Origin of the sequence: Haloarcula sp. CBA1131 (assembly GCF_008728975.1) — an archaeon.
Lineage (GTDB): Archaea > Halobacteriota > Halobacteria > Halobacteriales > Haloarculaceae > Haloarcula > Haloarcula hispanica.
The window spans coordinates 633,029-744,546 of record NZ_RPCY01000004.1 but is presented as its reverse complement, the minus strand read 5'-3'; the positions used below and the strand labels follow the sequence as shown (position 1 = coordinate 744,546).

At 56.0% G+C, this 111,518-nt stretch carries 116 protein-coding genes, 3 rRNA genes and 19 pseudogenes (2 of these 138 running past the window's edge); 85 read left to right on the top strand and 53 right to left on the bottom strand.

The window, feature by feature from the left end; genetic code table 11:
* The 9 genes from Har1131_RS21335 to Har1131_RS21295 all read right to left on the bottom strand — a co-directional run.
* Positions 1–621, bottom strand: partial view of a hypothetical protein gene (locus tag Har1131_RS21335; RefSeq protein WP_151148461.1) — the 5' portion only. It extends 399 nt beyond the left edge of the window; the window shows 621 of its 1,020 coding nt (coding positions 1–621); it begins with the start codon at positions 619–621; its stop codon lies off the left edge, out of view.
* Between the two features lie 284 nt (positions 622–905).
* Positions 906–1,979, bottom strand: coding sequence for an ABC transporter ATP-binding protein (locus Har1131_RS21330; RefSeq protein ID WP_191907528.1), 1,074 nt, complete (start codon positions 1,977–1,979; stop codon positions 906–908).
* Positions 1,966–3,057 (bottom strand): ABC transporter ATP-binding protein, encoded by a 1,092-nt coding sequence (locus Har1131_RS21325; protein WP_050036499.1) that lies wholly within the window; start codon positions 3,055–3,057, stop codon positions 1,966–1,968. The genes Har1131_RS21330 and Har1131_RS21325 overlap by 14 nt, the downstream gene beginning before the upstream one ends.
* A 2-nt stretch (positions 3,058–3,059) precedes the next feature.
* Positions 3,060–3,953, bottom strand: a complete 894-nt coding sequence (gene nikC, locus Har1131_RS21320; RefSeq protein WP_129754837.1) for a nickel transporter permease — start codon at positions 3,951–3,953, stop codon at positions 3,060–3,062.
* Positions 3,950–4,900 (bottom strand): nickel ABC transporter permease, encoded by a 951-nt coding sequence (gene nikB, locus Har1131_RS21315; protein ID WP_151148459.1) that lies wholly within the window; start codon positions 4,898–4,900, stop codon positions 3,950–3,952. The genes nikC and nikB overlap by 4 nt, the downstream gene beginning before the upstream one ends.
* Positions 4,897–6,429, bottom strand: a complete 1,533-nt coding sequence (locus tag Har1131_RS21310; RefSeq protein ID WP_151148457.1) for an ABC transporter substrate-binding protein — start codon at positions 6,427–6,429, stop codon at positions 4,897–4,899. Before Har1131_RS21310 ends, nikB begins: the two co-directional genes overlap by 4 nt.
* A gap of 166 nt (positions 6,430–6,595) precedes the next feature.
* Complete coding sequence (locus Har1131_RS21305; protein ID WP_225308230.1) at positions 6,596–7,906, bottom strand: ABC transporter substrate-binding protein; 1,311 nt, start codon at positions 7,904–7,906, stop codon at positions 6,596–6,598.
* Positions 7,907–8,567: 661 nt separating this feature from the next.
* On the bottom strand, positions 8,568–9,392 hold the full coding sequence (locus tag Har1131_RS21300) for a hypothetical protein (protein ID WP_050036496.1): 825 nt from the start codon (positions 9,390–9,392) through the stop codon (positions 8,568–8,570).
* A 57-nt stretch (positions 9,393–9,449) separates the two neighbouring features.
* The gene (locus Har1131_RS21295; protein WP_014030997.1) at positions 9,450–9,728 is read right to left on the bottom strand and encodes a hypothetical protein; all 279 of its coding nucleotides are present in this window, start codon (positions 9,726–9,728) and stop codon (positions 9,450–9,452) included.
* Between the two features lie 863 nt (positions 9,729–10,591).
* Here Har1131_RS21295 and Har1131_RS21290 point away from each other — a divergent pair.
* Positions 10,592–11,797 carry a Cdc6/Cdc18 family protein gene (locus Har1131_RS21290; protein WP_370455100.1) on the top strand — a complete coding sequence of 402 codons (1,206 nt, stop codon included), beginning with the start codon at positions 10,592–10,594 and terminating at the stop codon, positions 11,795–11,797.
* Positions 11,798–11,954: 157 nt separating this feature from the next.
* On the opposite strand, the gene Har1131_RS21285 is transcribed toward Har1131_RS21290, so the two are convergent.
* From Har1131_RS21285 to Har1131_RS21270, 4 genes are all read right to left on the bottom strand, one after another.
* Positions 11,955–14,135: a cation-translocating P-type ATPase gene (locus Har1131_RS21285; protein WP_151148453.1), complete on the bottom strand. Its 2,181-nt coding sequence runs from the start codon at positions 14,133–14,135 to the stop codon at positions 11,955–11,957.
* Between the two features lie 125 nt (positions 14,136–14,260).
* On the bottom strand, positions 14,261–14,689 hold the full coding sequence (locus Har1131_RS21280; protein WP_050036494.1) for a universal stress protein: 429 nt from the start codon (positions 14,687–14,689) through the stop codon (positions 14,261–14,263).
* Positions 14,690–14,789: 100 nt separating this feature from the next.
* Entirely contained in the window at positions 14,790–15,395 is a 606-nt protein-coding gene (locus Har1131_RS21275) for an FAD:protein FMN transferase (protein WP_079980838.1), read from the bottom strand.
* Between the two features lie 5 nt (positions 15,396–15,400).
* Positions 15,401–15,733: a hypothetical protein gene (locus tag Har1131_RS21270; protein WP_050036493.1), complete on the bottom strand. Its 333-nt coding sequence runs from the start codon at positions 15,731–15,733 to the stop codon at positions 15,401–15,403.
* 1,592 nt (positions 15,734–17,325) lie between these two features.
* On the opposite strand from Har1131_RS21270, the gene Har1131_RS22420 reads away from it, so the two are divergent.
* The 3 genes from Har1131_RS22420 to Har1131_RS21250 all read left to right on the top strand — a co-directional run bounded on the left by Har1131_RS22420 (position 17,326) and on the right by Har1131_RS21250 (position 18,407).
* On the top strand, positions 17,326–17,634 hold the full coding sequence (locus Har1131_RS22420) for a hypothetical protein (protein WP_225306838.1): 309 nt from the start codon (positions 17,326–17,328) through the stop codon (positions 17,632–17,634).
* Between the two features lie 67 nt (positions 17,635–17,701).
* A complete protein-coding gene (locus tag Har1131_RS21255; RefSeq protein WP_008308706.1) occupies positions 17,702–17,992 on the top strand; it encodes a winged helix-turn-helix domain-containing protein in 291 nt (96 codons plus the stop codon).
* 184 nt (positions 17,993–18,176) lie between these two features.
* Positions 18,177–18,407 carry a hypothetical protein gene (locus Har1131_RS21250; RefSeq protein WP_014030570.1) on the top strand — a complete coding sequence of 77 codons (231 nt, stop codon included), beginning with the start codon at positions 18,177–18,179 and terminating at the stop codon, positions 18,405–18,407.
* 190 nt (positions 18,408–18,597) lie between these two features.
* Here Har1131_RS21250 and Har1131_RS21240 read toward each other — a convergent pair.
* Positions 18,598–18,693, bottom strand: a pseudogene (locus Har1131_RS21240) (IS1595 family transposase); the annotation flags it as partial.
* On the opposite strand from Har1131_RS21240, the pseudogene Har1131_RS21235 reads away from it, so the two are divergent.
* The 12 genes and pseudogenes from Har1131_RS21235 to Har1131_RS21180 all read left to right on the top strand — a co-directional run.
* Positions 18,691–18,912 (top strand): annotated as a pseudogene (locus Har1131_RS21235) (cell division control protein Cdc6); the annotation flags it as partial. The pseudogenes Har1131_RS21240 and Har1131_RS21235 sit on opposite strands and share 3 nt — an antisense overlap.
* Before the next feature lie 753 nt (positions 18,913–19,665).
* Positions 19,666–21,137 (top strand): 16S ribosomal RNA (locus tag Har1131_RS21230).
* A 369-nt stretch (positions 21,138–21,506) separates the two neighbouring features.
* Positions 21,507–24,436: ribosomal RNA gene (locus Har1131_RS21225) — 23S ribosomal RNA — on the top strand.
* Positions 24,437–24,571: 135 nt separating this feature from the next.
* Positions 24,572–24,694: ribosomal RNA gene (rrf, locus tag Har1131_RS21220) — 5S ribosomal RNA — on the top strand.
* Together the 16S, 23S and 5S rRNA genes form the textbook arrangement of a ribosomal RNA operon.
* A 207-nt stretch (positions 24,695–24,901) precedes the next feature.
* Entirely contained in the window at positions 24,902–25,486 is a 585-nt protein-coding gene (locus tag Har1131_RS21215) for a helix-turn-helix domain-containing protein (protein WP_014030573.1), read from the top strand.
* 408 nt (positions 25,487–25,894) lie between these two features.
* Positions 25,895–26,221: a UPF0175 family protein gene (locus Har1131_RS21210; RefSeq protein ID WP_014030574.1), complete on the top strand. Its 327-nt coding sequence runs from the start codon at positions 25,895–25,897 to the stop codon at positions 26,219–26,221.
* A complete protein-coding gene (locus Har1131_RS21205; protein WP_014030575.1) occupies positions 26,218–26,724 on the top strand; it encodes a twitching motility protein PilT in 507 nt (168 codons plus the stop codon). Before Har1131_RS21210 ends, Har1131_RS21205 begins: the two co-directional genes overlap by 4 nt.
* A 283-nt stretch (positions 26,725–27,007) precedes the next feature.
* Positions 27,008–27,145, top strand: a pseudogene (locus Har1131_RS22660) (UPF0175 family protein); the annotation flags it as partial.
* Positions 27,142–27,643, top strand: a pseudogene (locus tag Har1131_RS22895) (twitching motility protein PilT). The pseudogenes Har1131_RS22660 and Har1131_RS22895, both read left to right, overlap by 4 nt.
* A gap of 32 nt (positions 27,644–27,675) precedes the next feature.
* A pseudogene (locus Har1131_RS21190) lies at positions 27,676–27,993 on the top strand (hypothetical protein); the annotation flags it as partial.
* 679 nt (positions 27,994–28,672) lie between these two features.
* Positions 28,673–29,665, top strand: coding sequence for a ParA family protein (locus tag Har1131_RS21185; protein WP_014030579.1), 993 nt, complete (start codon positions 28,673–28,675; stop codon positions 29,663–29,665).
* Entirely contained in the window at positions 29,665–30,183 is a 519-nt protein-coding gene (locus Har1131_RS21180; protein ID WP_014030580.1) for a hypothetical protein, read from the top strand. Before Har1131_RS21185 ends, Har1131_RS21180 begins: the two co-directional genes overlap by 1 nt.
* A 217-nt stretch (positions 30,184–30,400) precedes the next feature.
* On the opposite strand, the pseudogene Har1131_RS21175 reads toward Har1131_RS21180, so the two are convergent.
* The 9 genes and pseudogenes from Har1131_RS21175 to Har1131_RS21135 all read right to left on the bottom strand — a co-directional run bounded on the left by Har1131_RS21175 (position 30,401) and on the right by Har1131_RS21135 (position 38,750).
* A pseudogene (locus Har1131_RS21175) lies at positions 30,401–31,033 on the bottom strand (IS6 family transposase).
* A 127-nt stretch (positions 31,034–31,160) separates the two neighbouring features.
* Positions 31,161–31,574: pseudogene (locus Har1131_RS21170) on the bottom strand (MFS transporter); the annotation flags it as partial.
* A 27-nt stretch (positions 31,575–31,601) separates the two neighbouring features.
* On the bottom strand, positions 31,602–34,466 hold the full coding sequence (locus tag Har1131_RS21165) for a UvrD-helicase domain-containing protein (protein WP_151148449.1): 2,865 nt from the start codon (positions 34,464–34,466) through the stop codon (positions 31,602–31,604).
* Positions 34,463–37,051: a PD-(D/E)XK nuclease family protein gene (locus Har1131_RS21160; RefSeq protein ID WP_050036689.1), complete on the bottom strand. Its 2,589-nt coding sequence runs from the start codon at positions 37,049–37,051 to the stop codon at positions 34,463–34,465. The genes Har1131_RS21165 and Har1131_RS21160 overlap by 4 nt, the downstream gene beginning before the upstream one ends.
* Before the next feature lie 48 nt (positions 37,052–37,099).
* Positions 37,100–37,408 (bottom strand): divalent-cation tolerance protein CutA, encoded by a 309-nt coding sequence (gene cutA / locus Har1131_RS21155; RefSeq protein WP_050036688.1) that lies wholly within the window; start codon positions 37,406–37,408, stop codon positions 37,100–37,102.
* Between the two features lie 278 nt (positions 37,409–37,686).
* Entirely contained in the window at positions 37,687–37,884 is a 198-nt protein-coding gene (locus Har1131_RS21150) for a hypothetical protein (RefSeq protein ID WP_225308227.1), read from the bottom strand.
* A 105-nt stretch (positions 37,885–37,989) separates the two neighbouring features.
* A pseudogene (locus tag Har1131_RS22890) lies at positions 37,990–38,130 on the bottom strand (cell division control protein Cdc6); the annotation flags it as partial.
* A pseudogene (locus Har1131_RS22655) lies at positions 38,112–38,383 on the bottom strand (transcriptional regulator); the annotation flags it as partial. The pseudogenes Har1131_RS22890 and Har1131_RS22655, both read right to left, overlap by 19 nt.
* 1 nt (position 38,384) lies before the next feature.
* Positions 38,385–38,750: a VOC family protein gene (locus Har1131_RS21135; RefSeq protein WP_023842880.1), complete on the bottom strand. Its 366-nt coding sequence runs from the start codon at positions 38,748–38,750 to the stop codon at positions 38,385–38,387.
* A gap of 158 nt (positions 38,751–38,908) precedes the next feature.
* Between Har1131_RS21135 and Har1131_RS21130 the strand changes: the two genes are divergently transcribed.
* On the top strand, positions 38,909–39,901 hold the full coding sequence (locus Har1131_RS21130) for a transposase (RefSeq protein WP_151148447.1): 993 nt from the start codon (positions 38,909–38,911) through the stop codon (positions 39,899–39,901).
* A 20-nt stretch (positions 39,902–39,921) separates the two neighbouring features.
* Here the strand turns inward: Har1131_RS21130 and Har1131_RS21125 are convergent, their stop codons facing one another.
* Positions 39,922–40,296, bottom strand: coding sequence for a hypothetical protein (locus tag Har1131_RS21125; RefSeq protein ID WP_151148445.1), 375 nt, complete (start codon positions 40,294–40,296; stop codon positions 39,922–39,924).
* A 384-nt stretch (positions 40,297–40,680) separates the two neighbouring features.
* Between Har1131_RS21125 and Har1131_RS22410 the strand changes: the two are divergent.
* From Har1131_RS22410 to Har1131_RS21090, 6 genes and pseudogenes are all read left to right on the top strand, one after another.
* A pseudogene (locus tag Har1131_RS22410) lies at positions 40,681–40,950 on the top strand (hypothetical protein); the annotation flags it as partial.
* Positions 40,947–41,198: a hypothetical protein gene (locus Har1131_RS21115; RefSeq protein WP_151148441.1), complete on the top strand. Its 252-nt coding sequence runs from the start codon at positions 40,947–40,949 to the stop codon at positions 41,196–41,198. The pseudogene Har1131_RS22410 and the gene Har1131_RS21115, both read left to right, overlap by 4 nt.
* A 219-nt stretch (positions 41,199–41,417) precedes the next feature.
* A complete protein-coding gene (locus Har1131_RS21110) occupies positions 41,418–41,738 on the top strand; it encodes a hypothetical protein (protein WP_151148440.1) in 321 nt (106 codons plus the stop codon).
* A gap of 428 nt (positions 41,739–42,166) precedes the next feature.
* The gene (locus tag Har1131_RS21100; RefSeq protein WP_151148436.1) at positions 42,167–42,367 is read left to right on the top strand and encodes a hypothetical protein; all 201 of its coding nucleotides are present in this window, start codon (positions 42,167–42,169) and stop codon (positions 42,365–42,367) included.
* A complete protein-coding gene (locus Har1131_RS21095) occupies positions 42,360–43,229 on the top strand; it encodes a hypothetical protein (RefSeq protein WP_151148434.1) in 870 nt (289 codons plus the stop codon). Before Har1131_RS21100 ends, Har1131_RS21095 begins: the two co-directional genes overlap by 8 nt.
* A gap of 130 nt (positions 43,230–43,359) precedes the next feature.
* Entirely contained in the window at positions 43,360–43,869 is a 510-nt protein-coding gene (locus Har1131_RS21090; protein ID WP_151148433.1) for a radical SAM domain-containing protein, read from the top strand.
* Between the two features lie 42 nt (positions 43,870–43,911).
* Here the strand turns inward: Har1131_RS21090 and Har1131_RS21085 are convergent, their stop codons facing one another.
* The gene (locus tag Har1131_RS21085; RefSeq protein ID WP_151148431.1) at positions 43,912–44,367 is read right to left on the bottom strand and encodes a hypothetical protein; all 456 of its coding nucleotides are present in this window, start codon (positions 44,365–44,367) and stop codon (positions 43,912–43,914) included.
* A gap of 108 nt (positions 44,368–44,475) precedes the next feature.
* Here Har1131_RS21085 and Har1131_RS21080 point away from each other — a divergent pair, with 108 nt between their 5' ends.
* The 3 genes from Har1131_RS21080 (at position 44,476) to Har1131_RS21070 (ending at position 46,713) form a co-directional block, all read left to right on the top strand.
* Positions 44,476–44,823 (top strand): hypothetical protein, encoded by a 348-nt coding sequence (locus tag Har1131_RS21080; RefSeq protein ID WP_225308226.1) that lies wholly within the window; start codon positions 44,476–44,478, stop codon positions 44,821–44,823.
* 697 nt (positions 44,824–45,520) lie between these two features.
* A complete protein-coding gene (locus tag Har1131_RS21075; RefSeq protein WP_004966076.1) occupies positions 45,521–46,315 on the top strand; it encodes a ParA family protein in 795 nt (264 codons plus the stop codon).
* Positions 46,312–46,713 carry a hypothetical protein gene (locus tag Har1131_RS21070; RefSeq protein ID WP_151148429.1) on the top strand — a complete coding sequence of 134 codons (402 nt, stop codon included), beginning with the start codon at positions 46,312–46,314 and terminating at the stop codon, positions 46,711–46,713. The genes Har1131_RS21075 and Har1131_RS21070 overlap by 4 nt, the downstream gene beginning before the upstream one ends.
* A gap of 51 nt (positions 46,714–46,764) precedes the next feature.
* Here Har1131_RS21070 and Har1131_RS21065 read toward each other — a convergent pair whose 3' ends face one another.
* From Har1131_RS21065 to Har1131_RS21040, 6 genes are all read right to left on the bottom strand, one after another.
* Positions 46,765–47,445: a hypothetical protein gene (locus Har1131_RS21065; RefSeq protein ID WP_151148427.1), complete on the bottom strand. Its 681-nt coding sequence runs from the start codon at positions 47,443–47,445 to the stop codon at positions 46,765–46,767.
* The gene (locus Har1131_RS21060) at positions 47,445–47,708 is read right to left on the bottom strand and encodes a hypothetical protein (RefSeq protein ID WP_225308225.1); all 264 of its coding nucleotides are present in this window, start codon (positions 47,706–47,708) and stop codon (positions 47,445–47,447) included. Before Har1131_RS21060 ends, Har1131_RS21065 begins: the two co-directional genes overlap by 1 nt.
* Positions 47,709–48,181: 473 nt before the next feature.
* Positions 48,182–48,361: a type II toxin-antitoxin system PemK/MazF family toxin gene (locus Har1131_RS22405; protein WP_225308224.1), complete on the bottom strand. Its 180-nt coding sequence runs from the start codon at positions 48,359–48,361 to the stop codon at positions 48,182–48,184.
* On the bottom strand, positions 48,361–48,720 hold the full coding sequence (locus Har1131_RS21050) for a helix-turn-helix domain-containing protein (protein ID WP_129756218.1): 360 nt from the start codon (positions 48,718–48,720) through the stop codon (positions 48,361–48,363). The genes Har1131_RS22405 and Har1131_RS21050 overlap by 1 nt, the downstream gene beginning before the upstream one ends.
* Positions 48,721–48,845: 125 nt before the next feature.
* Positions 48,846–49,253, bottom strand: a complete 408-nt coding sequence (locus Har1131_RS21045) for a hypothetical protein (protein ID WP_129756219.1) — start codon at positions 49,251–49,253, stop codon at positions 48,846–48,848.
* Between the two features lie 24 nt (positions 49,254–49,277).
* Complete coding sequence (locus Har1131_RS21040; protein WP_151148423.1) at positions 49,278–49,574, bottom strand: DUF6516 family protein; 297 nt, start codon at positions 49,572–49,574, stop codon at positions 49,278–49,280.
* A gap of 432 nt (positions 49,575–50,006) precedes the next feature.
* Between Har1131_RS21040 and Har1131_RS21035 the strand changes: the two genes are divergently transcribed.
* On the top strand, positions 50,007–50,468 hold the full coding sequence (locus Har1131_RS21035) for a ferritin-like domain-containing protein (RefSeq protein ID WP_004965268.1): 462 nt from the start codon (positions 50,007–50,009) through the stop codon (positions 50,466–50,468).
* Positions 50,469–50,818: 350 nt separating this feature from the next.
* Here the strand turns inward: Har1131_RS21035 and Har1131_RS21030 are convergent, their stop codons facing one another.
* Complete coding sequence (locus tag Har1131_RS21030) at positions 50,819–51,535, bottom strand: helix-turn-helix domain-containing protein (RefSeq protein ID WP_004965265.1); 717 nt, start codon at positions 51,533–51,535, stop codon at positions 50,819–50,821.
* Positions 51,536–51,686: 151 nt separating this feature from the next.
* Between Har1131_RS21030 and Har1131_RS22625 the strand changes: the two genes are divergently transcribed.
* From Har1131_RS22625 to Har1131_RS20990, 7 genes and pseudogenes are all read left to right on the top strand, one after another.
* Positions 51,687–51,809: a hypothetical protein gene (locus tag Har1131_RS22625; RefSeq protein WP_004965263.1), complete on the top strand. Its 123-nt coding sequence runs from the start codon at positions 51,687–51,689 to the stop codon at positions 51,807–51,809.
* Positions 51,810–51,950: 141 nt separating this feature from the next.
* Positions 51,951–52,829 carry a sulfurtransferase gene (locus tag Har1131_RS21025; protein ID WP_007189795.1) on the top strand — a complete coding sequence of 293 codons (879 nt, stop codon included), beginning with the start codon at positions 51,951–51,953 and terminating at the stop codon, positions 52,827–52,829.
* Positions 52,830–53,102: 273 nt separating this feature from the next.
* A pseudogene (locus Har1131_RS21015) lies at positions 53,103–53,881 on the top strand (sulfite exporter TauE/SafE family protein).
* 606 nt (positions 53,882–54,487) lie between these two features.
* On the top strand, positions 54,488–54,658 hold the full coding sequence (locus tag Har1131_RS22885; protein WP_370455102.1) for a cytochrome oxidase: 171 nt from the start codon (positions 54,488–54,490) through the stop codon (positions 54,656–54,658).
* Position 54,659: 1 nt separating this feature from the next.
* Positions 54,660–55,175 carry a cytochrome c oxidase subunit II gene (locus tag Har1131_RS21005; protein WP_007189791.1) on the top strand — a complete coding sequence of 172 codons (516 nt, stop codon included), beginning with the start codon at positions 54,660–54,662 and terminating at the stop codon, positions 55,173–55,175.
* Position 55,176: 1 nt separating this feature from the next.
* Positions 55,177–56,925: a b(o/a)3-type cytochrome-c oxidase subunit 1 gene (locus Har1131_RS21000; protein WP_007189790.1), complete on the top strand. Its 1,749-nt coding sequence runs from the start codon at positions 55,177–55,179 to the stop codon at positions 56,923–56,925.
* Positions 56,926–57,609: 684 nt separating this feature from the next.
* Complete coding sequence (locus tag Har1131_RS20990) at positions 57,610–57,834, top strand: hypothetical protein (RefSeq protein ID WP_121513612.1); 225 nt, start codon at positions 57,610–57,612, stop codon at positions 57,832–57,834.
* A gap of 120 nt (positions 57,835–57,954) precedes the next feature.
* On the opposite strand, the pseudogene Har1131_RS22880 reads toward Har1131_RS20990, so the two are convergent.
* The 4 genes and pseudogenes from Har1131_RS22880 to Har1131_RS20970 form a co-directional block, all read right to left on the bottom strand.
* Positions 57,955–58,254: pseudogene (locus Har1131_RS22880) on the bottom strand (transcriptional regulator); the annotation flags it as partial.
* A gap of 184 nt (positions 58,255–58,438) precedes the next feature.
* Positions 58,439–58,642: a hypothetical protein gene (locus Har1131_RS20980; RefSeq protein ID WP_225308222.1), complete on the bottom strand. Its 204-nt coding sequence runs from the start codon at positions 58,640–58,642 to the stop codon at positions 58,439–58,441.
* A gap of 2 nt (positions 58,643–58,644) precedes the next feature.
* On the bottom strand, positions 58,645–59,646 hold the full coding sequence (locus tag Har1131_RS20975; RefSeq protein ID WP_151148421.1) for a cytochrome d ubiquinol oxidase subunit II: 1,002 nt from the start codon (positions 59,644–59,646) through the stop codon (positions 58,645–58,647).
* On the bottom strand, positions 59,639–61,093 hold the full coding sequence (locus tag Har1131_RS20970) for a cytochrome ubiquinol oxidase subunit I (protein WP_151148419.1): 1,455 nt from the start codon (positions 61,091–61,093) through the stop codon (positions 59,639–59,641). Before Har1131_RS20970 ends, Har1131_RS20975 begins: the two co-directional genes overlap by 8 nt.
* A gap of 122 nt (positions 61,094–61,215) precedes the next feature.
* On the opposite strand from Har1131_RS20970, the gene Har1131_RS20965 reads away from it, so the two are divergent.
* Positions 61,216–61,398 carry a hypothetical protein gene (locus Har1131_RS20965; protein WP_004965224.1) on the top strand — a complete coding sequence of 61 codons (183 nt, stop codon included), beginning with the start codon at positions 61,216–61,218 and terminating at the stop codon, positions 61,396–61,398.
* Positions 61,399–61,710: 312 nt separating this feature from the next.
* Here Har1131_RS20965 and Har1131_RS22060 read toward each other — a convergent pair whose 3' ends face one another.
* Complete coding sequence (locus tag Har1131_RS22060; RefSeq protein ID WP_007189785.1) at positions 61,711–62,073, bottom strand: hypothetical protein; 363 nt, start codon at positions 62,071–62,073, stop codon at positions 61,711–61,713.
* A 188-nt stretch (positions 62,074–62,261) separates the two neighbouring features.
* Here Har1131_RS22060 and Har1131_RS20955 point away from each other — a divergent pair, with 188 nt between their 5' ends.
* Positions 62,262–63,266, top strand: coding sequence for an arsenic resistance protein (locus Har1131_RS20955; protein WP_007189784.1), 1,005 nt, complete (start codon positions 62,262–62,264; stop codon positions 63,264–63,266).
* Here the strand turns inward: Har1131_RS20955 and Har1131_RS20950 are convergent.
* Positions 63,147–64,070, bottom strand: a complete 924-nt coding sequence (locus Har1131_RS20950) for a sulfite exporter TauE/SafE family protein (RefSeq protein ID WP_080509796.1) — start codon at positions 64,068–64,070, stop codon at positions 63,147–63,149. The two genes, Har1131_RS20955 and Har1131_RS20950, sit on opposite strands and share 120 nt — an antisense overlap.
* Positions 64,071–64,615: 545 nt before the next feature.
* On the opposite strand from Har1131_RS20950, the gene Har1131_RS22055 reads away from it, so the two are divergent.
* The 5 genes from Har1131_RS22055 to Har1131_RS20935 all read left to right on the top strand — a co-directional run bounded on the left by Har1131_RS22055 (position 64,616) and on the right by Har1131_RS20935 (position 66,657).
* Positions 64,616–64,771 carry a hypothetical protein gene (locus Har1131_RS22055; protein WP_169332298.1) on the top strand — a complete coding sequence of 52 codons (156 nt, stop codon included), beginning with the start codon at positions 64,616–64,618 and terminating at the stop codon, positions 64,769–64,771.
* A 205-nt stretch (positions 64,772–64,976) separates the two neighbouring features.
* Positions 64,977–65,342, top strand: coding sequence for a hypothetical protein (locus Har1131_RS20945; RefSeq protein ID WP_151148417.1), 366 nt, complete (start codon positions 64,977–64,979; stop codon positions 65,340–65,342).
* Between the two features lie 132 nt (positions 65,343–65,474).
* Positions 65,475–65,963: a hypothetical protein gene (locus tag Har1131_RS20940; protein WP_050036652.1), complete on the top strand. Its 489-nt coding sequence runs from the start codon at positions 65,475–65,477 to the stop codon at positions 65,961–65,963.
* Between the two features lie 68 nt (positions 65,964–66,031).
* Entirely contained in the window at positions 66,032–66,184 is a 153-nt protein-coding gene (locus tag Har1131_RS22050) for a hypothetical protein (RefSeq protein WP_154020781.1), read from the top strand.
* 221 nt (positions 66,185–66,405) lie between these two features.
* Positions 66,406–66,657, top strand: coding sequence for a hypothetical protein (locus Har1131_RS20935; RefSeq protein WP_151148415.1), 252 nt, complete (start codon positions 66,406–66,408; stop codon positions 66,655–66,657).
* 233 nt (positions 66,658–66,890) lie between these two features.
* Here the strand turns inward: Har1131_RS20935 and Har1131_RS22875 are convergent.
* A pseudogene (locus Har1131_RS22875) lies at positions 66,891–67,990 on the bottom strand (SOSS complex subunit B family protein).
* 323 nt (positions 67,991–68,313) lie between these two features.
* Here Har1131_RS22875 and Har1131_RS20925 point away from each other — a divergent pair.
* Entirely contained in the window at positions 68,314–68,538 is a 225-nt protein-coding gene (locus tag Har1131_RS20925; protein ID WP_151148413.1) for a hypothetical protein, read from the top strand.
* Between the two features lie 144 nt (positions 68,539–68,682).
* Here the strand turns inward: Har1131_RS20925 and Har1131_RS22620 are convergent, their stop codons facing one another.
* Positions 68,683–68,808, bottom strand: a complete 126-nt coding sequence (locus Har1131_RS22620) for a hypothetical protein (protein ID WP_255355532.1) — start codon at positions 68,806–68,808, stop codon at positions 68,683–68,685.
* A 140-nt stretch (positions 68,809–68,948) separates the two neighbouring features.
* Here Har1131_RS22620 and Har1131_RS20920 point away from each other — a divergent pair, with 140 nt between their 5' ends.
* Both Har1131_RS20920 and Har1131_RS20915 read left to right on the top strand, forming a co-directional pair.
* The gene (locus Har1131_RS20920; protein WP_050036650.1) at positions 68,949–69,548 is read left to right on the top strand and encodes a helix-turn-helix domain-containing protein; all 600 of its coding nucleotides are present in this window, start codon (positions 68,949–68,951) and stop codon (positions 69,546–69,548) included.
* Positions 69,545–70,054 (top strand): hypothetical protein, encoded by a 510-nt coding sequence (locus Har1131_RS20915; protein WP_050036649.1) that lies wholly within the window; start codon positions 69,545–69,547, stop codon positions 70,052–70,054. The genes Har1131_RS20920 and Har1131_RS20915 overlap by 4 nt, the downstream gene beginning before the upstream one ends.
* A gap of 802 nt (positions 70,055–70,856) precedes the next feature.
* On the opposite strand, the pseudogene Har1131_RS20910 reads toward Har1131_RS20915, so the two are convergent.
* Both Har1131_RS20910 and Har1131_RS20905 read right to left on the bottom strand, forming a co-directional pair.
* Positions 70,857–71,237, bottom strand: a pseudogene (locus tag Har1131_RS20910) (helix-turn-helix transcriptional regulator); the annotation flags it as partial.
* Positions 71,238–71,616: 379 nt separating this feature from the next.
* Positions 71,617–72,333, bottom strand: a complete 717-nt coding sequence (locus tag Har1131_RS20905) for a halocyanin domain-containing protein (RefSeq protein ID WP_225308219.1) — start codon at positions 72,331–72,333, stop codon at positions 71,617–71,619.
* Between the two features lie 865 nt (positions 72,334–73,198).
* Between Har1131_RS20905 and Har1131_RS20900 the strand changes: the two genes are divergently transcribed.
* From Har1131_RS20900 to Har1131_RS22045, 5 genes and pseudogenes are all read left to right on the top strand, one after another.
* A complete protein-coding gene (locus tag Har1131_RS20900) occupies positions 73,199–73,648 on the top strand; it encodes a VOC family protein (RefSeq protein WP_014030637.1) in 450 nt (149 codons plus the stop codon).
* Between the two features lie 484 nt (positions 73,649–74,132).
* Positions 74,133–74,357, top strand: a pseudogene (locus Har1131_RS20890) (transcription initiation factor IIB family protein); the annotation flags it as partial.
* A gap of 116 nt (positions 74,358–74,473) precedes the next feature.
* On the top strand, positions 74,474–74,725 hold the full coding sequence (locus Har1131_RS20885) for an AbrB/MazE/SpoVT family DNA-binding domain-containing protein (protein ID WP_023842898.1): 252 nt from the start codon (positions 74,474–74,476) through the stop codon (positions 74,723–74,725).
* Positions 74,726–75,160: a PIN domain-containing protein gene (locus Har1131_RS20880; RefSeq protein ID WP_151148408.1), complete on the top strand. Its 435-nt coding sequence runs from the start codon at positions 74,726–74,728 to the stop codon at positions 75,158–75,160.
* 382 nt (positions 75,161–75,542) lie between these two features.
* Positions 75,543–75,695 (top strand): hypothetical protein, encoded by a 153-nt coding sequence (locus Har1131_RS22045; protein ID WP_023842963.1) that lies wholly within the window; start codon positions 75,543–75,545, stop codon positions 75,693–75,695.
* A 9-nt stretch (positions 75,696–75,704) separates the two neighbouring features.
* Here the strand turns inward: Har1131_RS22045 and Har1131_RS20865 are convergent, their stop codons facing one another.
* On the bottom strand, positions 75,705–76,070 hold the full coding sequence (locus Har1131_RS20865; protein ID WP_175055134.1) for a hypothetical protein: 366 nt from the start codon (positions 76,068–76,070) through the stop codon (positions 75,705–75,707).
* A 1,095-nt stretch (positions 76,071–77,165) separates the two neighbouring features.
* Positions 77,166–78,632, bottom strand: a pseudogene (locus Har1131_RS20860) (type IV secretion system DNA-binding domain-containing protein); the annotation flags it as partial.
* 402 nt (positions 78,633–79,034) lie between these two features.
* Here Har1131_RS20860 and Har1131_RS20855 point away from each other — a divergent pair.
* Positions 79,035–79,376, top strand: coding sequence for a hypothetical protein (locus Har1131_RS20855; RefSeq protein ID WP_023842902.1), 342 nt, complete (start codon positions 79,035–79,037; stop codon positions 79,374–79,376).
* A 323-nt stretch (positions 79,377–79,699) separates the two neighbouring features.
* Here the strand turns inward: Har1131_RS20855 and Har1131_RS20850 are convergent, their stop codons facing one another.
* Positions 79,700–80,575, bottom strand: a complete 876-nt coding sequence (locus Har1131_RS20850; RefSeq protein ID WP_050036646.1) for a hypothetical protein — start codon at positions 80,573–80,575, stop codon at positions 79,700–79,702.
* 183 nt (positions 80,576–80,758) lie between these two features.
* Between Har1131_RS20850 and Har1131_RS20845 the strand changes: the two genes are divergently transcribed.
* From Har1131_RS20845 to Har1131_RS20825, 5 genes and pseudogenes are all read left to right on the top strand, one after another.
* A complete protein-coding gene (locus Har1131_RS20845) occupies positions 80,759–81,274 on the top strand; it encodes a hypothetical protein (protein ID WP_050036645.1) in 516 nt (171 codons plus the stop codon).
* Positions 81,261–82,970, top strand: coding sequence for an SbcC/MukB-like Walker B domain-containing protein (locus Har1131_RS20840; RefSeq protein WP_014030645.1), 1,710 nt, complete (start codon positions 81,261–81,263; stop codon positions 82,968–82,970). Before Har1131_RS20845 ends, Har1131_RS20840 begins: the two co-directional genes overlap by 14 nt.
* On the top strand, positions 82,963–83,403 hold the full coding sequence (locus tag Har1131_RS20835) for a hypothetical protein (RefSeq protein ID WP_014030646.1): 441 nt from the start codon (positions 82,963–82,965) through the stop codon (positions 83,401–83,403). Before Har1131_RS20840 ends, Har1131_RS20835 begins: the two co-directional genes overlap by 8 nt.
* Positions 83,404–83,598: 195 nt before the next feature.
* Positions 83,599–83,905 (top strand): annotated as a pseudogene (locus tag Har1131_RS20830) (DUF6516 family protein).
* Positions 83,906–83,926: 21 nt separating this feature from the next.
* Complete coding sequence (locus Har1131_RS20825) at positions 83,927–84,331, top strand: transcriptional regulator (RefSeq protein WP_050036643.1); 405 nt, start codon at positions 83,927–83,929, stop codon at positions 84,329–84,331.
* A 213-nt stretch (positions 84,332–84,544) separates the two neighbouring features.
* Here Har1131_RS20825 and Har1131_RS20820 read toward each other — a convergent pair whose 3' ends face one another.
* Positions 84,545–85,063 (bottom strand): PH domain-containing protein, encoded by a 519-nt coding sequence (locus Har1131_RS20820; RefSeq protein WP_050036642.1) that lies wholly within the window; start codon positions 85,061–85,063, stop codon positions 84,545–84,547.
* A 271-nt stretch (positions 85,064–85,334) separates the two neighbouring features.
* Here Har1131_RS20820 and Har1131_RS20815 point away from each other — a divergent pair, with 271 nt between their 5' ends.
* Both Har1131_RS20815 and Har1131_RS20810 read left to right on the top strand, forming a co-directional pair.
* Positions 85,335–85,580, top strand: a complete 246-nt coding sequence (locus tag Har1131_RS20815) for an antitoxin VapB family protein (RefSeq protein WP_050036641.1) — start codon at positions 85,335–85,337, stop codon at positions 85,578–85,580.
* Positions 85,577–85,975: a PIN domain-containing protein gene (locus Har1131_RS20810; protein WP_050036640.1), complete on the top strand. Its 399-nt coding sequence runs from the start codon at positions 85,577–85,579 to the stop codon at positions 85,973–85,975. Before Har1131_RS20815 ends, Har1131_RS20810 begins: the two co-directional genes overlap by 4 nt.
* A 175-nt stretch (positions 85,976–86,150) precedes the next feature.
* Here Har1131_RS20810 and Har1131_RS20805 read toward each other — a convergent pair whose 3' ends face one another.
* Entirely contained in the window at positions 86,151–87,116 is a 966-nt protein-coding gene (locus Har1131_RS20805; protein WP_225308218.1) for a nucleoside hydrolase, read from the bottom strand.
* Positions 87,117–87,301: 185 nt separating this feature from the next.
* On the opposite strand from Har1131_RS20805, the gene Har1131_RS20800 reads away from it, so the two are divergent.
* The 10 genes and pseudogenes from Har1131_RS20800 (at position 87,302) to Har1131_RS20755 (ending at position 98,039) form a co-directional block, all read left to right on the top strand.
* Positions 87,302–87,949 (top strand): helix-turn-helix domain-containing protein, encoded by a 648-nt coding sequence (locus tag Har1131_RS20800; RefSeq protein WP_050036639.1) that lies wholly within the window; start codon positions 87,302–87,304, stop codon positions 87,947–87,949.
* 74 nt (positions 87,950–88,023) lie between these two features.
* Positions 88,024–88,655, top strand: a pseudogene (locus tag Har1131_RS20795) (recombinase family protein); the annotation flags it as partial.
* Between the two features lie 241 nt (positions 88,656–88,896).
* Positions 88,897–90,789 carry a transposase gene (locus Har1131_RS20790; RefSeq protein ID WP_050038230.1) on the top strand — a complete coding sequence of 631 codons (1,893 nt, stop codon included), beginning with the start codon at positions 88,897–88,899 and terminating at the stop codon, positions 90,787–90,789.
* Between the two features lie 243 nt (positions 90,790–91,032).
* Complete coding sequence (locus tag Har1131_RS20785; protein ID WP_050036638.1) at positions 91,033–92,070, top strand: hypothetical protein; 1,038 nt, start codon at positions 91,033–91,035, stop codon at positions 92,068–92,070.
* A gap of 439 nt (positions 92,071–92,509) precedes the next feature.
* A complete protein-coding gene (locus Har1131_RS20780; protein ID WP_050036637.1) occupies positions 92,510–93,382 on the top strand; it encodes a DNA polymerase in 873 nt (290 codons plus the stop codon).
* 190 nt (positions 93,383–93,572) lie between these two features.
* A complete protein-coding gene (locus tag Har1131_RS20775; protein WP_050036636.1) occupies positions 93,573–94,208 on the top strand; it encodes an IS6 family transposase in 636 nt (211 codons plus the stop codon).
* 228 nt (positions 94,209–94,436) lie between these two features.
* Positions 94,437–95,141: a helix-turn-helix domain-containing protein gene (locus Har1131_RS20770; protein ID WP_079980839.1), complete on the top strand. Its 705-nt coding sequence runs from the start codon at positions 94,437–94,439 to the stop codon at positions 95,139–95,141.
* Positions 95,142–95,150: 9 nt separating this feature from the next.
* Positions 95,151–95,681 (top strand): hypothetical protein, encoded by a 531-nt coding sequence (locus tag Har1131_RS20765; RefSeq protein ID WP_050036634.1) that lies wholly within the window; start codon positions 95,151–95,153, stop codon positions 95,679–95,681.
* 750 nt (positions 95,682–96,431) lie between these two features.
* On the top strand, positions 96,432–97,691 hold the full coding sequence (locus tag Har1131_RS20760; RefSeq protein WP_225308217.1) for a Cdc6/Cdc18 family protein: 1,260 nt from the start codon (positions 96,432–96,434) through the stop codon (positions 97,689–97,691).
* Positions 97,692–97,778: 87 nt separating this feature from the next.
* Positions 97,779–98,039, top strand: a complete 261-nt coding sequence (locus Har1131_RS20755) for a hypothetical protein (protein WP_050036632.1) — start codon at positions 97,779–97,781, stop codon at positions 98,037–98,039.
* Positions 98,040–98,050: 11 nt separating this feature from the next.
* Here the strand turns inward: Har1131_RS20755 and Har1131_RS20750 are convergent, their stop codons facing one another.
* Positions 98,051–98,365: a hypothetical protein gene (locus tag Har1131_RS20750; RefSeq protein ID WP_050036631.1), complete on the bottom strand. Its 315-nt coding sequence runs from the start codon at positions 98,363–98,365 to the stop codon at positions 98,051–98,053.
* Between the two features lie 114 nt (positions 98,366–98,479).
* Here Har1131_RS20750 and Har1131_RS20745 point away from each other — a divergent pair, with 114 nt between their 5' ends.
* Positions 98,480–99,439, top strand: a complete 960-nt coding sequence (locus tag Har1131_RS20745) for an ArdC-like ssDNA-binding domain-containing protein (protein WP_050036630.1) — start codon at positions 98,480–98,482, stop codon at positions 99,437–99,439.
* On the opposite strand, the gene Har1131_RS22870 is transcribed toward Har1131_RS20745, so the two are convergent.
* A complete protein-coding gene (locus tag Har1131_RS22870) occupies positions 99,392–99,664 on the bottom strand; it encodes a zinc ribbon domain-containing protein (RefSeq protein ID WP_369804292.1) in 273 nt (90 codons plus the stop codon). The two genes, Har1131_RS20745 and Har1131_RS22870, sit on opposite strands and share 48 nt — an antisense overlap.
* Positions 99,665–99,921: 257 nt before the next feature.
* Entirely contained in the window at positions 99,922–101,127 is a 1,206-nt protein-coding gene (locus tag Har1131_RS20735; protein ID WP_151148403.1) for a PQQ-binding-like beta-propeller repeat protein, read from the bottom strand.
* 149 nt (positions 101,128–101,276) lie between these two features.
* Between Har1131_RS20735 and Har1131_RS20730 the strand changes: the two genes are divergently transcribed.
* The 4 genes from Har1131_RS20730 (at position 101,277) to Har1131_RS20715 (ending at position 104,505) form a co-directional block, all read left to right on the top strand.
* Positions 101,277–102,218, top strand: coding sequence for a DUF6610 family protein (locus Har1131_RS20730; protein WP_050038228.1), 942 nt, complete (start codon positions 101,277–101,279; stop codon positions 102,216–102,218).
* Positions 102,219–102,275: 57 nt separating this feature from the next.
* The gene (locus Har1131_RS20725) at positions 102,276–103,121 is read left to right on the top strand and encodes a DUF6884 domain-containing protein (protein WP_050036629.1); all 846 of its coding nucleotides are present in this window, start codon (positions 102,276–102,278) and stop codon (positions 103,119–103,121) included.
* 101 nt (positions 103,122–103,222) lie between these two features.
* A complete protein-coding gene (locus tag Har1131_RS20720; RefSeq protein ID WP_050036628.1) occupies positions 103,223–103,981 on the top strand; it encodes a hypothetical protein in 759 nt (252 codons plus the stop codon).
* The gene (locus Har1131_RS20715) at positions 103,978–104,505 is read left to right on the top strand and encodes a hypothetical protein (protein WP_175055133.1); all 528 of its coding nucleotides are present in this window, start codon (positions 103,978–103,980) and stop codon (positions 104,503–104,505) included. Before Har1131_RS20720 ends, Har1131_RS20715 begins: the two co-directional genes overlap by 4 nt.
* 85 nt (positions 104,506–104,590) lie before the next feature.
* Here Har1131_RS20715 and Har1131_RS20710 read toward each other — a convergent pair whose 3' ends face one another.
* The gene (locus Har1131_RS20710; RefSeq protein WP_050036626.1) at positions 104,591–104,851 is read right to left on the bottom strand and encodes a hypothetical protein; all 261 of its coding nucleotides are present in this window, start codon (positions 104,849–104,851) and stop codon (positions 104,591–104,593) included.
* Between the two features lie 167 nt (positions 104,852–105,018).
* Between Har1131_RS20710 and Har1131_RS20705 the strand changes: the two genes are divergently transcribed.
* The 11 genes from Har1131_RS20705 to Har1131_RS20655 all read left to right on the top strand — a co-directional run bounded on the left by Har1131_RS20705 (position 105,019) and on the right by Har1131_RS20655 (position 109,666).
* Entirely contained in the window at positions 105,019–105,309 is a 291-nt protein-coding gene (locus Har1131_RS20705; RefSeq protein ID WP_050036625.1) for a hypothetical protein, read from the top strand.
* Positions 105,306–105,620, top strand: coding sequence for a hypothetical protein (locus tag Har1131_RS20700; protein ID WP_050036624.1), 315 nt, complete (start codon positions 105,306–105,308; stop codon positions 105,618–105,620). Before Har1131_RS20705 ends, Har1131_RS20700 begins: the two co-directional genes overlap by 4 nt.
* A complete protein-coding gene (locus Har1131_RS20695) occupies positions 105,611–105,817 on the top strand; it encodes a hypothetical protein (protein WP_050036623.1) in 207 nt (68 codons plus the stop codon). The genes Har1131_RS20700 and Har1131_RS20695 overlap by 10 nt, the downstream gene beginning before the upstream one ends.
* A complete protein-coding gene (locus tag Har1131_RS20690) occupies positions 105,814–106,053 on the top strand; it encodes a hypothetical protein (protein ID WP_050036622.1) in 240 nt (79 codons plus the stop codon). Before Har1131_RS20695 ends, Har1131_RS20690 begins: the two co-directional genes overlap by 4 nt.
* Before the next feature lie 58 nt (positions 106,054–106,111).
* Positions 106,112–106,477 carry a hypothetical protein gene (locus Har1131_RS20685; protein WP_050036621.1) on the top strand — a complete coding sequence of 122 codons (366 nt, stop codon included), beginning with the start codon at positions 106,112–106,114 and terminating at the stop codon, positions 106,475–106,477.
* Positions 106,478–106,710: 233 nt separating this feature from the next.
* Positions 106,711–106,914 carry a hypothetical protein gene (locus Har1131_RS20680; RefSeq protein WP_007188966.1) on the top strand — a complete coding sequence of 68 codons (204 nt, stop codon included), beginning with the start codon at positions 106,711–106,713 and terminating at the stop codon, positions 106,912–106,914.
* Positions 106,907–107,122, top strand: coding sequence for a hypothetical protein (locus Har1131_RS20675; protein ID WP_007188967.1), 216 nt, complete (start codon positions 106,907–106,909; stop codon positions 107,120–107,122). Before Har1131_RS20680 ends, Har1131_RS20675 begins: the two co-directional genes overlap by 8 nt.
* 122 nt (positions 107,123–107,244) lie before the next feature.
* Complete coding sequence (locus Har1131_RS20670) at positions 107,245–107,514, top strand: AbrB/MazE/SpoVT family DNA-binding domain-containing protein (protein WP_007188968.1); 270 nt, start codon at positions 107,245–107,247, stop codon at positions 107,512–107,514.
* A 15-nt stretch (positions 107,515–107,529) separates the two neighbouring features.
* Positions 107,530–107,880, top strand: a complete 351-nt coding sequence (locus tag Har1131_RS20665; RefSeq protein ID WP_004966192.1) for a type II toxin-antitoxin system PemK/MazF family toxin — start codon at positions 107,530–107,532, stop codon at positions 107,878–107,880.
* Positions 107,881–108,022: 142 nt separating this feature from the next.
* Positions 108,023–108,709: a hypothetical protein gene (locus Har1131_RS20660; RefSeq protein ID WP_050036620.1), complete on the top strand. Its 687-nt coding sequence runs from the start codon at positions 108,023–108,025 to the stop codon at positions 108,707–108,709.
* 57 nt (positions 108,710–108,766) lie between these two features.
* Positions 108,767–109,666 carry a transcription initiation factor IIB family protein gene (locus tag Har1131_RS20655; protein ID WP_050038227.1) on the top strand — a complete coding sequence of 300 codons (900 nt, stop codon included), beginning with the start codon at positions 108,767–108,769 and terminating at the stop codon, positions 109,664–109,666.
* Positions 109,667–109,755: 89 nt separating this feature from the next.
* On the opposite strand, the pseudogene Har1131_RS20650 reads toward Har1131_RS20655, so the two are convergent.
* Both Har1131_RS20650 and Har1131_RS20645 read right to left on the bottom strand, forming a co-directional pair.
* Positions 109,756–110,184, bottom strand: a pseudogene (locus tag Har1131_RS20650) (low molecular weight phosphatase family protein).
* An 81-nt stretch (positions 110,185–110,265) separates the two neighbouring features.
* Positions 110,266–110,655, bottom strand: coding sequence for a metalloregulator ArsR/SmtB family transcription factor (locus Har1131_RS20645; protein WP_007188973.1), 390 nt, complete (start codon positions 110,653–110,655; stop codon positions 110,266–110,268).
* 132 nt (positions 110,656–110,787) lie between these two features.
* On the opposite strand from Har1131_RS20645, the gene Har1131_RS22040 reads away from it, so the two are divergent.
* Both Har1131_RS22040 and arsD read left to right on the top strand, forming a co-directional pair.
* A complete protein-coding gene (locus Har1131_RS22040) occupies positions 110,788–110,940 on the top strand; it encodes a hypothetical protein (RefSeq protein WP_191907526.1) in 153 nt (50 codons plus the stop codon).
* Between the two features lie 264 nt (positions 110,941–111,204).
* A protein-coding gene (arsD, locus tag Har1131_RS20640; protein WP_007188974.1) for an arsenite efflux transporter metallochaperone ArsD crosses the window boundary here: on the top strand, positions 111,205–111,518 show its 5' portion. The gene runs 13 nt beyond the window's last position; 314 of the gene's 327 nt are visible here — the first part of the coding sequence; it begins with the start codon at positions 111,205–111,207; the stop codon falls past the right edge of the window.

The window sequence follows — 111,518 nt, the reverse complement described above, 5'->3', positions numbered from 1 at the left end:
CTGGAACTCCGAGCGGTCGGTGACTGGCGACCCGTCCTCGAGATAGATCCGTGGCTGGACGTCGCCCCCATCCCCGTCCCAGTTGGTCTGTTCGTCGGCTGTCTCCAAGAGCGCCTGTCCGGATTCCTCGCCGATCGTGGTTTCGGTCGGCAGGTCGGGCCAGCCTTTCGTGAGAGTGGCGGCTGGCTCAGTTCCGAAGGCTGCTCGACACTTCACGGTTCCATGAGAGACGTCCTCACCGCTCGCGATACTATCAGACACGGAGAAGGCCGCAGCGCCGAGCGCTCGTGCATGGAAGTCAGTGTTCGCTTCGACGAGCGCGAGTACTACCCGCCCGAACGTCCACTCCCCAAGTGGGCTGCTATCCTGATCGTCGAACGAAGTCTCTGAGATGCCGGTTTGAGCACAGAACGGACACTGGCGTTCATCCCGTGGAATGGCCTGTCCACAGGTCCGACAGGTGCGAGCATCATCCTCTGTACGGTCGGGATATCCAGTGGAGTCGAGGACTCGTTCCTGTCCGTTTCCTCTCGTTTCAGGATCGGAACTCGCGGCACCGGGGATATCCGCGGGGTCGTACTCAGGATTCCGGTCAGTCACACGCTTGGTTGCGGTCGTCATCGCATTTAAACCCCGGCCCCGAGGGAAGCACAAACCGACAGAGAGCGAAACTGGACGAGTTGGCTATCCGTCCCTGTGCTGTCCGTCACTGTGTGGCGTCATCACGCTGATCGGCGGCAATATTTATACAGACGACACGGAAGAGGTTGTGAGCATGACCTGCCCGGTAACTCGTTGATTATCTTGATGAGGACATCTTCTGTGACGAGAGTGAAGTCAGTGATGACTGGTGAAAGCACCCACAAAAACGTTGACTTTGAGTAGAATAATCGGTTTTCATGGGCTCAGAATCTACTCATCTCAGAGCCATCTTCAGTGTGGGACTCATTTATGTCTGTTTCGCCTGTCGCTTCCGGAGCATGAAGACACCGAACGTGTGTCTCTCGAACCTCTTCGAGTGATGGATGGTGTTCCTGACAGGATTGTGTCACGGCCGGACAACGTGGATGGAATGGGCAGCCTTCCGGTCTATCTGCTGGGTCAGGAGGAGCACCCTGAAGCGGCACTGGCGTGGGATCTCGTGGGTCATCACTCGGGATCGCACGGATTAACGCTTCAGTATAGGGATGGTTCGGGGACTGGAACAGGTCGCCTGCTTGCCCGACTTCGACGAGCTCGCCAGCATACATTACTGCGACCCTATCAGCGAGGAACCTGACGACATTGAGGTCATGGGAAATAAACACGTAGCCGACACCGAACTGCTGTTGTATGTCTGCGAGAAGCGAAAGAACTCTCGCCTGTGTGGCCATGTCGAGTCCGGAGACTGGTTCATCGAGTACGATTATATCGGGGTCGTGTGCAATAGCTCGGGCGAGAGCGACGCGCTGTATTTGGCCGCCGGAGAGTTCCCGGGGATACCGGTCAGCGATTTCTGGCGCAAGATCAACACTGCACAACAGCTCAGCGACCTCGTCTGGGCCGGTGTCATGTAGGGAAGCCGAGGTGGCGTCGCTACTGGCTTCAGCAATTGACCGACCGATGGGCCACCGGGGGTCAAAGCTTCCCCGGGCGTGTTGAAACACGACGCCGACTCGCCGCCGTTGCGCGGTGGAACGCTCTGAGAGGTCACCGACGCGCGTTCCATCGAGACGAACTTGCCCATCGTCCGGGGTGAGCTGCCCGGTGATGAGTTTCGCGAGTGTTGATTTCCCGCAGCCACTCTCACCAACAAGTCCCAGCGTTTCGCCACGTTGGACGGCTAAGGATACATCACAGACCGCTTTCGCCGGTGAGTCGCTGCTACGCAACCGACCGAGGACGGATCGTGTCGATGAGAACGCTTTCGAGACGTTTTGTACTTCGACCACAGGAGTACCAGACTGCACATCATCTGGAGTTTGGTTACGCTGTGTCATTCTGTTGTCCTCCGTTAGCTGCCGGAATCTCCTGCTGTTCGGACACGAACTTGGCTTCAGAGAACGGTGCTTCGACGCAGGCGAGTCGGTGGTCCGACGCGGCCTCAGTCGTCGGAATCGGCCCCGAGCGACACGTTTCGGTCACATACTGGCAGCGGTCGGCAAACGGACAGCCCTCGTGGCTGCTGCTGGGGTCTCGTGGACGTGCCATGGCGGACTGGACTTGCTTGTCAGCGTCGCTGTTTCGGACCGAACACGAAAGGAGTGCTCTCGTGTACGGATGTTCCGGTGCGGTCAGTATTCGCTCAACGGGACCGGCCTCCATTACCTGTCCGTCATAGAGTACCACGACACGGTCACATGTCTGTGCAATCACACCGATATCATGGGAGATAAGCAGTATGCCGATGTTCTGTTCGTCACGTAGCGAGCGCAATCGACTGAGAATATCTGCCTGTGTGGTCGTGTCAAGTGCTGTTGTTGGCTCGTCGGCAACCAGCAACGCGGGTTCACTTGCCAGTGCAATGGCGAGGACTGCTCGTTGCCGGAGACCACCAGAAAACTCGTGTGGAAATGACGACACATTTGCTTCCGGGTTCGGGATGCCTACTTGGTCCAGCAACTCGATAGCGCGCTCCCGTGCGTTCTCCCACGCTGACCGATCTCGGAACGGTGGCACACCGAGGAAATCTAGCAGACGTTGTGTCCCGCTCGATTCGTGTATCCGAACCGATTCTGCGATCTGCTCGCCGACCGAAAACACAGGGTTCAAGCTTTCCGTCGGGTCCTGAAAGACCATCGAGAGCTTATTTCCACGTAGTCGACGCAGTGTCGCTTCAGTGGCAGTTGTTAGCTCTCTTTCAGCAAAGGTAATGGATCCGCCAACGATGTTTCCCGGGTCTTCAAGTCGGCAAATTGATCTGGCAGTAACGGACTTGCCGCTCCCACTTTCGCCGAGTATACCGACAATTTCGCCCCGGTCGACGGTGAACGACACCCCGTTGACCGCGTCGACAGTCCCGTGATCAGTGTCGAAACGAGTCTGTAAGTTCTCGACGCGAAGCAGTGGTTCACTCATTGCTACAGTTCCTCCATCTGGGCTGTCTGCGTAGGTGAAAGCATATCTCGAAGGCTGTCTCCGAGAAGATTGAAGCCGAGCACGGTGAGCATGATACAGAGGCCCGGAGCGTTGACAAGCCACCACGCCTGTCTGAGATAGCTGCGTCCGGATGCAAGCATTGTCCCCCATTCAGGTGTGGGTGGCTGTGCGCCCAGCCCAAGGAATGAAAGTCCCGCTGTGCCGAGAATGACGCTGCCGATGTCAAGCGTTGCCAGAACGACAACTGGTGCAACGGCGTGCGGGAGTAGGTGGCGAGTTGCGATGTGCGTTCGTGACCGGCCGAGCAATCGTGCGGCGCTTACAAACTCACGCTCTCGAAGCGAGAGTACGCTACTCCGAACTAACCGTGCGTACGATGCCCAACCAACGACCGCCAGTGCAAGCATCACGTTCACCAGACTCGGCCCCAGAATCCCGGCGATGACAAGTGCGAGGACGATTCCAGGGAACGCAAGCAGTGTATCGACAAGTCGCATCAGCGTCTCATCAATCCAGCCACCGGCGTAGCCGGCGAGGAGGCCGACTGCCGTCCCCATAATAAGTCGTACAGTGGTTACAGCGACGGCGATACCGAGCGAGAATCGCGCACCATGAAGGAGTCTTGTCAGTACGTCTCTACCCAGCTGGTCGGTCCCGAACGGATGAGACAGTGACGGAGATTCAAGCCTGTTCGAAAGGTCCTGTTCGACTGGATCGTAGGGCGAAACAACTGGTCCAAGTGCCGCAAGGACGAGCAACGTGAGCACAACTCCGATTCCGAATTGTCCGAGGCGGTCCGTTGCGAGTCCGTCAGTTCCCCTCGGTTGCTTGGTGGCTTCTTGCTGCTTTCTTCTGTCGGCTGTTCGGTCGCTCATGTGTGCTCACCTCCGAGGTCGATTCGTGGGTCAAGTCGGCTATACGTCAGGTCGACTGCAAAGTTCACCAAGACAAAGATGACGCCGATTAGCAGTGTTACGCCCTGTACGACCGGGTAGTCACGAGCAAAGATTGAATCAACGAGTAACGTCCCCAAGCCCGGCCGTTGAAACACTACTTCGATAACAACTGCGCCGTTAAGGACGTAACTCAACTGCAAACCTATAATCGTCACGACGGGCACAAGCGCGTTCCGGAGCGCGTGTTTATAGACGAGAATCCGTTCGCGCAACCCTTTCGATCTGGCGGCTTGGATGTACGCGTCATCCAGAACATCAAGCATCGCTGTTCGAACCAGTCGCGCGATAACCGCAGCCATTCCAGAGCCAAGCGTCAGTGAGGGGAGAACCAGATGTTTCGGTCCAGCCGCGCCGGCCACCGGAAGGAGGTTGAGACGGAGCGCACAGACGATAATAAGCAGGTAGCCAAGCCAGAAGTTCGGCATTGAGACCCCTATTAGCGAGCCGATCTGTGCGGCGTAGTCAGTCCGGCTCCCCGGATTACTCGCGCTGGCAATTCCGGCCGGGAGAGCTATTACAAGCGCGACGAGCATCGATGCAACAGCGAGTGCGATTGTATTCGGCAACCGTTGGACAATCATATCAGAGACAGACCGGTCGCTGTAGTACGATTGACCGAGGTCGCCTTGCAGTGCGTTCCCCATCCAGCGGGCATACTGGACTATGAATGGGTCGTCAAGCCCATTTTCAGCTCGAAACTGATCGACTGCATCCTGAGATGGGGCCTGTCCACCCATCTGTTGGGTCAGACTCGTTCGCGCCGGATCCCCCGGTGTGACGAAGACCAGCCCGTACGTGAGCAGCGACACGCCCAGCAGAACGATTGCCATCGTCAGCAGTCGTTTGCAGAGTTCCGCCCCGATCATCGCTGCTGTGTGACCTCCTCCAGATGATAACAGGATTCGATGGGATGGGGCTGGTATCCCCCGACGTCGGCACGAGTCCCGATGACGTTTGCGTAGTAGGTGAGCCAGCCGAGCGGGAGGTCACGTTGCATACGCCGCTGGACCGCTGCGTATCGCTCGAACCGCTCGTCACGGTCGGCTGTCCGCCTAGCTGCTTCGAGGTGCTGATCGACCGCTTCGTTCTCGTAGCCACTGAACATCGTCTCCGTCTCCGAATGAACGAGGTCAGACAGTCGGTCCGGGTCGGGATACCATAGCACTGAACTCGACCACAGAACGGTATCGAACTCCCCGTTTGTTGCTTGCTCTTTGATTGTCGAGGACTCCATGACTGAAATATCGACATCGAAGCCAACCGCCTGAAGCTGTGTCTGTATCACTTCGGCAATCGTGGGCAGTAGTGGACGGGTATTATACGTCCAGATCGACACCGAGAGTGTGTCACCGTCACGGGTACGGGTGCCCCCATCCGGTTCCCATCCTGCTTCAGCGAGCAGACTCCGTGCCTTATCAGGTGAGTATTCGTACGGTTCGAACTCTGCGGCCCACTCCGTTACATCCGCTGGGAACGGACCGACCGCTTTCGACCCCAGCCCATTCAGCAACGAATCAACGATGTGGTCCCGGTCGATAGCATACATCACCGCGCGACGGACTTTTTTGTCCGCAAACGGTGCAGAGTCGAGGTCGAACACAAGGTATCGGGCTCGCGGAATCTTGTACGTGTGAGCAGTGAGATCGGGACTGGATGCAAGTGTATCCGCTGCCTTGTTCGGAAGAATACGTGCCATATCCAGTTCCCCGCTTTCGAGCTTTAGCCGCCGAGTCTGGTCGTCAGTGATCCCTTCGTAGATTAGTGTCTCGATGTGTGCGGTCGACCCGTGGTAGTCCGGGGTAGCGGTCGTTGTGATTGTCGAGCCCGGCTCCCAGTCTTCGAATTGAAACGGACCAGTACCGATCGGCTCAGTGATTGACCCATCGTTGGCGATTGCAGACGGTGAAACAGGGCAGGTAATCCCACGGGTACAGTGTGCTGGCAGTGGTGAAAACGGAACTGTAGTTTGAATTATAATCGTCCGGTCAGCAGCGGCTTCGACTGATTCGACCGGGACTGCAGCCATCGAACTTGATTCGAATGCTCGTGTGAGCGATGGGAGCACAGTTTCTGCAGTCACCTCAGTCCCGTCGTGGAATGTGGCTCCTTCACGGAGTGTGAACTCCCACGTCCTGTCGTTGACCATGTGCCAGTCAGTGGCCAAGCCCGGAGACACAGTCGCGTCGTAATCGACGGTAAGCAGTGGCTCAAGCACATTGAGGCGTCGCCAGAGCCAGCCGTTTGCCACGGGATCTATCGCATCCGGCGTCCAGGGTGAGCCAACCCTGAACGTGTCATCGTCTACGCTATCACCGCTTTGTAGCCAATACCCACTGAGGCCCGAAATACCGGCTGCAGCTGCAAACAATGTCTGTCGTCGCGTGAATTTATACATACTATATATCACACTTCGTCTGCAACATTCGAGTTCTCGTCCAGACCAGCTGCCCTAGTCGCTCTGAACCACCGGATAGAGACGGTACGTTCATCGACGGCCAGCAGAACAGCACGGTTCACACCTGAGTTGAAACGCAGGACATCGAGACTCACGGTATCCCTGCTCATTGTTCCCGCGTGAGACCAGACCATTCGATCATGTTGTCTACCGGGTGGCCGTCGATACCGGAGACATCCGCCCGCCGGCCGAAGACGGACTCGTTGTAATACAGTGGGATGACCGCCCCGGTATCGACCACGCGCCGCTGGACTTCACCGTAGTAGTCCCGTTTCGCTTCCAGATTTTCTGCCCGATATCCCTGCTCGATGAGGCGGTCGACTTCTGGACCAGGATTGTAGATGCCGGTGCCGTCTTGCTTGTAGCGTTTCCGATTGTCACTGCCTTCGGAGTGGAACATTGCCCGAATAAGATAGTCACAGGCAGCGCTATTCGATCCGAAACCGACGAGCGTCAGGTTCGCTTCGCCCGCGGTGAACCTATCGTTGAACGATGCCGGATCGACCTGTCGAATCTCGCTTGTGACGCCTATCTCTTTGAACCAACCGGAAAGCGTCTGTGCGATCGTTCTATCGTCGGCATTTTTGCTATTGATCAGAACCGATAGCGTTTCGCCGTCGTATCTGGACGCCTCAACGAGGTCCCGTGCCCGATCTAGGTCTGGCCCGTAGGTCGGGAGTTCATCGTGAATTGACCATGGAATAGTAGACGAAATCGGTCCATATGCTGGCTTGCCAATATCGTTGAGAACATTCTCGACGATCTGGCTCTGGTCGACAGCCCAGTTGAGTGCCTTTCGAAGTTGCTCGTCATCGGTCGGCGACCGATACAGATTGACTGCGACGAGCCCAGCCTCAGGTGTGAGATAGGTGTCGATCCCTGTCTCCGAAGCCTCGACAAGCGCCGTAGCCCGGCTTTTCGGGATTTGTTGTGCGATATCGACTGAACCTTTTTCAAGAGACAGCACGCGCGTGTTGGGATCCTTGATCCACTCAAAAGTGAGTTCTGTGGGGGTAGCTGTCCCGTCTCGATAATCAGCAAACGGCGTAAGCGTGATTGACTGTCCTGCCGTGACTTCATCGACCTCAAACGGGCCTGTCCCAGTCGGCGTCTCGTTTTCATCAGGGTGTTGAATGCCGAAATACTGGTGTGAGATTGTGCCAGGAAACGCGGGGAAGGGGTCCGTTGTCTCGAACCGAACAGTGGTGTCATCTACTGCCGTGACGCCGTCAGACGTGACACCAATCCAGCCCGGGACCCACGACCACTGCTCAAAAACACGGTCAAAGGAGCGGACAACCTCGTCGGCTGTCAGCGGGTCTCCGTTGTGGAATGTGACACCATTGCGTAGGGAAAACTCCCACGTCGTCTCGTCGACGGCCTCCCATTCTGTGGCAAGCAGCGGCGCGGTTTCCATCTCTGCTGTAGTGTCAACGAGCGGTTCAAACACATGCGTATAATACGGTGTGATACCATTGTAGAGGTCCCATTTCTGCCGCGTTGGGTCCCGTGCCAACGCAACAGTAAATGAGTCCTTCGAATCAGCCTTTGAGCTACTACAGCCTGCAACCAGGCCAGCAGCTCCAGCCACAGCGCCGCCCAGCAGTTCCCGTCTCGAACAGTGTTTAGGCATTGGCACTCACCTTGCTGCTGAGCGGCATGAGGGCAGGACCAACACAGACAGAAGAATCTGATTCCATGCGGCTGCTTTCCGGGAAATATTGTATAAATCTCGACATCATATGATAGATACGAAGGGGAAGTCAGTAAATCAATTGTGGTTTAGTTAACTAAGATGAAGTTGTATAATACCGCACAGAGTATTTTCCTACCCCAAAGCATTCAGGACAGTAATGTTTCAGAGAAGAATTTCAGAGTCCCTCTAAGAATGGACCACCCCCAAGCATCGGTTACACCCTTGCATTGAGGATATCAGCGACTGCCATCATCAAATGACTACTGCTCACGCGTGCACACACCACCGTTTCCGGTGAAAAACCACCAGACAGCAGTGGTGTTTACACTCGAAACACGGTGTGGTGTATCTGGGATATGACCATGCTCAGCGCAGGAATGATCTACACTTCGAGTGGCTCCATCGGCTCGACCTCGAAGGTCAACAGGTGGGACCGGAGTTGGGCGTAGGCCCCGTCGCCATCAGTCGTGACACAGAACCGATTTGGCCTTGCCGCACGAGGATTGCCGTCGTTCTCTTGCCACTCCTCCAGCGTGAACTCACGCGCCTCCAATTCGCTGTCAGCACCCTCAAAGACGGCCGCGACCGATGGCGTCCCATGGTTGTCAGCGACGTATGCGACCTTGACAGCGTCGTGGTCGGCGTCAAGTCTCGTCCACCCATCGAGCGCTTCCGGTGGGTCCTCGGCGAACTGCTCGATCTCACGCTGGCTCAGTTCGGCTTCTGCGGCGTCGTACCACGCTTGTTTGATATCCTCGGCTTGGGACCGCTCGATCTCCTGAAGGACGTCGCTGTCGATACACTCTCTGGCCCACGCAAGCACGGTCTTGGCCTTCTTGTACCTCACCTCGGGTTCGCCGTCCAGCTGTCCGAAGTTCATCTCTTGGGGAGACATCAAGAGGACATGAGAGCGCCAGTAGCCGGAGTCAGCATCGCATTCCTCGTCAGCATTTGGAGCCCACGACTCCATCGAGGTTCGGACTTCCTCGTGGTGCCCGAAGCCAATTCGGACGCCGCTGGCGCGTAAGATACGTTCCGCAAGGTCGATGGTTCGCTCGTGCTCGTCAGCGGGTACTTCATCGGGGCGAGTGACGTCGGCGTAGAATGGCAAGCCGACTGTGCTGATGATCGTTTCTTCATAGTTTGGGATAAGCAGCGGTTCATCGACGAAGATCGGGTCGAACGGTGGTTCGGCTGTCGGCAACATACTGGAAAGCCTCCAGCCACCGAGGCAGCACAAAATCGCGCTGGGTCGAAGTCCGATCTAGAGGTACTGGTCGGCGGTGTCGCCGTGGTTCGCTTCCAGGGCTTCCCAGTCAGTCATCGCGTCGTATTCTGGTCGAACCTCGCCGTCTGAGAGCATATCGTCGACGAAGGCTTGGACTTGTTCGTCGATAGAAACGTTCTGCAGGTCGCGCTCACGAGCGACAAACTGGATACCACAGAACGAGCGTCCGTCTGCTGCGAGCTGCCAGAGCAGAAGCTTTCGGTTCTGGTGGGTTGCGAGTTCGGTCAGCAATGCGTCGTCTGGTGGGTTGGACATCGTGTGGAGCCGCCGGCTGCGAGGGCTGCACAAAACGAACATTGTGGGCAATAGCTCAATCGCCTACATGATGTATTAGAACAAACAAGATGCCTGAGTTCGGTTAGATAAACAGATCTCTCATGTGGTACAGGGTGTGTGACCTGAATAATTTCAGCTGCGATGTTATCTTTGATCTGTCTCTTTTCAGGAAAGTCTCCAGATGAGATTTCCAACGCAAACACGCTACGCAGGCGGCGTAGTTCAACTTTGATAGTGTCTTGCTGTATCGGCCGTAGAGAAGTGGGACCCCCCGGTTTTCACGAGAGTTAATATCGGCCAGTGAACCGGCATTTTGTTGCCCACCCCCCACATTTCACGAGAGTTTAAGAATAGCAGCTCCTAACTCATGAAATGTGGGGTGTAGTTGAGCAGAGCAAGTCATCAATTGTGTAGTAACTCAGAGAAAGCACGGAGTCTAGACAGTGAGTGGAGAGGGATTGATGGTCTCTCAGGGAATCAAATACAGAGCAGCGCGACCGTAGACTCCTATGGATATAACCTACTAGCGATGGATATTGTTTGTTGACGACGATAACTGACCATGAGAAGTTGAGGTCTCCTTTCTGCCTTGCTGAATAGAAGAGACAGGTAGATATCTCCCCCGCCCCCCATATTTCATGAGAGTTGCTATAGGGGAGGGAAGAAATAATGTCTGACGCTTCTTGCTGAGTTTCCACTAGAGAATTAAACTGAACCTAACGTATTACGGATGCTGTTTTGACCCACTTATATTAAATCTTCTTCTCATTCAGAGTTTCATTTTGCCCTCTCTTCCCCTCCTCTCCAACGATACTCTCGTGAAATCTGGGGGGCGGGGGTTGGTGCACCGTCTTATTGAGCGCGACACAGAACTTGAGCAGTACCAGAGTGCGCTCAAACCTGTGATTAACGGTGCGCCGCCGAAAAACCTATCATATGGCCAGACTGGAGTCGGAAAGACACTATCCTTGAGGATGGTCGTTGAACGACTGATCGAGGATCAGCAAAATATCGACGGTGTCGACGTTCAAGTAATTGAGCTAAATTGCAAATCGCTGAACAGCAGTTACCAGGTGGCTGCAAACCTCATTAATCAATTTCGTCCGGCAACCGAGCAAATCAAACCGACCGGGTATCCGAGCGGAATGATCTACAATATGTTGTTCGATGAGCTGGAAGCACTCGATGCAACACATTGCTTGATCGTACTTGATGAAATTGATGCCATTGGGAATGATGACGACATCCTGTATAAGCTTCCACAGGCGAACGATAACGAGAACGTTGAAGATACACTGGTTGGGGTAATCGGTATCTCGAATGACTTCACGTTCCGCGATAACCTCTCAGCGCGTGTGAAGGACAGTCTCGCTGACGAAGAGATCCATTTTCCACCGTATGATGCGAACGAACTCGGGAACATCTTGAAACAGCGTGCTGGTGAGGCGTTTCACGATACTTCGGCTCAGCGACTTGATGATGGCAGTTATGAGTTACAGTCTGACATTTTGGCGGGCGATGTGATTCCGTTGTGTGCAGCGTTTGCCGCACAAGACTCTGGAAGTGCCCGACAGGCGCTGAAGCGATTGTATAAGGCTGGAGATCTGGCACGAGATAAGGAGTCCGATGTCATCACCGAAGCGCATGTGCGACAGGCAGACGAGATTGTTGAGCGCGATAAAGTTCGCGACGAATTAACTCGCTTGCCAACACAGAGCAAACTGACTCTCTACTCCCTATTACTGTTGGAGCGGGAGGATGAAACGCCGTCCAAGCGTAACCGAATTTACGAGCAGTATGTAATGGCTGCAAAGCGTATCGATGCGGATGTGCGGACTGACAGAACGATTCATGACCGGTTGTCACAGTTGACGTTGAAAGGGTTCCTAGACGTAGACGAACAGAATAAGGGCCCCAAAGGCGGCTCATACTATGAGTACGAATTTTCGATTCGCGCGGATTTGGCACAGGAAGTACTTCAAGAGGACGAGCGGTTAGCGGAGTTGTTTGCTACAGATGAGACATCGACGACGCTAGACTCGTTCTGATTCTGTCGTGATCCGGATTAACCAACAACAAGATCGGCTACAATTGGCTGTTGGTTAAGACTCCTTTTGAAATAATAATGTCCATCGAATGCAGGCGTTTTCGATTGTTCACTCGCCCTCTGTGTTGATGACTGTCTCTTGCCCACCGGCCAATTTCTCATCCACGAAAGCCGAGCAACCGAAGGCCGTTTAGCGAGACGAGAACCGTTGACCCCTCGTGTCCGACTACGGCAAGCGGAAGCGGGATTCCACGGAGGAGGATCGTACCGACCATGAGTGCAATCGCGCCGAAGGCGATGGCGAGATTGATGGTGAGTGTTCGGCGAGTCCTGCGGCCGAGGCCGAGTACGTAGGGAATCTTGCTGAGATCATCGCCCATCAGTACCACATCAGCAGTATCGAGCGCGACATCAGTCCCTGCACCCCCCATCGCGATGCCGAGGGTCGCTGTGGCGAGGGCTGGGGCATCGTTAACACCGTCACCGACCATCGCTACGTTCTCGTGTTGTTCGACCAGCTCTTCGATAGTCGCCACTTTCTCTTCCGGTAGCAGTTCCGCCTGGACTTCGTCGATGCCGACCTCGTCGGCAATGCGCTGTGCGACGCGCTCGTTATCGCCCGTCAGCATGACGATATGCTCCACGCCGAGCGATCGGAGCTTGTCGATCATCTCGGCCGCGTCAGGGCGAACGGTATCGGTGAACGCAAGCCACCCCAAGACGCTGATGTCGACGTGACTCTCTCGGGCAACGAGGACGCTCGTTTTTCCCTCTTCCTCTAAGGTTTCGAGCCGGCTGAGGCCGGGTTTGAGACCGTCGACTGATTCGTCTCCGAGAACTGTCTGGAAGTAGCTCCGGTTCCCGATATGGATGGTTTCCTCGCCGACATCAGCTCGAACCCCCTTCCCGGCTACCGACTGAAACCGTGCGGCGTCGGGTGTGTCGAGTGATCGTTCGTCTGCCGCCGCCACGGTCGCACGAGCGAGGTGATGCTCTGAGCGGGCCTGCACTGCGGCCGCGAGCGAGAGAAGCGAGTCCTCGGTTAGTGTCTCGTCCCCCGCACTATCACGGACGAATACGTCGGTCAACTGCGTGTCGCCCCGTGTGAGTGTGCCGGTCTTGTCGAAGGCGACTGCGTCGATATTCGCTGCTGTCTCGACGTGTTCGCCTCCCTTGAACAGCACGCCCTGCCTGCCACCGGAGGCGATTGCTGAGAGGACTGCCGCGGGCGTCGAGATGATGACCGCACACGGCGAGGCGGCGACCATGAGCGTCATCGCGCGGTAGAACGTCCCCGTGAATTCACTTCCGAGCGCGAGTGGAATTGCGATAGCTGCGATTGTGAGCCCGAACACCCCGAGGACGTACGGTTGTTCGAGCCGGTCGATGAGCCGCTGTGTCGGAGCCTTCTCGCTCTGGGCTTGTTCGACCATGGTGATAAGGCGGCTGATCGCCGACTCGTGGGCCTGCCGTGTGACTTCGATTTCGAGGCTCCCGCTCTCGTTGATCGTGCCGCCGAACACCTCGTCGTCGGGTTCCTTCGGTACCGGGACGGATTCGCCGGTGAGCGAGGCCTGGTCGACCGTTCCCTCGCCGGACGTGACGACGCCGTCGAGCGCAATCCTGTCACCGGGGCGGACGACGAACACGTCACCGACATCGACGTCATCGATGGGTACTGTGACCTCCTCACCGTCACGAAGGACCTGCGCTTCGTCCGGTCGCATCTCGACGAGCGACTTGATCGCCCGCCGCGAGCGGCCGATTGCGTAGTGTTGGAGCGTGTTCGACAGCGAGAACAGGAAGAGAAGCATCGCACCCTCGAAGGGTGCTCCGATCGAGAGCGCCCCGAGCGCGGCGACGATCATCAACAGGTCGATGTCGACCGCACGGTGGCGGAGCGTCTCGATGGCCCCTTTGAGTCCGTACCACCCGCCGAAGACGTACGCGACGCCGTAGCCGCCCCACATGAGGAATGGCGGGCCATTGAGCCATCCTGTCGCGAGGCCGGTTACCATCCCGAGCAAGGTTAGACCGACAAATACGGCCTCCTGCCTGAGTTCCGAGCGTGTGGTCACCTCGTCGGGGGCCGTGTCGCGCTCGTTCTCGATCGAGACGTTGCGGTCGCGGACCGCTTCTCGAAGTTGCACCCCCGAGGTGACGCTCTCGTCGTAGGTGATTCGAACGTTCCCCGTTCGGAACGAGACGTCGACATCGTGGACACCGGGTGTGTCTCCAAGGTAGCGTTCGAGAGCTCGCGCACCCGCTTCGCCGCGACCGCCTCGTCGTTCGATCTGGATGGTACAGGTCGATAGCGGAGGCGACTCAGTAACGGTCACGCGATCTCCCTATGTACTGTACTATGGTTTTGTATTGTCGGTCTGTCATTGTGTTTCTGTCTGACTGCGTACGAAGCGGGTGTTTCACACGGTGGATTCTCGTCTGCTCCCCCGGTCCGAATGCTTCAGCTGATGATCGTCACCGGGATTCGCGCTCGGCGGGTAACTGTCTCGGCAACGCTCCCGAGAAGTGCACGGTCGATTCCTGAGCGGCCGTGGCTGCCCATGACGATCTGATTGACATCGTGGTCGTCAGCGTATTCGAGGATTGCTCGTGCCGGTTTTCCGACTTCCGTGACGGTAACGAGTTCGGTATCACGTTCCGCCGCGAGGTCCGTGGCCGTCGCGTGGATTCTGGTTGCTCGTTCTTTGGCATTGTCGTACCAGTCCTCGGCAACTGGTAAGCCGCCAGCCTCGACATCGATAACGGAGTCGAGAGGATTGATAACGTAAATCGAGGTGATGGGCGCGTCCGGGAAGGTCTCGATAGCGTATGTGAGCGCCCGCTCTGAAAGCGGGGAGCCGTCGAAGGCGATGAGAACGTTGACAGGCATGAGAAACTATTTGATGCTGAATTGAAATGAATGTACTGCTCAGTGGGTTGTGCGACGACGATTCATCTTGGAGCGTTCAGATGAATCGGGTTGGGGAGCATCACTCGTTGGATTCGACGGTTGAACGCCAATCGTTTTGACAACCTGCTCCCTCGATTTGGTTGTATCGACCTCCGAGTAGTTCACACTCGAAGCGTCCATCGCCTGAAGCATGCCACTCGCGCAACTCCTCGAACAGTACGTCAGTCTCGGTATCTTCGTCCTCGCTGGGGGCCTCAGCGTCCTCAGCTTCCTCGCGTGGCGCCGAGAACGTGATCGTCGCATGCGAATCGTCAGTTCCGGTATCAAACTCTGTTGGCAGTGTCTCACTGTCACCACGCAAGAACGTTTTGAGGCCTTGTCCGACGCGGCCCTGGTGAATATCGAACACCCCGCCGGTTCGGTCGTTGTATTCGATTCCACGGCGAACGATTCGGACAACGTGTTCGTTCCTGACTTCTCCTTCACGGTTGAGCTGGTTGACGGCACTCGTCGCATCGAAGGTGTTCAGCTGGGCTTCGAGTGATTCAGCCGTTTTTCGGGCCGCAGTTGCCCCAGCCTCGTCCCGAATGCCCATCGCCTGAATCCGAAACGTCGTGTCACAACACTCGAACTCGCGGTAGGTGTTCCCGAACCGTTCATAGACCGATGCGAGCGGACCCGTCATCTCGGTCACTCTTCCTCTTCGTGTTCTTCCTCATGTTCTTCGTCCCCGTGTTCCTCTTCGTCTTCATCCTCGTCGCCCTCTTCATACTCCTCGTGTTCTTCGTCCTCGTATCCGGACTGTGTCTGGGCTGCTGGGGTGAACTCCTGATTCGGCGTCGGCGCATCCGCAGTAACCTGTTGTGAGTCGTCTGACGCAGGCGTATCTGGTGAGTTAGGTTGCTCGCCAGCCTGTGCGAGGCCGCCGCCGGGCAGAGCAAGGGCCCCAGCGACACCAGCTGTGAGGAGCGCACCGACGAGAGTGAATGCGACGAGTTTGTTCTTCGGGACAGGAACGCGCATAATTAGCTACCCCTCTGTTTAGAACCGCTATCTTCGGCGTGGCGGTCGTTGCATTCTGCCATTGCAGATCGAGGGTTGAGACAGGCTTAGTAAGGCGTTCGCGTCCAACCATCGAATTTTCGTACGGCTATCGAATCGATTCAGAGCACGAGGTGGATTCTGAGTATGTATGTGACTTCGTTATCGAGCAACTGGCACTACTGGCAATCCCCTGTTTGCCCTGCGTACGGAATGAAGCGTACTCGATCTGGCGCGCTATCGATCTCCTCGTCCAAGCCGGATTGACTGGCGAGTATGAGCACTCACCGGTGATTACAGCGGACAACACGCTGACGCTACTGAAGAAGGAAACCGGGATCGGGTAGTGAGGTACTCTGTTCGGGTTAGCGCGCCGTCTGAGTGGCTACGCTGCTGGAAGTCTAGAAAATTTGTCCATATGGATGGGTGTGTGACAAGAATGGCCGCTTGGAGAGCCATCTGGGCAGTTTCCGCTGACCGAATCGGTCAAATTCACGCTTCACAGCCCTTCTAAACCCGCTGTAGTCTCAACATCACAACTGAGCCAGAAGTTGAGACCGGTGCTCTCAATGTATATGCTCTGAGCGACACAGTAGTTGCCTCAACTTACTATCATCTGTCAATATCGGGCGTTCTGCATGAACTGGAATGAATTTGTGCCTAACCTGTGGCCGATTTCGGCAATCGACTAAGTCAGATCCCCGGCCAGTACGATCTGTATGTCATCGGGTATCTCTCGGAAAGCGTTTCTTCGCGCAACTGGGGTCGCACTTGCTGCGACTATCGCAGGGTGCAATAGCACAACCGACAACAGCGGACCGAACACCAATACACAGTCCGCTTCTGAGGCCTCTCCGCAATCTGAACAACAGAATGACGACTCTCCGACGTTCGGTAATTTCTACGTCGGCAACGCAAATACAAGCAGTAGTACGGTCATCGACGGACGTGCTGAAGTCGTATATACACAGCCCGAAACAGCCACCGACAAGTCACCCGTCGTAATGGTGCCCGGCCTTGGGTTGTCACCGTACATTTACCGGACGACACCTGACGGTCGACGCGGCTGGGTGGAGTACTTTGCCGAAGCTGGCCATCCAGTGTATGTATTTAACCCGCCTCGAAACGTCGATTCAGGTGGCTTAGACACTGCTGCCCTCCAGAACTCTGACTCTGCGTCACTCTCCCGGTGGTCTATCGATCGAGCCTGGCCGACGTGGGGGTTCGGACCTGAAGCCGGTGACCCATACGAGGACGTTCGATACCCGGTCGAGTCGGTCGACCAACTCGTTGCGTCATTCCCCGCATACGTTAGCACTGGTGGCGGAGGTGGCGGTAGACAAAGTGGAAGCCAGACGGGTGGACGTGGCAGCGACCAGAACTCCACACCTGCGGATTCCACTGAGACCACAGCTGGAACCCAGACTGGGTCGACTACTGGAGGTGGCGGTGGGAGCCGGTTCACACCATCCCAAGAGACTGCCGCCCTAGAGGCGCTTCTCGATCGTGTTGGTCCGGCAGTGCTGCTCGTTCACTCAGCGGGCGGTAGTTCCGGATTCACGGTTGCACAAGCTGTGCCAGACCTCGTTGAACGGATCATCGCAGTTGAGCCGGTCGGTGCGCCGACTGACCCGCAAACTGTAGCGGAGATGGGTGGTGATGCACCGTTTATGGGTGTGTATGGCGATTATGTCGACGAGCGCGGACAGACTGGTCGCAAGGAAGCGACCCAGACAACTGCAGAGTTCGCAGGAGAGACAAGTCCCGCATCGACGCTACTTAGCCTTCCGGATGAAGGGATATCCGGAAATACACATCTCATGATGCAAGACGACAATAACGGTGAAATCGCTGATCGAATTGTCTCCTGGATCAGTGACTAATTCGGGGTATAGTATCGTTCGGACCGAGACAGAATGTATTTGCACCGACCAAATGAATACTCAATAGATGCGGCAGTTGCTCTGGTGGCTCATTGGTGGGTCTCGTGGAGGCCGCAATCGGCTTCGTATCCTCCGCGCACTCAACGACCAGCCACGAAACACCAACCAATTGTCGAATGACCTAGATTTGAACTACAAAACAGTGCAGCACCACCTCGAAGTCCTCGAAGAGAGCAATATCGTGACCACGGAGGGCGACAATTACGGGCAGATGTACTTTCTCTCAGACCGAATGATGAACAACCTCGACATCATGGAAGACGTGGCGGAACAGGCCGGAGTTGATGATGATTCGTAACTGGATCAAGAGTCCACTTGGAACGACAGTAGCGAGTGCGACTGCCGCGAGTGGTATCGCACTCTTAGTCGCACTCTTCACATCAGTTCCATCCCATGGCCCTCCGTCGAGGGCGCTGTCCTCCCAAGTTGAACTGCTCATTCGGATGGAGGTTTTCTTTACAACCCTAAACCTCGTGTTACTGGTGGCACTCGCAGCCATCTACATGCAGCTTTATCGCGACCTTCCGAACAAGTACACAGCAAGCCTGCTTGTGCTAAGCCTCGCACTGCTCCTATACGCGGGTACGTCAAATCCAGTAGTACACAATGTCTTCGGCTTCCGACCTCGCCCAAACATCGGCGCGTTCGTGTTTCTCCCGGACTTCTTTATCGGACTTGCCATTTTAGTTCTTCTCTATCAGAGCCAGACCTGAGTTCGCATCAATTTTTCAGATCTATGAGAAGGATTTCATAGACTGATTTCGTTCACCGATTAGACGGACTCTCTCGAAGTCGGTGTCACCGGTCGCCTCTGCAGTTCGGGCAGCGGTATGGCGGACGACTGCTCGGACGTCGGGTTGTTTCAAATAAATAATGCTCTTGGGTAAGCGATTGTTGGTGGCGTCATAGCGCTGTTTCAAGGATGATTTTGAGCGCTTCGTCGCCGGGTTTTCGGCGGACGCATTTTCGAAGCAGTAACGCTCTGAGACAGGGTGTGAGGATGAACTCGAAAAGAACCAACTCTACGGGGGTATGCAAGAACTCACGACACAGGGACACGCTGTCTTGTGTGCGCTTGCATATCAACAGGCGCTTGACGAAGTTCCTATCCGTTCTCGTGACCTTTACGACCGGTACCTCAAAATTTGCGACCGGCTCGACGCCGATAGCGTCAGCGAACGGCGTGTCCGTGACCATCTATCGGATATGAATATGCTGCAAGCAAATCTTTCGAATTACTGAATCACGCTTTCACCAATAGCTTCGGAAATGGTGGTGTGTAGCTCCGGAAACAGTGGTGTGTTTCGGTATGTCTTCACATGAACTAACGGTGTATTGCAGGACTGGTAGCTCTCTCTTGGACTATGACCACTCGCTCAGGGTCGTATCTCGAGTTTCTGTAATGTGGCTGGATGTCCGTCCGGTCAAATCCAAGTGATGAGAGAACGCTCTCAGCAGTTCGAATGAGTTGTATCTGGTAGTAGTTCGGGTCGTAAAACGCAACATCTTCATGAGCCAGCGTAACCCGATCTCGCGAGGATTTCTCATCGTCGCCAGCTATGTGCTCAATATACTACTTGAATGATATGATTGTTGTATTGGATTAGACAATGTGGCTATTTCTCTAGTGTGTATGCGACACATGTTCTGTGTGGTGCCTAAACACGGTGGATTCGAGACCGTCCATTTATATACTCCCCTCCCATCGGATGTAATGCGAAGGTCGCGCCGGGCAGCGCTCTCGGAACGACACCCCAACGCCACCGTCGTGGTGGCCTGGGTCACTCGCTTAGAACGCGAGGCCACTGAGGCTTTGTGTTCGTGTATGAGGATTCCACCCCTGCGGTCCGCCGTCAAGATGGAATCTGATGTGAGCCCACGGACCCATGCAGTAGTCAACACTGGTGTAGGAACCAGTGTGTTAGCTTCCGACGGAGTGCAACCACTTCCGCCGCTGATGTATATCAGCACATTCCGGTTGATCCTGCCGGAGGCCATTGCTATCGGAGTCCGATTTAGCCATGCTAGTTGCACGAGTTTAGACTCGTAGCATATAGCTCAGTAACACGTGGCCAAACTACCCTACAGACCGCGATAACCTCGGGAAACTGAGGCCAATAGCGGATATAACTCTCAGGCTGGAGTGCCGAGAGTTAGAAACGTTCCGGCGCTGTAGGATGTGGCTGCGGCCGATTAGGTAGATGGTGGGGTAACGGCCCACCATGCCGATAATCGGTACAGGTTGTGAGAGCAAGAGCCTGGAGACGGTATCTGAGACAAGATACCGGGCCCTACGGGGCGCAGCAGGCGCGAAACCTTTACACTGCACGACAGTGCGATAGGGGGACTCCGAGTGTGAGGGCATATAGCCCTCGCTTTTCTGTACCGTAAGGTGGTACAGGAACAAGGACTGGGCAAGACCGGTGCCAGCCGCCGCGGTAATACCGGCAGTCCAAGTGATGGCCGATATTATTGGGCCTAAAGCGTCCGTAGCTTGCTGTGTAAGTCCATTGGGAAATCGACCAGCTCAACTGGTCGGCGTCCGGTGGAAACTACACAGCTTGGGGCCGAGAGACTCAACGGGTACGTCCGGGGTAGGAGTGAAATCCTGTAATCCTGGACGGACCACCAATGGGGAAACCACGTTGAGAGACCGGACCCGACAGTGAGGGACGAAAGCCAGGGTCTCGAACCGGATTAGATACCCGGGTAGTCCTGGCTGTAAACAATGCTCGCTAGGTATGTCACGCGCCATGAGCACGTGATGTGCCGTAGTGAAGACGATAAGCGAGCCGCCTGGGAAGTACGTCCGCAAGGATGAAACTTAAAGGAATTGGCGGGGGAGCACCACAACCGGAGGAGCCTGCGGTTTAATTGGACTCAACGCCGGAAATCTCACCGGTCCCGACAGTAGTAATGACAGTCAGGTTGACGACTTTACTCGACGCTACTGAGAGGAGGTGCATGGCCGCCGTCAGCTCGTACCGTGAGGCGTCCTGTTAAGTCAGGCAACGAGCGAGACCCACACTTCTAGTTGCCAGCAACACCCTTGTGGTGGTTGGGTACACTAGGAGGACTGCCATTGCTAAAATGGAGGAAGGAATGGGCAACGGTAGGTCAGTATGCCCCGAATGGACCGGGCAACACGCGGGCTACAATGGCTATGACAGTGGGATGCAACGCCGAGAGGCGAAGCTAATCTCCAAACGTAGTCGTAGTTCGGATTGCGGGCTGAAACCCGCCCGCATGAAGCTGGATTCGGTAGTAATCGCGTGTCAGAAGCGCGCGGTGAATACGTCCCTGCTCCTTGCACACACCGCCCGTCAAAGCACCCGAGTGGGGTCCGGATGAGGCCGTCATGCGACGGTCGAATCTGGGCTCCGCAAGGGGGCTTAAGTCGTAACAAGGTAGCCGTAGAGGAATCTGCGGCTGGATCACCTCCTACTGACCGGGATCAGGGCCTTGCCCTGACCCACCTACACTGACTGGTGACCACAAGTCACCGCGAGTCGGCAAGCGCCGACTACTGCATGGGCCCGCTGGGCTCACAAAGACCAATCCGAGGCGGATATCCCCTCACGGGGATGTCGGGTGCAACTCCCGACGGGTCCGTACTCCGTATCGCTTCGAATCCGTCCCCTTAAGTGTGGGACGGCGTTCGACTGTGATACGACGACAGATGCACCAGGTCGGGTGAAACCGCGCCTGGGAAGGGTCGATTCGCCCACCATCTCCACCTTGGGGGCGAGTATGAAACCGTGTGTACGTGCGATCCAGGCGTCCACTGGACTCGTTCAGTTGAACGAGTCACAACGACGTTGGCTACTATGCCAGCTGGTGGATTGCTCGGCTCAGGCGCTGATGAAGGACGTGCCAAGCTGCGATAAGCTGTGGGGAGCCGCACGGAGGCGAAGAACCACAGATTTCCGAATGAGAATCTCTCTAACAATTGCTTCGCGCAATGAGGAACCCCGAGAACTGAAACATCTCAGTATCGGGAGGAAAAGAAAACGCAACGTGATGTCGTTAGTAACCGCGAGTGAACGCGATACAGCCCAAACCGAAGCCCTCACGGGCAATGTGGTGTCAGGGCTACCTCTCATCAGCCGACCGTCTTCACGAAGTCTCTTGGAACAGAGCGTGATACAGGGTGACAACCCCGTACTGAAGACCAGTACGCTGTGCGGTAGTGCCAGAGTAGCGGGGGTTGGATATCCCTCGCGAATAACGCAGGCATCGACTGCGAAGGCTAAACACAACCTGAGACCGATAGTGAACAAGTAGTGTGAACGAACGCTGCAAAGTACCCTCAGAAGGGAGGCGAAATAGAGCATGAAATCAGTTGGCGATCGAGCGACAGGGCATACAAGGTCCTGTAACGAATGACCGACGCGCGAGCGTCCAGTAAGACTTACAGGAAGCCGATGTTCTGTCGTACGTTTTGAAAAACGAGCCAGGGAGTGTGTCTGTATGGCAAGTCTAACCGGAGCATCCGGGGAGGCACAGGGAAACCGACATGGCCGCAGGGCTTTGCCCGAGGGCCGCCGTGTTCAAGCGCGGGGAGCCATGTGGACACGACCCGAATCCGGACGATCTACGCATGGACAAGATGAAGCGTGCCGAAAGGCACGTGGAAGTCTGTTAGAGTTGGTGTCCTACAATACCCTCTCGTGATCTATGTGTAGGGGTGAAAGGCCCATCGAGTCCGGCAACAGCTGGTTCCAATCGAAACATGTCGAAGCATGACCTCCGCCGAGGTAGTCTGTGGGGTAGAGCGACCGATTGGTGTGTCCGCCTCCGAGAGGAGTCGGCACACCTGTCAAACTCCAAACCTACAGACGCTGTTTGACGCGGGGATTCCGGTGCGCGGGGTAAGCCTGTGTACCAGGAGGGGAACAACCCAGAGATAGGTTAAGGTCCCCAAGTGTGGATTAAGTGTAATCCTCTGAAGGTGGTCTCGAGCCCTAGACAGCCGGGAGGTGAGCTTAGAAGCAGCTACCCTCTAAGAAAAGCGTAACAGCTTACCGGCCGAGGTTTGAGGCGCCCAAAATGATCGGGACTCAAATCCACCACCGAGACCTGTCCGCACCCGTTACAGGGTGATCGAGTAGATTGGCGCTCTAATTGGGTGGAAGCAGGGGCGAGAGCTCCTGTGGACCGATTAGTGACGAAAATCCTGGCCATAGTAGCAGCGATAGTCGGGTGAGAACCCCGACGGCCTAATGGATAAGGGTTCCTCAGCACTGCTGATCAGCTGAGGGTTAGCCGGTCCTAAGTCTCACCGCAACTCGACTGAGACGAAATGGGAAACGGGTTAATATTCCCGTGCCATCATGCAGTGAAAGTTGACGCCCTGGGGTCGATCACGCCGGGCATTCGCCCGGTCGAACCGTCCAACTCCGTGGAAGCCGTAATGGCAGGAAGCGGACGAACGGCGGTATAGGGAAACGTGATTCAACCTGGGGCCCATGAAAAGACGAGCATGATGTCCGTACCGAGAACCGACACAGGTGTCCATGGCGGCGAAAGCCAAGGCCTGTCGGGAGCAACCAACGTTAGGGAATTCGGCAAGTTAGTCCCGTACCTTCGGAAGAAGGGATGCCTGCTCCGGAACGGAGCAGGTCGCAGTGACTCGGAAGCTCGGACTGTCTAGTAACAACATAGGTGACCGCAAATCCGCAAGGACTCGTACGGTCACTGAATCCTGCCCAGTGCAGGTATCTGAACACCTCGTACAAGAGGACGAAGGACCTGTCAACGGCGGGGGTAACTATGACCCTCTTAAGGTAGCGTAGTACCTTGCCGCATCAGTAGCGGCTTGCATGAATGGATTAACCAGAGCTTCACTGTCCCAACGTTGGGCCCGGTGAACTGTACATTCCAGTGCGGAGTCTGGAGACACCCAGGGGGAAGCGAAGACCCTATGGAGCTTTACTGCAGGCTGTCGCTGAGACGTGGTCGCCGATGTGCAGCATAGGTAGGAGACACTACACAGGTACCCGCGCTAGCGGGCCACCGAGTCAACAGTGAAATACTACCCGTCGGTGACTGCGACTCTCACTCCGGGAGGAGGACACCGATAGCCGGGCAGTTTGACTGGGGCGGTACGCGCTCGAAAAGATATCGAGCGCGCCCTATGGCTATCTCAGCCGGGACAGAGACCCGGCGAAGAGTGCAAGAGCAAAAGATAGCTTGACAGTGTTCTTCCCAACGAGGAACGCTGACGCGAAAGCGTGGTCTAGCGAACCAATTAGCCTGCTTGATGCGGGCAATTGATGACAGAAAAGCTACCCTAGGGATAACAGAGTCGTCACTCGCAAGAGCACATATCGACCGAGTGGCTTGCTACCTCGATGTCGGTTCCCTCCATCCTGCCCGTGCAGAAGCGGGCAAGGGTGAGGTTGTTCGCCTATTAAAGGAGGTCGTGAGCTGGGTTTAGACCGTCGTGAGACAGGTCGGCTGCTATCTACTGGGTGTGTTATGGTGTCTGACAAGAACGACCGTATAGTACGAGAGGAACTACGGTTGGTGGCCACTGGTGTACCGGTTGTTCGAGAGAGCACGTGCCGGGTAGCCACGCCACACGGGGTAAGAGCTGAACGCATCTAAGCTCGAAACCCACTTGGAAAAGAGACACCGCAGAGGTCCCGCGTAGAAGACGCGGTCGATAGACTCGGGGTGTGCGCGTCGAGGTAACGAGACGTTAAGCCCACGAGCACTAACAGACCAAAGCCATCATTCATACGCACTGTGACTCATTCACCGACGATTTACTCGTCGCTGACCGAGTCCAGGCGCAAACTGGATCGCACGTAATCACACGGTGGAAAAGTTGATCGAGACTGGTACTTTCGTGGTTCGATTCCACGACTCGACGTTAGGCGGCCACAGCGGTGGGGTTGCCTCCCGTACCCATCCCGAACACGGAAGATAAGCCCACCAGCGTTCCGGGGAGTACTGGAGTGCGCGAGCCTCTGGGAAACGCGGTTCGCCGCCACCATTCATACTTACATAGCCCACTCAGGAGAGACATCTCTCCCCGGTGGGCCTTCCGTATTTCTAAGCAACTGACCCACTCAGTGAACAGATAGCTTTCGCACTCTGTGAGTCGTCTGTGGCACGCTGGTAATTATCCAACTATCAGTGACTGGCTCACTGGTTGGCATCGTCCTACCCGTTATTACTCAATACATGAATTATGAATTGTATGTCGAAAGCCGCCGGGGACCCAGAACGGGCTATCAATGGTCTGCTGTCGATTGCACAACTGCTGGAAGAGCCACGCTTGGCCCGGCTCTACACGTTCGTCCTTCGTGAGGGTGAAGTGATTATCGACGATATCGTCGCTGTGTTAGAGATCCCCCGCACGACAGCGTACTCGGATATGGGGACGCTCGTCGACCTCGGTGTCGTGACCCGAGATGAAGCGCAGAAGACGCACACGTACTCTACTGTCCCGATTACGCTCACTGCAGATTTGGACGGTGACGAGTATACCGTCACTCCCACTCTCATCGAGGCTGTCGGTCGCTCACCACACGACCAAGACCTCAACCTCCTCTTGGAGAGATATGGGCTCGGCAAACTCGCGGCTGCGCTTACGTATGCCATTCCCTATACCAACGACGAGATGTCTGAACGAGTCGCAGCTCGAGAGCTTGATCTACAGCAGGCCCTCGCTATTGCGGTCTTGCATGCGCTTCAGGATGTGGTTCAACACATGGAAGCCGTTGATCCATACTTCGAGGATATTCGGAACGCTCGTGACCAACTACCATCAGCGGAGGACTAACGAGCCACTATCAGTACGCCATTCGACCCACTTCAGGGGTCGGTAGCGTGGGTCGCAGATACCGGATTTTTCATCGCCTGTGGTCGTCAGCAGGATAGTAATGTTGCTCGGGGACTGCGTCGGGTGTTTCCGTTTGGACGGTGGTATCGGGGATGCTAGATCAAGGAACTGCCTACAGTGATCACGTTGCGTGGCATTACGCGAAGTGTTGCGCCGGAACCAACCGACAACCGGTGGGTATCAGGAATCAACGGCGCTGCAAGCGTTGTCAACTACGTCTTCGCTGGGAGTACCTATGTGGGGCTCGACTGCGACGACACTATTTCACCTGCCGACAGGCACCCTAACAACTCAGCGGAACTTCGTCGCAATTCATATAATGTATGCAGAGTTAGGATCTAGTAAGCCATGTCTCGAACCACTGCCACCATTCCGGATGATCTAACGGACCTCATGGAGGGGGCGGTCAAAGCGGGCATCTTCGAAAATAAGAGCGACGCGATCCGCCATGTACTCCGTGAATACTTCGAAGAACACGAGAATGCACGGGTTGCGGCTGCTGTCTCATTGTATGAAGAGGAACGAATTACGCTTGGGACTGCTGCTCGGCTTGCTGGGTTTAACCGCTTCGAGATGCGAGACATCCTGCGTGAGGAGGGTGTTGAACTTCGATTTGGACCGGAGGATATGGATGCCGCACGCGATGAAATAGACGTGGCTCGGAATCTCGAATGACAGGTGTGCCTGCTAATGCGACGGTTCTCAATACAACTGTTCTCTCGAACTTCGCGCAGGTGGATCATATCGAACTCATAGCGGACCTGCTACGACTCGTCACGGTTCCTGCTGTCCAGATGGAACTCACTGAAGGTGTTGAAACCCATCGCTATCTCGAACGTGCAGTAACTGCGCTTGAAGAAGAAATTCCCGTCATTGAGGCATCAGCGGAGGCGCACCAAATCGAGCAGTCCCTCTTGGAAATGCTTGATCCGGGTGAGGCTCAAGCACTGGCAGTTGCAGACGACACTGATGGAACGATCGTCACTGATGATGGTGATGCATGTGCGACTGCGAATCAACGGGGCATCGAACTAACTGGTTCGATTGGGCTGCTTGCCCGTTCTGTTGAGGATGATCGAATTACAGCAACGACTGCAGACACGCATCTTAAACGCTGGATTGATGAGGCTGGGTTCCACTCACCTGCTCGGGATTTCGATGCGTTCCTTGACGACTAGCGCCAGTATCGGCGTGAAGCCCTGATCTTGGGGGCAGCTGAGGGGTAGTCGCTATCGACATCTCTCATATTTCGATACTCATATCGACTCGATGTCTGCGATGTGTCTGACGAAGAATTAAGTTAGAACATCCAGATTATCTGGATAATCTGGTGAGTAAAGATATGCCACATGACACAGATAATCTAGATAATCCAGATAGTACCAATTTTCCAGATGATCTACCGCCGACACGGATTGCCATTTCGAATCAAAAGGACGGCGTCGCAAAAACAACCGATGCAACATCCTCCGTGAGCACGGTGTTGAACTTCGCCTCGGGCTCGTTAACGAAGACGACGCAGCCTACGAGGTAGAGGCAGCACGCGAACTCGAATTTGATGATGAGGACTCGTCTGATGAGGAGCCCCGTGCTAAATGACAGGTAACGATCTCCCAGCGAACCCGAGCGTCTTGAACACGACTGTCCTCTCGAATTTTGCGTACATCGATCAGCTGTGGATAGTTGCTGACCTTTCTGGAATCTGTACGGTACCAGTCGTTCGTGAGGAGCTTGAACACGGCGTTGCTAACACCCATATCTTCAGGAAGCACTCGATACGCTTGATGACGAAATCCCAGTTGCGGCGATTTCGGATACTGTCGCAAACAGAGAAGCCGTTGTTGGGGGCATCTCGATCCTGGGGAGCACAGGCGTTCGCTCTCGCCGACGCACACGACGGTTGACTGCTGACAGACGACGGAGATGCCCGGTCGTTTGCGAAAGCCCAGGGCGTGACCGTTGTGGGGTCGGTTGGCTCTGTTGGCTGCAATCGATGCTGGGAGGATCGATAAAGCCACTGCTGACGAGTGGCTGTCGAAGTGGATCGATGAGATCGGCTACTACGTCCCGTATCGAACGACCTCGGAGTATCGATGATGGGCTTGTTCGGAGTTCAAAACGCCTGATTAGAAATCGTCGAAGACCTGCTCAACTCAGCCGAGAACCTCGTTCACGTCGATAACGTGCTGATGGACCGGGAGTTCGATAGCCAGCACGTTCTGGAGATGATCAGCCAGTGCGGGCTCTCGTACGTCGTGCCGAAGCGGATGCAAACCAATTTCGGGTTGCGGTTCTTCTACTTCGCATTCGCGTGTCTGCTGTACTCGATTTGGCGTGCAGTAGATCTACTCGTGCAGGTCGAATTGACCGGTGAGTACGAGCACTCTCCGATGGTGACGGCAGATAATACGCTGACGCTGCTGAAAAAGGAGACAGGAATCGGATAGTGAGGTTCTCCACCCGTGATAGAGGGCCGTCTGAGTGGCAACGCTGTCGGAAGTCTCCGACATCCGCGGATATGATTGGAAGTTCGACAAGCTTGGACGTTTGGAGAGCGATCTGAGTCTGTTCCTCTTCACTAAACCTTCCGAAATCACGCATTACAGTCCCGCTAAACCCCCTGTAGTCTCAACTTCCAAGTCTGTAAGACTATATAGCGTTTGGGTGTTTATGAGACAGCGCAGGTCATAACCTCTGGATTTTCAAAGGTGTGTCGTCTGTTACAGTCTTCTGTAATGGAAATCTGGAACAGGTTCTGAAGTGTGAATCACTCCGCGCTATCTTGTCGGTGCACAGCCTATTATTTCCAGACAGATGACTGTAGCACCAGTCTGTAACAGATATCTGTTCTGAAAGTCATGGACGTTGCGATCTAAAACAACTACAGATTGATGTCTGTATCGGATCCCTGTTGCATATGATTAGTACAGATATGTGTCACAGGTAGGTGCTACGTGCTACAATTACAGACGGCGATTCCAGATCCGATCCAACTCAGTCTCTATCATAGTACAGACAACCATTACAGAAGGGAGGTACAGATAAATGGTGTAGATTAGTGGTACAGACAATTGGCCCACATGTCTGACACAGATATATGTAACAGGGATCCAAATGAGGAAGTGTATGATAACGACCGTCGTCTACGCTGAATCCGGGGGGACGTACAAAACGACTATGACAGCGAATCTCGCGGTCGCATTCAAGCGGATGGGACTTGATGTTCTCGTGATTGACTTGGACCCGCAGACTGGGAATCTTACCTCACTCTTCGACGTCGGAGAAAACCGTGGCAACCCGGACGCAGACAATCTCGTAAAACACATTCTCGAAATGCCTGATGGAGACTTTGATGACCTCATCGAGACCGCTGAGGAGGGCGTCGACGTCATTCCGAGCCACGACATGCTTGGGGATTTCACCTCAAATCTTGAGCAGAAGATTTCCTACGAAACTGGAATGAAGGGGATTTCTCGCGATGAATACCCCCGCTTTGAGTTACTATACAATCTTCTCTGGGAGCAGGAGCAATTAAACGAAAAGTACGACGCGGTCCTCATCGACCCCAACGCACGCGCTGAAGACCTCCTCTACAATGCTATCTACGCGCTTCGAACACTGGTGGCGCCCGTCAAGCCAGCTGGAAAGGGGAGTCTCAGCCTTGATGGCCTTGAGGAGATGGTCGGAAACATGGAGACTGCGTTGGACATCGAAATCGGGCTTTCGTGCGTGGTTCCATCCGGAGTCGGCCAGACGAACGCCCACAAGCAGTATCGCGATCAGTTCGAAAATACAGACGCCTTCGCAACGCCAGTCTCCATTGGGTCACGAGAAAGTTTGATGGACGCCATGTGGGAAGCCCGTGGCTCTGCATTCAAAGTAGTAGAGGAGCGGTGGAAGACCTACGAGGAAGACGGCGAGATGGTCTCGAAGAAAGGGGAGCGTAGAGTTCCCGACCGTGAACTCCAGACGCTTGATAAACTTTGGCAACTGGCGGGTTTCATTGCGACTGAGACGTTCGACGTCGACATTGATCATGAACTCGTCTTAGATATTGACGATTATGGAACCGAGACCGTAGAGTTCGACCTTCCCGCTGAACCGGAGGTGGCTGACTAATGGGGGGCGATTCATTCAAATCGGGATCGGGTAACCTCAATTTCGGAGATAACGATGAGGAAGAAGGAGACGACGAGACAGAGGAAGCCGGTGAGGAGATCGATGACACCGCAGACGAGGAGGCGGATGATCTGGAATCCAAAGAGGTCGTCTCTGAGAAAGCAGCTGACAGCCGGGACTCCCCAGAAGCGAAGAAAGCGGATAGTACCAGCGAAGAGAGTACGACGAGCAACTCGACAGCCAGCGATACTGGATCACACCAAACGAGTGGCCACAAGTATCCGTACTTCGTGCGTCGGAGCAACGTCGGGGATGAACGAGACAATCGCCTCGAGCTCTTCGCTCGCGATGAAGTCGTCTCACAAGAAGCGGAGTTTCGGAGCCAGCTCGCTTCGGAACTCGGGGCAGACGACATCGCGAAGACGGACGCCCGTGAGTATGCGCTTCTCGCGGCGTTCGACAACGTAGAGGACGTTGCAGAACTCATGAGAGGAGATGGATACGGAGAACTCGATTAATCGTAACAGCCCCAAATTACACTCGAAACAGGGTGTGTCTCACTCTCGAAAGCTGGTCACGCAATATTCTGGGTGTAATCTCAGGGATTGTGATAGACGAAGCTACTGTCTGCTGTCGTCCGACATGTCAACATCAGAGCGGCTCAGTCACAGAATCAGAGTCCCCCCATCCAATTCACAGGATAAGTAAAGTTGCTGTCTCTCAATTGGGTAGTGTTTAGTTAGTGGCATTGAGCCATCGAGCGGAAGTTTGCAACCAGCTTTCGGCGGTTTCCGGGTCGGCGTGACTGAAGCAGTTCGAAAACGACGAGGTTCGACGCTTCAACTCTCGAAAATCCGTTCGACAGCGTTCCAATTTCCGTGGGGACGTATCTGAAATCGGAGGCCAGCTCGTTGCAGTGCAGTTTGGAGGTGTTGAGCGCCATCGACGAGAAAGACAGTAGTTTCGACATCGTGCTTTTGACGAAGTTCGCGCAGGAAAATTTCTGTGAGGGTGGTCGTAGTCGTCGCAAACAGCCGAACGTGAAGCAGTACGTTCGACTGCGGATCGGCAGCGGCGTACAGCTATAGTAGCCATTGAAAGTCAATGCGCACCTGATCGCACGACGGCAGTGCGATCAGTATGTAAATCGTTTCAATTGTTACTATAGAATTGCTGATCGGTGATGCGAATCACTGTTTCGTCGAGCGCAATCTAATTCAGAGATTTCCCAGATTCTGGCTGTAGATCGGCTTTCTGAACCCAATTGTGGACGGCTTTGCGACCGCGTTGGACACCCGGATCTTCGAGTACTTCGATGGTATTCGACAACGAAAGTCCCGCAACGTGGGATTGTATACCCGATTCCATCGCCGAACGCTCCTCATGGAGCGGAATATGGTGTCCACACGGGGTATGGCGACTGCTTTCACGATTGTACCTGGGATGGGCGTTCCTCTGGCCGGAACGGGCGTGGGAGGCCCCACTAATCGGCCGATTAGTGCGTCTCGGTCTCCAGATCAAAGTCGTCGGGAGTTGCCGTTTCGACGGCGGGGAGCCGACGGATCCGTGGCCGTAGGAGGACGTAGACGGCAGTAAAGCCGAAGCCGCTCGCGGCCAGCGCCATCGTCGTCGTGGTCCCCAACGCTTCAGCAACTCCTCCACCAACGAGTGAGCCAAGCGGGAGCGTCGCTCCCGAGGCGGTTCCCTTCGTCGCAGAGACGCGTCCAAGTAGGTCAGTCGGGAACACGCGCTGGTTCAGCGTTGCGGTGAGCACGCCCGATACGCCAACAGGAATCCACGCGAGACCGAACAGCGTGATAGTCAGTGCAGTCGTTGGCGCAAACACCGCCACGATCCAGCATACTGCACCAAGCCCCTGGGAGACGAGTACCGTGCCGTAGGACTTCCCCAAACTCTGTGTGAACCCTATTCTTATCTACTGATGGTCCAGCACAAGCTTACGAAGAGTCCCCTTCGATAGCGGTTCAACTGACACCAGCTCCCCAATAGCAGAATAAAATAGGCTTGTGGTTACCGCTCGCTCCGGATACTCACTGGCGAGTACGTGATAATACACGCTCAGTTGCTTGCGATACTCGTCCTGTGCCCGTCGGCTTCGGTCAGTCTTGTAGTCGATTATCTCGACTCGATCGGGCGTGATGTGGACCAGGTCCACGATACCCGTAATCGAGACACGCTGGTCATCGATCTCGAGTGGCAGGATGGCATCCTCTTCGGCGTACAACTCTCCATCCAGCCCATCTAGCAGCGATTTGATGCGCTCCTCATGCGGGTTCGATGGTGAGACCGCCTCACCCAGCACATAGGCCTCGGCGAAGTCGTGCACCTGCGAACCAAAGTCCACCCCACTTTCTTTATCCGCGTCGGCCTCACCGGCATTGGCCTCCGATTCAGTAAACACGGAGTCATCCATCAGTGAATGTGGACTGTAGCCAACCGGCCCATCGGGTGTTGCAATGCTGAACGGCAGCTGTGCCTGGACTGACTCGTCGGGCTGGCTCGCTTCAATTTCTGTCGCCCCCTCGGTAAGTTCGACTGGCAGCTCAGAGAGGAACGTATTTGGATCGGCCCCACTGGCAAAAACGACGTGGCTCTCGGCTCGGGTGATGGCCACATACAGGAGCCGGCGTTCTTCGTCGTAGTTATCGGGGAGGCACTGCCGCAAGACATCGTAGCGCCAGTTATCGTAGACGTGTGGATACCGGCCTTCGTCAGCGAAGGTTTTGCGCTGTCGGAGCCCCGTCGCCTCGTCGTACTGCAGCACACCACTGGTCCGACCACGCGGCGGGAACCGCCCGTCGTTCATATTGGCCAGGATGACGATCGGATACTCCAGGCCCTTGGCGCCGTGGATCGTCTGGACCGTCACCGAATCCGTATCAGTAGTGGTGTTGATCGCGTGGGTACTCCCCTTGTCAATCGCGCGTTCGATAAACTGGATCAGGTCCCCGCGAGTGAGTGTTGTGGCGTCGTGGACGGACTGGATATGCGCCAGCAGTTCCCGTGCATAATCGCCAGTCAGCCCGTAACGATCGAAGACGCGCCGGGCCAGCGAACTTACTGCCTCAAGCTCCCGCAGAGTGTCCCGGAATTCGGTCATCGCTGGCGGGTAGTCTTCTCGCTCCAGTTGCGCATCGATCTCGTCAAGCGTGTAGCCCGCCCGCTCTAGAACAACGGCCCAGCCACGGTCGCCATCGGATTCGACGATCCGCAGCCACGCCAGCAGTAGCTTCGCGGGGTCACTGCGGTACAGTTCGACTTCCCCGTCGTAGGCCATCGGGAGCCCGTGCTCCTCGGCTGCAGTCAGTAGTTCTCGTCCGTAATCGCGTGTTCTGGTCAGGACCGCAATATCGCCGTGGCTCGGGGTTGTGGGGTCGCCGTTCTCGTCTTCAATCCGGTAGTCGTCGCTATCGACAATTGACTGGATCCTGGCCAGTACCGCCTCGTGTTCATCCTCATGCTGAACGGCCTCGATGCTGGTCTCGTCGAAGGTGGTATTCGAGGACAGCGAGTCGATGTCGACGGGCTCATCGATTGTTTCCGAGCTGGTCGCTGGCGTGGTCAATGCATTTGTCGAGAAGTCAAGCAGTGTCTGTGTCGATCGGTAGTTCTCCGTTAGTTCGATGTATGTTATCCCATCCGTCCCGAATTCGACCTGCTCGGAATCAGCGTTCAACTCGCTCCGGAATCGCTTCAGCCGGGTATCGAACTCCGCGATGTTCTCGACGGCGGCGTACTGGAACGAGTAGATGCTCTGTTTCCAGTCGCCCACGACACAGAGATTGTCCGTGTCGGCAAGCAGGAGCGCCAGCTTGAACTGAATCTCACTGGAGTCCTGGAACTCATCGATCATCACGTACTCGAACCCGACGCGGTCACGCAGCGCTGGCTCCTCGCACAGTGCCACGAAAGCAAACAGCTGGAGGAACCCGAAGTTCAGGTAGTTCCGTTCCAGGGCGAACTCCAGATACTCGAAGTAACAGTCGTGAACGAATGCCAGTAGCTCATTCCGATCCTCTTCAAAGACCTCGCGAGCGACGCTATCGTCGAGTTCCTTGGTTCCCCGGCCACCCCGAAGCTCCGATTTGGAAGGAGCCGCCGAGCGGTAGGTTTTGTTCGTCCCGAACCGCGAGAGATCGTCCCGGAGCGGGGACTGCTTGGGCCCATCGTTGCGGGCCTGATTTTGGGCATCGAAATACTGCTTGAACAGCTCGTAGTCCCCCAGCAGATGTTGTTTCCCCTCTCGATACCAGCCATCTGCAGTCGGGAAGATACCCTTCGCAGCGAGTTCGTTAATGAGCGAGAGCGGCTCGGTAGGTTCTGAGAGTGCCCGAAAGATGTCGTTGTACTCAGGATGGCGATCCCGGAACTGCCCGAAGAACTCACGGAACAGCTCATTCTCGAGTTGGCTATCCTCAAGGATCTGGGTACCGCCAGTGATTCGATCGTCGATGCCCAGATGCGTCGGGGCGCGATAGCCGTGCTCGTCGAGCAGGTCGTGACAGTACGAGTGGAACGTCTGGATCGGTGCGTCGGCCAGCTCACGCATTCCGTACGAACAGTGCTCGACGATGCGCTCACGCATCTCGGTGGCCGCACTGCGGGTGAAGGTAACCAGCAGGATGTCTTCTGGCTCGACGTCGGGCTGGTCGACGATGTTCGCATACCGGCGTGTGATGGCGAAGGTCTTGCCGGTGCCAGCACCGGCGTCGACATGGTAGATCCCCTCGGTCTCATCGATCAGCTGTTGCTGGGCCTCGTTCGGTGTGTCGTCACTCATCGGCTGCCCTCCAGGAACATATCGCGATGATCGATCCGGCGATAGTTGGGTTCGCCACCCAGCCCCTCAATCGGGAATCGCTCCTCGCCCGCCCGGTAGCGATTGATCTCGGTCAGTCGGTCGGCGACGAATTCCTCGAACTGGTCGAGATCATCTTTGAAGAAGTTGCGCTTCCTGACGCCGTTGAGCGCTCGAATCGCCTGGTCAGCCCCTTTCTCGGCATCGACGTCGTCGCTGGTTTCTTGATGCACGGCCTTGGCAAATCGGTCGGCGAAGTCAGACTCCCGTAATGCCGACCGCTCCGTCGTGTCCGGGAACGTGAGGTCTGTCATGATATCGCTGTAGCCCCCGAAGCCAAGCTCCTCGAAGGTCGCCACGCAGTCCTTGTAGCCATCCAAGAGGACCTCGTACGCCGGGCGCGTCCCGACGAACTCGTCGAATGACTGCGGGTAGTAGGAGACTATTGTCAGCGTATCATCCACAGCCGCGTCGCCGGTGATCGCATCGTCGAGCGTTTCGAGGAAGTGGAAGAACGAGAAGGATAGCTCCGCGTTTGGCTGGTGTGTACGGAACTGTGCCAGGTAGGCGATTGCCTGATAGTTGATTGTATCATTGGGCGGGTCCATCGCAGCCTGTTTACAGACATCGTAGGCTGATTTCTTCGACCCGCTCTTGTAGTCGAGCAGGGCTGTGGGTCCCTCCACGAGGTCGATTTTCCCGTTGATACCGAGGTCCGGGTTGGTGAACTGGCGTTCGGTAAGCGGCGAGTCCACGGGGCGGTCGAAATACGATGCGAAGAAGTTCTCATCGGGCTCCCCGGCCGGGGGCAGATCGGCAGGTGCCGTCGGTGGATTGGCATCCAGATATTCGACGATGGTTTCCAGCCCGATCCGATACTGGCGTCGGCGTAACATTCGGTCCGTCTCAGGGTAGAAGGGTTTGGCTTCCTCGAGCATGACATCGACCACCTCCGAGAGCGTGTCTGTGTCGATGATCTCGGGATAGTTGACGTAGAACTCCGCGAAGTCATGGAACAGATTCCCCTCGCGGAAATAGTCCTTGTCGGGGGAATCGACCAGCCGGCTGAAAAGATACTCCCGTGGGCTGTTGACGAAATTGTTGAGACTGGTCTGGCTGATCGTTTCGATGGGTGCCGACTCGACCGGGGGTTCGACGGCCGTTTTCGCAAAGCCATCACGGTCACCATCGACTGTTCGTTCATACCTGACAGATTCGAGGTCGCTGAATCGCTCAAAGGGCTCTTCGAGGAGTTCCTCGAAGTAGAGACACGGCGTCACCGGTTGGCCCCCAGCGGTATCCTCGACCAGATAGTACTGGTCGCTGCCGCTCTGGATTAGTCGCTGAAAGCGGCGGATATACCGATCGAACTGCGCCTCCGTGTCGACCCAGGGGCGCTGTGGAGCGCTATTGGTCCAGCCCTCGTCAAGCCCGAGAAAGAACACGGCCTGTCGGTCGACGTAGCCGGCAGATTTGGCATCTGCGAGTAACACGCCCTCGTTTTCTCTGTCCACTGGGACCTCGTAGAAATCCAGATAGAAGGCCAGATCACTAACCCGCGATTCGGTGACCACAGTGTCGTGGAGCCCGAGCGACTCGAGTTCGTCCCGGAGACGGTCCAGTGTTCGGCCGGCTTTCGATTCGTAGGCCGTGAGGAGCGAGCCAAAGGTTCGGTCCCCGATCGTCTCGCACACCTCCGTAATCCACGCGGTTGCTGGCAGGTCGGTCGCTGCCAGCCGTTTCTCACTGTGCTCAATATCAACATCGGTCCCAAGTCGTGACAGTATCGGGGCGATATCGCTGACAGTCGTCTCGGAACCACGATAGGCGACGCGCAAGAGCCGCAGTACTGCTCGCACATCGAGGTCATCGATGAACCCCGGTCCTCCATAGTAGGGAATATCTGCCGCTTCAAGCGCAGATTCGACCAGCGGAGAGTACTGGCTCGAACTATCCAGCACCACTGCGACATTATCAGCCGACTCCTCGTCGATGGTATCCACGACCGCGTCGACAATCGCCGATGGGGACCTGAAGATGTTGAACGCCGGATAGTCGAAGGTGTCGTCAGTCAACAGGGGATACGTGTCATACTCCGCTGGCAGGATCGATCGTTCGAGTTCAGTGAACTCCGGGAGCCCAACGACGGCAACCGACTGGTCCGCGTCAACCGTGAACTCTGTCAGCTGTTGTGACGTCGACTGGCGTGCGGCGAGCCTGTCTACCACAGTGCGCGTAACGGGATCGTCGTAGGTTGGATACTCCAGGATCCCCGCGGCCTGTCCGTGGTGCTCCCAGCACTGGAGGACGTTCCCGATAGCGTAGGACAGAGCTTTCCAGGAATCGTCGACAGTGTCGGCGAGTTCCAGAAACGCCGTCCGGTCTTCGGCCTGCTCGCGCCGCCCAGCGGCCAGTCGGCGTGGAGTGGTTGCAAACGTCCCGAACTGTGGCCGGTCGAGCCGGCGGTTGAGGGCGCTCGCAAGCGGGGCCTCAGGAACCAAGACGAGATCATAGTCGGCGACCGATGTATACAGATCCGCAAGTGATCTTGCACGCTGAATAGGCACACTGGTAGGAGTATAACCAGTGGCAAAAAGATGGCTCCATTTCAGCGGTTATTCAGCGTCCACGTTCCTGGTTCGCCAGTCCGAAAAGGGCGCAAAAATATCAGTTTCGTCAAAGCGTTCGATACACGGGACCTCGTAGGGGTGCAACTCAACAACCCGGTCGCGAAGATCGGGATACCGGTCGGCTGTCGTCTTCGCCAGAAGGATTTCCTCAGCATCGGTATGGATTTCGCCCTCCCATCGATATATCGAGTCACAGGCCACACGGTTCACACACGCTGCAAGTCGTTCCTCAACGAGTGTCTGCGCGATCTCCGTTGCAGCCTCTTGTGGAGCTGTGATATAGATCGTCGGCATCAGTTACTGCATTGGGATACACGTATATCAGAACTCCCGCTGCTCGACTTGCGACAGAGGAAGCGTCGCCACGCGGACAGCAAATACCCTCTGACGCTCGCAGCAGTTGAACCACTACGCTCGGTCTTGCCAATGTGGCCTCCCCACAGACGCTTCTGAATTAGGACGGTGTACCGTCCACAGAATCGTAGATGTGCTAGCACCGGAACATCGGTGTTCGGTAAGAACGGCAAGGTTCTCACCGTGTCAGGATTGGCATGGCTCGCTGGTCGATCCCACTACTCTTCACTGCTGGGGGCGATACCGAGCCAGACCGCGATATATCGATACGCAAAGACAATGCCGAGGATAATCACCATTTCAATCCAGAATGAAATCTCACCCACAGCCGCTTGAAGCACTTCAAGGATGAAAAACACCAGAAGTAATAACGCAATATAGTACAGCGCGAGTTCCGGCAGTTGGTCTTTGTCCATGCATTCCATACGACGGGACCCCTCTCAAACTCTTTCCTCTACGCCGACAGGGTCAGCTACAATCGAACACAGTCCGGCCGGAAGGATCGAAAACCGGCGACGAGGGTCGATCGCCTTCCGTGCGTCACCGTGACTTTGTACAGCGAACGCCGCCACGAGCGGAATCACATCGGCTTCGAGAGCATCTCGGTGGAACGCATCACGTCGATTTTCGGGAATTTCGCGCAACTGGTTCGCATCGTAGTTGCGAGTTCTCGACGGACACCGTAGAACCTGGGAGTGGTCCGCACAGTCGACCAGTGGTTCTCTAAATCGCTGACCCGAACGGTCGTCCCCTCGATAGATGTCGGCTCAAAGCCGAAGAATTTCTGCTCTATGACCGTCGTGATGCGAAACAAGGCGCTGTGAATCACCCGGCTTTGTGTCCGGGTCGTGTGACGACGTACCCCGTCCGGGAGACCTGTTCGGTCAGCCTGTGGTAGCTGAGAGCGCTGTAGTAGCTATTGTTGGTACTCGCTGACGCAGAATCCGTTACCCTCGGGATCTGACATCACTGTCCAAGTGGCGGTGTGCGTTTCGTATTCTTCGGTCTTGGTTTCGCGGACAGACCCACCTATGTTACAGAGTTGTTCGACTGTCTCCCTTCGATTCTCGGTTGAGACATCAAGATGAATGGGGAGATCTCGCTCCGTTCCTTTCGGTTGTTCTTTGAACAGCAAATCCGGACCATCTCCAGGCAGGTCAACGATTTCAGGTTCAAGCGATTCTGGCAGCTCACGTCGTGTACCTCCGAGAGCGACTGACCAGAACTCTGCCAGTTGTTCCACTTCATCACAAGCAAAGGTAATAAATTGCACGCTTGGCATGCATTTTGGTTATATTTCGGAGGGTAAAAACACCTATTGGATACGGAAAGTACTACCACGACTATCACCGGGAAATCCTCTGGGGAGACCGATAACCCTGTATGAGGGTGTCATAGAACAGTTACCACACCACAGAGCAGGGTGAACGCTGAGGTGGTATGAGTTCAGCGACCCTGCAAGATGATCCTTCGGTAGAATCGTTCTTCAATGTCGCGGAAACTGAGACGCTGGCGCTGTTTGAACACCTCTCCTTCGGGTTTCTCGAAGAGTTCGACGTGTTCGCCCCGGCGAAGACGGGGCGAACACGAGAGCACGAGCCACCAGAGATGATGCGTGGGTTCCTCCACTGCTACTACCACGACGTCTACGGGATTCGTCTCGTTGAACGAGAGCTTCGGAACACGGTCGTTTGGCTGAGTTGTGGCTTCGATCGACCGCCGTCCAGAGACGCGGTCGATCGTTTTCTCACCGATCTCGAACACGTCGTTGACGAAGTGTTCGACCACCTCGTCGAGCAGGCCGCCTGCCGCGGCCTGCTCGATGTGACCTACTGCATCGACTCAACTGATGTGAGGGCGATGCCCGCCGATCCAGACGCGACGAAGTGCTACGATCCAACCGCCGACGAGTACTACTACGGCTACGGTTGCACGATCGTCTCGACCGGACAAAAGATCCCGATTGCAGCGGAGTTCACCGCGAGTAAACAAGCGCCAGAAGAGACGGCGATGCGCGTCACACGTGACGCGCTCGCCGTCGCCAAGCCGATCTGGATGCTTGGAGACAGCGCCTACGACACGCTCGACTGGCACGACCACCTGCTGGCCGCAGGAGTCGTGCCAGTCACCCCGTACAACGCGAGAAACACCGACGACCCGCTCGATATCGAGTACAGGGTCGAAGACCTCATCGACGAACACAGCGAGGACGTTCAGCTGAAGCAATCGACGCTAGACGAGACGTACAATCGCCGCACAGGAGTCGAACGAACCAACGAATCAGTCAAGGACTGCGGCCTCGGGCGAACGCACGCCCGAGGCCGCGTCCACGCACGAGCGCAAGTGTTTCTTGCGCTGTGCCTTCGCCTCGTCGTCGCAATCACCAACTACGAACGCGGAGACAATCCGGGAAGTACCGTAATCACGGTGTGAGAACTCTTCTATGACACCCTCTACTTGTAGTTATTCTCGTGAAATAATTCCTGCTGCACACGAATCTCATAACGAAGCATCGGAATATATGAACCGTCAACGATAGCCGTCCTCTTTGAGAGAAGCTCAAAAACGCCGATTTCCCGCTCAAGAAGCGCTAACTTTGGGTCTTTGGAATCTACGAATACCCCATTATACAGAAGCCCACCTTTCCCATCAAACCCGATTGGATACTTCATCATCTTCACAAAATGGATTGGTTCTGGCCTCTCACCCTGAAAAACAGTTTTTAACCACCACTTGGATGCGGTACGTTTTTCGTCCTCACTCGGATGCCTAACTCCAATTGATATTTCGAGATATTTCTTACAAGCATCCAGAAGATTTTCGTTCATCACTCTCGCTCGTCTCGTCCGAATAATGTACCGTCCACCTTGTTATTCTATGGATGGTTAAGTATGTCTGCGGATTGACCAGACTTATAGAGGAATATTGATATTGTACTGGTACTGTGAAGCATCTCTATCGTCGTGTAGATGCGCGGATACGGACTCTGTCGCGCGGAAGATACGCAGTTCTGACAGGTATTCTAACCGGCATTGCTGTCCTTGTATTCACCCTGTTACTGGGTGATTGGGTCCCTTTTCAGGCGGTGTCGATGTCTGTCACAATAGCTGTCGTTTATTACATACTTGACCCAAATAACCAAGCCGAGTAAGGATCATCGAGCTGTTGAGAGAGCTTTCTCTTAGACGAACAGTAGGTACTTTCTCTGTACTGACCGTCCCGCACGCGAATTACTCACCCAGGGCCGACCGCTCTTCCTCGGTGTCGACGGCGACGGCGCGGCGCATTACTGGGACAGCTATGAGTTCGCCGTGGCTGTTGTGGCGGCTGATGGGGACTCCGAGAAGGTTGTGCTGGCGGAGACGCTCTTCGAGACGCTCTCGGAGTGGTGCGAGTACACGCGTGGTGAGCGTGGCTGGGACGTTGGGCCACACGTTGGTGGGTCGCTCGTCGGCGATCTCGTGCGAGGTGTTGAGGCGTGAGCTGCACTGTGGAGGAACGGAAGCGAGTGCGGCGGGCAGCACGGGCGATTCAAGAGGAAGTGCCGACCGAGTCCGTCGACGTGCTTGCGCCGAGCGCGAGTCGGTACGGCGAATGGACGCTCGACGCTGTATTGCGTGATTCGGAGGGTGTGCCGCCCGAAGTGCTCAGGGAGTTGGCGTTGGCTGGGTTGACGTTGCAGCCGACGCCGTCACAAGCCGAGTACCAGTACGTGGCGGCGACAGTGTAAAAGCTGCTAACCAACAATAGCTGACCAACACCCACGGCGTTGGTTAGCTGACGACCGATTAGTTTCTGCCCGTCGTTTGTTTCTCACCATCTCACCAGAAATACCGGTTCAGTGAGTATGCGAACTGACCGTCAAGATTTCTACCAGCTCAGAGAGATGTGAGTCGGTCCTGACCATACATCAACAAAATAATATGCTGGGAGAGTGAGGATTCGGCGTATGTCTCAGCCCTCGGATTATGTCGAGATACAGTATGAGGTAGCGAAACTAATCGATTCAAATAAAGAACTGACAACTGAGGAGTTTGTCAAGGCTGCCCGAGAAGAGCGTGCTATTTCAATGTTGGACAGCCAGTTTGGTGATATTGTGGACCTGAGCCTAATAAAAAGCCAGCCAGGATTGATGGAAGAAATAGAGGAAGAGCTTTCTGCCGCTGTTGGAGGAAACCCACCTAAGGAATATGGTATTATGGAGAATGGGCTGGCTGGCTATGTAGTACACCTTACGGAGCTAGTTGATAAAGAACATCAAATGGACTGATACTGCCTATCCGCATCCACATACTTGCGTGATCACTCCTACAAGACTCACAGCTGTTCTTGCCGTCAACAGCAAGAGAACGACCAACTAATCGGACAGCTACGAGTTCGCCGTGGCTGTTGTGTCGGCTGACGGTGAGACAGAGAGTGTTGTGTTAGCTGAGACGCCTTTTACTGAGTGGTGCGAATATACTCGCGGAGAACGCAGTTGGGACATCGGCTCCCAGGTTGCCGGATCGCTCGTGGGTGGTTTCGCTCGGGGTGGAAGCATAAGCTATACCGCGGAAGAACGTCGGATACAGAGTGCAGAGTGGGAATCCGGGACAAAGTACCGACCAAGTCGATACTCGTAAAATGGGTATATGTCCTGCGGTAAAAGGTGAACCCGGATCCCAGAACTGATTTTACTAGTGATTGTGTACGTTCTGTATGGCCGATGCCTTTGAGACAGCATCAAATCTACTCATATTGATATTCGCGGTAATTACCCTTGTTATCATCACACAAAGCTTGCGGGGCGGGAATACGGCTTCGCTGGTAAATCTCTTTGTAGACCTCGCAATCCCCCTCATTGTCATCGTTACGCTCCTAACCATTCTTTTCCAGTTCATTGAGGAAATCAATGGTTGAATCGTCAAATGCTGATTTACAGGTATCATATGTTGATCGAGATGCCCTACAGCAAATGCTGACGTGGCAACAGAACCGGTATCACAGTCTACAGTCCCTTGCTATGGGCTTTTTGGGTGCCAGTATTACGATCGTCGCCGTGATTGCGACGATTGCTGTCGCGACATATGATCTTATTCCAAAAATCCCCGGAGAGGCAGCAGCATACGCTAAACCAGCTGGTCAACTCCCAATTGAGATGTCAGCTGTGACGCTGCAAGGAATTATCGCCATCAATTTTCTCCTTTCTATTTCCATTCTTGCAACAGCAGTAATTTTCTTTCTGAAAGGAGAGTACAAACTATTTAACCTGACCGTGGGGTATCGAAGTTCGATTCACTTCGATTCGTCTGAAGTCGTCATACCAGTCAACAAAATACCCTCATCTGGCCACTCACTATCTATCCAGAGTAGGTATGCAAGTGCGGTACGCCAAAATCAGGCGCTACTTCAGGAAGCATATGACGCATTTTTAGGTGGAACGCTCAGAATTCCAGTCGCAATACTCTTTGGAATAGTATCTGCACAAGTATTTTTACTCTCATCTGAAATATCAGCTATACAGCTGTTATGGATAAATCTTGGTTACACAGGATTGTCGCTTCCGATTAGGTATGTCGGACGTGAGTTACTCTCCGAAACTGATGAGTCAGCTACTGATGATAGCTATCCATCACTAGCCGAAGAACTGTTCGAAGAAAATGGCCGAAAAAGCAGGTGGAAACGTGTTGATATGGGGAGGGGAGAACGGCTGCTCTCATCTGCTCCAGCGGCCCTCTCGCTGCTCAGCATAGTGTTTTGGATCGGGGCGGTACTTGTCTAATACTTCGATGATGATTCGCTTAATCGCCAACAGGTGGACGAATGCACCAATCAAATCCTTAGTCCACTTGATCTTCGCCTACAATCCATCAGTCCCTATCTAAATTGCCCGTCCATCGCGAATATCGCCGATGACTCGCTGGCAGGCGTTAGATACGCTCCAGCAGGCCGGTGTGTCGGTGTTCGTCTCGATGTCGCCCACACACCCGACGATGGGCGAAGACGACTTTCACGAGCTACTCAGCTACTTTAGAGCGCTCGGTGAGGTTGTTGTTTTCCACGAACCAATCAACCCGAGGGGCCAGAACTTCCAGCAGTGTCTCACTGCCGCCAAGCAAGCCGGCTACGACGACATTGTCGAGGAACTCCAGCAGATGCAAGACAGCCACCAGTACTGGGTCGAATACGCTCTCGAACAGTTGAATACAGTCCAACAGGTCGCAACGCGCTTCGACGGGCTCGAAGTGCATTCCTGGCCAGACGATGAGCTGGTGCGCTCGACGAGCGGCCAACTTCGGTCGAAGCTCAGGGCAATGCAAGAGGACGTCTCACCGGAGTCGTTCTCTGGGAAACAGACAGGTACGTCATCGGCACAGTCAGGACTGACTGGACAAAAAAGCGCGTTAGACCAGTTGCTCTAATAGGATCACAAAAATACTGCACTGCTACCCGCGGAAGGGTGATTACAGCAACTTCGGCGTGTCGCTCGGTCCACAAACGACGATATTTGCTGTCGCTGCGTCGGTGTACTCCTCAATGAACTGTATCCCATCATCCACGACAGAGTCAGGTACGACAAGGGCCCGTGTATAACCGGGTTTCGAGAAGTCTTCGAGTTGGTCAAGCGCGTCGCCGTTGAGTGAATCCCCAGTTTCGATTTCAACGACGATGCTATTGTCCGCAAAGCCCGTCAGAACAAGGTCCGGAACGTGATCGGTCCCTGGCGTCGCTGACCGTGGATTACCCGCCGCGTCCACGTCGATATGATCGACGTAGAGTGAGGAGTCCGCTGCGGCTGCCTGAGATACCGCTTGATAGGTGTCTTCGAGAACATCGTCATGATCTTTGTTCGACTGACTCAACTGATCCAGGACGTATCCTGCTGCAATCGTACCGACAATCGCTAGTCCAGTGCTCATTGTGTTTCTGTCTCCGATCTTTTTCACTGGGAGACAACTTTTCGATGAGGTGGAGACAATATAAACACTCGCCCACCGGAGTGAAAGTAATAGCCAGAGTCGCAGTAGGTGGAGACGATTCACCGCGCACAGGTCGACCTCGAGTCGTTCGCAGCGGCACACCCCAACGCTGACCCGTGGATGGGCTGGTTCCGAGCGAGCGACGGCCCGATCGATAGCGGCGCAGCCTATGGCGACATCGACAGCGAGCCCGATCTGGCAGAGTTCATCCACAGCAACGAGAACAGTCAGCTGGGCCTGACGAATCTAAAGTACGACAGCCGACTGCTGAAGCTCGTTCTGTCGGAGAGTGGTTGGCTCGCTATCTACGATCCCAAAGATATGGACACAATCGAGTTCACGCGGTTCATCCACGACGAGGTGCTGCCGCACACGTCGCCGAAGCTGAGCAAGTAGCTCCGTCCGGTATATTTTTATAGATTTATAGCTCATATCTATATGGAACAACGAGGGCTCAAGCTTGAGCAACCTATTCTTATACTTTCTAAACTGTGGTAGCTGTTGCTCTGTCGTGTAAGCGGTCAAAATAAGTTGTATTTAAACCACACCATCGTCATATTGCTGTCACGAGCTGGATGGAGTGGCCAGCGTCCTAAATCCCTGCACGGTCTGCACCGTGCTACCGATTACTCGGTCAGAGAAAGGACCAACATGATGCCACCTGCCACACCGAGTAGGTTCATCATGTTCACTGCAATCCCTGCAACAAAGAGTAGAATGAGGGACAGCACAGTGAGGAGAAGCGCTGTACAGAGGATGCGCATGTTCCGAGGAATACCGGTTCGTCTGGTATTCCGAGGACCATGGTGACGACTCCTTTCTGACGACATATAAAGGAGAAGATACAGCGTTCGGTTCGAGGGCGAACATTGTAGGGCCGGTAACCCGGCCACGCAGGGTTTTGGAGCCTGCTACGTGCTTCGACACCCGCTGGTCTGAAGTGGAACAACAAGGACTCAAGCGAATGTCTTATATTATAGTTTGTTAGACTGATATAAAAAGGTTTTGGTTGTTGGACTTATGTATGTGTTTTGAACAATAGAAATTGTGTCTGACGCAGTACTAAGTAGTTCGGACGGTTTTGATAGTTTGTATGGCCGAACCAGCCAAAATAGCAGTCAGTAACCAGAAGGGAGGTGTTGGAAAGACAGCTGTCGCCATCAACGCCGCTGGGGCACTGAACGCCCGTGGCCGGGACGTCCTCTTTGTCGATCTCGATCCACAGGGGAACGCGACAGAGAACCTCGGACTTCGCGAAGCGTACGATAGCGAGCCACCCTCACTGTTCGATATCCTCAGTGACTCCGAGCAGCGTGATCGTATCGGTGAGCTCGTTCGCGAGCACGAGGAGATGTCTGTCATCCCATCGAATATCGATATGACTGCTGTCGAGCCAGAGCTGACACTATCTCGGCGATCCGGTGAGCAACTCGCACTCGCGCTGGAGCACATCGAAGACGAGTATGACTACATCATCATCGACTGCCCGCCCTTCCTCGGCAACCTCATGGACAACGCCATGTTTGCCGCACAGAACGTCCTCATTCCGGCGCTGGCGGAAGACACGAGCAAACGGGCCTTCGAGTTACTGTTTGACCACATCGACGCCCTCGAGCGCGACTACGAGATTACTATCCGCGAACGTGGGGTCGTCATCAATCGGATCGACGTCCGGAAGACACAGGCCCAGGAGATGATCGAGTGGATCGACAACGCCTTCGATGACACACCCTCGTGGGAGGTTCGCGAACGGGCCGCGATCCAGCGGGCACTCTCCAATGGAGCCTCAATTTTCATCGAGGAACCGGATTGTGACCAGATCGAGGTCTTCGAGCAGTTGGCTGCGAACCTCGACGAGCAGTTCGACTTCCAGGAGGTGACTGTATGAGCGACGAGCGCTCCGAGCGACTGCGACAGCGTCGGAAGCAATCACAAGAACGAGCCCAAGACGTGAGCACTTCCGAGACGGACGAACCAGCCGAGACAGACAAGCCATCCAAACCATCCAAACTAGACAAACAGTCAGAACCATCCGAACCAGACGAAACCAACGTCGATGATGGGTCGGTGAAGGAGGAGCAGGTCGGGACCTACATGTACCTGCCTAAGTCCCAAAAGAAGGACCTCGAACGCCTCTACAACATCCTCAAGGCGGAGTACGAGTACGAATACGACGAAGAGTTCGAAAAGAACCGCGCCTTCTACCCGCTCGTCGTCAAATGCGGTTTGGACAGTTTGGAGGATTTGGACGCTTCGGACATACGAGAGCGTTTGGATTCGATATAGTAGCATACGGTTTATTGAAACCAGGCTTGCAGCCGGAGGTAACCCCTGGGGTCAGTGGTCCAAGACAACATCAGCAACACCCTCGAAGTCACAGTGTGGGCACGTGAGCGACAGGCCGTCGACGGCCCCCACCGCAGCGCCCTGGAGAATCCCATGGCAGATTGATTTTGAACAGGAGGGACATGTGACCGACTCAAGCGCGACAGGTTTCTCGTGGCGCAAACAGTCCTTACAGCCCGAGTATGTGGGGCGAACGGTATTGGAGCGGACAACACGGTACGAGGCCCCAGGGTTGCCGCCGCCACAGGCCGGCTGTGCTTCACCGAAGGCAGCTGCCTGTGGGTCCGGGAAATGGTACGTGTCTCCTCCTCCCGTCACGACTACCCACGGAACTTGCTGAGTGAGTCGCTCGACGTCGTGGACATCGAATACCTGGCCGTCCTCAGTCCAGTCCTCGGTCGCAAGCACATGGAGCGACGCCGTGTAGCGGTCTGGATACGCGACGAGTTCCAGACCGAACACCGACGCCCCGCAGGACAGTCGGCATACGCGCTTGGACTCGCGAGCATCGCTCGGGTCTTCGATGGACCGGTCGACGACATCAGTGACATCCCAGGTTCGCGAGTCGCCGTTGACAACGAGGACATCACCTTCCTCGATGCGCTGGATTGTCTCGACAAGTGCTGGGTCCATCCCAGCGTCGACGGTCGCAGCTGCGTCGGTCGCGCCCATCAGTCATCACCGGGCACCGTGTCGGGATGGGCGTTCCAGAGCCGGCGGGCGGGGCCGTTCTTCGGCGGCGTTTCGTAGTCGATATCGTGGCGGTCCAGCACCCGGTAAATCGACCGCTTCGAGACATCGTGTGCAGTGGCGAGGTCGACGACATCAAAGCCAGCCTCGAGGGCCGCTTCGAGATACGGTGCCGACGTATAGGCGTCCGGCGAGAATTCGTCCAAGTCGAGTGCAGCGACGAGTTCGGCCTGGCAGTCCTGCATCGGGGGCTGTGAATCGGGGGCAGTCATAGCCGTATATGTCAAGATGACTAGCCGGATTTCCTAGAGTGTTTCGGCGAAATCGGGTCGAGTGAGCACCAGCGAAATAGCGGCAAGAAATGCAGTCATCCATCCCCTCCCCCCTTCACTCAATTTAATACCCGCGCGTGCAGGGGGCGCAATTGGGAGTCAGCAGTTCGAAGCCGCTACCGACCGATTCTGAGACCGCCCATATATTCGACTACTGAGAATATTGAGCAAGCATCGGACAGTTGTTGTAGCGGGTTCGAATCCGCACCGGTATCCGACAGTAAGAGTCAGGTGTCGGGTGTCGGTGTGTATCGATGGAGTTCCGTCACAGTTTCGCCGACAAGCGACGGGACAAGCGTCCCTTGCTGGCGGTCAAAGTCGCGGTGCTTGATCGTCGTCGTATACCACGGCGAAATGTAGGCATCTGCGTTTGAACCGCCCTCGAGCTACGCGTCGTCTGGGACGGCGATTGCGCCGGAGTGCTGCTGGGTTGTCATCGCGAGGGCGATACATTCCGTGTGTGCGAACGGATGCGAGCTGTCGCTGACGATGACCCAGGGCCGATACGATGGCCCCGATTTGTGTGGCGCAGGCCCCCACCAGACATCACCCTGCTCGTAGGACATCACTCCTGATCTCCGGATTCATCGATACCAGACCCCCACTCAGCAGGGTCTTCGGAGCCGAGGCGATCAGTCGCTGCGCGGGCCGTGGCCATCGCACTGAGTGTCTTGTCGATGTCCTCGGCGTCGCTGATGGCCCAGTACTCACCACGATGGCGCACGAGGTCACGGTCTTCGAGCCGTGACAGAACGACGCCAACACTCCCACGGGCAACGTCTGTTGCGTCGTGGATTTCCTTCGGTGTATAGGCTTGCTCTGGGTGGGTCGCGAGAAACGAGAGGATGTCCTCAGCGTTCGTCCGTCCGCCCGAACGGAGATCCTCACTAGATCCTTGTTCGAAGCGATCGATGTCAATGGGCATACACCGTAGTTTGTAATCGGATGTAATAGCTGTAATGGGTGTAACGGCACTCAAGATAGCAGTATCTGAGATTGGAATTGGGAGTAACGACTTTGAAAATAAGATGCTACGATGCAGGGGTGATCTTACGGCGCAATCGGGGTATCATTGCCAGTATCGAGTCCCTGCAGTGGGACTTCACCAGCAAACTCGAATTCGTCGTACCAGACGGTGGGCCGTTTCGCCCGTCCCTCGTCCTTGAGCTCAATCAGCCCATAGTCAGCAAGTTCGTGGACGTTCTCGGTCACTTCAGGCGGATGGCGGTCCACAATGCGTGCGAGTTCGCGAATGCTGTCCGGTTCGTGGTCGACGATCGCCTCTAAGAGTGTCAGATTCGTCGGTCGGAAGAGACGGCCAAACGTCGCGAGGCTTTCGATACTCAGTCGAGACGGGTTTGCTTCGACGTCTTCGCCCTCGTCGATTGCTGCAAGGGTATCTTCGAGGCCGCTACGGTCGGGTCGCGTACCAATCGTAATGTGGAGTGTTCGGGTCATGGGTTCGTGTGTGAGTGAGGGATACTACCAGTCGATGCGTTTCTCAGGCGGGAGTGCAGCACGCCACGCTTGATGCAGTGGCTGGAGTCCGTCGAACTCGAGTTCGAAGACCTGTCCCGCGATGTGCAGTTCATGTGGCCCGTGGTGGTTGTCGAACCGGATGATGGGGTCCGCAGCACCAGCCTCTCGGTAGTGGAACGCGTACTTGACGCCGTCTGGGTACTGGTCAGACTCGGGCACCTCAAGGACGCGTACTCGAGCGACAGTCCCGTCATCGTAGGCTTGAATCTCATCTTCCAGCACCACAACGTCATCGCCCATCGATAATTGTTAGTTTGTATCCTAACAGTAAGTATGTTAGGGTCTAAGCTAACAGTAGTAGCAATAACGACTTGTCCATTAGTCGTAACAGACATCCCCGATTTACACTCGAAACCCGGTGTGTGGCCGGCAGATTGATACACTTGCTAGGGCCGTTATTCAAGTACAGCCACGCATAAATGCCACCAGCGACAGAAGTGCCTATCAACGCTAAGTGATGAACTTTCACTTGCATTCTGGTACCAGTATAAGCGTCACTGACGGCTCAGCAGCTATTATGTGTCCTCCGTGGGATGTGTAGGTTCTGTCAACGCTGATATTTATTAAACAGTCCAGCAGGTCCACCTGCTCAGTACCGGTGTCTTGGTCTAACGCTACGCTTGTCACAGGACAATACAATTCTTATATTTCCACCAGTCTAACACTTATCCGATGACCTCGACTACAGATGAAGTGATCTCGGTACTCCAGAGCGCGTACTTAGAAGAATTGGAGACAGTCATGAATTACAGGACTAATTCGATTGTTCTCGATGGTGTTCGAGCGCAAGAGATCAAAGAGAGTCTCGAAGAGGATATTCTAGAAGAACTCACACATGCAGAGTTACTGGGACAGCGACTCAAACAACTGGACGCTCGACCACCTGGATCCGCCGAGTTTACTGCCCAGCAGGAAAGTCTGCAACCCCCTGAGGATTCGACTGATGTTCTGGCAGTCATCAGGGGCGTTCTCGACGCTGAAGAAGACGCGATTTCGACGTATAGACAATTAGTGGATCTTGCACGTGAGGCTGACGACCCGGTTACGGAGGACTTGGCAGTAGAAATTCTCGGGGACGAGGAAGCCCACCGGACGGAATTTCGTGGATTCGAGAAGGAGTATAGCGAAAACTGAAACAATAGTTGCGGTGTTTCGGTATCTCTCTCGCTCAAAGTGAGAGTGGTATCGGTTTGTCGTACGACAACCACGTAGCTATGGGTGTACGGTCGTAATACACAACCGGCCTGTGGAGGTCCCTGACGACCAAGTCCTAGACCTGCCACTGACGACTCTATGGAAAGCTAACCGATGCCTCAATGTGCCACCTGTGGTCATCACGTATCCGAACAGTTCCAGCGTGTGTTCAGTGATACAAAGGGAGAAGTCTACGCGTGTCCGAACTGTTCGGCGAACGCAGGTATTGGGGAAGCGACCCAAGAACGACGTGTGAGCCAGTCAGAATAGGGACCGTACCCTGGGACCGATTACTTCCTCGAGATATAGGACTCAACGAGGCTAGCCTCCGCTTTTCGCAGCCTGTACGAAACCGTTGAGCGTGGCCAATCGAGTTCCGCTGCAAGCTCATCAAGGGTCGTTTCGCGTGGGGTTTCGTAATATCCCTCTTCGGCGGCCAGTTCAAGCACTCGGCTCTGTTCAGGCCGAATAGAAACTGAGTCAAACAGCGTGAGCAACGGCCCAGTCGCGTCACTCACGTGGTCGAAGTGAAAAGACAATCCGTCTTGGAGCAGACCGCCTAACGTGTCGTACAGCATACCGACTTTTTTATCGTCCTCCATAAGGATGCGCCAGCGTTCAGTGTCCCCTTCACGGATAATCTCGAAGAGGAGTGCCCCGGTTATATACCGGTTAGTGATAGTCGGGATTGAATCGCAGTGGACGAGATTTTCAAAATAGCTGTAGACGAGGCTTCGCTGTGGGCTGTTTTCCAGTACGTCACAGTAGTGACGGCCACCACAGGCGCGGTCACTGATACTCAACTGATTGTACGTCGACCCTGTCAACAGTGCTGTCGCTTGTTCGACGAGTGAGGTGGGACCGGTTATGCGGTCTAACCGCCAGAGCTGCGCGTTTCCCATCGAACAGAGGAACGTCGTGGAACGGGCTTCCGGTGTCTCGATGAACAGGTCCATCAACTCGTCAGTGTTGGCTTCGTACCGGATTTCGAAGACGAACTCCCGCATCTACTGTAATTTACGCATCAACGGTACAGTCAATTTCGGTTCGAATCGGACCGCTATCCATGTCGGTATGCTGGAGAGTGGGCACGCTGGTTCCGATTACTTGTCGTAGGACAACGAAAAGCTCAGGACGTCATGGTAACAAAGGTTGAATATGAGTAATACCACTGCTGATGGCTCTCTGCCGTGGTTTGTCAAAGTCGTCATAGCTGTCGCACTCATGGTCGTTCTATTCATCATCGGTATCGATCTGCTCACGTTCGCTGCAGCGTGGTAGCCAAACAAGGCTGACCGCGTAGGTCACAGTCTGACAGTTAGTTCTTGGCTGATGATTGTCGGCTACCAAGGCTAGAGTTATGTGGACAGGTCAGATGTTCTTAAATAGACCAGCTCCGCCGCTGGCAATGGTGAGTTGCATATGAATGCACGGCTGAGTGGAACTATAGAGTCTGTGAGAAATGCTGTCGTTACTCCCGCGTGGCTCGAAGAACACCTCGACGAGGCCGAATCTGAGTCCCATGAACTACGCTTAGTGGAGGTAGACCTCAACACAGCGTTCTACGAGCAGGGGCACATTCCAGGTGCGGTCTGTATCGACTGGCAGCAACAGTTACAGCACGCGACTCGGCGGGATATCCCGTCGGAAACCGCGTTAGCTAACCTGCTCGGTGCGCGTGGCATCACAGAGGATTCGACGCTAGTCTTGTACGGTGATAACTCGAACTGGTTTGCAGCCCATCTGTACTGGATGCTTTCGTACTACGGCCACGAAGAGATGTACCTACTAGACGGAGGGCGGGAACACTGGCTTGAGTCGGGCCGGCCGACAACGACTGCTGTGCCGTCCTATCCGACACAGTCATATCGCACACGTGGCCCGTTTGAACACGTCAGAGCTTATCATAGCGCTGTCAAACGGGCTCTGTCAAAGCCAACAAAACTTGTCGATGTCCGGTTACCAGAAGAATACGACGGCACTATCCTTGCCCCGCCTGGAATGACGGAATCGGCCCGGCGGGGCGGTCACATCCCCGGCGCGAAGAACATCGTGTGGTCAGAGAACCTCCAGTCTAACGGGCGGTTCAAATCTCCCGAGACACTGGCGGAGCTCTACCGAAATCGAGGCATCGATAGAGACAGCGATGTCATCGTCTACTGTCGCATCGGCGAGCGGTCGTCATTGACGTGGTTCGTACTGTCCGAGTTGCTCGACTACCCGTCCGTCCGTAACTACGATGGTGCGTGGACAGAGTGGGGGAATCTCATCGGTGTCCCGATTGCAACAGGCTCAGACTAATCGAGACCATTTCGGTAGCATGATACTATTGTCATAGGCCAACCGGATAACTAAGCCACGGAGGACGCGACTATTTGCTATGCTTTCGATGCCTGCCTCGCGATTGCCCCTCGTCGGGCTACTTGCGATTCCATTCGTAGCCGCGTTCGTTATCGCCCTCGAACCAGTTGCTTTCTTGGCAATTATCAATACGGTACTCATCGTTATCGCTGTCCGCCTCATGTTTGGATCAGACGATCTCGACACGCTTGAGCGCGAGTGGCCTCGGATACGATGATGGCCGGCACCCACGGGACAGGCGTTATCACTGGTGACGTTAGTCTCGTTGTCTTCGCCATCGTTGGTTTGCTCGGTGGGGCGCACTGTCTAGGGATGTGTGGGCCACTTGTCACACTGTACGCCGACCAGATAGGGGATGACGGGCCAGTCAAGTGGACCGAAATCCGCCAGCACCTGCTGTTCAATTTCGGACGGACGGCGAGTTATGCGCTATTGGGGGACTCATGGGACTGCTCGGTACCGTCATCTACGACACTGCAGCAGTCTTCGCACTGGCCGACACCCTTCGGGCAGTCGCCGGAATGGCTGTTGGTGGGTTTATTATCGTGACCGGGGGCATGTATCTCCGAACCGGGACAACCGCCGGTGCTATCGCTAGTCTTGGTTCAGGGTCGTTATTCTGGCGTCTGAGCACACGGCTTCACCAGCACATCGACCAATGGGTCGGCGGTCCGCGTATCATCGCGTTGGGTGCGGTTCACGGCATACTCCCGTGTCCACTTCTTTATCCGGCGTTTCTGTACGCCTTCGCTATCGGTTCGCCGGCCTACGGTGCGCTCGCACTGTCGGTGCTCGGACTGGGCACTATCCCCGCAGTGTTTGGGTACGGTGTTGCGTTCAACTCGATGTCGCCGCGGTTTCAGTCTAGGCTACATCGCACACTTGGGGCCGTATTCCTCGTCCTGGGATATTTGCCGCTCTCGCACGGACTGATGATCTTTGGTATCGAACTCCCTCATCCATCGATTCCGATATATCAACCGTTGGGGTGATTCAGTGAGCGACTAGCCGCTCGTGGAGTGCTGACACCGGATTCGTCACACGCTGCTTCGGTGGTCAAGGCCATTGGGCAGCATCGCTAATATCCCGTCTAAGGCAACGATGGCCGTCCTGATAGTGACAAATAGCCTGCTAGCCGTGCTCGACTCGTCAGACGCTGTCGGCTACTACGATACCTCGGCGCCGTGGCCAGCAGACAGGAGCCGTCGAGTTGTCCTGTGACAAGTGAGAATACAACTCTATCGGGTCGATTCAGACGAAACAGCATGGATACTAACAAGATGCAATCAGGCACTAACAGGTCGATACCCGACCGCAACGGATTGCTTGGTTGTCGGCGCGTCCGTAGCGTGATTCTCCGAGGGGCGGCGTCAGTGGCTGCACTTGGGTTCGCCGGCACTGCAAGCGCGCAGGAAGCGAGTGGGGGTGCCGTTGGCGGTAGCAGTGGCTCCGGGCTGTTCGTAACGGCGGTGGCACTGGGGCTCACTGGACTCACCATCGGCGCGGTCTACCTCCTTAGCTGGCGAGACAGGCCAGAGCAGTCGTTTTCTCCCGCAACAGCCACTGAAGACCGAGTCGCCAATCAGCACACTGGACAAATGTTTGAGTCCAACGTCGCACAACATGAGACCGGGTCAGTCGCCCACGACGCATTCGACCCAGTCGGGACCGGACTGTTACTCGTGATGTATTTCGTCATCATTTCGCTGATGTGGCTGTTCATGTACTTCGTCGAATTCCTCGGTAACGGGCCATCGGTGGTGGGATAATATGCACGTCCACAGATTCGAACGGCTGTGGCTGGTGGCCGCGCTCGCGATGATTGTCCTGTTCATCGGAACTGTGACCTATGGCGCTGTCGGCGCCGGCTACGGGATGGTTGATGACACTGGTGGCCAGGTTGACCCCACAGACGCCACGGCCAGCGAGAACTTCCGAGAACCGGGTGTGTACAACGGCAGCGAACCGGGCCACTACGACGTGTATATCGAAGCGAAGCAGTTCCTGTTCGTTCCCGGGACGAGCGACCCAGTCCGCGTTCCCGCAAACAGCACCGTCACGTTCCACGTGACGAGCACAGACGTGGTCCACGGCTTCGAGGTCGTCGGCACGAATATCAACACCATGGCTGTTCCTGGGCAGGTGGCGACGATTACCGTAGAGTTCGACGACCCCGGTCAGTACGGGCTCGTCTGCAACGAGTACTGCGGGAGCGGCCACCACACGATGGAAGGGTTGCTGGAGGTTGTCCCACCCGGGCAATTCAACAAGAGTGAGGTGAACTGAGATGGCACATCCACACCGGTCAGAGCAGCCACAGGCGTACGAGGCAGACGAGACATCTCTCAAAGACCGGCTCGCTTTCATCGACCGGTACCCCAACGCCGCACGCATCACCCGTCTCTGCATGGGCGTTTCGTTTACTGCATTGACTATCGGTGCTCTCTTGGGGATTGTTCAGGCGCTCCACCGGACGAACGTCTTCCGTGGAGTCATCAGCTCGGCTGACTACTACTCTGTGCTGACGGGCCACGGCGTTCTGCTCGCGCTGTTTTTCACGATATTCTTCCTGACCGGAATTTTCACTTGGGGGACCAGCAGAAGCCTCGGCATGGGATTACCGTCACCGGGGTTCTCACTGGGGTGGTTTCTCCTCATGCTCTCGGGTGCAGTGATGACTGCTACAGCCATCTTCGGTGGGTTGGTCGGCCAGATTCCGTTCTCGGCCGACGTCCTGTACACGTTCTACGCCCCGTTGCAGGCCCATCCACTGTTCTACGCAGGGCTGGCAGCCTGGCTCGTGGGGACGTGGCTTGCCGGGGCAGACTGGATACGCACCTACTATCACTGGCGACAAGACAACCCCAACGAGCGCATCCCACTGCAGATGTTCATGATTATGACGACGATGCTGATGTGGTACATCGCCACGCTCGGCGTCGCCGTTGAGGTACTCGTCTTTCTCTTGCCGCTGTCCCTGGGTCTCATCGACAGTGTCGACCCGCTACTCACAAGAACGTTGTTCTGGTTTTTCGGCCACCCCGTCGTCTACTTCTGGTTGATGCCGGCCTATTTCGCATGGTACACTGTCCTTCCGAAGCTCTCTGGCGGGCGTTTGTTCAGTGATCCGCTAGCTCGCGTCGTCTTTATTCTCTTTCTCATCCTCTCGACGCCGGTCGGCTTCCATCACCAGTACGCCGACCCTGGCGTGCCAGAAGGGTTCAAGTTCATCGCAATGACCAACACGATGTTCCTGTTGCTCCCGAGTTTCCTCACCGCCTTCACCGTCGTCGCGAGCATGGAGTACGGCGCTCGCCAGCGAGGTGGCACGGGCTATCTGAGATGGCTGAAGGCGCTTCCGTGGGGGAACCCCGCCTTCGCCGGCTGTGCGCTGGCCGGGATGATGTTCGCCGCCGGGGGCTTCTCGGGCATCATCAATGCCGGGATGAACATCAACTCGCTCATCCACAACACGTTGTGGGTCCCTGGGCACTTCCACCTCACCGTCGGGACGGCAAGTGCCCTGACGATGATGGCGATTAGCTACTGGCTCTACCCACAGATTACCGGCAAGCGCCTGCAGTTCTACGGCGTCGCCCAGATACAGCCGTACATCTGGTTCATCGGGATGGGGCTGATGTCCAACGCGATGCACCGAGCGGGGCTGGCCGGCGTCCCCCGACGGACCGCCGAACCGCAGTACCAGCAGTTCGACTTCGCGCCGGTACTGGGCTCGATGCCAGAGATGCGTCTCCAGATTGCTATCGGCGGGACGCTACTGACGCTTGGAGCGCTCATGTTCGTCCTCGTGATGGTCGGAACGTGGCTGGCCGAGCGTGGCCGGGGTCGGTTGCGCGTCGACAGCCACCTCCCCGAACCCATCTCCGGAGCTTCGGACAGCCCACGGGTGCTCGACAACGTCAAACTCTGGTTCCTCATCGCCGTTGTCCTTGTTGCCATCGCCTATGGATTCCCAATCTACTCTATGGTTGCCGACGGCGCGTTCAACCCCGCGGCCCCACCATTCCCCGTGTGAACTACCCTACCTACTTCACTTGGGGGCAATGGTCCTGATCGCTGTTTTGGGATGGCTTTCGTGTGGACTCACGCGCTACGCCCCAGACGAGATGGGACGTTCAAGCTCCTAGTTATATCCAATTTCCAGTGATTCAAGCGTACGTTTGCAGATGCGCATCAGCCGTCGCCGCGCTAGATCACTTGCTTGCAGTTTAGCACAGGGTTTGAATTGCTCGACAGTCTCCCGAAGAGGTGCAGCCAAACTCTCGGGCGTGTCAGGCTTGATTACGGCGGTACGACGGTACTCCACAGGATTTCAAATATATGATTGTGGTCACTCATTGGGAGCAGGTATGCAACAAATATGATGAGTGGTCAGTACTGGGTCGCCTTCGGATCACAGGCTGCAGGCTCGTTCGCACGGCCAGTGAAGCTTCGCTCTATGCCCCTACTCTCAATCCTATTCGCTTGTATTTCTGCCGAAAATGTGCGCAGCAGGGGGGCGATTCTTCTATACCCCTGTCCTGAACCTCGGTATCGAAGCAGCCAGCCTGAGCGGTGGTGATGCGCTCTACGAGACCGTCAAGCGCGACAGGGATCCCAGAGGCTGACCTGCCGGTGGTCCCCGCCGATAACTGGGACGGAGTGACCGTTGTCACTCGACAAGACAGGATATAGGATTTTCTGGCGTGAACATGTCTGTATGCCCCTACGCACTACGGTCAAACGCCGGGTTCTGGGCTGTCGTCTCTGTCTGCCGGCGCTGTTCACCGCCGGTATCGCCACCGCCGCTATCGTTATCGGCTTGCTAACTGGTGACATGGTGACGGCGCTCGGTGCGTTCCTGTTGGTCCCGAGTGCGATACTACTCTTTGCGATCGGTCTCAAACGGGAGACTACTGCATTATCGGACCATCGAACGCACTGATCTGCCGGAATTGAACCGGGTCGAAGCCAGACTTACGCGCCCGCTCTGAGTGGTGTCAGGATCTTTAGGGTCAGCACCCTTGCCTTGTGGGGCGTCTCCGTGATTGCTCACAGGATGGTCGTCCGTACCGAGATCAATCCGATCAAGCAGGCGATCAGAGACTTCAACCAGTGCGACTCCAGTCAGGAGGCCGCCAATCATCAGTGTCGGAAGCCCCCCAGCGGTGTACTGCAGTCCCTCGCCAATCAGCCCGAATAGCGACGCTGCCACCATGATGCCGGACGCAATGCCCCAGAGCGCGACGTTCCAACGGTCGCTAAACTCGTCAATAAAGAAGAACGGGATCGCTCCCAGCCCAGTGGCTACCGCAGTGACTAGACCGGCAACGAATACGAGTCCAATGTGGCTAACGAGTATAATACTAACTTTTTACCCATCTGAACAAAAGAATATTCCTAAAAGCCAAAAATATTTTTGGCTAGACTAAAATATGCAGAAAATCTCGACTGTCTATATCTGGGCGGAACAGAGCCGGTGAGGCTGAATGTCCAGTCAGCACGCCACTGCGTGAATGAGCCGCGAGCTGTGACAACGATGTCACTACTTACCGACTCTCGGCGATACGTTGCTGTACCAACTTGTCCACGTTGTACAGCAGCGCTCCCACGGAAGCAAGCACAGTCGCAAGATAGACGATTAGCTGTGGTGGGCCGGAGGCCGCCCCGCCCAGCGCCGCGCCGGCAAAGCCGACGACAATGACCTCAATCCAAGTGACAAAGACACGCGACAACAGCATAGTCCCGGCCACGGTCAGTACGCCTCCTCAGGCGTGATGGGACCGCTGAAAGCCGAGTACAGCACTACGAAGTACACCGCCACCAGCGGGAGCAGCAGCGACGCACCGATAGTCATCAGATTCAGTGGCAGTGTCGAGACGATAGCTCCACGAACTGTCGTGCCCGTCGCCGGGTCGATGGCGGGATACATGAGTCTCGCGACGACAGCGACGAGACCGTAGGTCATAGCCGCTGCCGCGCCGAGTGCCCGCAGGCTTTGCTCGCGCCGAAGCGCGACGGTGTAGCCAACCGCCAATCCAATCGAGAGCATGACGAGGGCCACAATCGCCGGAGAGAGAAGCGCCGAGAGGCCGTCTGGAAGCCGTATCCCGAGTACCCCAAGAGTGGCGACCACAGCAAGCAGGTAGCCCGCCGTCGCCGCCGTCCCATAGGTTGTCACCGAATCGGGGAGCTGTGCTTGTCCCTTCAGTTGCAGGAACGCTGCCCCTGAGACGACCGTCAGCAGCGTTAGCGTGACGCCGACGATGAGGCCGACTAGCGTCAGCGATCTAGTGGCCCCGACGAGCCAGTTGCCGGCAAACATACCCAGCAGGAAGGGTGCGAGGACGCTGCCAGCGACGAACGCCCGCCCCCACCACCGCTGCCACGCCGCGTCGTGGCGCTGTTCGTACATCTCCGGGGCGAGCCCGCGTAGGATGAGCGCGCCAAGGATACCGAACATCAGCAGGTAGTGGCGACTGAACAGACCAGCATACACCGGGGGGAACGCGGCAAAGAGAGCGCCGCCGAAGACCACTAGCCACACTTCGTTGCCGTCCCAGAAGGGGCCAATAGCCGCCAGCACTGTCTCGCGTTCGTCGTCAGTCTCCAGGAGCGCGAATATCGCGCCGGCCCCGAAGTCGAACCCATCGAGAAAGAGGAACGTCGCGAGCATGGTAAACACCAGCCCGAACCACAGCTCCGGCAGTGGGAGCCCAAACAGCGGGCCGGCAGCAAGCGAATCGACGCTAATCATCGTCGACCGCCCCGGGGGTCGGCTGGCTCGGACTCGGACCCGAGTCAGGAGTCCGCGTATCGTTCTTGACCGACCGGAGTTCGTCATTGCCCGGGGGCCCGTTCCGGATGATGCGCCAGATAACGTAGGTGTACAGGCCCAGTAACGTGGTGTAGACTCCGATGAACCCAACAAGAGTGATAGTCGCCTCAGTCCCGGTCAAGCCCGGAGAGACGCCCGCGCTGGTTTTCATCACATCCTGAATCACCCACGGTTGGCGGCCGACCTCTGTGACTATCCAACCAAGTTCGACAGCGAGAATCCCGAGCAGAGACGACCCCATCAACGCTTTGTGCAGGAGACCGTCCTCGAGCAGTTGGCCCTTGTACCATCGGTAGCCGCCCCAGAACGCCAGCAGGATGAACCAGAACCCGAGTCCGACCATCGCACGGAAGGCCCAGAAGACGATAGCGACAGGCGGGGCCTCTGTGTCAAAAGAATTCAACCCACGTATCTCGGCTGTCGGATCACCTCCGCTGGCCAGCCACGAGGCCCCGCCTGGAATACCGATGCCGAACAGTTCCTTTGCTCGCGGGTTCAGGAAGCCGTCGATGCTCGTTGGTACGGCAAAGATGTATTCGGGGACGTACGACTCAGTCTCCCAGACAGCCTCCATCGCGGCGAACTTCTGCGGTTGGGTCTCTGCGACGTGGCGGCCGTACATATCGCCATGCAGTACCTGTAGCGGTGCGGTGATGAGCAGCGCGACGAGACCGATTTTTAGCGTCGCCTCCCAGAACTGTGGATTCTCTACGGGGTAGCCCCAAACGTGGTGGCGGAACACAAAGTAGGCACCGACACCGGCCATGAACAGCGCTACTGACTCGACGGCCGCATTCTGCATGTGGACGAACATGTATCCAAAGCGGGGATTGAGATACGCCGCCAGCGGGTCGACGAGGTGGACAACCATTTGGCCGTTCTCGGTGACGAGTTCGTAGCCACGCGGCGTCTGCATCCAGGAGTTTGCGATGAGAATCCACACTGCCGACAGCCACGTCCCCAGGCCAACGGCCACGCTGGAGACGAAATAGAGTTTGTCGCCGACCCGGTCACGGCCGAAGACGAACACGCCAAGGAAGGTAGCCTCAAGCATGAACGCCATCATCCCCTCAACGGCCAGCGGGCCGCCGAACAGTTCACCGGCCGCCGTCGCGAACGCGGCGAAGTTCGTCCCGAACTCGAACTCGAGAACGATGCCGGTAACCGTACCGACAACGAAAGAGATGGCGAAAATCTTGGTCCAGAACCGACGCAACTGCTCGTATATCGGCTCGCCAGTCCGGATATCTCTCCACGTGAAATAAATGAGAAACGGGGCGAGTCCCATGCTCATCACCGGGAAGATGATGTGGACGATGGTCGTGACTGCGAACTGGAGCCGACTTGCAATGACTGGGTCGATCATGATGTGAAACCGTGTGGTCGCGGAGCTGCCGTATATCGGAATGTAATCGAGCGAAAGCCTTAGATTCAGTTTTGTCGTAAGACAAGGGAGCGATTTACTGGTGGAATCGCCTGTATCCTGATATGGACACTCGGTGGGCGGTATTCGCACTCGTGGTGGTCGTGACAGCGGTCATGATCGTCCGGGGAATCGTCGGTATCCAGAACGGCGAGTTCGGCACCGTCGGGCGACAGTTCGGAGTCGGTGCTATCGTGTTCGCTTTCGGAGTCGCGCTCGTCAGGTATTGGGATCGAGTTGGCCGCTAGTCCCAAGCTAAGAGCCGTCAGATAGACTTGATAGCCACTTGCCGTAACCAAACGCTGCGTTGAGACATGTGCGTACAACAGGTATCACCGACAAACAGGCCAGACAGTCAGCAACCGATACATCTCGTCTGTGAGGGCGTCGGCAGCACGCATCCGGTATACGTAGCGACAACTCGGCCCGCTGTCGTTGCGTGTCATCTGTTCCCGTCTGAGTGTGGGCGAGCAGATGATTTAATAGTGTATAATAATCCCAAGTCTATGAAAAGTCAGACGAACGATACGACCATGGCGGCGAGTGGACTGGATGACCAGTCAGTCGCGGTATCGTCTGACGACAAAGACGAGCAGCGCGAGGACAAGGACCACCTGGACGGCCTTGTCGACGTAGCCGACGAGCGTGTAGTTGCCGGCCTTGATCACGACCCATAGCGGTATCTGGATGGCTGTGTAGGGTATCGCCGCAATGGCGAGGGCGTCCCTGCGGACGCCGCGGACGTACAGCGCCGCCCCTCCGAGAAATCCCAATCCGGCGAGTACGAGCGGCGGCGCGCCCTCGACGACACCCGGATAAATGTGAGTCACCGCGGTGATACCGACCAGCACGACGATCCCCTTTTCAAGCGTCGATAACGACGTTGTCGGGCGGTCAGCCGACCGGGACTGTGTCTCTACCATGTCGAGTAGAAGACCCGAGACAAATATATAGCTGTGGTTGGCACACGCCAACGGCCAACTTCTCCCCTATTGTATTGTGACAACTAAACATTTTTGTGTCGATGGTCGATTCTCCCTACGTACGGCGTCCGTCGCTATGGTGCCGGGCGGCATACCGGTAGCGCGCGTCGAGACACCGCCTCAGAACAATGATACGGAGACTCCTCGAGACACTGAAAGCCAACCTCATCTACGTCGTCGTCGGTGCGCTGGTCACCGGACTCGCTGCCGGCCAGGTGGCGGGTGAGAGCACTCGGGGACTGTTACAGACGGCCGTTGTCCCAGTGCTGTTTCTGATGATATATCCGATGATGATCAACATCGATCTGGATGAGATACGCAACCTGCGGGCACACGCGCGGCCCGTAGCGCTCAGTCTGGTGGTGAACTTCCTGTTTACGCCGTTTGTGGCCGTCTTGTTGGCCCGGGCCTTCTTCGGCGGGAACGTTGAGTACACTGTCGGGCTCTACTTCATCGCCCTGATTCCGACATCCGGGATGACCGCCGCTTGGACCGGGCTAGCCAACGGCGACCTAGAGTCGGCGCTGGTCGCCATGGCTGTAAACCTGCTGGCCGCGGTCGCGATACTCCCGGTATATCTGTCCGTGCTGATACCGGGCAGTGTCGGCTTCGAGCCGACGGCGCTGTACCGACAACTCGCCCAGGTCGTCGTCGTACCGATGCTGGCGGGGAACGTCACCCGGCGACTCCTCCTCCGTCGGTACGGCTGGGAGGGGTTCAGGGAGCTGAAACCCACGTTCGGCGGCCTCAGCTCTTTTGGCGTGATGCTCATCGTGTTCATCGCAATGACGATGCGGTCGCGGGCGATCCTCGCCGACCCCCTCACTTCGGCCAGTGTCGTCCTCCCGCTCGTCCTGTTCTACGTGGCCGTCGTGGCCGTCGGCTCGGGGTTGGGGAGCGTGTTCCTTGACGACGGACAGCGGGTCGCGCTGGTGTACGCGACGAGCATGCGGAACCTCTCTATCGCCGTCGCCGTCGTCGTCGCCGCCGAGACGTTACCGACCGGGGCCGTCCTACCCATTGCACTCGCGTACATCCTCCAGCCGCCGCTGGGGGTCCTTTACATGCACTACCGCCGCGACATCGTCGATGAGGGGCTCTCCCCCCGGGAAGCCGCCGCCAGGCTGGTATGACCCCCGGTGTGGCGTGTGATACTCGGAACGCCGCTTCCAGCCGACAGTCGCTGTGTCCGCGGGGCACGTCGGGCGGTCCATTCCCGACCACAGCGATGTACTGCGTGGTCGGTCACCACAGCTGGAAGTGTGGTAGCGGGACGGCCGGAAGCGTGACACCGAGTGCGGCCAGGCTGTGCTGGAGCTGGATGTAGCCAGCGCGGCGGAGGCGACACCGAGCATGCGGTGCAGTCGCTGGCGGCCACCGATGTACAGCCCCTCGAACACCGTCACGGTCAAGAAGACGGCCGGAACGGTCCCGAGCCCCAGCGCATCGAGGGCTGCCATTCCGCCCAGTGCAGACCCCTGTACGAACGCGTACAGGTACACCAGGTACAGCAGTGGACACGGCAGGAACTCGTGGACGGCACCGAGCCCGGCGATGCGGTAGTCGCCCACCCACTCGTCCATCCACGAGAGCAGGGCCGCCCGCACCAAGCTCGCGATGCGTTCGACACCTGGGGGCGGAACGGACCGTACTCCGCCACCGGTGACGTAGCTGGTACCGACGACGGCGACGGTGACAGTGAGATCCACGGCGATACCCGTCAGGGCGCGGACCCCCGTCGCGACGAGAGTCACCGCCCGGACACTCACGAAGGCCAGCTGGCCAGCGAGCCCGAAGACACCGCCTAGCAGGGTGCAGGGGGCCGTGCGTCCGAAGTTGAACACTGCGTGCTGTCTGATTTTCCGGAACGAGAGGATGTCGTCGCGCCCGTCTTCAGCCATCCAGTCCGCGTAGATAGCGATCGGCGGCCTACACATTCTGATGCAGTGTGTGCCGCCGAGCAGGCCGACGAGTGCCAGTACCAGCAGTCCGGACGTTCGGTCTGATAGGCCTGGTCAACGACGCCGGTCAGGTTCCGGAGGAAGGTGAGCGAGAGGTGGCGGAAGTCATAGGCTGCTATCCGGTCGGACTCTGCGGCGTCGATACGTTCGAACGTCACGCCGGGTTTCTCGTCGACGATGGCCTTGGCGGGAGAATAATGGCCAGCCTCGGAGTAGAAGTGGAATTGAGAGTGACGACTTGTTATATAAGCTATAACAAAACACTCCAGATTTTCATATGGAATATGGTGTGTAGCACCGGCAGACACCCACTTAGTAGCGGAGAATTAATTAATCGTAACTGAGTTTTTGAAAGAGCGCGTTGAGGCACAGTAGTCTCCAGCAGCCGGCGTCGTGGGCAACGTCAGGCGAGCGCACCACATCGCTCGTGAGTACCACGGCTGGGATCTACCAGACGAAAGCGAGCGCCGTCACCAAGCGATGGCGGGCGAGACGTGATGTCCAGTGACTCGTCTCAGTATATGACCTGCAGAACCGACGAGTGCGACGCGCCGATCGTCGACGCCGAGCGCATCGCGTCTGTCGACGGAGAGTACGGGCCCTGCATGGCTGTCGGGCGTCACGCCGGCGTCTGTTCTACCGATCATCTCTCTGTCTGGGACGTCGCAGAGGCCTGAGTGCTGTCGGTCGCGTATTCGCACTGGTGATTTTGTGTCCCCCGAGAGGGTGAGGGGCTTCCCGAACATGAGTACCGAACAGCAGTCCGTCGACGAACAGTCTCCAAGCACCGAAGCCGACGACCGACCGGACATTCGTTCCCAGCACCGACAATCACAGACGAGTGGCGAGGTTTTTGCGGGGCGTCCACGGGGTGAGAGATAGATGTGTTGTCCCGACTGCCGGCGGCCACGGTCAGCGTCGGCGTGTGTCGACAAGCGGTACTACGTCGACGGGCAAGCCCATGACCCGATCCCGTGGGGCGAGGGCAGCCAGTATCTCACGTACAAGCTGCAAGTCCTCCAGACAAACGAACGGGCCGTTACCGTCGACCTCGAACGGTGGCGTGACCAGTCGTGTCCTGCGTGTGGTGTCGAGCACGGCGAGGTACATCATCGGTTCTGCGACTACGAGGAATGCCCCGCGTGTGGCGAGCTGTTGCTACTGTGTTCTTGTGTCGTCGAGATTGAAGTCGTCGCACCACGCAGTCCAAGGCTTCGCATCAAGCAGTCCCTCGCTCGTCTCGTGTAAGTGGAACCATCGTAGAGGTCTGTGGTCGATAGCAAGACCAGACCCAGTGGTCCGAGTTTTGTGTGCGCCGACGAGGGTGCCGGCGTCGCACTGACTGCAGTGCGTGGAGCGCCGGCAGGTCACGGTCTACCAATGCATATGCTCATCTACGCGCTCGTTGAGGCATCGACAGCAGACGCAGCACTCGCCGCTGGCAAAGGCGTTTTCGACAACCTGGTCGGCGTCGACAGGCACTCAAACGCAGTGTTCGACTACTACGTCACGTTCGACGAGAGTTCCACCGTCGCAAGCAAATCCCGGTGGGGCGAGCGTCCGACCGCGGCTCCGGTCGACTCCGAGGTCGGCCAAGAACTCCTTGGCGATGGCTGGGAGACAACGAAGTCAGCGTTCGAGCGTAATCTCCAGACGGTCAAAGACGCCCTCGACGAGCTCTCAGACGAGGAGATTATGCGCGACAAAGACCTCACTCGATGTGCGTTCCAGAGAGTCGGAGCCGCCAAGGGTCCAGAGATTGCACTGTACGAGGAACACGGATGCGGGATTCGCGATCGGACGCAGCTTGACCGGCTTCTGGACGAGAGTGATAACCTCTGGATCGTCCCCGCCGACGTCCACTTCTGAGGGAGAGCTGCGGCAGTCAGTTTTCGTCGAACCCGATTTTGTGTGTTCCTGGCGGGTGAGGAACACGAATGTCGGAGACTCCTGATTCATGCCCGAGAGAGGAGTGTGACGCAGACATCGTCAAGACCGAGACTGTCGACGTCGAGGCAGACCCACGCGCTCGTGACCCGCGCACCGAGACTGTCGTGACGTGTACGGAGGGCCACCAGCGAGTTATGTAGAATCGCTGGTCTGCGTTTCCGGGGAGTGACGACGCGCACGTCGGGGTCGCGCGTGGTTGGAGACGAGAGGGACACGACTGCACTCGCGCTGGCAGTCGGTCCCTCTCAGCGTGGGACTGACGGCCGGGCAGATACAGGTGGTTGGCTGGTGTGTCGTCTGACCGCCGGGCAGCCGCCGCTGGGCGGCACGCTCGCTCTTGGCGGAGCCGGTGCGTGGACCGATGGCCGGCGGAGAGGGTAGGAGTGGCGTGTGTCTCGTGTGTGGCCGGCAGGGGATTCTGGTGTTGCTGGCCCTGGAGTCGAGTCCTGTGGCACTCGTGACGGTGTCGAGGGAGGCGGCGGTTCGGATGGCAGGACTCGTGGGACTGCTGGCGGGACTACTGACACTGACTGCGACGGGACTGCTGGCTTCGACGGTACTACTCCGAGCGACATCGCGACGGCGGACTCGGTGTCGGACCAGCACATCTTGAAAGCCCCACGCCGCTGGCGGTCGCTCAGCGACATATCCTCACTCCGTTCGGATAGGGGCCGCTGACGCGACCACGGCAAGCGCCAGCGGCGTGCCCCTTTCAGTCCCGCCCGACTGCTACGGCACAGCACAGCAGAATCGAACGCGCGCGTCGGAGTCGCGCGCGATCCGGGTGAGGAGTCGCACCGCCCGAGGAAGCCCCCGCTCGATGGGTGACGCCCTCGCTACCGGGCGTTAGTCTGCGGAGTGGACCATGCCCTGATGGGTGGCGGCTCCATGCTCAGTGTCGAACAGGTCCGAACACCCGGACTCGGGACAGCGGGCCTTCCCGAGCGTCACGGCGACCGCGCGGTCAGAATCCCGCTCGTTGGCCCACTGATGGGTGTCTGACTCGGCTTCCCATGACGCCGCCGTTCGACTATCGCCGGACGAACCGAACGAACCGCCCCCGTGTCCGGTAGGCGCGGGACCGTCGCCGCGCTCGATGACACACATGAGCGTGTCGCTCGTGACCGCCACCGTCTTGATACCGTTGTAGTCGTCGGGCTTGCCCCCGGAAATCCGAACTCTGTCGCCCTCGCGGAGCGTGCGAACCATCTCGCCGCCGTGCATGGACTTGCCCCAGACCGTGACCTTCGCGCTCGTTCCCTCGTCGTCCTCGATGTAGAGGACTTGGTACTGGTTCCGCGCGTCTGGCTCCGCGATGATGTGGGTCACTTCGCCCTCGACCGTACACTCGTAACCGTAGGGACTCACCTCGGCGATGGGCGTGGGGACTTGCAGTTCGTTCTGGGCCTCGTCCAAGACGGTAAAGGAAGCGTCGTACAGGCTGTTACAGTCGCCCATCTGCCCGGACACAAGGGCCGCGAGTCGGCGGCTTGCTGGTTGACTCGCGCCAGCGTGTCGCGGTCCATCCACTGCCGAGGGTCAGCCGGGGAACGGAACCCGTCAGCACGTTCGGTTTCCGCGTCGGTGAGCTGGCGAGCCGACGCCTCGCGGTCGGCACCGTCGACGTGAGCGCGTGCGACCTCGGAGTGGCGGGCTTGCTCGGCTTCGCGTCCGTGACGTTCCTCCTGCTGTTCCAGCGTTTCGCCAAACCGCCGGTCCGGACCAACCTCGGTCGAGCGGGTCCAGTCGTATGCCTCCTCCTGCCGGGCGTAGAAGTTGCCACGGCTATCGCTACCCCGATTCATCCTGAAATCGAGTTCGTCGCCGTTCTCCGTCTCTGCGACCGCCTCTAGAAGCTGTTCGGGGCCACCCTCGACGTGGGCCGAAAGGGAAACCGTCTTGTTGCTTGCCGATGCTTTCTTACCGCTGGAATTGCTAGCGTACATTGTCTTTCGTGTTCCAACGGAAAGACACTTGTCGGGTGCTCTAACACCCGATTTCTGCGGCGTGAAACTGCCCTGCCAGCGCCGCGTGCGTCGTGTCTTTCCGTACTTAATGGCATGGGTGCCGAATACTTAAAGGCAACGGACCATTTGGATTGTTTCAAGTGCAATCTTCGGGCGTCTGAGTGGTTTCTAAGCGGCGTCTTGTGTTTCGCGTTTCGAGGGAGAATAGTATATAAAACCGTAGGTGGTTGACACCCCGGCAGGCGGCCCCATCGTGTGCGGTTGCGGTGAGCCAGCATCCCGCGCGGCCAAGCGAGTGCCGGATGGGTGAAAGCCCGGCAGCGCAACGAAGTGAGCAGCCCGGAACACAGCGACTGCAAGGAGCGTCCTCGTTCCGGCGAGGGAGCGCCGGCCGCGAGGGTGGTGCTCGCGCACGCAGCCTCGCCGCCGTCTCCGGCACAGCGGACGGCGGCGAGACAACCGCGCGCACGGACTGGCACGCCACCGCATCAGCGCGTCAACGTGGGTCAGTCTGGTGGCGGCTGTGAGAGAGCTGGTGTCCTAGTGTGTGCGTGAGCGTGGGCCAGCCGGCCCGGGAGGAACTAAGGGTGGGTGGCTGGTGGGTCGCGACAGCGCGCGACGCCACCGACAGACTCCCGCTGGTCGTCTGTCAAGCCCTCGTTCGCTCCCGCTCACGAGGACGACGGGGCGCTGCGCTCGGCGCTATCGCGCGCCTCGCGGCGGTCCATCGTGCCTGCGGTAGCGGGCGCGATCCCGGCCTGCAGCTGGAAGCAGAGACTGGAATCGTTTTTACTCATAGTTGGTCGACCGTTGATCAAGAGAGTCCCAGTGGACCAGCTACTGGATGCACTACCTCAAAGAGAAGCTTATCGCGATACCGTGATAGTGACCAGAACACTCTTTACTGTTTCTCTGTAAACTGTAATTAACGTACACTATGTCACGCACCTCAGACCAAACCGACGGCGACATTGTCCGCGACTTCCTCTCGGTCGCGGATCTCCTCGAAGAGCCTCAACTGGCACAGCTGTACGCATACCTCGCTCGCAAAGACGAGGCGACTGTCCAAGACGTAATGCACGAACTCAGCCTCGCACAGGGAACTGCCTACAGCTACGTTAACCGGCTCGTTGACGCCGACGTCGTTGAGGTCACTCACGACGAGCAGCCCCGTCGATATGCAGCCCGCGAGATCAATCTGACTGTGACGACAGTCGCGGGCGACCGCGAGTACACGATCACGCCAGCGCTCATTGACGCGGTCGGTCGCCGTGAGTCCAACGATGACATCGACACCTACATCGACCGCCACAGCGTCGCCGGCCTCGCAACGGCGCTCACCTACGCGGTCGCCCGCGAACGTGGGGAAACAACCCACCGGCTGATGGCTGAGGATCTCGATATCTCGCCGCTGGCTGCGGAGATGATCCTGCAGGCGCTCCGGCCCGTCGTCCACGAGCACTACGACATCGAAGCGTCGGGCGCGTCGCTTGACGAGTTGGACACCAACGACAGCGACGCGGCTGACGACACGTGAGCAGCCTCCATATCGTCGACACCGGCCTGTTCGTCGCGATGGGGCAGCTGTCGAACAGGCGGTACAAGGCCGTCCGTCGATTTGCCCGCCAGAACGACATCACCTTCGTCCTTCCAGAGCGAGTGTACGAGGAGCTGACAGTCGACGACTCCGACGTTGAAGCGCCACCTGTCGATGCTGCGATCAACGAGGAGTGGGCTGACGTCGCAGCGCCACTTGATTTTTCCAAACCCATCGTCTCGAGGGCGATGGATGGCGTCCAGAGATACATTGCGAGCGCCGACGACCGACCCGCAGACGAGGTCGAGCGAGCCGACGCCGCGCTTGCGGCCCTAGCTGCTCAGCATCTCAGTTCGGGGACAGTACGCCAAGTGTACATCTATACAACCGATATCGCCGCCGGCGAAGGGGCTGAAACTGTGCTCACCAGTGAGGGATACGGTGACTCGGTGACGTTCGTGAACGGCTTCCGGTTCCTCGAAGATTTACTCCCGGGCGATAGCTAGTCGATTCTCAATACTCTGTCGAGATCTCCCTACTTTATCTTCGACATTTTGTATTCCAATTGCGGTACGATTGTTTCCACGGAAGCGATTCAGGATCTATTCGCCTAGCTCATCCGTTTTTGTCTTAACCAACAAAGTCGGCGCAGTCTGGGGAAATGTTGGTTAGTCGGTGTCTGGGCCCAGTGGCCCGGGTAGACACACCTCGGTTTTGTGTGGCCGCAAGCGGGTGGCGGCCAGACAGGGCCGCTGGGAGGTAATATCTCCGGTGAATGATATTCACTGTCTATGGCGTGAGGACGGATTCATTACCGAATCCGCTGAGATTCGGATGCAGTCGAGGTCGTTGTCAACCCAAGACCAATTGCGTTCATCTATAGTCTCAATACCTGAGTCTTTAGAATCCCGTAAATAATACAGACTCTCATGAGTGATTGTATCTGGGCTGTGTGTAAGCCCGAGCAGCGGGCTATCTTGTTTTTTTGTATTACGTATGGTGCGTCGGTTATCGGAATCCAACTCACAAACTGGGCATGGAGTGCTGAAAAAGAGACCAACGGATTTCCGTGGATAGATGAGTGGTGGATACTCGTACTAGTCACAGTGATACTCTATGTATTTGGAGGGTTCAACTCGAAACTTCTATTCGTTTGATGTATTCTACGGTGTCATAGAACGGTTCACTGGGTCGTTTGTTTCAACGCTCTTGAGCGAGAACTACTTGCTCAGCAAGTGTACAAATAGAGCGACTACTCCCAATTAGCCACGAGTAAACCGATTGTTGTGAGCGCTAATACACCCCCCGGAGTAGTTCGTCGACGTCGTCGGCGTCAGTGATCGCGGCTTGCACACGATCGATGAAGGCCCGGATCGGCGCATGGAACTCAGACTGCGGAATGGCGAGGATTGGGTCGTCTTTCTAGAGTCGATCTGGGTTGATCGTGATGTGGTTTCGTTGTGGCGTCTCTCGAATTTGTATGGCACCAATACTGTCGAGGAGGGCGACAGCCCGCCACACCGTCGAGCGGGTGACACCCGTGGCGTCAACGAATTCGGGGATCGTAATCTCCGTGTCGTGGGCGTCGGCGAGCAGTCGGGGGATGTCGTCTGCGGCACCGATACGAAAGACATCGGTATCCGGGTCAGGATACGTATCGATGCAGACCGTTATATCCCGTTTCGCTATTTCAGACACTATCTGATTTTGTGCAACAGCATATAAATATAGTAACAATTGAAACGATGTACACACTGATCGCACTGCCATCGTGCGATCAGGTGTGCATTGATTTTCAATGGCTACTATAGGTGGCGTCGTCAAGTAGTAGGGCAGTATCCTATGCCAGTAATTCACGGCCGCTATCGGTTCCAGGGTCGCTGGCTCGACGTTGATTTGGCGACGATGCGTGCTATTGTTTGGCCTGTTTAGGGTGCATCGGATCCAGAAGGGAGGCCCCACCTGTGAACAACTCGACGAGAGCTGTGCCGGTGGGACAATCGATCCCGAGTGGGTATGCGAGGTAGACGATCCGTTTGGTTGCTGTTCCGTTATTTACGTCCCCAGATCATTCAACGATAATTGCACCCCGATGTCCTATAGAATGATGTGGTTCGCATGAATACCGGTAAATGCCAGCCTTGGTAAAGGTCTCTTCGAAGTGAACCCCAGACTTGGCGTATATGGACTCTTCACCAATCTCACTATCATCGAAGACTATGTTATGCGCACCTCCCTTCCCGATCCAGTTCCATCGAATTGTTGTCCCAGTTGAAACCTTTATTGCGTGCGGATCAAACGCGAAGTTTCCACCATTACCTTCTGCCCCTGACACGATTTCGACGAAGTCCGTCCCCGTTTCGTCAGTGATTGAGCCATCATATTCATCTGTTGCAGCAAGCCACTTATCCACAGTGGGGTACCCACTCGATGGTGCGGAAGCCACCACAACGACCCCCTTCATTCCCACCTCTTCATGTGGCTCGCTAACGTATTTGTACGTCCCTTCAGTTTCGAATGTATACTCAAAAGTATTGCCTGCTTCTGCAATTGGCTGTCCGCTGTCAAACGTACCGTCTATTGCTACAACATTGTGCTCCGTCTCGTCTCCAATCCAGTCCCAGGTTACGGTTGTGCCTGGTGTAACCTTGATCGCAGGCGGTGCAAATGACTTTGTACCCGTTATCCCGAGATATACTGTTGGCGGGTCATTATACCGGAGATCGCGAATTGTCTGGCCTTGTGGGTCGTTCGCACTTAAGAGCCATTCATCTAACGGATCCATTGTACTTGCCGACTCTGTATCCTCGGTCTCATGAGGTGTTGAGGGATCACTGGAGCTTTCTGCCCGAACACGGCTGAAACCGACTAGTGAGCCGAGTCCGACAACGCTTGCACCAAGGAATGTACGCCGATTACTGGAGGGCATTGCATGCGGATAGTGACAGAGTAACATAAAAAAAGCTGGAGGATGGTTTCCAAACAATAGAAATAGCTTTGTTGAAAATACCAATTCTCGTATGGCTGATGAGACACATTTGAGGCTAATAATAGGTGGGTGCCTATGTGAGGGACGTCCAATAGGTAAAAAGTGTCAGATCAGCAGATGCTGATATCGCAAGATAGACGTGAACGACATCGTCGGCCTGCGGTGCGACGTGTTGAGCCATAACGACGATCTACAGCGATACTGCAATGGTCAGGACAAGTGTCCCTACTTGATTTGGAGCAGTCTCCGGTCCCACTGAGCAATTCTGATAGCATCTGGGATTGTCTCTGAACTTGGCAGCCTGATGACGTTGAGATGACTTGGAAAATGGTGGGCACACAAGCAACTCGTGACGAATTACAGAGCGTGGGATTCCTGATTATAAACGAGTGGCAGGCACCGAATAATAACAAGCAGTGCCCAAAACCGCCGTTCTTTGTAGCATAACTCAATAACTAAGCCCAAGATACTATCATCTCAATTGTTATTCGGAGGAAGGCAAACTGGCTAATAAGTATAACCTCGTCTGCTCTGGTCCGCTAGAAATACGGTACTGTGGATTCGGCATATAGTTCGTGTGGATAGGATCCTTTCCGCTATAGAAAATGACAAATTTTCATATGACCAGTAGCTTCAGTTATTGAGCCAACAACAATAGTGCATGCACATCGACGGTATCCATCACCTTGTTTTGCTGGTTGACGACGTTCAGAAAGGTGAATCGTACTACCGGGAACTGTTTGATCTCGAAGTGCATTTCCGCGAGGGCACCCTTGATGGAGAACTTGGAACTGTCCCCGAAGAGGTCTCATGGGAAGAGGCCCTCGACGAAGGAGTGACACCGTATATGTCGTTCCTTGGACGAGACGGGTTCCATGTGGCGGTCGCTAATGCAAAGGGACAACAGGACACTGGCCGGCTCGACCACATCGCACTCGCCGTTGATGATGACGCATTCGAGGCAATTACTGAACATGCCGACTCCCTTGGGTGTGACGTCAAAGAGAACGCCTCCCATCACCGCGTTTTTCTAGATAGGTACAACGTCAAGTGGGAACTGAACGAGAAACCCCGTCCGCCCGGCCCGGCATTTACAGAATTAGATGTTTGACCGATAGATACAGGGATCTCACGTTGTACTGCGATCGAATATTCTGTTCAAAATTGGAGTGATTACTACAAACCCGATGAAGATCACGACGACGTAAAAAATAAAATTGGTACCTATTGCGAGTGGACCAGCAATATCGCTCGTATAGGTATTGTAAAGCGTGAATATAATCGCAGCAACTACGGCGTCTGGGAGATAATTGGATACCAACTCTCGTAATTTCATACTGGATCTTGTCACACTATTTTCAAAATCATATCGGTTAGGAAGCAATTTTCAGAGGTTGAGTTGATGAGTAGACACACGAATTAACGCTCAACTCTCAATCAAAGGTACGAAACAAACATCGGCAGCTTTCTGCATTGGAGAAATCGCCTCATACGAGGATTCACACAGTCGAACTGAATCGAATCTATAGTCCTTGATCGGAGCGACACACTCGAGATCCCTCTCAAAGGCGGATCGAGAGCGCAAGCTGGTGCTGTCGTACGATGCGGACGAGCGTGAACGAACAGGCGCACCACTAACTGCGGCCCGCCACGATAGAGGCCTCTCGACGGAGGTCGGACGCAGAACCGATACACACGGGAACGGACTTTCAGGGCAGAAACGCCGGTAGCTCGCCCGAATGCGCCATGAGCTGACTCGGGGCCGCTGGCGATCCAAAGCAGAACGGAATCTCGCATACGGGTTGGGCGAGGTGCGCCGGCCGGCTCCCAATGGCCTCATAGTAGATTGCCATCCTCTCCGTCGGAATCGCTCTTCTGCTACTGAGTAGTGTGGCCGCACACTAGGTATTTCACAGCCGATCACATACACTGTGGTATGAGCAGCGACAGAGTCGACGCCGAAAGTAAGGTGTCTGGAAACCAGGCAAATATTCCCGCCCGGATTCGGCGCGAGCTCGATATCGACGATGGTGATCAACTCCGTTGGCATCTCGAAGACGACGGCAGCATACGGGTCCAAGTTGTCCAACAGCAAACGGGCACGTTCGCCGACTTCGACGGCTACGCTGGTGAGAAGTCGACCAACGTAACGAGCGATCACGACGCCTGGGGCGTCAACGTCGAGTAAATGCCTCGTGCACTCATTGATACGACAGTCCCCTTTGCAGTCGCATACCGACGGGATGGATCCCACGATGCCGCGCTTCCCGTGCTCCAGGGAATCGACAATGGAACGCTCCCGGAGGCAGTCATCCTCGACTACGTTCTCGCAGAAACACTCAACGGCCTCACGACCCACGCCGGCCACGACGCAGCCGTCGATCTCCTTGATCGTATCGAAGAAAACGCCCGCTTCCACATCGACTCCCTCACCACCGACGCCCTCGCGACAGGGAAGGCCCTTTTTCGCCAACACGAACCGCTCTCCTTCGTCGATGCCTGCATTATCGCGTATATGCAAACCGAGGGACTCGGTTACCTGTATGCGTTTGATGACGATTTTGACGCTGTCGATGAAGTCTATCGGCTCGATACCGCAACGAATCCCTACGATCCGGACTGACACTGGTAGACGCCAGGGCCGCCGACGAAGTTCGGTCTCAGGATAGTTGTACCTCATAGTCAACCGCCAGCTCCCGGCACTCGTCCCACTTCGGAAGACGCTCTTTATCGACTTTGTCGTGGGTCCCAAGGTAGCGGCGCAAGGCGTCGGTTTCGTCTTTGAGGCCATACTTCGCCGCCTATTTTCATCGTCAACGTCGGCGTGGCGGAGCAGAAGCTATCTAGCCAAATTAGCGACGGTTCAGTGAAACTATACGGTCTTTCCGCAGCCTTACATAAGAGCGATCGGCGGCTGAGACCGGCATCGCAGGCGGAACACCTCGATTTTGTGTGGCCGCAGGCAGGTGGCGGCCAGACCGGGCCGCCGGGAGGTAATTTCTCAAATGGGAGACGTTCAGTGTCCGCGATGTGAGGAAGTCTTCAACACTCGGTACAACCCTGTGAGGTTTCGCGCCGGGTCCTTCTACGACCCAGAGCGCGATGAAGAGTACGAGCAGGTCTGTGAGGACTGCCATCGAGAACTGACAGACAAATAAGTCAGTCGTCTACTCCCCAATTTTTTCTGGTACTGGATCGGGGATCGTTCCGAGTTCCATCTTCAGGAGGCGTTCTGCTTCATCAGTGTGGGTATCCTCTTCGATCAGGAAGGCTTCAACGGTTTCCCGATCACTGTGATACTGGATTGCTGTCTCGTATCCATACCGGGTGTTTACGCCTGGTGCTGAGCCGTGCTTGACACGCACCAGAAACTCGCGATCCTCCCATGTTTTGATTTTCACTGACCGCGGTGCATCGAGTTCTCGGCGGGCGATGTCGATCACTTCGTCGACGACCGGCCCGATCGTTTCGATGCTCGGAATCTGACGCTGGTCGGATGGCTGTTGCTCTGGAGAAAGGTGTGGCTGTGACATGAGAACGGTGCGATTCAGACTTGGCCGTCATCGCTCAAAAAGCTCCGGGTTGGGCTGGCTCCCCCAGCTGGCACACGTCGAGATACCGATTCCACGGAGTGTCGGATGTATCGCAAGCGTGGGTCTGTCGGCCGGGGCACAACTGGGCTGGATGGCTGGTGGACCGTCCCAGCGCGCGACGCCACTGACAGACTCGCGATGCTCGTCTGTCGTGTCCTCGTTCGCTCCTGCTCACTCGGACGACGGGGCGCTGCGCTCGGCGCGGTCGCGCGCCTCACGCCGGTCCACTCGTGCCTGCAGTGGCGGGCGCGATCCCCGCCGGGAATCGGACAGTTCCCAGCTGAGTGGCACACTAATTTGCGACTACACTATGATGCGAAAACAAGGCACATTGTACCTGTTGGGTTTCAGACACAAAGCTCCGGACATGATGGTGTGCTCGCCGACCGGTGAGCGACAAGGTGTGCGCCACGAGGGGCCGAAGCGAGCGAGGGTCGAGCGTGGGTCTGCCAGCACTGGCTCAGTTCGAGTGTGGTCGTAATCGGCGTGGCCCGGGACGTCGGTGGCCGGCGACATGCGTGGCACAGTGGACTCGCATGACACTCGGTGGGGCTGGCCCGCCATGTGCAGTCCCGGTCGGACTCTGGGGAGTGAGGTGAGACATATCTGTTCTCCAATAGGTGAGAGTGCAGGTGGCCTGAGCGGATTCGTACCCCTGTTTGTGTCGGGTCTATCGACCCGCTCTCCCACTGTTAGATTGCCTATGCATTTCTCGCAAAAATCGCTCTCAGAACGCCCCGCAAAGCACGGCAAGTTAAAGGACCAATTATTCGGTGAATCACACCCTCCACGTATTGCGATTTTGTACGAATCAGTCACTTAGCTAATAGATTCAGATAGGAGCAAAACCGATTCCGTCTGGCGATTTCACCCAGAATCAGTTAGCTGGGGAGACTTTATCGGATATCTGATAATAGCTCTATTGAGGGGCTACAGCCAAAGGACTCTATCAGTCAACAACCAAAGGGAGATCAAGAGATTATCTGCAAAAGTATAGATTTTCTTAGATGCTATCGTTACTCTGTAGAGAGGCAGTCACATGAACCCAGCCGGGTCGTGCCCCTTCTCTTCTGACTCTGTTTTGTCTTGCTCATCAGTCTCAGTAGCGTCTGATTCTGAGGCCGATTCAGCATCTCCTTTCTCAGCGGCTTCCGTCTCATCAGTGGTGGGGTTCGGTGACTCGTCAGAGGAGAAGTCACCGCTGTTGTCGTCGGACTGCTGGTCGTGATCGCCACCGACACACTCACATTCTTCATCTGATAGGTTCGGATGGTCTGTATCCGGAGACGTGACGGCGGTGTTTGCTGTTGTCTGGTCGAGTGGGCCGGTCGACTCGTCGTTGCCCAACCCGTCTGTCGCGTCGACGGTCGGCTCGACTTCGGAGTCACGATCAGGGCCGCTCTCTCTGGACTCATCGTCGTCGTCCTCACCAAGTGACCCACGAAGCACATCGTCGAGCCGAGCCCGGGTGAACGAGAACCAACTGTCGCTCTCGATGTCGGTGTCATCGTCAGTGGGTTCCGGTTCCGAACTGCCCGGCGACTCCGCACCCTGTGCCGGGAGGCTATCGCGAACGTCAGCCAGTTCATAAGACTGCCCGTGGACCCACGTCGTCCGAGAGACGGCAACGCACTCACCGGGCTGGAAGTCTCGAAGCAAGCCAGACGTGACCGGCGTCTTGTCCTTCTCTTTGTACGTGTCCCGAGCCTGTGTCCGGGGGTTCTCGCCGCGTCCCTGGTGGCTCATCGACACCATCTCGGACCGGTCATACTGTCGACTCTCGCCAAGTTCGTCAAGGATGAAGTCCGTCGACTCAGTGTCACCCGGACCGAAGTAAACGCCCTGCGGGCAGTTGCCGACAATGCCAGAGATTGTACTGTACGTGTCTTTGAGCTGGCCGATTGTCTGTACACCGACTAGTGCCCGGGCCTTGTGTTTCCGACCTCGGGCCGTGAGGTTCGTTACCTGAGTGAGCGCCGGCAGCGCGTCAATCTCGTCGAGGATATGGACCGTCGGGTTCGAGGCGTTCATCGCGTAGCGGATTGACCAGTCTACGAGCAGCTGGTACATCGGCCCGAGCGTTTCCAGTTCCGTCGGGTTCGAGTCAATGATGAGGACCCGGCCTTCCGGGTTCTCGATGTACTCTTGCAGGGAGAACTCCCCGTAGTCTCCGAAGTCACCAGTGAAGACGGGATCGACGTTCTCCTTGATCGTCTGGTAAACGTTCTGTGCGCCTTTCTTGTCAGGGTCGATGTGACCCGAGTCCAGTCGGTCGAACTCATCGAGTGCCTTTTTCAGCGCGATATGGCCCTCGTTGAGCAGCGAGACGATATCGGCGTGACAGAGCGCATGGCGGCGACTGTTCTTTTTCGCGTTGAGATGGAGATACATCAGCATCTCCGCGAAGGTCTGTTTGGCGGGCCGATGGAATGGGTCGTGGCCGTTGGCTTCGCCGAAGATCGCGCCGGCGACCTCACGGAAGTCCGACTCTGAATCGGCGTCCCCTCCCCGGGGCCCGGGTGTTTCCGCGTAATTCTATAGATGGTGTGAGGTGCAGAAGAGCATAATGAGTCTCGACAAGAGAGAATTATTGGCGATACTGCGATTAAGAATGCCCTCTAACGCGGATTTTCCTATCGGCATAAACTGAATCAGTTCCTGTTTCTCACATCTATTATATCTCTTTCTTTCTAGCTAGTTATTGCCTAGAGTAGAAGAAAGAGAGAAACGGTCTGCTATCCGTTTCAAACCTCTGTATCAGCTTTCTGCTCTCTCTAGAATTAAATATCTCTTCTAATATTTTCCTGTATTTATATGTGTATCTTGGTTATTCTCATTTAGCCTGTCTTGCCTATCTAGGGTTTACGCGGAAACACCCGGGGGCGGGGGTCCCAAATCATAAGGATGGATTTGCCTGCCATTCGGTGGCGAGGGCAGCAGTTCGCAGGCTCTACCCCCAGCGCTGACGTGGACATCGACGACTACGGACCGGAGTTTGCCGACAAGATGGCTGTCATCGCCGAAGTTCTCTATGATCTGGGGCATCGGAAGATCGACTACGGCGATGAATTGACGCTGGCTGTGACTGGACGTGCTGATCGACTTGAGGAGTGGCTGGCGTTGCATCCAGATGTCAGGCAGGTGCTGTCGCTGGTCGCTCACCTGCGGGGGACGACGCTGGAACGGCAGACCGACGGGGCCGAACAGTGCGTTACCACCCCCCAAATCGGTCATGCTGGGGCTTGACCCCGATCCGACGACGACTCAGCTTCGCTCGTCAGCTCTGCAAATTAGACATGAATCCGGCATTCTGGCTGTTTCTCTGGGTTTCTGTTCTATCTGCTCAGGCAGCTCCGATTACAGGGATAATCAGGAACATCTCTCACGTCTGTATGGCGCACATGCAGGGTGATGCAAGAGTTTATACAATCACACAGCTAATATTGAAGTGAACTATGAGTCTTGATGAAGCGGTGGACGAGGCGCTTGCGACATATGGGATGTCGCGTAGCGAAGAGGCCGAAGAAACTGGCCGATTAGTCGCTACTCTCCAAGACTAACGCAGTCCGCTAGTCAAGCCGCCGGATTTTCTCTGCGAACTCTGCTTTAGATATCCCCGTAGTGTCGGTCAATTCTGGAAAGCCGGCTCGCTCAACTGCTTTCTCCACAAATTCTATCCAGAGGTCTTGGTGTTTTTCGGCGTAGAATACCTTCGCTTCATGCGGATACATATCAAGCTCATACTCTGACAAATCGATCATGACTTCGTGTTTCCGCTCAAGCGTTGTGGCTCCGAACTCACGCAAATGTTTGAACAGGACGTTCTTCCGTCGAACAGTCAGGAGACGCTTTGATTCGTTAATATACTCGTTGACCCACTCTCGCCAGTCGTAGGTATCGGGCTCAATCTCGGTTTTTGTTTCGGGCATCGAAAAGTCGCTGTTGATGCGACGCAGGTAGAACTGTAGCAGCGCCACAGCGGTCCGATGATTGGCGTTAGGAAGAGCGTGCTTGAGAATCAGGTTCGGCGCGAGGCGACCAGCGACATCTGTTGCCGTCCCTTCCCACGACGTCTCGTCAAACACATCGGGGAGGTCCTCAATGTCGATGTTCTTGTAAGCCTCCACAGGCGTACCCTCTTCTTCCTCGTTCTGTGAGAGGAGCGCACGATATATCTCTAGGAGACGTGCGACAATCGTCCCATTGTCCTCAGTCATGTCCGCGAGAGCGTCACTGAGGTCAAGTTCGATCTCGCTCACTGCACCGCCACCAACCCGAGATGTGTATACACCGTAGAACTCTGTTTCAAGTTCGTATTCCACGACTTTCACAGCTACATCCCCGTCGTAGTCGACGATTTGTGACACGATATTCTCGGCGTCTGGATTGACGAAATTGAGAGAGAACTGCTTGTCTACAGGGTGATGGTAGTAGACGTGCCCCATCTTGCTATCGGACAATTCTCAGAGAGCATATTAATGACTTCGTGGACAGATGCAGGTCGGCGGTCGTCACCGATTGTGGCGATAATTATGACCTCACTACTGCTGATTCATCTCGGATATTGTAATCACGGCACATGATTTATGTTTGGCAATCTATTGGTTAGTTCTGAAGGTTAGAATTGAATGCAAATTGCGACGAAAATTTGGGATAGTGGGTGGGGAGCAGTCTTCCTAACCGTCTACACAGGCGTGGCCATCCAACTCGTCAGGCCAGAACCACTCTTCCTGAAAACACTGTCCGTCCTCCCGACAATACTGGTCATGTTCCTAGCCGATCAGCAGAACAACCGGCTAATCAACTTCTTCGCCGGAGGCGAACTGAGACGGTCCACAGACCAAATACAGAAAATCACGGGACACGACGACTTCTACGAATCCGCTTCCGAAGAACTCCAGAACCGAGTGGATGACTTCGACCGCCGCGCTTACCAGAAGAATATCTCTATCCTCGCAGGCTTGATTATTGCCTTGACCACTCCCTTCGTCGGGTTCTACCTCCGTGGCACTCTCGGACTGGGTATTGGGCTGGTCATCGGCCTTCTCGCTACTCAACTCCTGACCCGGCGGAGTATCCAGGAACTCAACAGACTCGCACAGAACATCAGTGAGCCGTATACAGCCAAATATGAAAATCAGTAGACTCCACATCGATGGGTTCGCGGTTGAGGATTACCAGACAATCACGAAAGAGGATATCGCTGGTGGTGATCTCCTCCTCAAGGGCGGAAACCGTTCAGGTAAAACCCTGACAATTAACGCTCTTTTGTATGCACTCTACGGCCCCCGGGCTACACTCGGTATCCAGCCCGGGCGAACGAGCACAGTAGAAATCCAGTTCGATAACGGGCACCAACTCCATCGCGGTGGGGGAGGTCGCTCCTACGATGATGGTACAGAGGAAGTCGAAAAAGAAGCCGCTGAGGATCTCCTCGAAGAGCTAATCGGGCCAGAGGACATCACCACTCTCCAGTTCGTTCACTCCGAGACCGACAAACTCCCACTCTCTCGGCTCTCGAAACCACAACTGATTCAGTCTATCCGCCAGATAATTGGAAGCAATCTTCAACAAGAACTTGAGGACTATCGAGACGAACGAGACTCTCTTGAGCAGGAGATCGAGCAGGTTAGACGTACCGAGCTGGCACCGGTTCAGCGAGAGTTGGAGGAAATTGATATTGGGCAGGTCGAAAGCCGGCTTGAGAAAATCGAGAAGCTTCAGTCGCTTATTGACACCGGGCGAATCGAAATCATCAGAGATCGGCTCTTAGAAAACGAGGAACTCAACGAGGAACTACAGGACCTCTACGACCGGAAGCGAACGATAGAACAGGAACTCAGAAAGAAAGACCGCCAGTTGCGTGAGGCCCGCCGGTATACACAAGAGGTCAACGACCTCATCCTCAACGCGATTGAAGAGCTGTCTTGTCCTGTCTGTGACCAAGTTGTCGCGGAGAGTACTGCTAATCATAGGCTAGATCGAGGCAAGTGCCCACACTGTGGGCAAGATCGGTCTCTGGATGATCTGAAAACGAATCTTCGCAGCCGTGTTGAGTCCGCTGACGACACAGTAAACCAGCTAGAAGCGGGGATTGAGGAGCTGAAAGAGGAACAAGCTGAGATAGAAAATGAAATCGATTCAATTCAGGCATCCATCCCGGACCTATCGGATCTAAACGACCTTACCAAGTTCACGCTTGAGGACAACAACTATGATATTGAGGCCGTTGCTGAGCGAACCAAAAATGAACTTGAGCAGCACCGTGCCGAGGTAGATCGCCTCAACACCCAGAAACAGTCGCTCGAAGAGGAGCGTGATGAGATTCAGGACTCCTTGGACGAGATGGATGAATCGCTGGAACAGGTGACGGAGCGCATTGATGAACTCGAACGAGACAGCTTCGAAGAGATCGTGATGTCGTTCCAAGAGAAGTGGTCAGAAAATTATGAAGCCCTTGCTGGAGAATTGGGCCTTGAGGTCCGGGTAGAGGAAGACGGTCAGATTCTCCTTCCGGGTAACGGGGGACCGCGGAAATACAGTGAATTGAGTACGGGTGAATCGCGACTGCTGAACTTGGCGTTCGCACACACGGTCGCATCTGTGGCGAGAGAGAACGAAAATTCGGATGACAGCTTCGAGGTTGTGGTCCTTGACGAGCCGTTCGCTAATCTGGAAGATGACCAGCGTGACAGCGCAATAGATTTCATTCGGGACACGGATATCCAGTACATCATCGCGTCCTCAAATGAGTCTCTACAACGGCACTTCGACCCCCACCAAGTGGAGGGCCTGCAGACGATGACTGTCCAGCTAACGTGGGATGATCTCGATGAGTGACGACAAGAACCACCACCCACGTCTAATGATGTTGAGCGAAGCTGGTGGTCGGATTGAAGGGAGGACAAAGTACCACAAGCTCCTGTTCAATTATGCCGATGAAGAGGCAGAAGAGACTTCGTTACGAATGATAACTGAGGAGCGGGGTCCATACGACCCGGGGCTTTCTCAGGCGATGCAGCGATACATGGACCTTGGACTGCTTGAGGTAGATGATGATGACGAACCGCATGAGATAGAGCAGACTGAGAAAGGCCAGCGATACATGAGTGGGTATGAGCAGGCAAAGATGCGGCTTGACGAGTCCTTCCAGCAGACAAAGGACCGCATCGCGAACACGGTCCGGAAACACGGGGACAAGAGCGCGTACGAGATGGTGCAGCGAGAGAACGTGCAAGATGCGAAAGATAATCCCCACAATAAGGAGCTGTAAGATGGTAGCTCGGATTCAACAGGACGAATTTGTTCCAGATGAAGGCTAAAAGCTAGTGCTTTCTACGGTCCTGCGAAATTGGACGTTTATATACCTGACCGGCGGCACACAAAATCTCGATTGTGGTCTTTTGACCCTGTTATGGAGGTGTCTCCATAGGCTTATATCTATGGAGGTAATAACATAGGATAGCGGATGGCGTCCTACACTACCATCGAAGACTGGCGGGATGTCAAAGACGGCTACGTCGTTGCTGTGACCATCCGACAGACGGACGATGAATAAGTACCCGTGTGGTTGGGATTACAGCCTCCGTCTTGGGGAGGTCGGCGGAGACACGATCCTCCGATACGACAATGCCCACGAACGGACGAAAGGGCACGAGCGCCACATTCACGACGATGTTGAATACATCGAGTTTCCGGGGATGCTGACGCTTTACGACCGCTTCAAGGAGGAGGCTACCGAACTATCGCCCGTTTCGTGGAACTGGTCACCGTAGGACGCTGCCGGGAGGAACACAATGCCCACACTCAAAGTCACCGTCGGAAATAGCGACCATCTCGACCAGCGCACGCGTAGTCGACTCAAGGCCGCTCAGGAGGGCGAAGACCTTGACGACGCCCAACCGACACTGAACTTCGACTCGTACGCCGAACTCAGTCGTCTCCTCAGTCCGAAGAATCTGGAGCTGTTGGAGGCGATCTCCGAACATGAACCGGCGAGCATCCGCGAGGCTGCTGAACTGGTTGACCGAGACTACAAGCAGGTACACCGGAACCTCTCTGAACTTGCAGATATCGACGTTATCGAATTTCAGGGCGGTGGACCGGGCGAAGCAAAGAAGCCGCTGTTGGCCTACGACGGTCTCGAAATCGACATTCCATTCACAGGGTCGAACGGGAACACTGGTACTGTTGCACCGTAGTTTATCGCTGAAGTTCTGCTTCGGTCAGAGTTCGGCCTCAGTGACGGTTTCGTCGATCATGTGAATCACTACTCAGTATCGACGGTATTGAATGTGCTATTCAGTCCTATGAATTCACGAACTAGTCAAACACATAGCGTAAACCCCATTTCACAGGCTATTTTGACACAGATATCCCCTGTACTTACCGACTCCATGTGTATCCCTTATTTCTCAGTTCGTTTCCCTGACAATCCGTGACAGTTCAGCACCGATATTTTCCTCCGTCTGGAAACTAATCTGGTTATTTTCTTCGTCGCCAGTTATCAATGTTATATTGTATACAGTGGTCTCTTCAAAATCAAATAAACTAGAAAACCCCTCGAAATCATCCCAATTAAAAACGACAAATCCTAGTCCTAGAATGAAACCTATCCCAGCCAGTAGAATTTGAGCATTATTTTCTGCTACAAGCAAAATAAATAGCCCACCAAATAGTGAAATAAAACCTAGAATGAGGTCACGCTGAGTCCCCGTTGAACTATACTTAGGACTTGTTTCAACTTCAACCGAACTGATATGTGAATATTCAATATCTTTCGAGTTGCCAGAATCAGTTATTGCCAATAACCTCATATTAGTTGCTGCAAAGATTACACTGCCCTTGATCGCATTGGTAAGACCAGATTTTACTTGGCCATCCCACTGAAGACGTACTTCTTCGTTCGTCGTCAAATAACCCTCCACATCCATCTGATGACTAGATGCTAACAGTGTATATATCCGTTTTGCTAAAGTACTACTACAATATATAACATAGTATACACATATTGGAACTAACGATAATCCGCTCTTTCTCTGAGGCAGCGGAGCACATTTTGTATATAACTCCGAACTGGCGACCTCTGGTGGACTACACGCCGAGTTTCGAGTGAAAGGGGCTGTTTGTTACGACTATAAAACAAATCGTCCTTGTGTTTTCCCACAAGGATTAACCAATGTCAACGCCAACGTTGACGTATCAATGGCGACCGCAGATGAGCAGATACGAGTGAGCGATCGAGTGAAGCGACAGCTTGACCGCCGTCGACGTGAGGGTGAATCGTTCAACGACGTGCTCGAACGCGTCCTTGATGAGAGTGAAGATGCTGGCTTTTACGACGGGTTCGGGATTCTTTCTGATGAGGACGCCGACTGGATTCGAGACAAGCGCGAGAACTCGAAAGAGAAGCGGAAAGAGCGGATGCGACGGTTAGGCGAGGATACATGAGGGTTCTTGATGCGAACTTCCTTATCGATTACCTGAGCGGTCACCCTGCCACAGAAACGTACTACGAATCGAACGGCGGTGAGGAAGAGCTATGGGTAATGCCTGCTCCTGCCCACGCTGAAGCACTCGTTGGTGTCGGAAACCTCCCATCGGGCGATCTCGAAGAGGCGGTTGAAGCGCTGTCGTGGGGTGAAATATACGAAATCAGCGAAGATCTGTCGGTTGAAGCGGGACGAATCGCTGACGAGGTTGGATCACAGGAACCATATCTTGACGGCGTTGACGCGCTCGTTGCCGCGGTCGGACGAGAACTTGATGCGACAGTGGTCTCGGTCGACGGTGACCTCACTCATGAGGAAACCAAACAAGTCGTCGACGTTGAAGAGTATCGCTGATTACCCAAACGAACTCGTCTTTGCACTCTTCAGACGAGGCGCACAACCGCCACGGGTTATCAAGCCAGTCGAAACAACTGTAGCAGAGGTCGGCTAGGTAGATTCGTCATGCATGGCTCCCTGCGAAGTTTATAATACCGACACTATCGTGCATGTGCAACCCACCTGTCTGATTTCAGTTGTAAGAGAATATTGTCTCTGAGATGATCTCTCGGAAGTGGTCAATATCAATGCTCTCAGCAACGTATCCTGTGGGTGAGAGGTGATTTCGATCTTCAGAGACGACGTTCACCTCTGTCTCCATTATTTCTAAGACATCGCAGATAACTGCACCTCGGGACGGACCGTCTGTAGTATCTACTTCCACGTAGTACGATTCATACTCCAACACATTTCCGATGATATCTGCCCCGACTACCCCATCATGGATCGCCGGAACAGTCGTCCCATATTCCACCTTCATAAGCTCATCTGGGTAATCAAACCACTGAGCGACAGTAGTGAGCGGTGGCGCGGCATCCTCTAGTTTGTCGACAAATTCGGGGAGCACAGTTGCTTGATTCGTCACATCTAAGCCCACCATCCGTGGGAAACCATCTTGCATCACTCGACTGGCAGCCTCTGGATCTCCCCAGAAATTGAATTCAGCGACTGGTGTTGTATTTCCATGCGTATGTGCCGCTCCCCCCATTAGATACAACTCATCAATCTCATCAGGGAGCGTCAGTCGATTGGCGATAGCTAGTGCGATATTTGTGAGGGGGCCGACAGCTGCGATCGTGAGATCAGTACCGTGCGTGGCCACCTGCTCACAGATAAATTCCATCGCAGTCTGATCGACCGGACTGGGTGTTGGACCTGGTAGATCACCTCGAAGTCCGTTCTCGCCGTGGACCCATTCTGCACCACAATGATCCCGAACGAATGGTCGTTCAGCTCCTTTCGCAACTGGAACATCTGTTCTATCGAGCAATTCCAGGACTGACAGCGTGTTCTGTGTTGTATTGGTGAGCGTTGAGTTTCCAGCAACTGTAGTAATACCGACAACATCAATGTCCTCAGCCGCAAGCATCATTGCCAGCAATATTGCGTCATCGTTACCTGTGTCAACGTCCAGAAGTATCTTTCTTCCCATCGTCATACCCCCGTAAAACCCGATAGTAGATATTGTTCTAGAGAACCGCTAGACAGCGTCTTGCTCCTTCTGGTGCGTTTCTCGATGTGTGATGATAGTCCCATCGTGGTGTATACAAAGGGAGAAATATTGGTGAGTTCTGTCGTGAGTATATTCACCTATTTATATAGTATCGGCGATTACCGGGGAACATGCCAACCGTTCAGTTGCGATTCAATGCGGCAGCGTCCGCAGATCCACTGGCTCACATCTCCGTCGAGTTTCCCGAGACTACGTTCACGGTATTGGCGAGTCATCTCACGGACGATGGCCTGCTCGGGCTCGTAGAAATAGCGACGAAGAACCCGACCGCGATCATCCGAAAGTTCGACGACGTACCGAGGATTGATTCGCATGAGGTGGTCTACACTGACGAGCAGACAGTTGTGATTCAGTATCAGTTTCCGGAGGCGGAGCCGTATCGGGCACTTCGGGCAACGGGAAATATCCCGCAGTTTCCGACTCGAATGCAAGATGGCTGGTTATCCACAGAGATGACGGCATCACACGAACGATTAGCAGAATATACAGACACATTAGCAGCTGCTAACATTCCATTCACAATCCAATCGTTATCTCAATCACATCCCCCGGAAGAGTTACTCACGGATCGCCAGTGGGAGTTCATCACCGAAGCGGTTGAGCGTGGCTACTATGACAGCCCCCGCCGTTGTACGCTCACGGAGTTGGCAGACACGTTTGCGGTTAACTCTTCAGCTGCAAGCGGGGTGTTGCACCGTGCTGAAGGACGAATAATCACGGAGTTCGTCAACTCTGTCGAGAATCGTTCCGGGACGTGATCTGAAGCTGACTAGATTGAGCCGTCATGTAGAGAGGCCTGCGAACTAGAAGGATGATGGCAGATATCCAACGTAAGTGGTACTGTGACCTCAGTGAGAGCGGGGCATCGACTTCACGCCAAGAGTACCAGTTTCTCCAAGAACACGTCGACGAGTACGACGTAGTGGTCGTGCACGAACTCGACCGGCTCGGACGGTCGTTCGCCGACCTCGCCGGCTTCGTAGAGGACCTCCGCGAGCAGCACATCGACATCGACCTCGTGAACCAACCCATCGGGACCGTCGGTGAAGACGACTGGATGGCCGAGATGATGCTCAACATGATGATGGTATTTGCCGACGCCGGGCGCAAGATGATCCGCTCGCGCGTCCAGGAGGGCATCGACGCCGCCATCGCCGACGGCAAGCGTGTCGGTCGACCACCGTTCGGCTACACCGTCGAGGAGGCTTCCTCCAGCAGATTCCCTCAGAGTACGTTCGCGTACAGAGCTTCATCCGCGAGGTTCGCAAAGGTCGCGAGAAGAAGGCTCCCGCCGCGTTCTTCGAGATACCCGACTCGAAGATTCGAAGTATCCTCGCACGAGCTGAGGCGAACTACGACATCCCGTTCGACAACGATCAGTGGCGGCTCGAACGCGCAAAGGTCGACACCGGCGAGAAGGAACTCCCCTCGCTCAGTACGCGGAACGAATCGGACCGGTTATAGTCTCGCTTGCGGTACGATCGGATACCCGACACAACCTATGGCACAGCACTCACCGAACCACAGGACGTAATCGACTGGGTGATACTGCTCAGCGTCCGCGTGTCGGGTGATCCGTGGTGGTGGTGAGAAACATGCCAGAGGTATGTCACCAAAGCCAGAGTCGGACGCGGACGTACCCGACACGGATGCACGTATCGACGCGAAACCACCCGCCACAAACCCGCTGGACGACACTGCGGAGATGGTTGCAGCGGCTCTCGTCGCCGACGCCACCGATCATCACGAACAGGCGCACTTTTTCGAGAGCAAACTCGACGAGGGAGGCGACGTCCTCGACGGATTCGTTGCGGATGTCACGACCATCGCCCAGTCACAGTGCGGGCATTGCGAGGGTTTTGCCGACATCGAGACGCTAATCTGCTATCTCCCGATCGATCATCGCACGTTTGCGGCACACGACGACCACGCACCGTATTCGGGACCGTATCCGATGGCGCTACTGGTGCGGGCGTTCATCATCGAGAAGATCAACGGCTGGGATGAGACCGCGCTCCACGACCACCTACGAGCGAACCCCTCGCTGCGCCGAGATCTTGGGTTCGAGAGTCTCCCGAACCAATCGACGTTCTGGCGCGCGTGGAGCAAGCGTTTCAGCGAGGATCTGCGTGACGCCGTACGGGAGTGCGCCGACAGCATCGTCACGGCCGCGCGTGCCAACGAAGTTTCCCTCCCCGAACGAGTCAGCACCAACGAGACGGACGAAACCAAGACCAACAAGCTTCCGAAACACCAGCTCGTTGCCGAGAGGACCGACGAGGTGTGGCAGCAGGCCAAGCCGTTCGTGACCGACGCCTTCGCACTCGACCGCGGGCCGAACTGGCAGATCCACGAGAACGCCTTCTGGGAACAGCACGCCTACATGGGGATGCGCGAGGACATGTACGCCCGCAGCGGCCCGGCATCGTTCTCGCTCGATACGACACGGGAACGGATTCCGACGGGATCGACCCATCGCTACCAGATCGGCAAGCTCTCGGTCGCGGAGATTCGGGAAATGCTCCGAAACACGACACGGATGCTGATCGCTCGTGCGCGCCAGCACGGCGAACTCACCGGGAAGCTCTGGGCGGCTATCGACGTGACCAAGGGATTCCCGTTTACCGGCGACCCAGAGAGTCACGAGGACGACATCCTCGGACACAGGGATGAAGACGAGTACTACCAGTGGGCGGTGCTCAAAATCGTCGGAAGAGACGTTCCGTTGGTGCTTGACGCTATCCCGCGCGTGCGCGGCCAATCGAAAGACGAGATCGTCGAGAAACTCCTGACGAAAGCGACCGAGATGGTGAATCTCGATCTCGTGATGATGGATCGCGAGTTCGACAGCGAGTCGGTGAAAGGCACCTGCGAGGAATACGACGTCCACTACCTCAACCCGACGCGTATCTACACCAATCGCGACGAGGCCGACACCATCGAGTGGATGTACCGCAACGGCGAACGGTTTCACGTCACCGAAGAGAAAGCCGACGGCACGCCGATACGCAAGCAGGTCTACCTCCCGAGGCAGTCGCACTCGGACAATGAGGACGAAGACAGCGGTCTCTCGGAGATATGGCAAGAGATGTGCGGCGAGTGGGAGTTCGAGGACATAGAGGGTGAACCGAGCGAAAGAATGTCGTTCTCACGGCTGCTCGCGGACATTCAACGCGAAGAGGCAGTCGAAGAGCGTAAGCAGAAAGCAGAGAACGGCGACGTTGACACTGCCGGTACCGTCGTCTTCGAGACGAACCACCCCTACGTGACCGCCGGTGACACCGACGGTCAGCAGATGGACGCGAGAGCGTTCGTCCACATGATTGAGCGGCTAATTCGCTGGTATCGGCATCGTTGGGGGATCGAGAACGGGTGCAAGAAGCAAAAACACTTCATGGTGCGAACCACCTCCACCGAGCGCGACTATCGCTTCTTCAATTTCGCGTTCGCATGTGTGCTCTACAACGTCTGGCGGTTGGTGGACCTGCTGGTGAAACTCGCCATCGATGGTGAGAGCCGTACGTACGCACCGCGAGTGGACGCGAACCAATTTCTGACCGTCGCCAAGCAGTGCTACGGGCTCGATCCGCCTGACTGAGGTTCGGTTGTCCCCTGTGACGCCCGTTCGTGAGCGACAGCTCTCTTGGGCGGTTATTTGTTTCGCGATTTGATGCCATGATTCTGAAATCGTGATCCGATTCCATCCACAGCTCATTTGGCACACCAAGAAAACGGCTGGAACGAACCCCAGTCTGTGCATTCAGCGGCCACCTAGCCGACTTCAGAACTGTAGCGGTTGGCCTCGCCGGCAAAATTTTGTGTTCCTCTATCGGGTGAGAGGATGACTGACTTGACACTCGGTACGTTCGGAGACGGAGACAGCGCCAACGACGACCTCGATCCTGATGCCGTAAGCATTGCCCGATGCGCGACGACGTGTCGCGCTCTTGATCGTGACGACGGCAGTTGGGCAGCCCCGGATGAGGACTGGGGGCTGACAACGCAGCGGCCGGTGTCGGCGATCAACACGTCGGCTGGTCGAGCAACCAAACAGCAAACGCGCTGGGTCGTCGACGGGGATGTCGGGGCATATGTTGAGCAGTACGCGACCGGCGACCTGCTGCAAATCCCAAACACGTACGGCGAGTTCAGTTCAGTCGACACTCGAGTTACATTCGTCGACGGACTTGCTGACAGCTACGGGTACGGCATTGACGCCCAGGCTCTCGAAAAGGCATTGCGGGTCCTCACTGGCGGTGGCCGATACACTGCATCGCAATATACCGCCATCCCGTGTGGGAAACAGCCGTGGATTCTGACGGGGCCAAAAGGGACGCTCCTGTGCAGTTGTATGCCCGTCGAACAGCCGGAGAATCCATACACGAGGAAGCTTCGGACGCCAGAGACGACCCTGCAGATTGAGGAGCAGAACCAAACGGTCCGCACGGGGGCTGCTGAGTTTGCCCACCTGCTATCCGACGCTCTCGGTGTCGATATCGAAAGCGTAGAGTATGCAACAGTACGCGGGCAAACCCAGCACTCGTTCGTCGGCGAGGAGGACAAGTTCACGATCAAAGCCAGTGACTTAGCACAGTTGCACGGGTTGACGAGCGATCCATCTGTCATCCAGGGAGGGGTCAGCCGTGGAGTCCAGCCCCCCAGTGGTGGCGACCCAATCTCGGTTGAGTGGGACGGGCCGGATCATCCGGTTGGATATCTCGACGAGGGAGACGTGATCGCCGGCTACGAGTTTACGTGGGAACAACCCGAAGAGTCGCTGGAAGACGTTGCAGTCGTTCGCGAGTACCGGATCACACGGAACTACTCGCGCTGGACGGTTGACTACAATACCCATCGCCTCGCGTCGGTGGTCCCCTGACCGGCCGTTGTGAATACGGCGAACATATTCATGACGGCAGCAGTCCGTAGAAGTCGGACAAGCAGGATTCGGGATAATACATTAGCTTCGCAAGGCTGATATTGAATCCATATCCGGCATACGTATGACGGATGAAGCCACGCTCCGTATATACCTCCGTTCAATCCGCACAGCACTCGTCGCTATGGCGGTATCAATCCTCACAGCCGGACTCATCATCGCTGACGAAGATGGATTAGGATTTCCTCTATTCATTATCACACTACTCATCTGCGCCTATGCGTTTGTGTCCCCGTTCCTTCGCGGTCAATAGGCACACTTCCAGAGCAGCTGTTTCACCCTTCCTGATGGATACAGAAACCGTATTCACAGCAAATGTGCCATCGACGCCGCCAACGGCATATTTTGTGTGCCCTCCAGGAAGTGGAGGGTAATCGAAATGTCACAGTCCACAGCGGCCAGCAGCACCGAAGCAGCAACCACAGACGCCAAAACGAGCGTGCCAGAGACGCCAGCGGACGGTGAAGCGGAACTCGACACTGCGGACCTCCTGTCGCTCGATGCTCCGCAGTATCTCCGGATCAGCGGCGAGGTCCAGTTGTTTGAGCGGATTTTCGCGGCGGCTGGCACGGTCACAGACAAGACACGGATAGGAATTACAGAGTCGGGAATCGCCATCCGGGCGGCTGACCTGCAGGGTCACGCGATGGTCGACTTGCGTGTTTCTGGGAGTTCGTTCACCTCTTTCGATGCAGGGAGGGGAACGTTGGGGGTGGACGTCGGACGAGTTCGCGATGCACTCTCGGTCGGCGATGCAGGCGACCTTGCACAGTTCGCACTCGATGCAGCGAATAGCACACTGGAAATCAACATCGACGGAATAACGCGCACTATTGATCTTGAGGCGGTTGAATCGCTCCGCTACCCTGTCGAGATGCCGGACATCGACATCCCGGCAACCGTCCATCTGAGTCCAGATGACATCTCGCTCGGTCTCGACGCAGCGGATATGCTTGCCGACCGGTTTGACCTCACCGTTGATTCGGAAACCAGAGAAGCGCGGTTTGCCGCAGACGGCGACACTGACAGCATGACCTACCGGTGGGACGACACCGATCTCATCGCCTTCGAGCCTGCGGATGTCGCAGTGAAACTTGACTCGTCGCTGGTCAAATCAGCTAATGCTGGCCTGCCAGACGGCACGAATCGGGTTCTCCATATCGGAGACTCAGTACCGCTTGTGCTGAAATCGGAGTTCCCCGACGCCGATGGAGCGATGCAATTCGTGATAGCACCGAAGCTCCCGAACTGATTCAGCTTCCTGTGGTTTTCCGGAAACGGTGGTGTGTCTTAACTAACAGCGACCGCCATACTTCCCGACTGTTGGTTAGCGCTAATATGACCGGAGAAGCAACTGTCCCCTTCTATATATGTAATCACAGGGAACTCGGTCGTGTTTAGTTAAGCGTGAAAAGTGAGGCGGACGGATTTCTTGCTGGTTCATGGCAGAAATCAGCCGCCTCAGTGGACATAGAGAGTGGATTGATTTGGATTTTGTGGAGCGCGAGCGGACACCCAAGCCAGCGATGGCGCTCGGTATTCAAGCGCACGTTGCGGGGCTGTCGCTGTCGAATACCGTCGATTTACTCGACTCGCTGGGTGTCCAACGCAGTCGAAAGGCCGTCCACGATTGGGTGCAGAAAGCCGATTTACAGCCAGAATCCGGGAAAGAGCCGAATCAAGTTGCGCTCGACGAAACAGTGATTCGCATCAACGATCAGCAATTCTGGCTGTATGCCGCCGCCGATCCGCAGTCGAACGAACTGCTTCACGTCCGGTTGTTTGCGACGACTACGACCATCCTCACAGAAGTTTTCCTGCGCGAACTTCGGCAAAAGCACGATGTCGAAACTGCCGTCTTTCTCGTCGATGGCGCTCAACACCTCCAAACTGCACTGCAACGAGCTGGACTCCGATTTCAGATGTGTCGCCACGGAAATCGGAACGCTGTCGAACGGATTTTCCGAGAGCTGAAGCGTCGAACCTCGTCGTTTTCGAATTGCTTCAGCCACGTTGAACCGAAAACCGCCGAAAATTGGTTGCAAAGCTTCGCTCGATGGCTCAATGCTACTAACTAAACACTACCGGGAACTCGGCGGCAGAACCAAACCGAAGAACCGTTGGCTCAGACCGCTTTTAGCGGGTTTGCAGCCCTCACCCGACCTCTTGTCGCACTTATTTCTCGGAAGGATCCCAGTGGACCGAGAATATACTGGACGCGGTATCAAGCCACTCTTCTTGGCAATGTCCCAGTTGCTGACAGCTGCAGCGATAGTCTGAAGTTCATGGACTACGGACTGGCTAGTATGACCTCTGATCACAATCACGTTCGTCCGGATGGCGGGATTGACGCGTTGGATCCGCCACCGATGGATGTGATGGACGAAGAGACGCTCAAGCCAGAGACACTAGCCCAGAACGCTGCTCGGCTCGAAACCATTGTCCAACTACTCAACCACCCGGCATTGGCTCGCGTCTACGTCTACGTGTGTTACTGGGGACCGGTTGCTCCACCGGCAATCATGGACGCACTCGATCTCTCGAAATCGACCACCTATGAGTACGTTGATCAGCTCGTTGACCTCGGCTTGGTCGATCGCGATGATTCGACGCGCCCTCAGCAGCTGACTGCTGACCCGGTAATCATCGTTGAGCAGTACGTCCCGATTGTTATCACGCCGACTGTTCTCCACGCCCTTGCGCTTCAGGAAGTCGACGAAGACGTTGAGTATTTCATGGACCGCTACGGTATCGGCAAGCTCATTGCTGCGTTACGGGGTGCTGGACTCCACTTCGCGGGCAAGACAACCCAGCGGATGGTCGCCACTGATATCGACGTTCGCGAGACAGAAGCGATGATGATCATTTACGCGCTGAAACCGGTACTGGCTGTCGGTCAGGAGCATGACCCGTTCTTCGAGTATCTCTTCCCAGACGTACATGATATAATGGACCTCCCTGATCTTGACGAGATATCTGGTGCCCCGGCCCGTACGTCAGCCGATAGGTGAGTTTCTCGGATGGGAACCGACATACCATTCGCTGCCGACCAGGACGTCCTCGTCGACGCAAACATATTCTATGCGATTGGCCGTCCCTCGAACCCTCAGTATCGACGATTTCGGAGTACAATTCAGAACGCCAGCGTTATCTGCAAACTCCCACAGCGCGTGATCGGTGAACTCGGTGGACCAAAGACGGACCGCGTCCAAACAGCGCTCAACGAGGGCTGGGCCACAATCATAGAGGCTCCATCGCCGACAGATGGAGACGCTGTCGCTGGGAGCGATATCGCCAGACGAACCATTGCGAACGAAACCGAACAAGTCGAACACGAAGTGGAGAAAACCGATGCGATTCTTGCGGGGTTAGCCATCCAGTACGTCAGAGACCGGGAAACGACGGGTGTTGCCGTACTCACTGACGATAAGCCAGCCAAGAAGGGGATCAAGAAGGCAGTCCGAGCGCAGGGGTATACGGACTCAATCGCTGTCTACGGATTGGCGGACATCATCGGCGATGATCCCGGCGATTCCATGCGCCTGATCTAGTGGTTTTGCGGAAACGGTGGTGTGTCTTAACCAACAGCGACCGCCATATTCCTCCATTGTTGGTTAACGCTAATTTTGTGTTTCCCCGGTCGAGTGAGGGGATTTCCTCTATGGACCCGACCGAAACAGTTCCAGACTACGAGCGCAGTCTCTGAGAGACGTTCAAGCTGCTCTGTTGAATAGCTGTGACTCAACATCTATTCAACAGGTAGGCCGATTTGATAGTGTTCGTCGCTTCAACCACCAGTACCACCACCGGGAGACGGGGGGTATGAGAGTGTAACTACTGACGGCTTGGAACCCATTTAGGTCTAAGTCAACTGACCTCCACGGGGGGTGAAAGAGTGTAAAATCGGCAAATTCAGCAATCAGAGAGTACCTTACACTCAAGATTTGAACCTAGAGTTCTCCTGGACTTTCTGGGAGTGATTTTATATTAAGATAAACTTTTCGCTAGATGATAGTATAGTTATAGATAGAAGGAATACCTAAAGAGTGGGTAATCGATACAAGAACCTCTCTAACACTTAATCGGGTATATTGACTAGACCACTAGATTTCTTCATTCTTTGGCGTTTTATATCCGAAGTATCACCTCGACTGTTACAGTCCTCTCCTCCACACATTCCTGTGGCTGTTTACACTCTCATACCCCCCGTCCCCGTGGAGTTACACTCTCGGCCACCCCATGTCACTCTCATCACTCTACCGGGGGGTTTTATGAAATATGGGATTTATACCTCAAACAAGATGACACAGGGATTCGGGGATAGGGACACGATATACGAAAATATTGACGTCCTTGAGGCTGATGTCGGGAAATACAAACCGACCGATCTCCCCGAACGGGAGGAAGAACTTGACAAGATCCACATGGCGCTCCGGCCTGTAACTATGGATGGCTCTCCCCGCGATATTCTCGTTTATGGTCCGACTGGCCAGGGAAAAACTGCGGGTGTCAAACTAAAATCTGAGCAACTTCAAGAGTGGGCTAATCAAGAAGGGGTGCAACTGGAAGTCATCCATCTCCCCTGCAAGGGAGCTGACCGTTCATATCACGTCCTAACCAGACTTGTCAAAGAACTTCGCGAAGTACGCAAGGGTCAGGGGGTTGACGAACCCAGTGGATACCAGCGGAAACGGCTGTTTGAAATGGTTCTCGACGAACTTGAGACTATTGGCGGGACTGTCATCATCATTCTTGATGAGATTGATGCCATTGGGGAAGATGACTACATTCTCTACGAACTCTCTCGAGCTAACCCCGATGACGTCAAAATCGGAATCATCGGTATTACAAACGACCTACAGTTCCGGAATAATCTCGACGCTGATGTCCGTTCATCGCTTGGACAGCGTGAAATCACGTTCAACCCCTACAACGCTGATCATCTTCAAAATATTCTTGCTCGTCGTACTGCTCAGGCGCTCCGGGACACACACTTTGAAGACGGACATGAGGATTTTGCCCATCTGAAAAGCGATGTACTTGAGGAAGGTACGATACCTCTGACTGCATCACTCGCCGCACAGGAAACAGGCGACGCTAGACAGGCCATTGAATTGCTGTCCTACGCCTGTGATCTCGCTGATGACGAAGGTGTCGGAATGGTTGGCGAACGCCATGTTCGTGCCGCGAAAGAGGAGATCGAGAGAGAAGCTCTCATCGATACGATTGGTGCTGAAACTACGCAGCGGAAAATCGCACTCCTCACCGTTGTTTCTGCTGAACTGAATGATGCGACGGGTGAAACCACGGCACTCCATCAACTGTACTCCAATCTCTGTGAGTACATTGACGCCAATGAACTCAAACAGCATACATTTAGAGAAAAGCTGAATGACCTCGTCCATTCAAATGTCTTGTCGAAAGACCGTCATGGTCGCGGACGGGGACAAGGAATGTCGAATATGTACACACTCGCTGGAGATGTTAACCCCGATTCGGTCTTAGATGCCTTGGAAGATGATTCGCGTGTTGGGCATATTGTGGAAGTCATTGGCTCCTGATTTCAGGACCCCAAACCAGTTTGATTAATTCCCCTTGGTTTGCTTCTGACACAGACTTTGTGCGCTCCTTCGTGGTGCGGAGCAATCATGGACGATACACGACCAGACTATGAACGGTTTGAGCGCCGTCAACTCGCACAAGACCGAGACAATCAACGAGTACAGACAGTCGACGTCGACGAGTCCAAAGCACGGCGGATTGCGCAGGACCTCAGGGCCGCTGGGACGGTCAAAGCAGTGCCCGAGGACCAATGCCTCTTACACCGGCCTTCCAGTGAAAGATTCGATTCTGATACCACTCTGGTCCACTTCCACCGGGGCTGGGAAGCGGCCACCGACGAAGCATAGCCAACAGTGGATTAGTCGTCAGGACTAGCGGGGCCGATGTACTTCGACTTGATTTTGTCTCCATCACGCCACTGCCAGTATCGGTAGCGATTGTCGTTGATTTCCTTGACTGTGACTGACGCCCCGGACGGGACCCCATCGGGTCTGTCATCAGATTCCTCACCCGACGACTCGTCTTCGGCTTCGAGTCGCGATTCCCGATCGCGATACTCGGCCAGTGACTCGGCGTACTTCGCGAGGTCTCGAAGCTGGTCCGCTGACAGAGATGTACACTCACTACCGATGCCCGACGGGAGCGTTGTCGGTGGCGTGGGTTCCGCAGGCATCACGTTAACCAACATTCGGAGCCAGAATCTTCACCCTGTTGGTTAACAGCGGATTTTCTGTCCCCCAGTGGAGGTGCGGGGGCGTGCCCGAGAATGCGTCCCGAAGATAGACCAATGTCAACGATACAGTCAGATACACCAGAGCAGTCCAGCCAGCAGACCACTTGCACCTTCGACGAGTCCGACTCCCGGGACGAGGAGATGCGCGACCAACTCGATGCGTGGGTCGAGGACCTCGCCGACCTCACGAACGAGGCGCAAGCCAGCGAGCAGTTCCAGCAGTGGCTCGATGTGCAGAGCAAGTTCCACGATTACTCGGCCCGGAATACGCTGTTGATCAAGCTCCAGTGTCCCGAAGCAACCCGAGTTGCAGGGTACAATACGTGGCAAGACGAGTTCGACCGGTACGTCCAGCAAGGCGAGGATGCCATCTGGATCTGGGCTCCGATCATCACGAAGAAGTGCCCCGACTGTGGGAACTCGCCGTCGTATCACGAGAACACGGGCTGTGAGTACGACGAGACAGACCCCGAACAATGGCGTCGAGGGCTAGTCGGGTTCCGGCCAACGTCGGTGTTCGATATCTCCCAGACAGAGGGTGAGCCGCTTCCCGAACTAGAGACAGAAGCACACGGCGACCCGGATGGACTTGTCGAGGACCTGTTGGACGCGACCGACGAGGTCGGCGTCGACGCGAGAATCGTCGCTCCAGAAGAGTGGGAGCATGGGTCTGCACGGGGTGTCTGCCAGCGTCGGAGCGTGATGACCACGAATCCGATGATCGAAGCGGTTGACCGGGAGAATCGGGCCGCCCTCGCGAGTACACTGATTCACGAGTTCGCCCATGCGGATCTTCACTTCAATGTCGAGGATGAGGCGGAGCGGTCGAAACGCGAGGTCGAAGCCGAGGCAGTCGCCTACGTGGTCAGTCGTCACTTCGGGCTGGACCCCGACAACTCGGCGTTCTACCTCGCAGCGTGGGACGGCGACGCACCAGAGACGCTTCGGGACCGGCTGGACCGAATCTCATCGACTGCGGCGGATTTGATCGACGCCGTCGAAGGTGCCAGCTGAGCAGTCGGTCGTGCTTTTCCAGACGTGCCTGAGAGCCGTTTTTTGTGTCTTCCTTGCTGGGTGGAGAGAGTCAAGTATGCGTTCAACACTGATACCACAGCCGGGAGCAGTAAACCCACACATCGAACACCTCTTCGACGTGTTCCGGGAGTCCACTCGGACAGCTGTTACGTCCTGTTCTCTGGCCTTGCACGCGACGTACTCGTTGAAGCGACGGAACGCCACAGGGGATACCACGACGCCTCTGGTAGGTTCCCACGGATATCAATCAGGTCCGTTCAAGAATAACGAAAACGGACGAGCCTCCGATCCAAAGTGGCCACATCTATGACTGAAAAATCTCCGCATGACATGATTTCCCGCAAGGCTCGAAGGACAACTGAGTGCCAATCAGATCTCACCTATGAGGTGGGAACAATCTCCGATACCGGGTATCAATCAATGTATCTTCTCCGTACAACTCTGTGAAGAACTGCCGAGAATCAGGGTGGTTCGAGACAGACCAGTGTCGAATCGTCCTCGTTGTGTGATTCACAGGCGACGAACAGCGCCCCATCACCGACGGCGAGTCCCTGAATACCACCACTCTCGATGATATGAGTCCATCGTGTTGCACCAACCCTTATTCCTCCGACCCCGACACCACCTGATAGATCGAATGCGTGAACATCACCTTTCACCGGAGCATAGATTGTGTCGCCGGCCGCGACAGGGGCCGCGTTATCGAAGTCTGCGCTCACCTGCCAGTGACGGTTCCTGTCGTAGACTCGGAGCGACGAAAGTGATTCCCAGCCCGTACTGTATACCCACGACCCAGCGTAGACGGGCGGTGATCCGGTGTGGCTCTCGGTGGCTATCCAGTCGTTGATGCCGGCGTTGGCTCCATCTTGTAGGTTCCGGAGTGGGCCACTGAATGTGCTGACAACGATGCCGTTGTCCGTCGGTACTATTCCTTCGATCTGGCTCCCTACTTTACGACGCCAGCGTTCTCCCGGCTCTTCTCCGGTGCCATTGAGGGAATATGCATACACCTCGCCGCCGACAGTACCAATATATAATCGAGGGCTGCGGAACGCCATTGTCCTAACCGCACCGAATACATCGATCTGCCAGTGCTCGTCACCGTTCGCTGGGTCAAGCGCGCGAACGGTCCCATCGTCGTTTGCGACGAGTACGAACGGTTCGCTGACAAGTCGACCGGTGATCGGATGGGGCGGACTGTGGATGTGGCCGGCACCAGTCAGAGACCATAGCTTATCGCCAGTGTCAGCATCGACAGCGAAAACCGTGTCATCATCGCTCGTCGTAACGTAGACGATACCGTCGTGGACCGCCGGCGGTGAGGGCCAAGGATGCTGGGTCGGTGCAAATTGCCATAACTCCTCACCCGATTCTCCATCGAGCGCGAGCAGTCCCTCTGCATCCGGTGCGAAGACTATCCCGTCCGCAATGGCCGGCGTGCTGATATCCGAACCAATATCGGCGGCCCACCGCTCTCGGACATCCGTTCGGGGTGCCACGGCATCGGGTGTAAACGCCGTGTTGTGGGGATCGTGGCGGGGCATTGGCCAGTCAGTCGTCGTATCGCTCCCGGGTGAGAACTGTGATTCGCTGGATTCGAGACAGCCGGCGGTTCCGATGAGAGCCACGCCACTAAGGCCGCCGAGAAGTTCGCGCCTGGAGGGCATCATTTGGAATGTGATCCTATATGTGAAGGGCTTTCTGGGTTCTCTCCACGCCATACCGTCGGTGGCCTGTTCCCTGACTTAGATGGGGTAATCTACACGGGAAAGTAGTTTTTGCCGCGCCTGCCAGGTGGGCGCGCTCGGTGTTGTTCATGTCTTCTGAGGCGCGACACTCTTGGTCAGCGACGGCTGTCAGCGATGCACAGCAGACTGAGTACATTGGGTTCCTTCACCGGGAGCCGTTCGTAATCGACGCTTACCGGCTTGGATTCGCCGTCGGCGTTCGCGAGGACTACTCGTATCAGTCCAAACTGCGGAACGTCGACATCCCGATTGAGATTCTAGACAACGACTTCCGGAATCCAGACTTGGACCGGTACATCGAACGCTTCGAGCAGTACGAGCCATCGGTCGGGATGCTTGGCGACGCATACGACCAGCAGGAAGCGCGACGGTACAACCAAGCCGCACGGGAGCTGAAGCGGAAGTTTCCGGGGACAGAGGTCATCATCGTCCCGAAGTGCCGCGACGCAATCGACGTGATCGACGACGACATTGTCTTGGGCTACCCGATGGGCTACTCCGACCAGACTGCTGACGAATACACGGATATTGTAGATTGGCGAGGGCGGCGAGTGCATCTGCTGGGGGCAAGTCCGACGAAGCAGTATCCGGTGATCGAGGAGCTGACACAGCCGCGTGTGACCGGTGAAGAACCAGCAGATATTGTTGGCGTCGACTGGAACGGGGTTCATCTGGCGGCGCTTCACGGCGAGTACTTCTCACCACACGGCTACGGGAGTGCGGACCACCTCTCGATCCGGGAGACGGTTCGAGAGAGCCTGCGACACATCCGGTCATACTGGAAATCGCGGGGTGTGTGGCCGACCGTGAAGAAAGACCGGACCCCGCTAACAGCGGAACCGATGGACCCTGTCTGGGCTGCTGACGGTTCGAGAGCAACTGTGAGTGGCCTTGAGGATGCGATTGTCGTTGAGTACGAGAACGGACAGACGCTCGCGTACCGGAGCCAACACGAACGAGACAGGGTGGAATACCGGGCAGGGCTCACTCCCACTGAGGTCCACGGCTAGAGCCGACCGGACAGCCTCAGAGAGTTTTGTGACTCCCTGGTGGGGTGAGGGAAACAGATGACTACCACTCAGACTGAGCGAACTCGTGGCCGCTTCGTACTCATCGGATGCGGCGATGCGAAAACCGACCAGCCAGTTGCAGCTCGCGATCTCTATACATCCTCGTACTTCTCGGTCAAGCGATCGTATGCCGAGGCAGCTGTCCAGTGGGCTCGAACTGCTGACCGACGAGCGAACACTTGGGCGGTTCTCTCTGCAGAACACGGGATCTTGATGCCCCGGCAGACGGTCGCTCCGTATGATACGACCATTGAGGACCTGCGCGGCGAACCCATCGAGGGAGAAGCTAATTATCGGCTGCCGTCAGGGGAACAGGTCGAAACCCGCCTTGACCGCTGGGCGCTCCGTGTCCACTCGTCTCTCGGTGATTGGCTCCGGCGGCCTTATGCTGCCGATCAGCAGGAGTCCCCCTGCCGGGAGTTGGTCGTTCTGGCCGGCAGCGACTACGTCGACGCGCTGCGTGAGCGCGACATCTTCGACGGCCGGCCAACTGCGATTCGTACTGGACGAGAGACGTACACTGCCCTCCCGCCGAAAGCGACAGTCCGCTTCCCCTTCCAGGAGCGTGACTTCGACGGGATGTTCGACCAGATGGACTGGCTTTCAGACCGCGTCGAAGAACTCTCGGCAGCAGCGGCTCCAGCTCGACGATCAGAACTCTCGGCCTTTGACGGCGGCTTCGAGCGCGATTCTGCTACGTGGCAAACAGGCCACAGTGGCGTCGACGTCGAGGGGACTGAGCAGGCAGGGCTGGATGCATTCGAGAACGTCCCCGAACGGTTCCTTGCCACGAGACAAACGAGTCTTGCGACCGACGGCGGGGAAGGAGAACAGGGTGGATAGCACGCAAACCCACGATACCGACTGTGTTAACCAACACTCATCGCTTCTGTTGGTTAACGCGCTGTGTCGGGCGGTTTTCTGTTCCTCTGTCGGGTGAGAGGATGTCCACACACTCAGCGTCGAAGTCGTTTCAGCATCGCCCGCCAGCAGACACAGGGGAGTGTTTCTGTCCGATTCACGCCAACGGTGACCCGTTCACCGCACCCCTCGGGATTCGATTTGCCGATCACGTCGCCGTCGAGCCAATCGACAGAGAGACCGCAGCCGCCGTCTACGAGGCGCATCACTCTTATATGGGGTCGCTGCCGTCGGTCAACCTCACCCACCACGGGCTGTACTTTCAGGACACGTTGGTCGGGGCCATCACCTACCGCTACCCGCTCATCTCGAAGAAGCGAATCCGGTACGGCGTCGACGGCCAGCTCTGTCCTGAACCAGTCGAGATCGACAGTCTTCCAGCAGAGATACGAACGACTGCCCGACGGGTGCTTCCGTCGACGGACACACCAGTCGTTGACAGTGAGGTGATTTCTGGGGACTCGCTCGTCGAGGCCGCGCGGATCTGCATGGGCGTTCGGATGCCAAACCTCGCGTCGGCGGCGCTGGCCCGCTCACAGGAGCACTTCTTGCAGAGTGACGACCGTGACACTCGCTTCTTCTTAACGTGGGTGCGCTCGGACTACGACGGCGCGATGGTTCGGGCGCTGCAAGACAAGGGCTGGACCTGTACGGGCTATCGAGAACCAGGGCAAGCGAGCAACCGCGAGAACAAGCCGATTCGTGAGCGATACAAGTGGCGGTTTCTCTGTCCCATCGAAACTGCTCGCAAGCAGTCAACACTTGCACGGTGGTCTCAGTGATCGACGTCCAGCCCGAGGCAACGGCTGAGTGCTGTCGGTTCTGTGGGGATAGAGCCGATATCTTCGGCGAGGCGTACACCTACGTCCGGTGGCCCGACGAGGTCGACCGAGAAGACGGCGTGTTCCGATTCGCGATTTGCCGGGAGTGTGCGCTTCAGGACCGCGACAACGTCGAGCAGGCCGCTTCGCTCTTCCACGAGGCAGATCGGGACTATCTCGTCACCTGCGATGTCTGTGGAGCCGTAGGGTGCCGGTCTGCCAGCACTCGCCGGCCAGCAGCGGAGACGTATCGGCTCGCGAGCGTCATCTCCTGGTCGGTGAGTATCAACGGCTTCGACGGGGCAACGCACTCTTGTAGTGAGTGCAGTCCCATCGTGACGGTCGACTGTATGAAACGTCCCAACCGGACATACGATGATGAACAGCCGCGTCTCGTTGAACCGCCGTTTGACGCAGTTGCGAAGACAGCAGACGATGCTCCGGCAGACAGTACACAGGTTGAGATCGGCGGGTGGACTGGATAGCCGACGGTAGTTCCCTGAAACCGGTGGCCTAATCCGTTAATGAGCAGTACAGGTGAACTACTTACTGCGGGTTACATAGACCGACTCAGAATAGGTCGATACCAGCACCAAGGGCAAAACCGACCCCCAGTGCGAGCGTTGAGTAAAGGGCTTGTTTGCTGGTAGCACGAAAAACACCGGAAAGCATTATCCCGGTTGAGCAACCGAAGAGGAGACTATGAACTACTGTCTCCTCACTTCCGACCGACCCTGATGATGCTACGACTTCAACGAGGATTATGCCAGCGAAACCGAGCAGAAAGAGGGCTCCGTCTCGCCGTATGTTCCGTTCTTGCCGCTCAATCATATAGCACCGTTGAGAGGATACTTGAATAGGCTTTGTCATTCGCTTTGCTAAGTTCGCAATTTTATTGAGCAGGTATTTCAGCCAACACAGTAAGCACAAACTCCGTTCACAGCGGCAGCAACCCCCCATTTTGTGTTCCTCTGGCGGGTGAGAGGATGTCTCGAAATATGTCCTGCCGTCGTTCGGAAGACCTGTCACAGCCAACCATCCCGAAGTTCGTCGAGTCCATCGCGACGACTGTTCGAGGACAGCCCGACAGCGTCGGTGTTGAAGCAGTTGTCCTCCGTGCGGTGGCCCGGCGCTCAGACAGCATTGACCTCCCGGACGTACTCGAACTTCGGTCGCTCTTGGACGTCAACAGTGAGCAGGTAGACACGCTAGAGGAACAGGTCACGAGTATCATCAGCGCCATCGACGCCGAACTCGCTGGTTTAGACCGCCGGGAGGTCGCTGCATGAACGCAGCAGGAACGGCCACGTTGGGTGATTTCGACGCTGGTGGCCCACGCTCGGATACGCTGATTGACAGACAGAGCGCGGCACAAGAAGCCGCTGCCGGCGAGTGGGAATTTCTCGCTGCTGGCAACGACACGATCGGGTGGCACATTCCCGACACCGGAGCGACAGTCTTGCTGAAATACAGTGACGCTGGCTGGACGCTCGAACGGGCGACCAGACTGGTCGGGACGCGGCGGTCACTCGACGCCGGGCTGGAGCTTGCCAGCTCGTACATGGCAGACAGACCGGAGGGAGCGTCACCATGGCGATGATTGAGCGCGAGCAGTGGCGTCGCGAGGAACGCCACCGTGTTCCGGCAGCACTGGCACGCGCCCGGTTCTGGCAGCCGGTTGCGCCACACAAAATCGGCTTCTGGGACGCCGTCGACGAGACGCTTCTGGCTGATTATCCGGGCTGTCGGTACACGCGCAAGACAACGCTCGATGACTTCCGGGGAGAAGATGCATGAGCGACACTTCTGACCCAATTCTCGACAAACTCCCTCCAGAGCGGTTGCTGGACGCCGATCATCTCCAGCCAATCGTCGCCGGCATCAACTGTATGCACTCAATGGAGACGATCCAGCAGTATCTCGCCTACGAAAACCAGCACGAGAACCGGACGCCAGTCCAGTCTCGCCTCCGAGAGCGGGCACGCGAGATCCGTCGCGATGAATCGGATACCGAGGAGCAAGCCGTCGCATAATTTCTGTGCCCCAACGGAGTGAGGGGCGTCCCACAGAGGGCGCTCCGCCAAACCGACTATGTGTGAAAACAAGACAGACGAGACGGCTGTACAGCAGTGCGACGACCTCGATATCGACCCTGATGCCGTGGATATCGGTGATGGACTGAAAACGGCTGAGGGCACGTCTGCACTCGCCGTCGTCGGTGTTGACGCTGAAAAGGAGCGGGTGAAGGTGTACTCCCCGTCCGGTGAGCTGACGGTCAATCGCTGGGTGAGCATGGACCTGTTCAGCGTCCACTCCCCGAACGAGGACATCCAGACTGACGCCGACCGCGAAGCGTGGCTGAACGAGACGCTGCCGAAGAAGGCCACGCATATCGACGGGAACGTGTACCCACTCAGGTATGCCATCGACGAGAACGGGAACGTAATCGCGGAATAATCGAGGAGCCGTACCAGCCACTCTTTCGCTCACTCTCACGCTCACGGTTCCCGAGCGCAAGCGCTCGGGGGACACGCTCCACCTTGGACCGGCAAGCCGGTCCGGCGGTCCCGCTTCTGGAGGCAGGTAAGGTTCATGCCGATGAATCGGATGGCTGGGAACGAGCCATCGTATAATTTCTGTGCCCCAGTGGGGTGCGGGGCGTCCCACTGAGGGCGCTCTGCCGACTGACTATGAGTAAGAACAAGACAGACAAGACGGCTGCACAGCAGTACGACAACTACCCCGATCCCGACGCCATCGTTCACTTTGGCGATGTCTCGGAGGAACTGGTCGAGTTGGTCGAGGAAACGCTAGAGACTTCGAAGTTCCTGTCGGCCTCTCGCGACGACCTGCCCGAAACGACGCTGCTCGTCGAGGCGGTCGACAATGAGTGACGACCAGCTGTTCATCGTCGTGGAGGGCGTCGGGCCAGCAGATTTTCCCGAAAACGAGGCGAGTTCCAACAAGCAAGACGAGGCCGTTGCTCTCGCGAATGACATACACGACTTGATCCGGGAAGAGTACGGCAACGAAGAGGTCGAGGGCGTCATCCCGGTGGTCAATCCCGACGCACACGAGCAGATGCAGGCGACCGAACTCTGACAGGCGGCGAAAAGGCAGTTTCTTTAGCCATGGTGCTGGCTGCAACGCCTGCTCAGTATGTATGCGAATTGAATGACCATGCCACCGACATCTATATCAGTATGAAAAAAGTATGAATAGGTATGCCTGAACACAAACGGAAAGTCGGAGATCGGGGGCAGGTGACGATTCCGAAGGAACTGCGAGACCGTCGTGGCATCGAAGGCGGTGACGAAGTTGAATTCGTCGAAGTGAATGACGAGATCATAATCAAACCGCCGACAGATGAGGAACGGCTTGCTGAGGGATACCGAAAGAGAGCCGAGCGGTCTCGTGAGTTGGCTGAAGAAATGGAAGAAGCATCCTCAGAAGCAACCGGGCATCTCGGTGACGCGCCCGGTTGGAGCGAGTGAATTCTGGAGTCAATTGTGCAGGTACGCCGCGGCGACATTGTCATTGTTGAACTGAATCCCACGAAAGGGAGTGAGCAGCAAGGGAAGAGCAGGCCCTGTGTTGTCATCCAGAACGATGTTGGGAATCAGTACTCGCCGACAACCATCATCGCTCCATTCACAAAGCAGTACACGTCTGGAGACACGTACCCGTTCGAGGTAGAAGTACTGGCTTCGGATACTGTCCTTGATCACGATTCAGTGGCAGACCTAAGTCAAATCCGGGTTGTTGACATCGACGAACGTGTAAAAAAGAACATTGGGTCTGTCCCGTCATCAGACATGGTGAAAATCGACTCGGCAATCAAAGATAGCCTCGGCATTTGAGCGAAAAGTTCTGTCAGTGTATAGTCTGCACTGACCACTTCTGTCTGAAATAGAGTTGCGCCTTCACAAACTCTAGTCACCGAATTTTCTGTGCCCCAGCGGGGTGAGGGGCGTCCCACAGAGGGCGTGCCGCCTGTCATTCATGGCTACCACAGAATCCCGTAGCGACGCCGGCAGCATCGACGAGAGCGAACTGGAGAAGGCTGACCCGAACAACCGGACCGTTCGGGCGCTGACCGAAGTCATGACCGTGATGGACTCGATTGGTCGGGCACGAAACGACGACGACCTCTTCCTGGTCAACTCCGGGTCTGGCTCAGAGTACCTTGTCGACACTCGAACAGGGAGTTGCGAATGCAAGTGGAAACAGTTCAACCCCGGCGAGGAGTGCAAGCACCAGAAGCGAGTCGCCTTCGCCACCGGCGAGCGACCTATCCCGCAGTGGGTTGACGACGACGCTCTCGATGGCCAGTTCGGGTTGCACGTCGACGGCGAACCCCGCAAGGCAGTCGCTGACGGCGGAGTCATGCAGGTCCGGTTCGACGACAGCGGCGTCACGGGCCCCAAAGAGGACCCCTTGGCTGTCACCTCCGAGGACGAACCACGCACGAAACGAGCGAAGCAGGAAGATATCGACGTTTCCTTCCTCGCAAAGCCCGGTCGCTACGAGGTTCACTCAGCATCAGATAGCCGGTACGAGGTCGACGTGCTCGAAGAGACGTGCAGTTGTCCCGATGAGGCCGAGCGGTGCAAGCACCGTCGCCGGGTCGAGATCGAGATCGACGCCCAGCGAGTCCCGCGCCCGGATGGAAAACTGCCAGACGCCTAACCGGGGGCCGCAGCGGGTTTTCTGACCTTCTGGTCAGGTGAGAAGATGTCTCGAAATATGTCTTCACAAACTGTCCAGACAGCGTTGTCTGCAGCTACGCCGGGTTGTCCCGAGTGTGGCGGCGAACTCGACAGCACCGGCCGAGAGACGCACTGCGAGGACTGTGGCCTGGTGACCGACCAAGACCAGATCGACCGCAGGCCAGCGTGGCGAACGTACGATCAGGAGGAACAGAAACGGACGGGCGCACCTCGGACGGCCACTCGCCACGACCGGGGCCTGTCGACGAACATCGGAAGCGTCGATAGTGCAGATATCTCTCCGAGACGGCGTCGACGGCTTGCTCGCCAGCGACGACTCCATGGCCGGTCGAAGTTCACCAGCAAGCGCGACCGGAACCTCGCTCACGGGCTTGGCGAAATCCGACGCATTGCGAGTGCGCTGTCTGAGAGCAACGCGGTGAAAGAGCAGGCAGCCACGTTCTTCCGGGAGGCACAGGACAAGGACCTCCTGATCGGACGGTCGATTGAGGGCGGTGCAGCGGCCGCTGTGTACGCCGCCTGCCGGTGCAATGGCCTCGTGACGATGGAGACGGTAGCCGACGTTGCCAGGTGTTCTGCATCGCACGTCTGGAACTGCTACCGGACGTTCCTGACAGAACTTGACCTTCCGATCCCAGTATCGCTCCCGGTGGACTGGGTGGCGCGGATTTGTTCGGACCTTCCATTCGACGTTGCCCCGGACATTCGCCAGCGAGCGCTCGAACTCGCAGAACAGGCAACCGAGTCAACAGCGGTCAACGGACGACCGGATGGAGTCGCAGCCGGCGCTCTGTATCTCGCCGGGAAAGAGTCAGACATCCGGCTCACGCAAGCGACGATCTGCGAGCCGCTGGATGTGCATATTACCACGGCCCGGCAGTGGTTCCAAGAGATCGAGGAGCATATCGTTGCGTGACCGCTCGCGACGGACTATGGCTACTGTCTATGTGTTTTTACAGAAACGGAATTAAATCCACACCGAATAACCTACACCATCGCTACGCCTTATCCGTCAGCATAGAATTCGTCGAAAAGGTCCGAGACGCGCTGTGCTATTTCATCTCGAATCTCGCGGACCTGCTCCATGTCCTGCCCGTCCGGGTCGTCCAGTCCTCAATCGCGGACATCGACAGTCTCGGCGTCGAGTTCGAGTGTTGAACAACCCATCGTGGCGACCACGTCACAGGACTCGAGTTCCTTGGTCGAGACCTCCTGAGGTGTCCGGTCCGAGAGATCGATGTCAAGTTCGCCCATGACAGTGACGACTTCCTCGTGAACACGGTCAGCAGGGTGTGTCCCACCGGTGAGAATCTTAATGCTATCTCCGAGACCCCGCCGCTCACGTTCACGCTCTGCAAAGGCTGTCGACATCTGACTGCGGCCAGCGTTTTGTACACAAACAAATCCAAATTTCATCGTTGAGTCAGCGGACATAGATACTCCATTTACTTTGTCTATCAAGAGTTCTCGTATGTGACCTATATTGACCTCTGTATTTTTCGATAGTTCGTGGAGTCATTTTCGAGACCCATCGAGTGCGACCAACAATGCACTCGCCCGTGGTGTCGTCCGATATTTCCGCCACTTTCCGTCTTTCCGTCGACTCAGGAGTCCGGCGTCGGTGAGCTGGGAGAGCGCGTGACTGATAGCGCTGTCACTCACATCTAGCAGTGGTGAAAACTCACAGACACAGAGCTCCCCATCGGCCATATGCAAAATCCGGACGATTTTGTATCGTGTCTCATTGGCGAGTGCGGACAGCACACTCACATCTGATTCAAGATCCGGACCGCCCGCGGCTGCGTCAAGTTCTTCCAATTCAGCGAGCCGCTGGGCCGCTTCCTCGTCGCCACAGCCACCTCGTTCATCGGAGAGATACCGCTGTAGCCGCTCGGTTGATGACATACGCACAGATTGAGTAGACAGTAAAGTAAGTGTTGCGTAGTGGGTACTGTATAATTTGACTGTGGAATTCTAAACAATTTAGTAATGACTCAGATTAGCCCGAACCATTGAGTACGGTGGTGCGCTCCGACAGTGCCACTTGGTACAACCAATAGCGTCGGTCACAGCGACGACTCACGAGCGGTGTCACTGCTGATGTCTACGTACGAGCGGGTGAACTACGAGCGTGTCGAGTCGGTTTCGGGCACGATGTCGGTCTCAGTGATTCTCTCCAGAGCGAACTAGCCGACGCCTCGATGGTACATTATGGTTCTAGCTGGCGGAACAGATCTCAGGAACACAGCGAGAACGGCCACGGAGAATACCGCCACTTCGACGGGCAAGCGACGGTCGTCATCGGCGACTCATGGGTGATCGATAGCTTCGTGGGCTGACCAAAGGGTTGAAGTACATATGAACAAACTCTAAATTGAAGCCGGTAGGATAGGAGTGAAGATACAGAACTCAATTCGAACATCTTGACTGTTCGATTGAACGATCTACAAAACTATGACTGAACTCACCCTGTACGAAGAAGCGATGTGTTGTTCCACAGGCGTTTGTGGACCGGACCCCGACGACGAACTCGTCGAGGTTAGCGCCGCCCTCGACCAACTCGAAGACGAGTTTGATGTCGATGTGTCGCGAGCGAATATGCAACACAACATCGAGCAGTTCCTCGAAACCCAGCGAATCGCTGACCTGGTCGAAGAGCACGGCCCGTCGATTCTCCCGATCACCGTCGTCGACGACGAGATCGTCGCCAAAGAGGCGTATCTCTCGTACGACGAGCTTGCATCGACTATCGAGAATTCCGCCGACCC

Bases quoted from the DNA above. Each gene is read 5' to 3' on its own strand.
- Har1131_RS20815 (WP_050036641.1), top strand. From the start codon at position 85,335: ATGGCGACCGCAGATGAGCAGATACGAGTGAGCGATCGAGTGAAGCGA.
- Har1131_RS21310 (WP_151148457.1), bottom strand. From the start codon at position 6,429: ATGTATAAATTCACGCGACGACAGACATTGTTTGCAGCTGCAGCCGGT.
- Har1131_RS21045 (WP_129756219.1), bottom strand. From the start codon at position 49,253: ATGACCCGAACACTCCACATTACGATTGGTACGCGACCCGACCGTAGC.
- Har1131_RS20755 (WP_050036632.1), top strand. From the start codon at position 97,779: ATGGACGATACACGACCAGACTATGAACGGTTTGAGCGCCGTCAACTC.
- Har1131_RS21295 (WP_014030997.1), bottom strand. From the start codon at position 9,728: ATGTCCAACCCACCAGACGACGCATTGCTGACCGAACTCGCAACCCAC.
- Har1131_RS20855 (WP_023842902.1), top strand. From the start codon at position 79,035: ATGGATTTGCCTGCCATTCGGTGGCGAGGGCAGCAGTTCGCAGGCTCT.
- Har1131_RS20720 (WP_050036628.1), top strand. From the start codon at position 103,223: ATGTCCACACACTCAGCGTCGAAGTCGTTTCAGCATCGCCCGCCAGCA.
- Har1131_RS20825 (WP_050036643.1), top strand. From the start codon at position 83,927: ATGCCCACACTCAAAGTCACCGTCGGAAATAGCGACCATCTCGACCAG.
- Har1131_RS21330 (WP_191907528.1), bottom strand. From the start codon at position 1,979: ATGACACAGCGTAACCAAACTCCAGATGATGTGCAGTCTGGTACTCCT.
- Har1131_RS20730 (WP_050038228.1), top strand. From the start codon at position 101,277: ATGTCTTCTGAGGCGCGACACTCTTGGTCAGCGACGGCTGTCAGCGAT.
- Har1131_RS20775 (WP_050036636.1), top strand. From the start codon at position 93,573: ATGGCAGAAATCAGCCGCCTCAGTGGACATAGAGAGTGGATTGATTTG.
- Har1131_RS21280 (WP_050036494.1), bottom strand. From the start codon at position 14,689: ATGCCTGTCAACGTTCTCATCGCCTTCGACGGCTCCCCGCTTTCAGAG.
- Har1131_RS20765 (WP_050036634.1), top strand. From the start codon at position 95,151: ATGGGAACCGACATACCATTCGCTGCCGACCAGGACGTCCTCGTCGAC.
- Har1131_RS21325 (WP_050036499.1), bottom strand. From the start codon at position 3,057: ATGAGTGAACCACTGCTTCGCGTCGAGAACTTACAGACTCGTTTCGAC.
- Har1131_RS20670 (WP_007188968.1), top strand. From the start codon at position 107,245: ATGCCTGAACACAAACGGAAAGTCGGAGATCGGGGGCAGGTGACGATT.
- Har1131_RS21165 (WP_151148449.1), bottom strand. From the start codon at position 34,466: ATGAGTGACGACACACCGAACGAGGCCCAGCAACAGCTGATCGATGAG.
- Har1131_RS21000 (WP_007189790.1), top strand. From the start codon at position 55,177: ATGGCACATCCACACCGGTCAGAGCAGCCACAGGCGTACGAGGCAGAC.
- Har1131_RS20655 (WP_050038227.1), top strand. From the start codon at position 108,767: ATGTCTTCACAAACTGTCCAGACAGCGTTGTCTGCAGCTACGCCGGGT.
- Har1131_RS20800 (WP_050036639.1), top strand. From the start codon at position 87,302: ATGCCAACCGTTCAGTTGCGATTCAATGCGGCAGCGTCCGCAGATCCA.
- Har1131_RS20760 (WP_225308217.1), top strand. From the start codon at position 96,432: ATGACACAGGGATTCGGGGATAGGGACACGATATACGAAAATATTGAC.
- Har1131_RS21130 (WP_151148447.1), top strand. From the start codon at position 38,909: ATGAGTTCAGCGACCCTGCAAGATGATCCTTCGGTAGAATCGTTCTTC.
- Har1131_RS21075 (WP_004966076.1), top strand. From the start codon at position 45,521: ATGGCCGAACCAGCCAAAATAGCAGTCAGTAACCAGAAGGGAGGTGTT.
- Har1131_RS20950 (WP_080509796.1), bottom strand. From the start codon at position 64,070: ATGTGTAGGCCGCCGATCGCTATCTACGCGGACTGGATGGCTGAAGAC.
- Har1131_RS20675 (WP_007188967.1), top strand. From the start codon at position 106,907: ATGAGTGACGACCAGCTGTTCATCGTCGTGGAGGGCGTCGGGCCAGCA.
- Har1131_RS20885 (WP_023842898.1), top strand. From the start codon at position 74,474: ATGAGCAGCGACAGAGTCGACGCCGAAAGTAAGGTGTCTGGAAACCAG.
- Har1131_RS21110 (WP_151148440.1), top strand. From the start codon at position 41,418: ATGTCTCAGCCCTCGGATTATGTCGAGATACAGTATGAGGTAGCGAAA.
- nikB (WP_151148459.1), bottom strand. From the start codon at position 4,900: ATGATCGGGGCGGAACTCTGCAAACGACTGCTGACGATGGCAATCGTT.
- Har1131_RS20975 (WP_151148421.1), bottom strand. From the start codon at position 59,646: ATGATTAGCGTCGATTCGCTTGCTGCCGGCCCGCTGTTTGGGCTCCCA.
- Har1131_RS22620 (WP_255355532.1), bottom strand. From the start codon at position 68,808: ATGAGTAAAAACGATTCCAGTCTCTGCTTCCAGCTGCAGGCCGGGATC.
- Har1131_RS22045 (WP_023842963.1), top strand. From the start codon at position 75,543: ATGGGAGACGTTCAGTGTCCGCGATGTGAGGAAGTCTTCAACACTCGG.
- Har1131_RS20970 (WP_151148419.1), bottom strand. From the start codon at position 61,093: ATGATCGACCCAGTCATTGCAAGTCGGCTCCAGTTCGCAGTCACGACC.
- Har1131_RS21030 (WP_004965265.1), bottom strand. From the start codon at position 51,535: ATGCGGGAGTTCGTCTTCGAAATCCGGTACGAAGCCAACACTGACGAG.
- Har1131_RS20880 (WP_151148408.1), top strand. From the start codon at position 74,726: ATGCCTCGTGCACTCATTGATACGACAGTCCCCTTTGCAGTCGCATAC.
- Har1131_RS20965 (WP_004965224.1), top strand. From the start codon at position 61,216: ATGGACACTCGGTGGGCGGTATTCGCACTCGTGGTGGTCGTGACAGCG.
- Har1131_RS20780 (WP_050036637.1), top strand. From the start codon at position 92,510: ATGTCACAGTCCACAGCGGCCAGCAGCACCGAAGCAGCAACCACAGAC.
- Har1131_RS21210 (WP_014030574.1), top strand. From the start codon at position 25,895: ATGTCTCGAACCACTGCCACCATTCCGGATGATCTAACGGACCTCATG.
- Har1131_RS20900 (WP_014030637.1), top strand. From the start codon at position 73,199: ATGCACATCGACGGTATCCATCACCTTGTTTTGCTGGTTGACGACGTT.
- Har1131_RS20645 (WP_007188973.1), bottom strand. From the start codon at position 110,655: ATGTCATCAACCGAGCGGCTACAGCGGTATCTCTCCGATGAACGAGGT.
- Har1131_RS21095 (WP_151148434.1), top strand. From the start codon at position 42,360: ATGGTTGAATCGTCAAATGCTGATTTACAGGTATCATATGTTGATCGA.
- Har1131_RS20810 (WP_050036640.1), top strand. From the start codon at position 85,577: ATGAGGGTTCTTGATGCGAACTTCCTTATCGATTACCTGAGCGGTCAC.
- Har1131_RS20710 (WP_050036626.1), bottom strand. From the start codon at position 104,851: ATGATTGAGCGGCAAGAACGGAACATACGGCGAGACGGAGCCCTCTTT.
- Har1131_RS20725 (WP_050036629.1), top strand. From the start codon at position 102,276: ATGACTACCACTCAGACTGAGCGAACTCGTGGCCGCTTCGTACTCATC.
- Har1131_RS20735 (WP_151148403.1), bottom strand. From the start codon at position 101,127: ATGCCCTCCAGGCGCGAACTTCTCGGCGGCCTTAGTGGCGTGGCTCTC.
- Har1131_RS21040 (WP_151148423.1), bottom strand. From the start codon at position 49,574: ATGGGCGATGACGTTGTGGTGCTGGAAGATGAGATTCAAGCCTACGAT.
- Har1131_RS22625 (WP_004965263.1), top strand. From the start codon at position 51,687: ATGAGTAATACCACTGCTGATGGCTCTCTGCCGTGGTTTGTCAAAGTC.
- Har1131_RS20745 (WP_050036630.1), top strand. From the start codon at position 98,480: ATGTCAACGATACAGTCAGATACACCAGAGCAGTCCAGCCAGCAGACC.
- Har1131_RS21085 (WP_151148431.1), bottom strand. From the start codon at position 44,367: ATGAGCACTGGACTAGCGATTGTCGGTACGATTGCAGCAGGATACGTC.
- Har1131_RS20845 (WP_050036645.1), top strand. From the start codon at position 80,759: ATGCAAATTGCGACGAAAATTTGGGATAGTGGGTGGGGAGCAGTCTTC.
- Har1131_RS21185 (WP_014030579.1), top strand. From the start codon at position 28,673: ATGATAACGACCGTCGTCTACGCTGAATCCGGGGGGACGTACAAAACG.
- Har1131_RS20790 (WP_050038230.1), top strand. From the start codon at position 88,897: ATGGTTGCAGCGGCTCTCGTCGCCGACGCCACCGATCATCACGAACAG.
- Har1131_RS20905 (WP_225308219.1), bottom strand. From the start codon at position 72,333: ATGGATCCGTTAGATGAATGGCTCTTAAGTGCGAACGACCCACAAGGC.
- Har1131_RS21305 (WP_225308230.1), bottom strand. From the start codon at position 7,906: ATGGAAACCGCGCCGCTGCTTGCCACAGAATGGGAGGCCGTCGACGAG.
- Har1131_RS21270 (WP_050036493.1), bottom strand. From the start codon at position 15,733: ATGCGCGTTCCTGTCCCGAAGAACAAACTCGTCGCATTCACTCTCGTC.
- Har1131_RS21215 (WP_014030573.1), top strand. From the start codon at position 24,902: ATGTCGAAAGCCGCCGGGGACCCAGAACGGGCTATCAATGGTCTGCTG.
- Har1131_RS20750 (WP_050036631.1), bottom strand. From the start codon at position 98,365: ATGCCTGCGGAACCCACGCCACCGACAACGCTCCCGTCGGGCATCGGT.
- Har1131_RS20940 (WP_050036652.1), top strand. From the start codon at position 65,475: ATGCATATGCTCATCTACGCGCTCGTTGAGGCATCGACAGCAGACGCA.
- Har1131_RS20865 (WP_175055134.1), bottom strand. From the start codon at position 76,070: ATGTCACAGCCACACCTTTCTCCAGAGCAACAGCCATCCGACCAGCGT.
- Har1131_RS20705 (WP_050036625.1), top strand. From the start codon at position 105,019: ATGTCCTGCCGTCGTTCGGAAGACCTGTCACAGCCAACCATCCCGAAG.
- Har1131_RS21065 (WP_151148427.1), bottom strand. From the start codon at position 47,445: ATGGGCGCGACCGACGCAGCTGCGACCGTCGACGCTGGGATGGACCCA.
- Har1131_RS21005 (WP_007189791.1), top strand. From the start codon at position 54,660: ATGCACGTCCACAGATTCGAACGGCTGTGGCTGGTGGCCGCGCTCGCG.
- Har1131_RS21090 (WP_151148433.1), top strand. From the start codon at position 43,360: ATGACTCGCTGGCAGGCGTTAGATACGCTCCAGCAGGCCGGTGTGTCG.
- Har1131_RS22055 (WP_169332298.1), top strand. From the start codon at position 64,616: ATGACCTGCAGAACCGACGAGTGCGACGCGCCGATCGTCGACGCCGAG.
- Har1131_RS22405 (WP_225308224.1), bottom strand. From the start codon at position 48,361: ATGTCCTACGAGCAGGGTGATGTCTGGTGGGGGCCTGCGCCACACAAA.
- Har1131_RS21150 (WP_225308227.1), bottom strand. From the start codon at position 37,884: ATGGACAAAGACCAACTGCCGGAACTCGCGCTGTACTATATTGCGTTA.
- Har1131_RS22885 (WP_370455102.1), top strand. From the start codon at position 54,488: ATGTTTGAGTCCAACGTCGCACAACATGAGACCGGGTCAGTCGCCCAC.
- Har1131_RS20770 (WP_079980839.1), top strand. From the start codon at position 94,437: ATGACCTCTGATCACAATCACGTTCGTCCGGATGGCGGGATTGACGCG.
- Har1131_RS20690 (WP_050036622.1), top strand. From the start codon at position 105,814: ATGAGCGACACTTCTGACCCAATTCTCGACAAACTCCCTCCAGAGCGG.
- Har1131_RS20680 (WP_007188966.1), top strand. From the start codon at position 106,711: ATGAGTAAGAACAAGACAGACAAGACGGCTGCACAGCAGTACGACAAC.
- Har1131_RS20805 (WP_225308218.1), bottom strand. From the start codon at position 87,116: ATGACGATGGGAAGAAAGATACTTCTGGACGTTGACACAGGTAACGAT.
- Har1131_RS21125 (WP_151148445.1), bottom strand. From the start codon at position 40,296: ATGAACGAAAATCTTCTGGATGCTTGTAAGAAATATCTCGAAATATCA.
- Har1131_RS21060 (WP_225308225.1), bottom strand. From the start codon at position 47,708: ATGCAGGACTGCCAGGCCGAACTCGTCGCTGCACTCGACTTGGACGAA.
- Har1131_RS21180 (WP_014030580.1), top strand. From the start codon at position 29,665: ATGGGGGGCGATTCATTCAAATCGGGATCGGGTAACCTCAATTTCGGA.
- Har1131_RS22050 (WP_154020781.1), top strand. From the start codon at position 66,032: ATGTCGGAGACTCCTGATTCATGCCCGAGAGAGGAGTGTGACGCAGAC.
- Har1131_RS20820 (WP_050036642.1), bottom strand. From the start codon at position 85,063: ATGGATGTGGAGGGTTATTTGACGACGAACGAAGAAGTACGTCTTCAG.
- nikC (WP_129754837.1), bottom strand. From the start codon at position 3,953: ATGAGCGACCGAACAGCCGACAGAAGAAAGCAGCAAGAAGCCACCAAG.
- Har1131_RS21035 (WP_004965268.1), top strand. From the start codon at position 50,007: ATGACCTCGACTACAGATGAAGTGATCTCGGTACTCCAGAGCGCGTAC.
- Har1131_RS20660 (WP_050036620.1), top strand. From the start codon at position 108,023: ATGGCTACCACAGAATCCCGTAGCGACGCCGGCAGCATCGACGAGAGC.
- Har1131_RS21050 (WP_129756218.1), bottom strand. From the start codon at position 48,720: ATGCCCATTGACATCGATCGCTTCGAACAAGGATCTAGTGAGGATCTC.
- Har1131_RS20945 (WP_151148417.1), top strand. From the start codon at position 64,977: ATGTGTTGTCCCGACTGCCGGCGGCCACGGTCAGCGTCGGCGTGTGTC.
- Har1131_RS21255 (WP_008308706.1), top strand. From the start codon at position 17,702: ATGCGGCAGTTGCTCTGGTGGCTCATTGGTGGGTCTCGTGGAGGCCGC.
- Har1131_RS20990 (WP_121513612.1), top strand. From the start codon at position 57,610: ATGCCCCTACGCACTACGGTCAAACGCCGGGTTCTGGGCTGTCGTCTC.
- Har1131_RS20840 (WP_014030645.1), top strand. From the start codon at position 81,261: ATGAAAATCAGTAGACTCCACATCGATGGGTTCGCGGTTGAGGATTAC.
- Har1131_RS20955 (WP_007189784.1), top strand. From the start codon at position 62,262: ATGATACGGAGACTCCTCGAGACACTGAAAGCCAACCTCATCTACGTC.
- Har1131_RS20785 (WP_050036638.1), top strand. From the start codon at position 91,033: ATGACTGACTTGACACTCGGTACGTTCGGAGACGGAGACAGCGCCAAC.
- Har1131_RS20935 (WP_151148415.1), top strand. From the start codon at position 66,406: ATGGCCGGCGGAGAGGGTAGGAGTGGCGTGTGTCTCGTGTGTGGCCGG.
- cutA (WP_050036688.1), bottom strand. From the start codon at position 37,408: ATGCCGACGATCTATATCACAGCTCCACAAGAGGCTGCAACGGAGATC.
- Har1131_RS21275 (WP_079980838.1), bottom strand. From the start codon at position 15,395: ATGACGGGTCCGCTCGCATCGGTCTATGAACGGTTCGGGAACACCTAC.
- Har1131_RS20685 (WP_050036621.1), top strand. From the start codon at position 106,112: ATGTGTGAAAACAAGACAGACGAGACGGCTGTACAGCAGTGCGACGAC.
- Har1131_RS21100 (WP_151148436.1), top strand. From the start codon at position 42,167: ATGGCCGATGCCTTTGAGACAGCATCAAATCTACTCATATTGATATTC.
- Har1131_RS21070 (WP_151148429.1), top strand. From the start codon at position 46,312: ATGAGCGACGAGCGCTCCGAGCGACTGCGACAGCGTCGGAAGCAATCA.
- Har1131_RS20920 (WP_050036650.1), top strand. From the start codon at position 68,949: ATGTCACGCACCTCAGACCAAACCGACGGCGACATTGTCCGCGACTTC.
- Har1131_RS20850 (WP_050036646.1), bottom strand. From the start codon at position 80,575: ATGGGGCACGTCTACTACCATCACCCTGTAGACAAGCAGTTCTCTCTC.
- Har1131_RS21135 (WP_023842880.1), bottom strand. From the start codon at position 38,750: ATGCCAAGCGTGCAATTTATTACCTTTGCTTGTGATGAAGTGGAACAA.
- Har1131_RS21300 (WP_050036496.1), bottom strand. From the start codon at position 9,392: ATGTTGCCGACAGCCGAACCACCGTTCGACCCGATCTTCGTCGATGAA.
- Har1131_RS20835 (WP_014030646.1), top strand. From the start codon at position 82,963: ATGAGTGACGACAAGAACCACCACCCACGTCTAATGATGTTGAGCGAA.
- Har1131_RS20700 (WP_050036624.1), top strand. From the start codon at position 105,306: ATGAACGCAGCAGGAACGGCCACGTTGGGTGATTTCGACGCTGGTGGC.
- Har1131_RS21025 (WP_007189795.1), top strand. From the start codon at position 51,951: ATGAATGCACGGCTGAGTGGAACTATAGAGTCTGTGAGAAATGCTGTC.
- Har1131_RS22060 (WP_007189785.1), bottom strand. From the start codon at position 62,073: ATGGTAGAGACACAGTCCCGGTCGGCTGACCGCCCGACAACGTCGTTA.
- Har1131_RS21205 (WP_014030575.1), top strand. From the start codon at position 26,218: ATGACAGGTGTGCCTGCTAATGCGACGGTTCTCAATACAACTGTTCTC.
- Har1131_RS20695 (WP_050036623.1), top strand. From the start codon at position 105,611: ATGGCGATGATTGAGCGCGAGCAGTGGCGTCGCGAGGAACGCCACCGT.
- Har1131_RS20925 (WP_151148413.1), top strand. From the start codon at position 68,314: ATGGGTGAAAGCCCGGCAGCGCAACGAAGTGAGCAGCCCGGAACACAG.